This is a genomic window from Leminorella richardii (assembly GCF_900478135.1).
Classification (GTDB): domain Bacteria; phylum Pseudomonadota; class Gammaproteobacteria; order Enterobacterales; family Enterobacteriaceae; genus Leminorella; species Leminorella richardii.
The window spans coordinates 1,801,646-1,916,988 of the sequence record NZ_LS483470.1; the positions used below are offsets into that span (position 1 = coordinate 1,801,646).

Below are 115,343 nucleotides of genomic sequence, written 5' to 3' on the forward strand. Positions count from 1 at the left end.
CGCCAAGCAAAATAACCTGAGCATCTTCGAGGTTTCGCAAGGAGATGCCGTCGTCGTGTGCCAAGGCATAGTCAATGGCGGCAATTCTGGCATCGTACTTGGTCAGATTGCTGGCCGTTAGCCCGTGAATACGATGGGCGGCGGGAATGGGGGCGACACCCAATTCCTGTTCAAGAGGGCTGACCAATGTGTGGACGATATTTTGGCAATAGCCGTGGCTCTGCTCGATCACGGCGCGAATATCAGAAGCAACGATAGAGTAGAAGACGATCGGTCTCTGACCGGTCTTTTCATATACGCCGTCTATCTGGCGACAAACCTCTTCGGCTTTTTGGGTATTTTCAACAAAGGGGATCGTATATTGATTGAAGCTGACTGGAAACTGGGAAAGTACCGCGTGCCCCAGCACTTCAGCCGTAATGGCGGTGCCGTCTGAAATAAAAAAAACTGTACGTTCCATAAAAATCCGTTCCCGCTGACCCAACTTTAGAATGGCGCAATCACATCACTCTCTCTTTCATTCGTCAACAGCCATTCATTTTCCCTTTTAAAATTGTTGATATCGAAAAAATAAAGAGCGATTTCGAACAAATTAACGCGTGGGTTGAGATTATAAAATTAAGTTAACTGGCCGAAACGATTAACCATTTCATAACTGTTCTATTGCTGTGTAAGCTTTTAAAGGTAGGGGCAAATCGACTGCACCTATGGACATTTTTGTTATTTATCCATCCTGATTAAATAAATGGGACACCGCTAATGTCTGCTATCAATAGCTGTCAGCAATATGTTGTTTGGTATAACCAATTGGGAATGCATGATGTTGATCGTGTTGGAGGTAAAAATGCCTCTTTAGGCGAAATGATCGCTAATCTCAGTGAACTGGGCGTTTCGGTTCCAAACGGGTTTGCCACGACGGCTCAGGCGTTCAACGATTTTCTTGAGCAAAGCGGCGTAAATCAGCGCATTTATCAACTGCTTGATAGCATCAACGTAGACGACGTCAAGGCTCTGGCCGATGCAGGGTTACAGATCCGCAACTGGATTATCGACACGCCTTTCCAGCCTGAACTTCAACAGGCGATAAGCGAGGCTTATCAAACGCTATCAGAAGGCAATGAAGGCGCGTCTTTTGCTGTGCGGTCTTCCGCCACGGCTGAGGATATGCCGGATGCTTCCTTTGCCGGGCAGCAGGAAACCTTTCTCAACGTGCAGGGTATCGACGCTGTGATGGTGGCGATTAAACACGTGTTTGCTTCACTGTTTAACGATCGCGCTATTTCTTACCGCGTCCATCAGGGGTATGACCACCGGGGCGTGGCGCTATCTGCGGGCGTTCAACGCATGGTGCGCTCTGACTTAGCCTCTTCAGGGGTGATGTTTACTCTGGATACAGAATCAGGTTTTGATCAGGTGGTGTTTATCACCTCGGCTTACGGCCTGGGTGAAATGGTGGTTCAGGGGGCAGTAAACCCTGATGAGTTTTACGTTCACAAGCCAACACTGATGAACGACAGGCCGGCTATCGTGCGCCGCACGATGGGATCGAAAAAGATCCGCATGGTCTATGCCGACAGTAAGGAGCACGGCAAGCAGGTGAGAACCGAGGACGTAGAGGAGGCTCTGTGCAACCGCTACAGTCTGGAGGAAGAGGAAATCCATCAGCTGGCGCGTCAGGCTATTATTATTGAGCAGCACTACGGCCGCCCGATGGACATCGAATGGGCAAAGGACGGTCATACCGGTAAGCTGTACATTGTGCAGGCCAGGCCGGAAACCGTGCGCGCCAACGAACAGGTGATGGAGCGCTATCAGCTGCACAATCGCGGTAACGTGCTGGTTGAAGGGCGAGCGATCGGTCACCGCATCGGGGCGGGGCCGGTTAAAGTCATTACCGACCTGAGCCAGATGGACCGCATTCAGCCGGGAGACGTGCTGGTCACCGATATGACGGATCCGGACTGGGAGCCTATCATGAAGCGGGCGGCAGCGATTGTCACCAACCGGGGCGGACGCACCTGTCACGCGGCGATTATTGCTCGCGAGCTGGGTATTCCTGCGGTGGTGGGCTGCGGTAACGCGACGGACATCCTGAAGGAAGGACAGCAGGTTACGGTTTCCTGCGCGGAAGGCGATACCGGCTTTATCTATCAGGACGCGCTGGCGTTCAAAGTACAAAGCTCTCAGCTTGATACACTGCCGGAAATCCCGTTGAAAATAATGATGAACGTCGGTAACCCTGATAGGGCGTTTGACTTCGCCAGACTGCCGAATGAAGGCGTCGGCCTGGCTCGCCTTGAGTTCATTATTAACCGCATGATCGGCGTACACCCGCGAGCGCTGCTGGAGTTTGACCAGCAGGATGCCTCTGTGAAAGAGGAAATTCGCGAGCTAATGCTGGGCTACGACGATCCGGTGGAGTTCTACGTTGGCCGCCTGTCTGAAGGCATTGCGACGCTGGCGGCGGCTTTCTGGCCAAAGCGCGTGATTGTGCGCCTGTCAGACTTTAAGTCTAACGAATACGCCAATCTGGTTGGCGGCAGCCGCTATGAGCCTCATGAAGAAAACCCGATGCTGGGCTTCCGCGGTGCGGGGCGCTACGTGTCTGACGACTTCAAAGACTGCTTTGCGCTGGAGTGTGAAGCCGTGAAGCGCGTGCGCAACCTGATGGGGCTGACTAACGTGGAAATCATGATCCCGTTTGTTCGCACCGTTGAGCAGGCTAAAGCGGTTGTCGATCAGCTGGCTCATGAAGGGCTTAAGCGCGGTGAAAACGGCCTTAAAGTCATCATGATGTGTGAAATACCCTCTAACGCACTGTTGGCAGAACAGTTTTTGGAGCACTTCGACGGTTTTTCTATCGGCTCTAACGACATGACTCAGCTGACGCTGGGGCTGGATCGCGACTCAGGCGTGGTTTCCACGCTGTTTGACGAGCGTAACGAGGCGGTGAAGGCGCTGTTGGCTATGGCGATCCGTGCAGCGAAAAAGCAGGGTAAATACGTGGGCATCTGCGGTCAGGGGCCGTCCGACCACGAAGACTTTGCCGCTTGGCTAATGGAGCAGGGGATCGACAGTATCTCTCTTAACCCTGATACGGTGATTAAAACCTGGCTGGCGCTGGCGGAGCAAAACGCGGTTTCGGCCTAACGATTGTCAAACAAAAGCCTAATAAAGAACGCCGTTCATTTTGAACGGCGTTTTTATCTCTGCTATAGCTGAAGCTGACTACTTGTTTTCACCAAGAGCGTCATCGAGATCCGGTACGCTGTCTGAAGGTTCGGGCACTTCATCCATCCAGGCGGAGATCAGCCGGTACGATACCGCCAGCACGACAGGGCCAATAAACAGGCCGATCATGCCGAACGCCAGCAGGCCGCCGATAACGCCGGAAAGAATCAGCAACAAAGGAAGATTTGCTCCCATGCGGATCAGCGCCGGGCGCAGGAAGTTGTCCAGAGAAACCACCACGCAGCTCCACACCAGCAGCACGGTTCCCCACGTGCTGTCGCCGGTCCAGTAGAGCCAAATCACCGCAGGAAAGAGGATTAGCGATGGGCCAATCTGTGCCAGACAGCAGATAAACATCAAGACAGTGAGCAGCGTAGCGTAGGGAATACCGGCAACGGCAAGCCCGATACCGCCTAGCAGCGCCTGAACCAGTGCGGTAACAACCACACCTAATGCAACGGCACGAATAGCCTGAGCGCCAAGGATAACAGCCGCTTCACCGCGCTCTTCCGCTAAGCGCAGAGCAAAGTGTCGAATGCCTTTTGCAACCGCCTCGCCCTTGGCATACAGAATGGCGCTGAAAACGACCATCAGCGTGCCGTGCAGCACGAAACGCCCCACGTGAGCGGCCTGAGAGACGAACCAGGTGGTTGCGGCACCGGCATAGGGCTGAACGCTGGCCACCAGCGTTTTGCCGCCGTCAGCTGTTAGCGACTGCCAGCTTTTATACAGACGTTCGCCCACCAGAGGAATATCCTCCAGCCAGGTTAGCGCTGGAATATGCCAGTTAGAGGGATCTCCCAGCCAGCTGACGAGCTGACCGCTGTTATCAACGATGCTGTTGATAACCAGACTAAACGGCAGTACAAACAAGAGCACTAAAAGCAGAGTCATAATGATGACTGCGGGAAGACGGCGACCGCCAGTGATTTTCTGCATGCGCAGGAGCAGAGGCCAGGTGGCGATCACCACCATGCCTGCCCAGGCGAAACCGAGAATAAAAGGGCGAATAACCCAAAAGCTGGCAACAATAAGGATAACAATAAACAGCACGCCGAATATCAGGCGGGCGAGATTAAACTGTTTTTGAGGCTGAGTCATGAACCATACTCGTGGTAGATGAACGGATTATTCTGAATATTATCGGCGATAGACGGCGGTTACGCTACCGTAATCGATCCCGCGCGAAATTTTCTCCCTTTGCCATACTGTTAACGAGACGCTGGTTTGCTATTGCACTCGGTGCGGGACGCCTGAAATGGGTGGGATAATTTTCCCTGTGGGCTACGCAAACGGATGCGCGGTGTGCTAGTCTGCGGGATTGGGTAATGTTCAGAAGCGGCTCGTTGACGTGTCACTTCCGTCTTAGGCGGCTTCGGCCTGTGACGATGACACATATCGGGCTGCATATTTTAATCAATAAGAAAAAGAAGAGATGGGCGGCAATGATTCCTCAGCTAAAACAGGCACCCGGTGTTGATAGTCGGGTTGTGGAGTACTTGGCGGCGCTTAAGCGCTCAGGCTTTAGCGGCGACGTGGCGACCGGGTATGCCGATCGCCTAACAATGTCGACGGACAACAGCATTTATCAACTTTTGCCACAGGCGATCGTTTTCCCCCGCTCGACAGCCGACGTTGTCATTATTGCGCGCACTGCCGACGCTGACGAATATAAACATCTGCGCTTTACCCCCCGAGGTGGCGGAACGGGAACCAACGGCCAATCGCTGAACGACGGCATTATTGTTGATATGTCCCGCTATATGAACCGCATTTTGGAGCTGAATCTGGAACAGGGCTGGGTGCGCGTTGAGGCTGGCGTTATTAAAGACCAGCTTAATCAATACCTGAAGCCTCACGGCTACTTTTTCTCACCGGAACTTTCTACCAGTAACCGCGCAACGCTGGGGGGGATGATTAATACTGACGCCTCTGGGCAGGGTTCGCTGGTGTACGGTAAGACTTCCGACCACGTTCTGGGTCTGCGTAGCGTGCTGCTAAACGGCGAACTGTTAGATACCGCCCCCATGCAGGTAGCGTTGGCGAAGTCGCTGGCGGCACAGGATACTCAGGTGGGCCGAATTTATCAAACGGTGATGACACGGTGCAAAACGCAGCGCCAGCAGATACTGGATCACTTTCCAAAGCTTAACCGCTTCCTGACAGGTTACGACTTAAGGCATGTCTACAGTGACGATCTGAAAACGTTCGATCTGACTCGCATTTTGACCGGCTCTGAGGGGTCTTTAGCATTTATTACCGAAGCGCGCCTGAATATTACTCGGCTGCCGTCCGTGCGGCGACTGGTTAACGTCAAATACGATAGTTTTGATTCCGCGCTGCGCAATGCGCCTCTGATGGTTGAAGCCAAGGCGCTCTCGGTAGAAACCGTTGACTCTAAAGTGTTCAACCTCGCGCGCGAAGATATTGTCTGGGAGTCCGTCAAAAACCTGATTAGCGACGTACCCGGCAAAGACATGCAGGGGTTGAATATTATTGAATTTGCCGGTGACGACTGCGAGTTGATTGAACAGCGGGTAACCTACCTGTGTGAAAGGCTTGATGCGCTGATGGCACAGGGAGAAGCGGGCATCATTGGCTATCAGCTGTGTAGCGATCTAGCGGATATTGAGCGCATTTACGGCATGCGTAAAAAGGCCGTTGGCCTGTTGGGTAACGCCAAAGGATTAGCAAAGCCGATTCCGTTTGCCGAGGATACCTGTGTGCCGCCAGAGCGGTTGGCTGACTATATTGCGGAGTTTCGCGCGCTGTTGGACAGCTACGGGCTGGCCTACGGCATGTTTGGGCACGTTGACGCGGGCGTGCTTCACGTTCGTCCGGCGCTGGATATGTGCGATCCAGAACAGGAACGTCTGATGAAGACGCTTTCCGATCGGATAGTGACTCTCACGGCTAAATACGGCGGTCTGCTGTGGGGCGAGCACGGAAAAGGCTTTAGAGCCGAGTACAGCGCTGAGTTTTTCGGCGAGACTCTGTATGCAGAGCTTCGCAGGATCAAAGGCGCCTTCGATCCGCTTAATCGTCTGAATCCGGGAAAAATCTGTACTCCTCTAGAGAGTGATGCACCACTGCTGAAAGTGGATGCCGTCAAGCGGGGAACCTATGACCGACAAATTCCTCTGGCGGTCAGAACGTCGTTTAAAGGGGCGATGGAGTGTAACGGTAACGGCCTGTGCTTTAACTTTGATGTGAACAGCCCGATGTGCCCCTCCATGAAGGCGAGCGGCGATCGGGTTCACTCACCAAAAGGGCGAGCGACACTGGTGCGCGAGTGGCTGCGCCAGCTGGCAGAAGCGGGTGTCGATCCGATGGTTCTCGAACAAGAGCTAGCGCAGCGTCGTTTAAGCTGGCGAGACCTGCTGGCCAAAACGCAGAACGCCTGGGCTAAACGCCGTGGAGAGTATGATTTCTCCCATGAGGTCAAAGACTCTATGTCCGCCTGTCTGGCGTGTAAGGCCTGCTCAACACAGTGCCCCATCAAAATAGACGTTCCGGCCTTCCGTGCCCGTTTTTTACAGCTTTACCATACCCGCTACTTCCGCCCGGTCAGAGACCATTTGGTCGCGTCAGTAGAGCTCTACGCGCCGCTGATGGCTAAAGCGCCGAAGATGTTCAACTTCTTTATCCGTCAGCCGTGGATGCAGGCCGTAGGGGAAAAGGGCATTGGTATGGTGAATCTGCCGCTGCTTTCTACGCCTACTCTGAAACAACAGCTCCAAGGGCACCGCGCGAGTTCAGTCACGCTGGAACAGCTTGAAACCATGGGTGATGAACAGCGCAGTCGCCACGTGCTGGTCGTGCAAGATCCCTTCACCAGCTACTACGATGCGGCAGTCGTGTTTGATTTTGTTCGCCTGATTGAAAAATTGGGTATGACGCCCGTGCTGCTGCCGTTTCATCCCAACGGGAAGGCACAGCACATTAAAGGATTCTTACACCAGTTTTCCCGCACGGCGAAGCGAACCTCTGAGGTGTTAAATCGGGCCGCACGGCTGGGTATCCCTATGGTAGGCGTCGATCCCGCGCTGGTTCTCTGCTACCGCGATGAGTATAAGCAGGTTCTGGGGGAGGCTCGGGGTGACTTTCAGGTGCTTTTAGTGCATGAGTGGTTGGCAAACAACCCGCACCTGTTGCCGGAAAAAGCGCCTAAGCCGGAGCCGTGGTATCTGTTTGGTCACTGTACTGAAAGCACCGCTCTGCCGGTCAGCAGCCGCCAGTGGCAAAGCCTGTTTAGTCGCGTTGGCGCAACGCTAAACGTTGTTAATCTCGGCTGCTGTGGCATGGCGGGAACCTACGGTCACGAGGCTGATAAGGCGGAAAGCTCTGCGGCGATCTACGATCTGTCATGGCGAAAAGCGCTAGAGGCAAGAAGCCCCGATCGCTGTCTGACAACGGGCTACTCTTGCCGCAGTCAGGTAAAACGGTTTAACCAAGCGGTATTGAAACACCCGCTTCAGGCGCTGTTAGCGCTGATTTAATGAATAGACTTAAGGAACGTACTATGTGGAAACGCCCAATGACGCTGGACGTGCTAAATCAGTTGTCTAAAGGGACGATGATGGAGCACATTGACATCGTCTATACCCAGATTGGCTCGGACTTTCTTGAAGCAACAATGCCGGTTGACTACCGAACAGTGCAGACGTTTGGCCTTTTACACGGCGGCGCTTCTGTTGTGCTGGCGGAAACTCTGGGTTCTGTGGCGGGATATATGAGCACCGAGGGCGATAAGCTGGTGGTGGGGATTGAAATTAACGCCAACCACGTGCGTTCAGCTCGCCAAGGGCGCGTTCGCGGCGTAGCGAAAGCCATACACCTTGGGCGAAGCCAGCAGGTGTGGGATATCCGAATTTATGACGAGAATGACAAGCTTTGCTGCATCTCGCGCTTGACGACCTCCGTGTTGGATAAAAAGGCAAACTAGGCAGGAGCGTGCGCTCAGTAACAAAGGTGGTTGATGTGGAGAAGATAACCGGTAAACAGTTAGCGATATCTCAGGCAATACACGCCTGGCAGCTGGATGGCAAAGGGGGCGTACTCCCCGTTGCGGATATCACTGAAGCGTCAAGCACATCGCCGTGCTGGCTACACTTTGACTATGAGCAACCGGAAAGCTTGACTTGGCTTAGCAAAACGACGCTGCTGCCTGATTCATTTAAGGATGCGCTATCCGGTGAGAGCTGTCGCCCCAGAGTTTCCCGGCAGGGAGAAGGGACGCTGGTGGTACTGAGAAGCATCAACTTGAATAACGAATCGCTGCCGGATCCTTTGGTCACGCTGAGGGTTTACCTGACAGATAGCCTGATTGTGTCCACTCGCCATCGTCCTATCCACGCCATTGACGAGGTCACTCACGAGCTGCTTAACCACAACGGTCCTAAAAATGTGGGAGAGTGGCTGGTGGAGGTATTGGACGAGCTAACCGACCGCGTTAGCGATTTTATTGATGATATACACGGTCGCGTTATCGAGCTGGAGGACGGCCTGCTGGAGCAGGTGGTTCCCGAACGAGGCGAGGTAGCGCTTATCCGCAAGCAGCTGATTGTGTTACGCCGTCACCTGATGCCGCAGCGCGACGTGTTTTCTCGGCTGGCTAATGAGAGATTGCCTTGGATGAACAGCGAAGACCGCCACCGCATGCAGGATATTGCAGAGCGGCTAGGCCGCGTGCTGGACGACCTTGATGCGACAATCGCCCGCACGGCGGTTATTGTAGATGAAATTAACTCTCTGTTGGCTGACGCCATGAACCGACGCACTTATACTATGTCCCTTATGGCAATGCTATTTTTACCGGCAACCTTTCTTACCGGGCTGTTTGGTGTCAATCTGGGGGGGATTCCGGGTGGGGGGAAAAGCGGCGCTTTCGCTATTTTTTGCCTGTGCCTAGCAACGATTGGCGGTGGGATACTCTGGTGGCTTAAGCGAAGTAAGTGGCTGTAAAAAGGCGGAAACCGCCTTTTTACAAATGGAGGCGACTATTTTACTTCAACGATATTAATACCCAGTTCACCCTCGTCCTGTGCATCAAAGCCTGACGATGTTAGTGGCAGTTCTTCTCGGTCAAACGCCAGATCGCCGCCGTCTGGAAGCGCCATTCCCTGTGTAATAGCAGAAAAGTCAAACAGCTCGCGATCGCACAGGTGTGAAGGCACGACGTTCTGCATGGCGCTGAACATAGTTTCTATACGCCCCGGGTAGCGTTTATCCCAGTCGCGCAGCATTTCTTTAATCACCTGACGCTGTAAATTCGGCTGTGAACCACACAGGTTGCACGGAATGATCGGAAACGCTTTAGCGTCAGCGTATTTTTCAATGTCCTTTTCACGGCAGTAGGCCAGCGGGCGAATAACAATGTGCTTACCGTCATCGCTGATAAGCTTGGGCGGCATACCTTTCAGCTTCCCGCCGTAGAACATATTTAAAAAAAGCGTTTGCAGCATATCGTCGCGATGATGGCCCAGAGCGATTTTTGTAATATTTAGCTCGGTAGCGGTGCGATAAAGAATGCCTCTGCGTAGCCGTGAGCATAGGGAGCAGGTGGTTTTTCCCTCAGGGATCTTCTCTTTGACAATACCGTAGGTATTTTCTTCAACGATTTTATATTCAATGCCGAGTTCGTTCAGATATTCCGGCAGTATGTGCTCAGGAAAGCCAGGCTGTTTTTGATCGAGATTAACGGCAATCAGCTCAAACTTGATAGGGGCGCTACGCTGTAAGCTTTGCAGAATGTCCAGCATGGTATAGCTGTCTTTGCCGCCGGAAAGGCACACCATAACTCGGTCGCCGTCTTCAATCATTGAAAAATCGGCAATGGCTTCACCCACATTGCGGCGCAGCCGCTTCTGTAGTTTGTTCAAATTGTACTGCTGCTTTTGGTTTAGCGTAACGCTAGTGCTCATGACGTTAACTCTGTGTTTAACTCTGTGTAAAGGGCGCTATTGCCGCGAGGGCCTGCATAAATCACGGGCAGCTATGGTACGGATTATTGCTTTCTTTGTCACTCGCTCATAAGGAAAGGCGTTGATTTTCTCCCGCGTGTTCCAGACCAAGACGCCGGGAATACCTCCCTTAATAAAGTAAATAAAAATCACGGCGTCACAGCGTAAAGTCTGACGTTGGGGGAATTAAGTTTCCATGTGAAAATAGTTTCTTTCAAATAATAACTGTTATTTATACCAGTGATGTAAATTTTTTAGATGTATTAAAATTGCAAATTATGTGTCATCGATTCTAAAAAATAGCGTCAAGTATTGGATGTTTTTATTGCTCGTTTATTGCTCAATGCATTTTTATGGGATGGCTAGGCTAAACAGCGTGCTGAATATACCCTTTTTCAGGGGACATTCAGCAGTTAGGGTAGGAAAAAGGAGACGGATGATGGTTACTATCGAAGTTGCATGTCGCCACTGCCATGAGACAAAGCCGGTTAGAAAACACGGAACGGGGCGAGGTGGCTATCCTCGCTATTACTGCAATCACTGTAAGCGAACTTTTCAGCTTTCCTATTTATATCGCGCCCATCAGCCAGGGATGAAAGAAAAGATCCTTGAGATGGCGTCTCAAGGGGCTGGAATTAGAAAAACCAGTAGGACACTTAAAGTAGGGTTAAATACCGTAATGCGGTATGTTAAGGCGTCGGAAGAGGAACTGGCTTAACGACTAAAGCCTGAGCCTTCCGGCGATAGGCAGTGCGAAAAGTCATTCAACGCGCTGTATTTTGGAGGTGTTTTTGCTAAATGAATAAGGCGTCATAATTATTATGACGCCTTATTTTTTCCAACGAGCAAATGGCTACTCAGCGCTCGACTTTTCTGACGTTTTTCCTGCTAACAGGCTAAGCAGGTCGTATCGTCTCACTAGGTCTTTCTCCGCAGCCTGATGTAGCTCTGCGGCCACTTCCGGCTCTTGAACGTCTAATCGACGGAATCGCTGTTCTTTTAGCAGCGTGGAGGCTAGGCCTTCTACCGGAGGTCGGGAATCCAGCGCAAGGGCAGGTTTTGCTTCGTCCACACGGCGAGGATCGAAACGGTACAGAGGCCAGAAGCCCGCCGTAGTGAGCTGCTTCATCTGCTCATGGCTATAGGCCAGATCGTAGCCGTGCTCTTCACAAGGACTATAGGCAATAATCAGAGACGGGCCTGGGTAAGCTTCCGCTTCCTGAATAGCTTTTACCGTCTGGTTGAGCTGGGCGCCGAGAGCGATCTGCGCAACGTAGACGTGGCCATACATCATGATGCTTACGCCCAGATCTTTACGGCCTTTACGCTTGCCTCGCTCTGCAAACTTGGTAACTGCGCCCATTGGCGTTGCCTTGGACTGCTGGCCGCCCGTGTTTGAATAACACTGTGTATCCAAGACCAGAACGTTGACGTTTTCTGTCAGGCTCATTACGTGATCCAGCCCGCCAAATCCGATATCGTAGGCCCAGCCGTCACCGCCGATAAGCCAAATGGACTTGTCTACCAGATAGTCAGCGCTTTCAATCAGCTCTTTTGCCTGAGGGGCGTCAACGTTACGCAGCAGTGCACGAAGCTGTGCAACCTGATCGCGTCGGGTATTCACATCCTCAGCTTCAGACAGCAGAGCCTCAGTTAGCTCAGCAGGCAACCTGTCAGCCAGCTCGCCGATCAGGCGAAGCGCACGAGCGCGGTGCTGATCGACAGTCAGTCGGAAGCCTAGGCCAAACTCAGCGTTGTCTTCAAACAGCGAGTTTGCCCATGCCGGACCTCGACCCTCCGCATTGGCGGAATAGGGGGTACTCGGTAGGTTGCCGCCGTAGATGGAAGAACAGCCGGTAGCGTTTGCTATCAGCATTCTGTCGCCGTAGAGCTGTGTGAGCAGCTTGATGTAAGGCGTTTCACCACAGCCTGAGCAGGCACCAGAGTATTCAAACAGCGGTGTAATCAGCTGAGAGGTGCGAATATCGATACGCTCAAGCTTGCTCTTGTCGATTTCCGGTAGCTGAAGGAAAAAGTCGAAGTGACGTTTTTCCACATCAAGATTTTCCAGCCGCGGCTTCATGTTGATGGCTTTGATTTCCGGATTCTGACGATCTTTAGCTGGGCACACCTCAACGCACAGATTACATCCCGTACAGTCTTCCGGCGCGACCTGTAGGACGTATTTTTGCCCGCGCATGTCCTTGGACTTGACGTCCAGAGTCTGTAGTCCGTCCGGCGCGCCGGACATGGCTTCAGGCGGAACCACTTTGGCGCGAATCGCCGAATGCGGGCAGGCGGCAACACAGTGGTTACATTGGGTACACAGTGGCGCCTCCCAGATGGGGATTTCTTCAGCGATATTTCGTTTTTCCCAGCGGGTTGTGCCGACAGGCCAAGTACCGTCCGGCGGGAAGGCAGAAACGGGCAAGGCATCGCCTAGACCAGCCAGCATTGTTGCCGTGACGGTTTTGACAAAGTCCGGGGCGCTGTCTGAAACAATAGGCGGACGCTCTGCGCTGCTTTCATCTATTGGCTGAAGCGGAATTTCTTCCAGCGCGCTGACAGTAGCGCCCAGCGCCTGCCAGTTGTTTTGAACGATATCTTCCCCTTTGCTGCGATAGCTCTTGGCGATAGCGTCCTGAAGCTGTTGAAGCGCAGCGTCACCGGGGATAATTTGCGTCAGGTGGAAAAACGCCATCTGCATTACGGTATTGATGCGGGCGCCAAGGTGGCATTCACGGGCGATTTTGGCGGCGTTAATCGTAAACAGACGCGCCTTGCGCTGATGGAGCAGAGCCTGAACGTCTCTCGGCAGGCGATGCCACACTTCATCTTTGCTGTAGGGCGTATTCAGCAGGAAAATACCGCCAGACTTGAGTTTTTCCACCATCTGATACTTGTCGATAAACTGATTCTGGTGGCAGCCGACAAAGTCAGCCTGAGCAATCAGATAGGCGGAGTTTATCGGATGTTCGCTGACCCGAAGGTGGGAGACGGTGAGCCCGCCGGCCTTTTTAGAGTCGTAAACAAAATAGCCCTGAGCGTAGAGCGGCGTGCCGTTACCGATAATTTTTATATTGTTTTTGGTGGCAGACACGGTGCCGTCACTGCCGAGGCCAAAAAATAGCGCTTCCAGCGTGGCTTTTTGCGGAATAGTTTCTTCAGTGAGCGGCAGAGAAAGCTGAGTGACGTCGTCGAAGATGCCAACAGTAAAGCGCGGGCGCGGCTTTTCGAGCGTCAGCTCTTTAAACATTGCCAGCGCGCAGTCCGGCGCGAACTCTTTTGATGAGAGACCGTAACGCCCGCCGATAACCATCGGCAGAGAGGCACGATCGCCGCGAGAGCAGGATTCCGCTAGCGCGGTCATAACGTCCAGATACAGCGGCTCGGCCTGAGCGCCGGGCTCTTTGGTTCTGTCGAGCACGGCGATTTTCTTCACGCTCTCTGGCAGGCACGCAAGGAAGTGTTCAGCCGAGAAGGGGCGATAAAGCCTAACTTTCAGCATGCCCACTTTTTCGCCGCGTGCTAACAGTGTATCAATGGTTTCTTCGACGGTCCCGCAGGCGGACCCCATCAGGATTACAACGCGGTCGGCTTCAGGGTGCCCGTAGTACTCAAAGGGACGATAGTGTCGACCTGTTTGTTCGGCGAAGTCGTCCATCGCGCGCTCAACGTGGCTATAGGCACTGTTGTACCAAGGGTTTGTCGCTTCCCTGCACTGGAAGTAGGTATCGGGGTTGGCAGACGTACCCCGAACCACAGGGCGATCCGGCGTTAAGGCATGCTGGCGATGCGCGTTAATGGCTTCTGCTGGCAGCAGCTGTCGCAGCGTTTCGTCGCTCAGAGGGACAATCTTGTTAATCTCGTGAGAGGTGCGGAAGCCGTCAAAAAAGTGAATAAAAGGGATCCGACTGTTAAGCGTGGCCATCTGAGAGATAAGCGCGAAGTCCTGGGCTTCCTGTACTGAGCTGGCGCACAGCATGGCGCAGCCGGTTTGGCGAACGGCCATCACGTCTGAGTGGTCGCCAAAGATAGACAGGGCGTGTGTCGCGACCGTTCTGGCAGCCACGTGAAGCACAAAGGGCGTCAGTTCACCGGCCAGCTTGTACAGTGTAGGGATCATCAGCAATAATCCCTGAGACGAGGTAAACGACGTCGCCAGCGCACCGGTTTGTAACGCACCGTGAACGGTGGCTATGGCTCCCGCCTCCGACTGCATTTCGATAACGCGCGGCGTATCACCCCAGACGTTTTTGTGACCATATTCAGACCAGTCATTGGCCTGTTCGGCCATTGTTGAGCTAGGGGTGATAGGGTAAATAGCGATAACTTCACTTGAACGGTAGGCCACTGAGGCGACCGCACTGTTACCATCGGTAGTAATCATAAACACAGACCTTCATTGATTCACATGCCCACATTCAAAACAGGGAAATTCCTTTATTGGCGCGACGTTGCCCCATTTATAGTGTCTTCCAGACTGATAGAGCATTATACCAGATTGTGTTGTTCGGGCAGCGACACTTTTGTGTCGCGATGTGATTTTGGACGGAGATAATAAAAAGAGAAGAAGAGTGACGCCGACAGCGCTTTATCGGCCTAACCATGCATCTAACTAGACGTGCTTCAAGTAATAGAGTAAAAATAGCAGGCTTGCTCGCTGTGTGCGCGTTCAAGCTGAAGACAAAAAAAAGACCAGCGCGAGCGCTGGCCAAGGATGGAGTCATGGAGTTGAGGCAGTGTCTCACTCACTAAATAGATTAACTTAGCTATGATAGCGAATTGCGCAGTAACGATTAGTGCAAAAAATGCTATCAAATTGTAATCAAAATATTTCAAGTGCGTTGCTTTTGTTGTCAGAGGCTATCACAGAGGCCTATTACAAAAGCAGCGCGATGATTGATGAACAACGTTCGTTGAGGTAACAGCATGAAAGGAAGAGCATGTCTGCTGGCGTTAAGCAGCATTTTATTATTAGCCGGATGCAGCAGCAGTGAGCCAGTCAGCTCACAGCGCTCGGTGTCTCATAAAAAAATGGAAGTTACTGCGGAGCCAATGGATGCAGTGGCGTTAGCCAACTGTAACAGCATGGGCGGCATGCCGACGACGCTGCATAACCTTGACGGAAGCGCGGTAAGCAAATGTCAGCTGTCTAACGGCAAGCGCTTTTAGGCATTGAATAAAAAAAGGCCGAAGGATCGCTTCGGCCTGAAGATGTCTCCCGCTATCGGGCGTTAGCCTATCTTACCCAGTCCATCCGGCGATAAGTGAGCGTATGAGAAGAAGTGCTTAACGTTAGCATTTCACCATCTAGGTTCACTTGAACGCCTTCATTGAACATGTCAGCGACGGTTTTATCCAACTTATTTAACTGCTCATTCAGGCAGGCCATTCGGGTTGATGCAAGCTGAGGAGCGCTCAAAACGCCGCCTTTCAGCGTGCCTTTCCCCATAAAGCTGTTACACATAGCACCGCTGATGTGCATATTTTCACCAAACTCGATGTCCAGAGGGCGTTGCTGTTTACTGGTGTCCTTGATGGCGACGCCGTCAGCGCTGGTAAGAATAAAGCGATGGTGCATTAAGTCTTTTTCCATCACGGATGATGGACTGTTGGTGCTGCAGCCGGTTAGAACGGTAAGGGCAAAAAGCAGCGGATATAGTGTTTTCACTCTCTCATCTCTCCCAAAGTGATTTCCCAAAAGTAAAACGACAAAAAGTAAAACTACAAAAGGTTAGGGCAGTGCTCACCGTTCTCCAACTGCTGAATGTTTTGCAGCGTGGTTTCGGAAATGCTTAGCAGCGCTTCTTCGGTTAAAAAAGCCTGATGCCCAGTAAACAGCACGTTATGACAGGAAGACAGGCGACGGAAAACGTCGTCTTGGATCACGTCATTGGATTTGTCTTCAAAAAATAGGTCGCGTTCGTTTTCATAAACGTCCATACCCAGCGAGCCTATTTTCTGTTTCTTCAGAGCCTCTATAGCCGCTGGTGAGTCAATTAGACCGCCTCGGCTGGTATTGATCACCATTACACCGTCTTTCATTTGTTCGAACGCCGCAGCGTTTAAAAGGTGATGGTTTTCCGGCGTTAGCGGGCAGTGTAGGCTGATAACGTCAGACTCTTGATACAGCGTTTTCAGGTCAACGTATTCTACGCCAAGCTCCAGTGCCTGAGCGGAGGGATAAGGATCGAAAGCCAACAGGCGCATGCCAAACCCTTTAAGAATACGCATCAGAGCAACGCCGATTTTCCCAGTGCCGATAATGCCTGCCGTTCTGTTATGCATATTAAAGCCGATAAGCCCTTCCAGCGAGAAGTTGGCGTCGCGGGTTCGCTGATAGGCGCGGTGAATGCGGCGATTTAGGCTCATCATCATGCCGACAGCGTGTTCAGCGACGGCTTCCGGTGAGTAGGCTGGAACGCGCACAACCTGAAGCCCAAGCTCGCGAGCGGCGTCCAGGTCGACGTTGTTAAAACCGGCACAGCGGAGCGCTAACAGCTTAACGCCGACTTTCGCTAATGCCTCCAGAACTGGCCGGCTGCCGTCATCATTGACAAAAATGCAGACCGCATTGCAGCCTTCTGCGTTTTTAGCGGTTTGTTCACTAAGCTTAAAGTCAAAAAATTCCAGCGACGCGCCGAAGCGGCGGTTGGCTATCTCAAGGTATTTACGGTCATACTGTTTTGTACTGTAAATGGCCAGTTTCATCTTATTTCTCCGCTAACGTTATAAAATAAATTTACCAGAAATAAGGCGTTGGAACAATTTAACGACATGCTGTCTAAGGGAATATTCGAGTTTGGGCTAAGGCGCTAATATGCTACCCTTATTCATTATGTTTTTCGTTTTGTAAGGTTCGTTCCAGGTGGCTATAGGTAAGCATGTAAAAGCGGTGTTCGCCATCGCGGCAGTAGCCGCGCTGAGCCTTTGCATTGCGTGGCAGACTATTGCTCTTTGGCTACCAACAGTCGCTTCTTACTGGCTTCCCTCCGGTACACATATTGTTTTCACTCAGCGCCCTGAGTTCATTAAGCGCGGCATTTCTCTTCACGGCGTACAGGTTCTTGCGAAGTCATGCTTTTTAGCAGACGTCGGGCCTTTAACTCTGACCTATGAGCAAAGCCGATGGAATTTGACGGGAGAGTCGTTGGATATTGACACTCACTGTCTGGAAAATCTTACTCGCCAAGAAAAGACGCAGGCTGACGATGCAGGCGTATCCCTTCGCGATATTCAGCAGGCGCTGCCGCCGTTTAACCTTGCTCTAGGACGCCTTAGCGTAACGCCTTGGGAGCCCTACAGCAGCAAAGTCACTTTAAATAGTGACGCCCGAGGCCAGCGGCTAAATATTCAGGGAAAGCTGTTATCGGGCACGGCAACGCTGGATGACCAACAAACGCTGACGCTAGAAACCCTGACGATGCGCTTTCCCGACAGCCCTGAAGTGGTGGCTCTCAACGGTGCGGTACAGGTTCCCTTAAATTTGGATTCAATACCAGAGCGGGGAAATATCGATGCTGAGGTGATCTCTACCGCGGTGGATAAACCGTTAGCAGTCAGACTTACTTGGCAGCAGCAGGATGGTCACTTAGGCGTTTCGCCAAAGGGTGAAGACACGCAGCTGCTGGACGTTCCCTGGACGCTGTCAGGGAAAACGCTTATCGTACAAAACGGCCGATGGCAGTGGCCTTATGCCGGGCAGGATATTTCCGGCGGCGTTAACATGACGCTGAAAGATTGGAACAGCGACTACAGCGAAGCCAATCTTGAGGCTCGGGTTAATCTGGTAACGCAGGGAAAAGCCGGTAAAGGCAACGTGGTATTAACGCTCGTACCGGGTATTGCAAGCCTGAAAAACAGCGATTTGCGGTTTCAGTTAACCGGTAAGATTAACGAGGATGCGCTGTCGTTTTACGCAACTATTCCCGGCTCAATAACGGGTACGCTTCTTAATCCAACCCTCAGCCTGACATCCGGCGCGCTGCTGCGGGCAACCGGGCCAGTCACGCCCGATATCTATCTGCACGAGGCGCGCCTTCCACTAGCGGGTATCTCCCTTACCGATAAAGGTATTAACGGTCGGCTTCAGACTATTGTGAATGCCAGTCATCGATACTGGGGTAAATATCGGCTGCATCTGGACGGACGTTCGCAGGATTTTTGGTTTGATAGAGGGCACTGGGAGTATAACTTCTGGGGCGGCGGCGATATGCCTCCGCTCAAGGCACGTTGGGACATGACGGGAAAAGGTGAATGGAACGACAGTCAAATTCGCCTTCAGTCTTTATCAACCGGCTTTAATCGCCTGATTTACGGTCGCGTCACGGTCAATAAACCACGTTTGACGCTGTCTGAACCGCTGGTTTGGGATCGCGCGCAAAATACCTACGAGGCAGGTTGGCAGTTGCAGACGCAGAAGGTGTCTTTCGACAACGGCGGCTATTTACCAACCTCAGCGCTTAACATTCGCTTTTTTGGCCGCAACCCCGCTGACTTCCAGTGGAAGGGCGATCTCAGCGCCGGGAAAATAGGCCCGGTCAACCTTAACGGTCGTTGGGATGGTCAGCTCATTCGCGGTGAAGCCTGGTGGCCTGAACAGTCCCTGACGGTGTTTCAAACGCTGCTGCCTCCGGATCTCGGCTTCAAGATCCGCGGCGGTAAGCTGTACGCACAGGCTGCATTCTCTATTTCGGAAACCAACGGTATAGAGGCGGGTGGCCACTGGGTGGTTAAAGACGGCGGTATGTGGTTGAAAGACGGCGACCTGAGCGGGTTGGACTTTGTGATGTCCTATCGTCTTAAAGATCACGTTTGGCAGCTTGGGGCAAAAGCGCCGGTTAAATTGCGCATTAAGCACCTAAATAACCTGTTCGACATGCAGAATATCACTGCTGCCCTTCAGGGCTTTTACCCGCACACTGAGCGAAACCCACTGAGACTGACTAATGTCGGTGTCGACATTCTTAGTGGACGTATCAGCATTCCGTCGATGAACTTTCCACAAAAAGAGCCAGCCGTTCTCACCCTAAAGGGCGTCGATCTCAGCGAACTGTTTACCATATTAAAACCGAAGCAGTTCACCATGTCGGGTAAGGTCAACGGGGAGCTGCCTCTTTACCTCAACCATCCTGAATGGCTGGTGCGTAACGGCTGGATTGAAAACGATCGCGCGCTAACGCTGCGCCTAGACAGAGATCTTGTCAACGCTATCAGCGAAGACAATATGGCGACAGGCGACATTATGGACTGGCTTGGCTATATGGAAATCAGCCGCTCGCGGGCAGATGTGAATCTGAGCAATCTTGGGCTATTGACCATGGACGCGCAGATTAAAGGCTTTAACCCCACCAAAAATGCCGAAAGGCTGGTGGTTCTCAACTATCATCATGAAGAAGACATTTTTCAGCTTTGGCGTAGTCTGCGTTTTGGCGACAATCTGCAGGATACGCTACAGCAGTTTTTCTCGTTACCCAAGGAGCAGAAGCCTCGTGAATAATTTCAAAGGAATCACGGCGATCGCGCTAGCCGCGCTTTTCTTGGGCGGGTGTGTACCGCGTATTGAGGTCGCCCCGTCAAAGGAGCCTATCGTTATCAATATGAACGTGAAGATTGAGCACGAGATCCGCATTAAAGTGGACAAAGATGTCGAAAAGATGCTGAAAACGCAGTCTGACATTTTTTAGGAGACGCAATGAAGGCTATTTATGCGGGAATGACAGCGCTCTGTTTGCTGTTTAGCTCTACTTCTTGGGCGTTGACGCTTCAAGAGGCCAAAGGGCAGGGACTGGTGGGAGAAACGCTGGGCGGCTACTTGGCGCCAGTGAAAGACAGTCAGCAGGCAAAAGATTTTGCTAATAAAATTAATCAGGCACGTTTAGAGCAGTACAAGAAAGTGGCGAAGGAAAACGGTCTTCGCGCTGACGATGTGGCCAAGATGACCGGCAAAAAGCTAGTGGATCGCGCCCAGAGCGGTGAATACGTTAAAGGAATTAACGGTCTGTGGTTAAAAAAGTAGGCTATATTTCAGAAATGAAAAAGCGGAGCCTGATGACTCCGCTTTTTTATGTTACAGATTACGCTGCAACGTACTGTTCGATAAACGCTTTGGCGTCATCCTGCGCTTTTTTCGCAACATCAGGGCCGTAGGCAATACCTTCCTGATAGACGAACTCAACGTCGGTGATGCCGATAAAACCAAGGAACAGCGACAGGTAAGGTGAAACCAGATCGGTTGGGGTATCTTTGTGAATACCGCCGCGGCTGGTCAGAATATAGGCTTTCTTACCGGTAATTAAGCCTTCAGGACCTTTTTCAGTGTAGCGAAAGGTCACGCCGGCACGGGCAATCAGGTCAAAGTAGTTCTTTAACTGAGTGGAAATATTGAAGTTGTACATTGGAGCGCCGATAACGATAATATCGTTGCTCTTCAGTTCTTCAATCAGCGTGTCAGACAGCGCCATCGCGTCTTTTTGACGAGCTGACAGCTCTTGGCCTGATGGGCGCATTGCGCCGACCAGTTCACCGTCCAGAACGGGAACGGGATTTGCAGCCAGATCGCGAATGCTGATCACGTCAGAAGGGTTCTCTCTTCTCCACTGTTCGACAAAGTAATCAGCCAGAATATTTGATTGAGAGTAGTCGGCCAGAATGCTTGATTTCAGAACTAATACATTACTCATGATAAATCCTTGTTTATATGGTTCATCTCAATATGTGTTGTATTCTATTCATCCTGCTCCGTGGTTGATAGCATAAATATTAGAAAGTGTTATTCATTATTTTTGAACAACAAAGCAAGCCGCGCCAGCATTGACGCGAGCTGGTTTGTGGTACTATACGCGGCGCAGGAAATGTATTCTTTTATTCAGTACAGGACAACCATTCGTGAAATCCCCCTTTGCCGCCTTATCTGAGCGGCTTTCCACTCTGATGCTGGTTGACAGGCAACGTCTACAGAGACGACTAGACGGTGCGCGCCGCATTCGTCAGTCTGAGAAGCTGACCGCCGCGTTTGCAGAAATTGAACGCGATATCGAACGCTGTCAGCAGCGGGTTCTTCTGCGTCAGTCAGCAAAGCCGGTTATTATCTATCCGCCTTCACTTCCGGTTAGTGAAAAGCGAGAGACGTTGCTGGACGCTATTCGCGATCATCAAGTGGTGATTATTGCGGGCGAAACGGGCTCAGGTAAAACGACGCAGATCCCTAAACTCTGTCTGGAGCTGGGAAGAGGGATTAAGGGAACTATCGGACACACGCAGCCGAGAAGACTGGCAGCGAGAACGGTAGCAAGCCGCATCGCGGAAGAGTTAAATACACCGCTGGGCGAAGCGGTAGGCTACAAGGTGCGCTTTAACGACCGCATCGGCGACAATACGCTCGTCAAGCTGATGACTGACGGCATTTTGCTGGCGGAAATTCAGCAGGATCGCCTGCTGATGCAGTACGACACGATTATTATTGATGAAGCGCACGAGCGCAGCCTGAACATCGACTTTATTCTCGGCTACCTGCGCCAGCTGCTGCCAAAGCGCCCGGATCTTAAAGTTATTATTACGTCGGCGACCATTGATCCTCAGCGTTTCTCTCGTCACTTTCATCAGGCGCCGATTGTCGAGGTGTCGGGAAGAACTTATCCCGTTGAAGTGCGCTATCGCCCGATTGTCGAAGGCAGCGAAGACGGTGACCGCGACCAGCAGCAGGGCATTCTGGACGCAGTTGATGAGCTGATGCATGAAGCGCCGGGAGATATTCTGGTGTTTATGAGCGGTGAACGGGAGATACGGGATACCGCAGAGGCGCTAAATCGACAAAATCTGCCCCATACAGAGGTTTTACCGCTTTACGCTAGACTATCTAACGCTGAACAGAACCGAGTGTTTCAATCACACACCGGGCGGCGTATTGTGCTGGCGACCAACGTGGCCGAAACGTCATTGACCGTGCCGGGCATTAAGTACGTTATCGACCCTGGAACCGCGCGCATCAGTCGCTATAGCGTAAGAACCAAGGTGCAGCGGCTGCCCATCGAACCGATTTCCCAAGCTTCCGCCAATCAGCGAAAAGGGCGCTGCGGTCGCGTATCGGACGGCGTCTGTATTCGGCTCTATTCCGAGCAGGACTTTTTGTCCCGCGATGAGTTCACCGATCCGGAAATTCTGCGCACTAATCTGGCGTCAGTTATTCTGCAAATGACCGCTATCGGACTTGGTGACATTGCCGCGTTTCCGTTTGTCGAAGCGCCAGACAAACGCAATATTCAAGACGGCGTTCGCCTGTTGGAAGAGCTTGGCGCCATTGAGTCTTTTGAGGAGGGTAAAAGCCGTTTGACGCCTATTGGTCGCCAGCTGGCTCAATTGCCTATCGATCCGCGTCTGGCGCGAATGGTGATTGAAGGGCAAAAGAACGGCTGCGTGCGCGAGATGATGATCGTTACTTCCGCGCTGTCGATTCAAGATCCCCGAGAGCGGCCGCTCGAAAAGCAGCAGGCGTCTGATGAGAAGCACCGCCGATTCAGCGATAAAGACTCTGACTTTATCGCCTTTGTTAATCTGTGGCACTACCTTGCAGAGCAGCAAAAGGCGCTTTCATCGTCTCAGTTTCGCAGGCTGTGTAAAACAGACTACTTAAACTACCTGCGTGTGAGAGAGTGGCAGGATGTTTATACTCAGCTGCGTCAGGTGGTGAAAGAGCTGGGTTTACCGGTAAACAGTACACCGGCTGAATATCGGGAGATTCATACCGCGCTGCTGTCTGGCCTGCTGTCGCACATTGGTCAAAAGGACGTAGAAAAGCAGGAGTTTACCGGCGCTCGCAACGCTCGATTTGCCATTTTTCCAGGCTCAGGGCTGTTTAAAAAACCGCCCAAGTGGGTCATGGTTTCTGAACTGGTGGAAACCAGCCGGCTTTGGGGGAGAACAGCGGCGCGTATTGACGCTGAATGGGTCGAACCCCTAGCCCAGCATTTGATTAAGCGTTCCTATAGCGATCCTCACTGGGAAAAGGCTCAGGGCGCGGTGATGGCCAGTGAAAAGGTTACGCTATACGGCCTACCGATTGTCGCCGAGCGTAAGGTTAACTACGGCAGTATCGATCCGGTCGTCAGCCGAGAACTGTTTATTCGGCACGCGCTGGTAGACGGCGACTGGCAGAGCCGACACGCGTTCTTTCAGGCAAACCGCAGGCTGATCTCTGAGGTTGAAGAGTTAGAGAACAAGTCTCGTCGCAGAGACATTCTGGTTGATGATGAGACGCTGTTTCACTTTTATGAGCAGCGTATCGGCCAAGAGGTGGTTTCAGGCCGCCACTTTGACAGCTGGTGGCGCAAGGCGTCTCGCGAGCAGCCGGATTTACTGAATTTTGAAAAGTCGATGCTGATCAAGGACGGTTCTGGCAACGTCAGTGCCCTCGATTACCCTAATAGCTGGCATCAGGGCAATTTGCGCCTGCGGGTGACTTATCAGTTTGAACCCGGTGCCAATGCAGACGGCGTAACCGTTCATATTCCATTGCCGGTTCTGAATCAGGTTCAGGAAGAGGGCTTTGACTGGCAAATCCCTGGCTTACGGCGAGACCTGGTGATTGCACTGATTAAGTCATTGCCTAAGCCCATTAGGCGAAACTTTGTACCTGCACCTAACTATGCAGAAGCCTTTCTGGCTCGAACAGCGCCACTGGAGAACAGCCTGCTGGACTCTCTGGAGCGGGAACTTCGCCTGATGACAGGGGTGACGGTGTCACGTGAAGAGTGGCAGTGGGATCAGGTACCCGATCATCTAAAAGTCACTTTTCGCGTTGTTGATGACAAAAATAAGCTTCTTGCCGAAGGTAAAGTGCTGGATGAGTTAAAGCAGAAGCTTAAGGCTAAAGTACAGCAGACGCTTTCCACTGTTGCTGACGATGGCATCGAGCAAAGCGGCCTGCATCTTTGGTCTTTCGGAACGCTGCCGGAGCGCTTTGAGCAAAAACGGGGCGGCTATTCGGTCAAAGCCTATCCCGCGCTGACGGACGAGAAAGACAGCGTTGGCATTCGCCTGTTTGAAACAGAAGAGCAGCAGCAGTCAGCAATGTGGTTGGGTACGCGGCGTCTGTTACTGCTAAATATTCCTTCACCGATTAAGTATCTGCATGAAAAGCTGCCGAATAAGGCTAAGCTGGGGCTTTACTTTAACCCGTTTGGTAAAGTGCTGGATCTGATTGATGACTGTATTGACTGTGGTATAGACAGGCTTATTGCTCAGTACGGTGGCCCGGTATGGAATGAAGAGGGTTTCGAAGCGCTTAAAGAGCAGGTTCGCGCTGAGCTAAACGACAGCGTTGTGGAAATCGCCAAGCAGGTTGAGCAAATCCTGACGACGGCTCACAGCATTAATAAACGCCTGAAAGGGCGCGTTGACGTGTCGCTTGCGCTGGCTCTGTCGGACATCAAGTCACAGATGAGCGGGCTGATTTATCGAGGATTTGTCAGCCATAGCGGCTGGAAGCGCCTGCCTGATATTTTGCGCTATCTGCAAGCGATTGAACGCCGTATGGAGAAGCTGTCACTCGATCCGCACAGGGACAGGGCGCAGATGCTTCGGGTAGAAAGCGTTCAGCAGCAGTATCAGGCGCTGTTGAACAAGATCCCCGGCCATAGGGCGCCACCGGCTGAGGTTGCCGAAATCCGCTGGATGATTGAAGAGCTGAGAGTAAGCTATTTTGCTCAACAGTTGGGCACCCCGTATCCCGTATCTGACAAGCGAATAGCGCAGGCTATTGAACAGGTGACAATGTAACTTATAGCGTTTGTCATAGAACGCTTGCTTATAGAGTCAAAGAGAATAAAAAAGGCCGCTAAATCAGCGGCCTTTTTTACGTTTAGAGGGGGATTACTTAAAGATATCCGCAGAGACGGTAACAACGCCGCCCTGTTTTTCCCACTGGCGAGTAATGTGGTAGTACTTGCCGCCTTTGGCTGCTGTACGCTTGGCGATTTGCTCTGACATGTCTACCGAGTTGCTAAAGTTATCGGTGATAGTGACAGAGTCAAACGGCGTCATTTTGGCCGCCGTCGCGTTATTCAGCTCTTCAATCTTTGTTCCGTCACGTAGGGTAATGGTGTAGCGAGAACCTTCAGTGCTGGTCTGAGTTTCAAAGAAGCGGCCTACGTCTGAACTAAACGAGGTAGAGGACGCTACGTTTGGAATTTCTACGTCTTTAGCCGCTTCGCCGCCGGCAGCAAGCGCTGCGCGACCTGCATCAGAATCAGCCGGAATTGGGTTATCCTGCACCTGAAGCTTTCTCACTGGTGCATCTTTCTTATAGACGTAAGCCGTGATGTACTGGTTTGCACCGCGGTTAGCGTCGATTTGGCGTACGATATAGAACGAGTAGGCGCCTTTTGCTTTTGCTTCTTTGGTAATTTCGTTATTGACGTCTTCTTGAAGCGGGAAGTAACCGCGAATTGACACGGTATCAAACGGCTGCAGCTTAATAGCTTCTTCTTTCGGCAGTTCGCGAACGCCGTTGAAAACGCGATATTCCGTCTCTTTAGTGGTTGCTGCCGCATCGGCACTGTAAAGGTCTACAATGACGCGCCAGTTGCCGCCTTCAGAGTTTTGATCGCTAATGTCGCGAACGTAGAAAGAGGCGGCACCAAGGCGATCTGCGCGCTTTGAAGCGGCCTGATTGGCTTCAAAAATGCTGCTGTAGTGGCCTGAAAAGGTGATTCTATCGAAAGGAACTAGTTGGTCAGCTTTTTCAGGGGTTAACTCTTGTGCTGCAAATGCAGAAAAAGCCATTCCGGAAAGTAGAGCTGCGGTCGTTAGCGTTGTTTTCAGCTTCATAAAGGATCCTTCACGCCTTACTTTTCTATTAACGTCGTTAAATTTTGCTACCGCTAAGGGTAAGCGATTATGTCATGGATTGACAGGGGATGCGTTAGCATTTTTTATTATCTTCACACAGAACGCACCTGTCTGGGTTTTTTGTGCCAACAGTAAGATTGTTGTTGAGTTCGTCGTTCGGTTAAAAAAACGGCAATGGATCCAATTTCTATAACAAGTTGATAAAAAAAGGTGAGAATAATGTCGGAGACTATGGATCGCAGAGTATATTTTCAGTAGGTTATAGGCTGCTGAATTGACCGGAATAGACTATAAATTTTACGGACATTCTGCTTTTCGTGTGCTCGGCTCAGCACGTTAGAACATTCAGATATTCCCTCACTCCTTTAACGTCTCTTTTGGGCGAACGGAGAAAGGGCATAGCAAACGCTTATCATCCACGACTGATGAAAAGGGAAAAATATGCAAATTGGTGTACCAAGAGAGCGGTTGGCCAATGAAGCCCGAGTGGCTGCAACACCGAAAACGGTAGAGCAGCTGATCAAACTTGGGTTCTCAGTGGCCATAGAACAAGGCGCGGGCAAGCTCGCAAGCTTTGATGACTCCGCGTATGAGGCCGCTGCCGCAACCATCGTTTCGCCAGATGACGTCTGGGCGTCAGACATTATTCTGAAAGTGAACGCGCCAAATGAGAGCGAAGTGGAACTGCTTAGGGAGGGCACGACGCTGGTCAGCTTTATTTGGCCTGCGCAAAACCCTGAACTGATGCAGAAGCTGGCGGACAAGAACGTCACCGTCATGGCGATGGACTCTGTTCCCCGCATTTCGCGCGCTCAGTCTATGGATGCCCTGAGCTCCATGGCTAACATTGCAGGCTATCGCGCTATTGTTGAAGCGGCTCACGAGTTTGGCCGCTTTTTTACTGGCCAAATTACCGCTGCCGGTAAAGTGCCTCCCGCGAAGGTCATGGTGATCGGCGCTGGCGTTGCCGGCCTGGCAGCCATTGGCGCAGCTGGCAGCCTTGGCGCTATCGTTCGCGCATTTGATACCCGCCCTGAAGTTAAAGAGCAGGTTCAAAGCATGGGTGCCGAATTCCTTGAGCTGGACTTCGAAGAAGAAGCCGGCAGCGGGGATGGCTATGCCAAAGTGATGTCTGAGGCCTTTATCAAGGCGGAGATGGAGCTTTTTGCCAATCAGGCGAAAGAGGTCGACATCATTGTGACCACTGCGCTTATTCCCGGCAAACCAGCACCGAAGCTCATCACTGAAGAGATGGTCGCTTCTATGAAGCCGGGCAGCGTTATTGTTGACCTTGCGGCTCAAAACGGCGGTAACTGTGCGCTGACGCAGGCTGATAAAGTGGTTGAAACGGAAAACGGCGTGAAGATTATCGGCTATACCGATCTGCCTAGCCGTTTACCGACCCAGTCTTCTCAGCTTTACGGCACCAACCTGCTGAACCTGTTGAAGCTGCTGTGCAAAGAGAAAGACGGCACGCTGGACGTCAACTTTGAAGACGACGTGATCCGCGGTGTGACTGTTATCAAAACCGGCGAAATTACCTGGCCGGCTCCGCCGATTAAAGTATCGGCTCAACCGCAAAAGCCTAAGGCGCAAGAGCCTGTTGCCGCAGCTGTTGAGAAAAAAGCGTCGCCAGTGAAGAAACTGGTGATTCTGGCGCTGGCAATCGTGCTGTTTGGCTGGCTGGCCAGCGTTTCTCCGGCTTCTTTCCTGTCTCACTTTACCGTCTTTGCGCTATCCTGCGTGGTCGGCTATTACGTGGTATGGAACGTCAGCCATGCGCTGCATACGCCTCTGATGTCAGTGACTAACGCCATCTCCGGCATTATTGTCGTGGGCGCGCTGCTGCAGATTGGCCACGGGGGATGGGTGACACTCTTCTCCTTTATTGCGGTGTTGATCGCCAGTATTAATATTTTCGGCGGCTTTACTGTTACCCAGCGCATGCTGAAAATGTTCCGGAAGAACTAAGAGGAGTAGCAAATATGTCTGGAGGATTAGTTACAGCCGCATATATTGTTGCTGCCATTCTCTTTATTTTCAGCCTTGCCGGTCTGTCTAAACACGAGACGTCCAAGCAGGGAAACACGTTCGGCGTTGTCGGTATGGCTATCGCCCTGATTGCCACCATCTTTGGTCCTTACTCTAGCAATGTGGGTTGGATCCTGACGGCAATGGTGATTGGTGGGGCTATCGGTATCTATCTGGCTAAAAAGGTCGAAATGACCGAAATGCCTGAGCTGGTTGCTATCCTGCACAGCTTTGTTGGTCTGGCGGCGGTACTGGTTGGCTTTAACAGCTATATCGTTGGTCCACACCTAGAAGGCGTTAGCCCAGAAGAACTGCAGGTTGTGCTTAACATTCACCACGTAGAGGTGTTCCTTGGCATCTTTATCGGTGCGGTGACCTTTACCGGTTCAGTTGTAGCATTTGGCAAACTGCGCGGTACGATTTCATCCAAGCCTCTGATGCTGCCTCACCGCCACAAGCTGAATCTAGCGGCGATCGTAGTGTCATTCCTGCTTATGCTGATGTTCGTCAATAGTGAAAGCGTCGGCGTGCAGGTCTTCGCCATGCTGATCATGACGGTTATCGCACTGGCTTTTGGCTGGCACCTGGTGGCTTCTATCGGTGGTGCAGATATGCCGGTTGTGGTGTCCATGCTGAACTCCTACTCCGGTTGGGCCGCGGCGGCTGCAGGTTTCATGCTGAGCAACGACCTGCTGATCGTCACCGGTGCGCTGGTTGGTTCTTCCGGTGCTATCCTGTCTTACATCATGTGTAAAGCCATGAACCGCTCCTTCATTAGCGTTATTGCGGGCGGCTTCGGTACTGACGGTTCTTCAACCGGCAGTGACGAGGAGATGGGCGAACACCGTGAAACGACAGCAGAAGAAGTTGCCGAGCTGCTTAAAAGCTCCAGCTCTGTCATCATCACGCCGGGATACGGTATGGCGGTGGCTCAGGCACAGTACCCAGTAGCGGAAATTACCGCTAAGCTGCGCGAGAAGGGCATTAAGGTGCGCTTTGGTATTCACCCTGTTGCGGGGCGCTTACCGGGCCACATGAACGTTCTACTAGCGGAAGCCAAAGTGCCTTATGACGTGGTGCTGGAAATGGACGAGATCAACGAAGACTTCCCTGAAACCGACACCGTTCTGGTTATCGGCGCTAACGATACCGTTAACCCGGCCGCGCTGGAAGATCCGCGCAGCCCGATTGCCGGTATGCCAGTGCTGGAAGTGTGGAAGGCGCAAAACGTTATCGTGTTTAAGCGCTCAATGAATACCGGCTACGCTGGCGTTCAAAACCCGCTGTTCTTCAAGGAAAATACCCAAATGCTGTTTGGGGATGCCAAAGAAAGCGTCGATAATATTCTGCGCGCGCTGTAAGCGTACAGAACTGTGAAAACCAAAGGGCCGCAATTGCGGCCCTTGTTTTTTTATGCGGTTAGTTTGGGTGTAACGAACAATCAATCCTCGTCGTCGTGATCGTCGTGTTCGGAAGTATCATCTGGCTTGATGGCCAGCAGGTCACAGCGTAAATGGCCAATTACGCGCTCTGCCGTATTGCCGATAAAGGCTGCAGACAGGCCCGTACGACCTACAGTACCTAATACCACAATACCCGCCTGGATCTCTTCTGCAACGGCGGGAATGACGTCTTCCGGTAGCCCGCGCTCAACGTGAGTCCGCTCTTCTGGAATGCCAAACTGCTGACGCAGCGCCTTCATGGCAATCAGATACTGGCCGCGGATAGCATTGTTATAGACCGTTGGATCAAACTCCGGCAGCTCAATGGCAATATTAATTGAAGTGGTTGGATAGGCGCTGACTAGATGCAATTCGGTGCTGTCTGCAAAGCCGGCTAGTGCAAGCGACTCTTTAACCAGCTTGTGGTTCAGCTCGTCGTGGAAGTCTTCTTCGCTAGCGAGATTAACGGAAACCAGCGCTTTTCCTTGCTCAGGCCAAGGCTGGTCTTTAACCATCCAGACGGCGCAGGCGCACTTGCGCAGCAGGTGCCAGTCAATCGGGGTAAAGATAACTGACTCAAGGCGATCCTGTTGGTGAGCGGCTTTAAGCAGCAGATCGTGCCCAAACTCAGCCACTTCCTCGATGACCGCTTCGTGATAGCGTTTGTGCCAAACTACTTTGATTTCGATATTAACGCCGGACTCAATGTAGTAGTGGCTAAGTTGACGTATCCACGCGACGCGCTGATCGATAGCGCTTTGCCGCATAGCCATTCGCTCGTCCTGGGAGAGCAGGCTGGTGACCTCATAGGAAAAATCAAAGATAGGCAGGAATGCCTTGATTTTACCGCCGTTGCGGCGCACCAGATAAACCGCTCGCCGTAGGGCCGCCTGATCCTCTTCATCAGGATCGATTGCTACAATAAGATTTTGGTAGTGTGCCATAGCGGGTCCCCCAGTTATCGATAAACGTCATTTATTAAAGAGTAAACCATACAACAAAAACATAACAGCAAGAGAATCAGACCCTGATCAAGCTTTTGCCATATAGCCGGTTAAGCCATTGGCTCGCTACTGCTAGCGGAAAGGCGGTTCGTTAAAGGTTCTCAGCTTGCGAGAGTGGAGTTTTTCCCCTTCGATACGCAGTAGGTCAATAGCGCAGATGCCTATTTGCAAATGCTCAGAAATAGCACCCTCGTAAAAACGGTTAGCCTGGCCGGGAAGCTTGATTTCTCCGTGTAGCGGTTTATCGGAAACGCACAGCAGCGTGCCGTAAGGTACGCGAAAGCGATATCCCTGAGCGGCAATAGTGGCGCTTTCCATATCTATGGCGATAGCGCGGCTAAGATTGAACCGACGCGCTGACGCGGTGTAGCGAAGCTCCCAGTTACGGTCGTCCGTAGTGACTACGGTGCCGGTACGTAAACGCTGTTTAACTTCAAGGCCGGGCATACCGCTAACGGTTTTTGTCGCATCGTAGAGTGCGCGCTGTACTTCAGCAATGCTGGGAATCGGGATATCGGGAGGCAGTACGGTATCCAGTACGTGGTCGTCTCGCAGGTAGGCGTGAGCCAGCACGTAGTCGCCAATAGATTGACTCTCACGCAGCCCGCCGCAGTGGCCAATCATCAGCCAGACGTTAGGGCGTAAAACCGCCAGATGGTCACAAATGGTTTTGGCGTTAGAAGGCCCGACGCCGATATTGACCAGCGTAATACCCTGACCGTCTTTCGTAAGTAAGTGATAGGCAGGCATTTGGTGATTTTTCCCGCTTACGTCAGGCGCATCGGCGGTGACGTTACTGTGCTCGTCTAACCAAACGCCTCCGGCACAGGAAAGTGCAATGTAAGGTGAGCTTGCATCACTGATTTGCTGACGCGCCCAGCGCACAAACTCGTCAACGTAGCGCGTATAGTTGGTAAATAAAACAAACGGCTGAAAGTGCTCAACGGGAGTGCCAGTATAGTGACGAAGGCGAGCCAGCGAAAAATCGACTCGCCTTGCGTCAAAGTGAGAGAGTGGGCTAAAGCCTGCGGGTTGAAAAAGGCCGTCTGCCGTTTCATCGCCAATTTGCGCCAGTTCAGTTGTAGGGAAATAGCGAGTCAAGTCAGCGCTCATCGATCTGTCTAGAGCTAAGCTGGCTCCGTCAATGACATAAGGATAGGGAATTTCATGGCTAGACGGAACAACCTCAATGCTGGCGCCGTAGTCTTCTTGAAGCAGATTGAGCTGCTCCTCTAAATATTCACGAAATAGCGCAGGGCGAGTAATAGTGGTTGTATAACATCCCGGATGGGTGAAGCGGCCATAGGCGCGAGTTTTTACCGACGAGTGGGGCGTACCGTTCCAGCTAACTTTAAGCTCAGGGTAGACAAACAGGCCGTCTTTGCGCGCCTGTTCGTCAGGCAAGGTTCCGTTTTCAATGAAGACAGCAATGGCGTTACGCAATGCTTCAACAGCGCTGTTATACATGGCTTCCAGTTTATCTAGTGCCTGAACGGGCGTGAGCTCTACTGCATCGTGCTGAAAGGGCATGGGTTTTCCTCTGTATATGAATGGCATTTGATATAAACAGTATGTCACGAAGCCGGGAGAACGAAAGGGATTCCCGAGAGAAAAGCGAGGTGTATTCAGAATAAAGTGGAGGAAATCTATTCACGCGATGGGCAGTTGCGCACCGCGTGAGGGGAGAAAATCAGGGATTACTCTGGCTGGTTTTGCCCGGCCAGCTCGGCCAGTGTATCAATATCCTGAATGGTAATGTATTTACCCTTAACGCTCAGAATATCGCTCTTCTGGAAGCGACCCAGCAAGCGGCTGATGGTTTCTACCGTTAATCCAAGATAGTTGCCAATATCGCCACGGGTCATCGTTAGGCGAAACTCTCTGGGAGAGAAGCCGCGCTGTGCAAAGCGGCGAGACAGGTTATAGATAAACGCAGCCAGACGCTCTTCCGCATTCTTTTTAGAGAGAAGCAGGATCATGTCCTGATCGCCTTTGATTTCACCGCTCATCAGCCGCATGATTTGCTGGCGCAGGCTGGGCATTTTTCCTGAAAGGTCATCTAGGATCTCATAAGGGATTTCACACACCATCGACGTTTCCAGCGCCTGAGCAAAGCTAGGGTGAGAATGGGTGCCGATAGCATCAAAACCCACTAAATCCCCAGCGAGATGGAACCCGGTGATCTGCTCATCGCCCTGTTCGGTGATGGTATAGCTTTTAATGGTGCCTGAACGAATAGCGTAAAGTGACTTAAGCTCATCGCCTGCTTTAAACAGCGCCTGTCCCTTTTGAATAGGCTTCTTACGCTCAATGATATTATCAAGCTGATTCAGTTCATGCTCATTCAGCGTAAAAGGGATGCACAGCGGGCTAATACAGCAATCCTGACAGTGGATTGCACATCCGCCTGACTGTATGCGCCGAATTGTTCGCTTTTCCGGAATCATAGGTTTGAGCTCTGTTTATTTGATATGCGTCAATTTTAACAGCTTTTTTTGCAATAGGTAAGGCTTAGACAAAACTCTAGGGGAACGCCGTTGTCAAATAGCGCTAAATTTTAATAACCATATGTTTTGAAAGTTTTTTTATTATTTTGTTTTTAAAGCGTGTGATACCGATTAGAGCGCAGCGGTAGTGAAACGCTGTTTTTTTAATCACAAAATGCAGGAGTTTGTTAAAGAGACATCACTAAACGGCGGGATGAACTATGGGAAGGTATGAATTCAAGATGAAACCCTGAGGCCCCTGTCGTTCTTTAAGACTTTTTGATATTTATTTAACATATTTATCATAAAGAAGAGAGAATAAGTGCGATAACAAAGGAAAAAATCAGGATATTGATGAACGATTAGATGCAATATTAGGTAAATATACCGTATAACACGCTTTAAACCATTATTTCACATTGCCATAGGGGAGATAAACATAAAACACTGGTTTCGTTGATCGTCCGCAAGGTCCATTTCTTCATACAGGTCATTTTGTTACAAGAACGCCCCCACGCTTTCTTCTATCTCTATAGTTTGACAAAGATCAGGTTATTTCTTTTCCTTAAGTCAGTATAATGAGAATAACTATCATTGTAATAGCTACTTTCATAACTATGTCGATCCTGAAAAAAACGCTTTTTCTTCTTATTGGATGGTGTGCTTTTATCACCGCAGCTTTCGCGACAGACTATCAAAGCCTGACGGACGACATTCGTCAGCGTCTTGATAAAACCTCTCAATTTTATCAGCAGCAGCAAATTGATGAGGCCAGAACGGAAGTTCAAATGGCCTACTTTGAAGTGTTTGAAAACCTTGAAGGTCCTATTCGCATCAATATTTCTGCGCAAAAAAGCTACCAGATGGAAGCCGCGTTTGGCGAAATTCGCAAAATGATAGGCGACGGTAAGCCACAGGCCGAGGTTGATGCCAAGATTAGCTGGTTGAAAGGGGAGCTGGACAGCGTGCTCCCAGTGTTAAGGGATGGACATAAGCTAAGCGCAGAACAGCAACACGGTACTTATGACAACAGCGACATCGCGCCATACTGGCAGCAGAGCTTCAAAACGATAGACGATCTGCTGGCAGAAGCTATCACGCTTTATCAGAGCGAAAACTATGCTGAGGCTCGCCGTAAAGTTCAGCAGGCACAGTACGACGGTTTCAAAAACTCCGAAATGGAAATGTCGGTGCGTCAAAATCGCTCTTCTCAGCAGGCGGGTGAGATCAATCGCCAGTTTAACGAGCTTATCGCCATTAGCGGTGAAGCGGGAAAAATGAACGACGTCAGCTATCGTACGACCGCGCTGCTTCAGGATCTCGAAGACCTTCTGCCGGGGCTGCCCACCACGCGTGAAGCACAGCAGGCGGTTGCCGCAACGGGAACTACTCCTGCCGACAGCACTCCAGATGCAGACTGGTCTAAGGTTGTCACCGATATTGACTCAGCCGTAAAAGCGGCGCTGGTGAAGTATAAGGAGGGCGATAGTAAAGGGGCGATGATGGCGATTCAGGACGCTTACTTCGACCTGTTTGAAGCCAGCGGAATGGAGAACAAGATAGGTTCGCGCGACGCGGCCTTTAAGACCCAAATTGAAAACCACTTCACTCGGATGGTCAGCCAAATTAAGGCCGGTCAGTCTTTAGACGTGGTAGAGCAGCAGTCCCAGTCACTGCAAACCGATCTTCTTGCTGCGGTTGAAGTGTTGGGCAGCGGGGCGCAGACGAGCTGGAGCCTGTTGATATACAGCCTGCTTATCATTGTTCGCGAAGGGCTTGAGGCGCTGCTTATCGTAGCCGCTATCGTAGCGTATCTGGTGAAAAATAATCATCGCGATAAGCTTCCGATGATCCGTCAATCTGTGTATGTAGCACTGTTAGCGAGCGTAGTGACGGCAGTCATTTTCCAATGGCTGTTCTCTAACTCAGGCGCTAGCCGTGAGCTTCTGGAAGGGTTCACGATGCTGATTGCTGTGGTCATGCTGTTCTTTATGAGCTACTGGCTGCTGTCTAAAGTAGAAGCAACCCACTGGAAAGCCTATTTGGAAGGCAAGCTGTCGCACTCTCTGTCAACAGGGTCTGTTGTTGGGCTTTGGCTGACCAGTTTTCTTGCTGTTTATCGTGAAGGTGCCGAAACGGTCCTGTTCTATTTCGCCTTGATGGGGGACTCAACAACCGTTAGCGGGCATTTTTCTATTCTGGCCGGTTTCCTGATCGGCTGCGTTATCCTGCTGATTGCCTATGTGATTATGCGCTTTAGCGTCGTTAAGCTGCCGCTGAAGCCGTTCTTTATGTTTACCGGCTGCTTTATGTACCTGATGGCGTTTGTTTTCGCCGGTAAGGGCGTACTGGAACTGATTGAGGGCAAGCTGTTTGAACCAACGCTGCTCTCTGGAGCGCCTGAAGTTGTGTGGCTGGGCATTTACCCTTATGTCGAAACCTTAATACCACAGGCAGTTCTGATCGTTGCGGCGTTGATTGCCCTGTGGGTAATGAAGAAAAGTTCGCCCTCCAAGGCGAATGGATAACTAGAAGCAGTGTGAGCAGTTCTACTAATCCCGCAGCGCTCAGCGCGTTGAACGTTGATCTGCGGACGAGATGACAAAAAAGGATGGAAAAATGGCAATGAAGAAAACGTTTGTTACCGGTGCATTTATCGCCGGTCTGTTGACGGCTCCGGCAGCATTCGCTTTTAAAGAGTACCCAGCGGGTGAACCGGTCAAAATGAACGAAATGGAGATTGCAGCAGTTTATCTGCAGCCGATCGATATGGAACCCCGTGGGATGGGCTTGCCTGCTGCTAAGTCAGATATTCACCTAGAAGCGGACATTCATGCCGTTGAAGGGAACAAGAATGGTTTCGGCGCTGGCGAATGGATGCCTTACCTGACCATTTCCTACACGCTGGTGAATACCGATACAGGCGAGAAGCAAGAAGGTACGTTCATGCCAATGGTTGCCGGTGACGGTCCGCACTACGGCGCTAACATCAAAATGATGGGCGTAGGCAACTATAAAGTGACCTATCACATCGAGCCGCCGTCAAAAGCGGGCATGCACCGTCATACTGATGATGAAACCGGCGTAGGCCGCTGGTGGAAACCGTTTGACGCTAGCTTTGAGTTTAAGTACGTCGGTCTGAACTGAGAGTAAAGCGCAGGCCGGAAGGGCACTTCGTTCTTCCGGTTCGCGCTTGATAAAAGAACGCCGACAGAAAACCTGCCGAGCTTTTCATCTGAAGTTGCTGTAAACGTATGGGAGGCGTTTTGACCGTTACGGGCGAAGCGCAAACAGATATCCATGATGAATTATTTTTTGGTTTCGGTACTACAGACGTTTTTACCCGTTTCTCTTTTATTAGGTGTGAGTTGGGCATCGCGTCAGGCGCCGGGGCTGCGTCCCACTGTATGGCTAAGCCTGCTAGGCTTTTTTATCGGCACCTTTGCCGGCATCCATTTTCCCCATTCGCAACAGTGGGCACTGTTTTTCGCCCTGTTCCAGCTGCTTTCCGTCGCGCTATTTCTTATCAGTCAGGGGTTTTCTTCTCGTCGCCTTGGCTATTTCTGGCTGTTTATTTTTATTCTTATTGCCGCAGTGCGCTGGGGACAAACGCCCAATCTGAGCGCAATTACCGCGACTAACGTTGTAAACACAGACCTTATTCTTAACGTCAGCGCCGTGCTGTGTGGTATTGCCATCGTGGCAGCCGCTGGCGCAATGGTGGCCGTTTGTGTTAGTCAGGTTCGTTTTTTACGCTGGCCACTGCTTATTGCTCTCGCAGTACTGCTGGCGCTGCCTGCATCGGGTGAACTGATGCTGGTGATGATGAAGCTTCAGGTGATTGAGCTCACTAAGTCTTTGTTGAGCTATGTGGCGAAAGTGACTAACGCTCGGGCTTTGATTAACTATGCCAGCGGGGCGCTATTGCTGATCACGGCTTTGGTATATCTGCTGTGTACGGTTGTTCCCAGAAGAAAAGCAATAACGCACGCCGATCCTGTTTCCTATCGAAAGGCTGTGGCGCACTATCTTGACGCTCGTAGGGCGATGGTGGTGACGCTGCTGCTGTCAGTAATGGCCATTGGCGCACAGGTATACTGGGATAAAGTAGCCTCTCAGCCGCCGAGACTGTCAGAGGCGCAGCCGGTTCTGCTTGCCGATGATGAAATGGTGCATATTCCACTTGAACAGGTGAAAGACGGCAAACTACACCGCTTTGTTTGGGTGGCCGACGATGGTAAAGCGGTGCGCTTTTTTGTCATTAACCGCTATCCGGACAAACTGCGCCTTGGTGTGGTGTTTGACGCCTGTCTGCTGTGTGGCGATCAGGGGTACGTCATGGAGGGCAATCAGGTTATCTGTGTAGCCTGCGATGTGCATATCTTTATTCCTTCAATTGGTAAGCCCGGGGGCTGTAACCCGGTGCCGATTGACGAATGGAATATGACCGAAACGGAATTAACGATTGGTAAAAAGTCGTTGGAAGCAGGGCTCAATTACTTCAACACCGTCGTGACCTTGGAAGTGACCGACCCCGTTGACGGCAGCCGCCTGACGAACACCAAGGCTGAACACCGCTATACCTTTGCGGGGAAAACCTACTTTTTCTCTAACGCAACGAACTTTGAAGCCTTTAGGGATAACCCAGAGAAATACGTTCAGGAGGCTAAGTAACTATGCTGTGGCGAATGCTGCGCCAGTCCTGGTCGCGTAACTTGGGTAAAAAATCTCTGGCGGTAGTCACCATCTTTCTCGCGGCAGGGCTTATTTCTGCGCTGCTGGCGGTGTCTATCGACATTGGCGACAAAATGGCTCGAGAGATGAAGTCTTATGGCGCCAATATTCTGATTGAGCCTGCAGGGCAGGCAACGCTGCCGACGCTGTTTGGTGAAAAAAATAACCCTCTGGTTGGGCAGGAGTTTTTGGACGAATCCGAACTGCCTAACATCAAAGACATCTTCTGGCGTAACAACATTATTGGTTTTGCGCCGCTGCTCAGTGGTGAAGTCAGCGTTCAGGGGCACGACGTTGTTGCTCTCGGCACTTTCTTTGAACAGGCCGTTGATGTTCCGGACGAAGAGGATTACCACACGGGGCAGAAAACCGTAAGCCCATACTGGCAGGTGAACGGCGAATGGCCGAAAGAAGACGGCGAGACGCTTCAGACGCTTGTTGGACAACAGCTTGCACAACAAACGGGCTGGAAAGTGGGCGATCGCCTAGAGGTGAAGGGGCCCAAAGGGCATCTTGACGTTATCGTAAGCGGCATTTTAGCCAGCGGCGGTGATGAAGAGCAGCAGTTGGTTATGCCGCTGGCCCAGGTTCAAACGCTAATGGGACTCGCGGGCAAAGTGCAGGCTGTTCGCGTTTCTGCGCTAACGGTGCCGGAAAATGAGCTATCTCGTAAGGCGCGAGCGGATCTGGAGTCGCTGAATGCGGAAGAGTACGACCTGTGGTACTGCACTGCCTATGTGTCATCAATAGCGCACCAGCTGGAAGAGGCAATTTCTGGATCTGGCGTTAGGCCTATCTGGCAGGTTGCAGCCTCAGAAGGCATCGTCATTGAAAAGATTCAGCTGCTCTTAGCGGTGGTTACGCTGGCCGCGCTGCTGGCGTCGGCGATGGGTATCGCCTCGTTAATGACCAGTAACATTATGGAACGCACGCGCGAAATTGGCCTGATGAAGGCGCTGGGCGCCCGTCAGTGGCAAATTATGACCCTGTTTTATCTGGAAGCTGCGATGAGCGGTGTGATTGGCGGTCTGTTTGGCTGCTTAGCCGGCTGGGGATTGGCAAAGGGGATCGGCATGATGCTGTTTGATGCGCCATTAAGTTTTGCCTGGATTGTTGTCCCTTGTGTACTTGCGCTGTCGGTTCTGATTGCGCTTATCGGTACCTGGTTCCCCGCGAGGAGAATTGCCTACCTTTACCCGGTGGAGGTGCTGTATGGACGCTAAGTCACAAAGCATGTTCTGGCGACTGGTGTGGAGGGCTCTCAGGCTACGCATGCAGCGCGTTATTGTCGTATTTGCCGCACTGGCTGTTGGCGCCGCGATCGTTACCTCAATGTCCGCAGTTTATTTTGATATTAACGCCAAGATGAGCCAAGAGCTGCGTACCTTTGGCGCCAACTTTTATATCGGCCCAGGACATGGGCATACGATGGCGCAGGCGGAGTATCAGAAAATTATGGACGACGCGCCGTCGAACGTCGTAAGTGCGGGAACGCCTTATCTCTACGGCACAGCCCGCACTGAGCTAGAGAAAGTGGTTGTGATGGGCGTATGGTTTGAGTCGCTCAAGCAGATTGTTCCCTACTGGCAGGTGACCGGAAACTGGATTGGCGTCAGCTTTGATGACCGCAACGCGATGATTGGCTACAAGCTGGCTAACCGCCTAGAGCTGAAAGTGGGCGATACGGTGGTTTTGGTCGACGGTGAACACAAAAAGCCTTTGCAGATTAAAGGCATCGTCGAGGCCGGTGACGCTACGGATAACGTGCTGATTATCAATCTACCGCTAGCTCAAAGCTGGCTTAACCAGCCTAACGCCATCAGTCACGCACTGCTAAGCGTGAATAACGAGCTGGGGCAGGTGGATAGCTTTGCCGAAAAGCTGCAGGTCGATTATCCCGATCTTGAAATTCGCCCGATCCGAAAAGTGTCCGCGTCGGAAGGTCAGGTATTGGATAAAATTAAAGGACTGATGGGGTTGGTTTCTCTGGTGATTCTGGTGCTTTCAACCCTGTGTGTGAATACCACACTGATGGCGATTGTCAGCGAACGTTCCCGCGAGTTTGCGCTGCAGAAAGCGCTGGGCGCGAAGGGAAGTGACATCGTGCGTCAAATCGTTACGGAAACGCTGCTGGTTGCTTTAGTGGCCGCAGTCGTAGGCGTGGCTGTGGGCTATGTTTTAGCACAAATTCTTGGGCAGACGGTCTTTTCCGCCGCCATTGGGCTTCGTATTCAGGTTATTCCGCTGACGCTGGGGTTATCGCTGCTGGTAGCAATGATTGCCGCCGTTTTACCGACCTATCGTGCAGTTAAGATTGAGCCAGCTAAAGTATTGAAAGGAGAGTAGCGGTGATGCAACAGTCATCAACAGTTCAACCCTCATCGCCTTGGGTGATAGAAACCCGGCATTTGTACAAGCGCTTTGGTCAGGTTGTGGCGCTGGACGATATTAATTTACACATCAAGCGCGGAGAGTTTGTCGCCATCATGGGGGCATCCGGCTCGGGAAAAACCACGCTGATGAATATTTTGACCTGTCTGGATACCGTCAGCGAAGGCCAAGTGCTGCTGGACGGTGTTGATGCGGCACAGCTGGATGAAGAAGGGCGCCGCGCCTTCCGTTCGGATAAGATCGGTTTAGTTTTTCAGCAGTTTCACCTGATCCCATTTTTAACCGCGCTAGAAAACGTGATGCTGGCTCAGCATTACCACAGCATTGTGGATGAAGAGGCTGCGCGTAAAGTTCTGGCAAAGGTTGGTTTAGAGCATCGCGTAGACCACCTGCCAAGCCAGCTTTCTGGCGGTGAACAGCAGCGAGTCTGTATTGCGCGCGCTTTAGTGAACGAGCCTCCGGTTATTTTTGCCGATGAGCCAACGGGCAACCTTGACGAGCAAAACGAGAAGCTGGTTTTAGGCCTACTAACAGATTTACACAAACAGGGAACAACCATTGTCATGGTTACCCATAACCCAGAGTTGGGGCGCTTTACCGATAGAATTATTCGTCTCCAGCACGGAAAGTACTTAGGAGAAGAAGTTAACCAGCGTGAAGGGGAGCCCAATGAGGATAAGACTGAATAGGCTGAGTATTGCCTTGCTGATTGGCGTATCGCTGCTGCTTAGTGGATGCAAAGAAGAGACGGCCAAAGTAGGCGAACCTGCACCAACGCTTGCCGCCTATGACCTGCGCGGAGAGCGCGCTTCACTTGAGCAGTGGCAGGGAAAATACGTCTACCTGAGCTTTTGGGCGTCAAACTGCGGTGGCTGCCTGGCAGAGATGCCGACACTTGAGAAATTGAGTGGGGAATTCAGCGAAAGTGTCGTGGTTGTAGGCATTAATACGGATCGCGAGGATTTTAATATCGAGGCGATGCTAAAAGATCTCAATGTAACTTACCCTAACGTGAAAGATCAGCTTTCGATAACTCAAGAACGCTATCAGGTGGTCGGTACACCAACGGCGTTTTTGATTGCTCCTGATGGAAAGCTGCTGGCTCAGTATGTTGGAATGATGAAAGAGCCACAGCTGGCAGCGATTTTTGAACGTACACGAGGGGAGCGTCCGTAATGCTGAAAGCGGGCATAGCAACAGCCGTTGTGCTGTTCTGTTTAGGAGCTCCAGCGCACGGGCAGGAAATAAAGGGCTTTTATCAAAAAAACTGTGCTTCCTGCCATGGCCGAAATGGTGAAAAAACTGCCTTAAATAAGGCAAGAAAGCTCACCACCCTTGATGAAGCACAAATTACCGAGGCGTTGAAAACTCGGCGAGACGGTAAAGTTAAGGGGGCGGGCAACCAAGTGAAGAAACGCCTTAGCGATGAAGACATTCATCAGCTGTCTGAATATATTCAAACGATTAATCCTCGCTGATATTCGAGTATTCACTATTAACGTAGAAAAAATAACGCGCTTTGACGCGTTATTTTTTGTTTTTCATTAAACAAACTGTGTGTCATAAAAACCAGAAGTGTATAAATGTGTTCAAACCTGTTTCCGAGAGTTTCACCACTCCCCTTAATTTCATTTATTTCTTTAAGTTCATGCAGATAGAATTAATCATCTAGTTGTGAACTATTTAAGAAAAAGGCGTGTCATAAAGTTTAATACCATCAATTTTTCTTTTATTTCGCGTGGCGTGATAATGAAAGAGTCATTCTATTTTCAAAGAAATTATAGTGGGCTGAATGCTGCTGGCAGGGTTGAACTGCTTGAAGGGGGATTTTTTACTCGTCGTTTGGCGAGCCCTGAAAACGACATTGAGAATACCCGAATAGATTTAGGGCAGTTTCGGCTAGAGTGTGGTCATCATCGAACGCCTGTTGTTTCTCGAGGAAAACTGCCTCCTAACTTTGTCTCTCTTGGATTGATGACAAAAGGGAACTGCTCTGCACGATGTAACGGAATGCCGGTTGGTGAGAGAAACCTGCGTATTTATCCTGAGAGTACGGAGATTTTTTATCACACATCAGAAGAGGCTGAATGGTTCATTTTTTCCGTGCCCAGGCATCTGTTGCAAACTGAACTTTCAACCTTACCAGAGCGAATAACGTTACCCGTTAACCACATCATGACGGTTCCGCTTAGCGAAGCCGCACATGCCCAATTAAAGAATCTGATTGAAAACGTCTTTTCCTTTGTAAGGTCTTTGCCGGATCCTCGGTCGCTTTCTGATATTGCCGATAAGCTGCTGAACAGGCTTCTTTGCGGCTATGTCACAGCTATAGGCAGCAGTAACGAACAGTGGCGGGATATCTTTCCTCATCGGCTGCTTCAACTGCACGGTCAGTTGATTATGGCGAGTGAGGGGTTGGTACTGTCCAGTGAAAATAACAATCTCAAACTGACTGAACTGGCGCGCTCTACCGGCTATACCTTAAGAGCGCTGGAGATCATATTTAATAACACGGTTGGAATGCCGCCCAAAAGCTGGTTTATGAACCTGCGTTTAAATGGGGCACTGTATGACCTGATTTATGCCCAAAAAGATGAGAACGTGGCGAAAACAGCAACTCGTTGGGGGTTCCAGCATTTGGCCCGTTTCTCATCTATATATCGACAGACCTTTGGCGAGCGCCCCAGTGAGACACTGGCGCGATCGCGTGAGAAAAAACAAATTAAACTATAAAGATAGTGATTATTTGTTTTTAATCTATTTGCTATTATCCATAAAGACGCAATTTTTCTACTGTAGCCCGATCCCTTCTATAATCATTCCAAGCCTCGACACTCGAGAGCGATAGGATATCAAGGCAGGGAGTTGGCGACATAGCTTATAACGATGAATGAGATAATAGGGGTTTAATATGCTGGTAATGAAACGTCTGTCCGCTGCCGTGATTCTGGGGGCTTTCCTTTTAGGAGGATGTACCTCAAAGGTGGCCGATTCAAATGAGTACTCCGGATTTTTATCTGACTATTCCAAACTGCATAAGGCTGAAAGCCCGACAGGGCAGACGGTGCTGCGCTGGGCCGATCCTGCGCTTAAGTCAGCGAACTATCAAAACGTCTATTTTGAACCAATTGTTTTTCATCCTACACCAAAGCCTTCAGAGAAAATTTCCCAGCAAACGCTAGACAGCGTTCTGAGTTTTACCAATCAGCGAGTAAAAACCGCGCTGGGTCAGCGACTGCACCTAGTTGATAATAAGCTGGCACCGAATACCCTGATTTTCCGCGGCGCCATTACCGGCGTTAGCGCTTCAACTCAAGGTCTCCACTTTTATGAGGTGATCCCTGTTGCTTTGGTGCTGGCTGGCACGATGGCGGCAACAGGAGAGCGCGATGAAGATACTGTGTTAATGTTTGAAGGGGAGCTAATCGACGCGAAAACGGGGAAAACCGTGTTTGAGGTTGTGCGTAAAGGCTTTGGAAAACCTCTGAGCAACGATAGGCAAAAGGTTACCGTCGAAGACTTACAAAAGATTGTCAGCGATATGGCCACAGATATCGTACGCTATCAGGACTAAGAGGGAGTTTTTACTCGTTTTACTGTTAAGGCGCCGCTTTTGCGGCGTTTTTTATGTCTGAATAATTGGATATATTCAGGAGCTAGCAGAAATTATGATGATATTAATAGGTAAAAATTATAACGTGGCGTTAAACATAATAAATATCGTTATTTTCAAAAATTAGAGTATTGCCACTAAACCGCAGAGATATAGCAGAGTAATTGAGTGAATAGAGATAACGGTCTTATTGAGCTCGCATTTAAAATCAAACTTAATTTAAACACTTTGTTTACATTTATGTGACATTTCCGCATCCCTCATCTAGTCTTAATAGTGTTAGCATCAATGGTGTTTATGGTTTTTATGTTTTTAATTAAAGCGCTTTTAATGCATACTTAAATTAGCCTACTGGTGGAGGGGAAGATAATGAAAGTACTATTTACCGTGACCGGTTTCGTTCTGCTAGTGTTCTATTCGACGCTTTTTGTGATGTATTTGCCTTAACGGCGCCAAATCTGTACAGCGTTTATGAAAGGCAGCCGTAAAGAGCCAAGGGAAAAGAGCAGGCACGTTTCACTGTCTCTTGTCGAAAAAGAACAGGATTTGCCGCTCAGTTTTAACTAAAAGGATTGGCTGTGCCCATTTTTGACTGAATAGATAGCCCGCTTTATCTAAGCGGGCTATCATTATCCTGCAAAACGCCCAAGTTTGAACAGATCTAAAGAATTTTTGATCTCTAGCTTGAACATGATGTTATAGCGATGAACGCTCACCGTCTTACTGCTGATGTCCAGTTTTTCCGCGATATCTTTATTCGATAACCCCTGAGTAATATATTGCAGTATTTCTCTTTCCCGGTTGGTGAGCGAGGCTGTTTTGCTGGTTTTGCTATGGTAAAGCTTAGACTTAGGGATACATTGAAAGCCATTCATTACCAGCCTAGAGACGAGAGTCAGCGATTCGATGTCATTTGTTTTATCAATTATGCCATCGATGGGGGCTTCCAAAGAGTTGATGATATCTAAATTTGACGTCTCTGAAGCTAGACCAATAAGCTTGGTCGCTGCATTCTCACCTTGAATCTCTTTTACGAGCTTTTCTTTATCATTATTTATTAAATCTATATTGATAAGCACTAGCTGAATATCCTGTTCCTTAATCACGTCAACAATACCGGATGTGGAATGGATAGACCCTACAATATCTAGAAAATCTGTATTTTTGAGTATTTCACTGATCGCAAAACATACAAATTTATTGTTATCTACTATCAGTGTCTTTACTTTTTCATTATCCATATCAATTTCCTGTCCTATGTATTTAGTCAAGGTTTAAAAAGATTTTTGTCATGTTTGAAATAGATTGAAAATCAATTATTCACTCATTATCAAACTGGAAATTATTCATACAGATGCATGATTTAATTTCTTTTACTATAACGCATGAATAATAACATCACATATACTATATTTTATGCCAATGAAATCGCTAAAATACGATTATTAAATCTGCACTTTTTGTTTTTGTTGATTTTTTATTTATTTTTTGTGTGACATGCAGAATATGTCGCCAAATTTATTCTTACATTCCAAAAAAACTATTTATATTATTATTTTATAACGCTTATTCCCAATAGAGCCAAAGGATCTTCGATCTCTTTTCTTTGCGAAGCATTGGGCTCTATGCGTGGATTATTTGAGTTTTCTATAGCAACTGTTTGTGCTGTTTGGCCCATCGGGCTTTGCGTAACCTTCACCTCACTATGAGTGGGAGCCATTTTAACTAAACCAGTGGGTTGGCTATTTTCTATTGGTTTTTCTTTGAATTCTACAGAAGAGGGGCTGTTGTCAAATCCCAAAATGTCGGTGATAAGGTTGCCGTCAGTCTTCTCCTTAAAGTCAACGTGTATATTAAATGCACTGTTTATCTGGCCAAGCTCAGAAAAAATTCTGACAAGGAGGATCTTGAAGTTAAACTCGGCATTAATCTGGTTGTTCATCGTTTGAAATAGCTCTTGCTCGGCATTAAGAAGATCAAGCACTGAACGGCGATTCACTTTGTATTGCTCATGATAAAGGCTTTTAACTTCTAAAGAGTGGCTTATCCTTTCGGCGTAAATATTAATCTGTCGCTCTTGGCTTAATGCCTCTTGATACATTTGTGATACTTTAGTGGAGAGGTCTTCAATCGATTTTTCAATATTCCAGCGAGCGCTTTCTACTCGCTGGGCAGCACCTCGACTCCGATAAATCGCGCCGCCGCCGTCAAAAATATTGCTGTTAACGTTGAGCATGACTAGCGTGTCGTTGTCACCGTAGGTGGTCGTTTTTCCCTGAGAAACGGAAACGCTGAGTGCGGGCATCCAGCTTTTACTGGTATAGGCATACTCAGCTGACGCAGCGTCCTTATTGGCTCGCATGGCCTGAATACGAGGTGATTCAGTGATGCGTTCTCGAATATGGGAGGCTAGTTGTGCCTTTATGACTGTCATGTCTGGATCTGTGAGGCCAGAAGGGCGCTTGCCAACCAGAATATGGAAATCTGCTTCAGCAGCCTTAAGCTGCGCCTCATAGCCGGAGAGGTCAGCTTCTAGACCTTTAATGCGCACTTCAACCTGTTCAACGTCTCCCAGGCTGTCTACACCACCGTCGGCTCGGGCCTGAGCCAGTCTCAATATGTTGATATGCTCCGTCTTGTTCTTTTTAGTAATATCGATAATTTGTTGGAATTTAATAATATTGAGATAAGTCTCCGCAACTTTGGAAGATAAAACCTCCGCTTCATCATAGGCGTTATGAACCTCTGCGGACTTGCTGTGTTCGGCGTATTCAACTCTGTCACCGGTGCGGCCGAAGTCAAACAGGTTCTGTTCAACTTTTACTGAGTAGGTTTTTCCATCGTCGTTGCTGTTGTTCTTATTGGTATTGCTCAGCTCGTTGCCAGTATTCACCGAAACGTTAGGAAGCCAACCGCTTCGCGCTTCTCCAATCGAACTCTGTGCTGAAGCAACCTTACCCTGATGATACTTTATCGTTGGCGAGCGGTTGATGGCTGTCTGTAAAGTATTTTGTAGCGTCTCTGCGCGTAATGGGGCAGAAAGACATGCGAACCCGGCCAGTCCAATACACAGCATCATTTTATTATAGTGAGTCACTTATCTCTCCCTCAGGGCTTCTTTAGCTTTATTTAATGGTTTTAGTAGATAGTCCAGAACGCTTTTTTGTCCTGTTTTGATGTCAACGGTTGCCAGCATGCCGGGAACGATTTCATGCAGCTTGCCGTCTCGAGTTTCTAATGCAGAGCGTTCGGTGCGAACGAAAACTTTGTAGTAATACTGTTCACGACGAACCTGATCCTGAATGGTATCGGGAGAAATGCGTTCTACTGTGGCATCCATCGTTCCATAAATAGAGGATTCGTAGGCGCTGACTTTTACGATAGCCTTTTGATTTGGATGAATAAATGCAATATCTCTAGGGTTTATTTTGACCTCAATCACCAGCTGATCTTCAGAAGGAACCACCTCCATCAGTTTTCCACCAGGTTCCAGAACGCCGCCAACCGTCGTGACCTGAACGTCTTTAACAATCCCCTTTACTGGTGACGTAATAACGGTGCTGGCCAACTGGTCTTTTCTCTGTAGCAGTTGGAAATAGATAGAGTCCAACTCGTTCTTTTTCTTCACCAGTTCTTCTTTGGCCTGTTCAAAATAGTGGTTACGCGCTTCGGTGATCCGGTTTTTAAGATCGTTTTCCTCTTTTCTTAATCGAAGTTCTTCCACCTGCCCAACGGCGCCTTTGGCAACCAGAGGGCGGATCAGCGCCAGCTCGTTGTTAGTTAACTTCAGGCTTCTTTGTAGACCAGAAACGTTCTCGTCCAAGCTTCTGCGACGCGATAGCAGCAAAGACATTTCATGGTCAATCAGCACTTTGTGTTCTTTCAGCAGCTCTTCATCATTCAGCGCCTTGTCGTTGGCTTCGCTGGAGTAGCTACGCAAAAAGACAATAAAGTCCGGCTGCTCTTTTTCGCCCTTAATTTCTGCCGTTAGGCGAGCGATGCTGACCGCTAGCGCCTTTACTTTGGCACCGACTTCGTTATATCCAGCTTCAAAGCGCGTCGAGTCCAAAATAGCCAGCTGTTGGTTAGCCTCGACGAGATCGCCTTCACGTACCATCAGCTCACGAATCACGCCACCGTCTCTGGCCTGAATAATCTGAGAGCGATTCCAAGTGATGACGGTTCCCTGGCCGTTGGTGACTTCATCCAGTTCGGCAAAATAGCCCCAGACGAGTAAAAGCAGACAGGTCGATAAAATAATCCAAATGATCTTTGCATTTTTGCCGCTCTGAATGTCGCTAACGTCAGTCAGCTCGTTATTTTTCTTAAAGAATGTCATGGCGTTAATTTCCGCTATTGTTTGCCTTCAGTCGCTGCAATACAGCATCTCTCGGTCCGTCGAGAACGACGCCTCCCTGGCTCATAACGATAATTCTGTCTACGAGTCTTAGCGGTGCGTGTCGATGTGTGACAATGACAAAGGTCTTGTCCTTAATGTGCTCGTTAAGAGCACTGACTACGTGATTTTCCAGCGCTTCATCCATATTGGCGGTCGGCTCGTCTAAAAGCAGAATAGGGGAGTCGCGCAGTAGGGTTCTGGCTAACAAAAGGGTCTGTTTTTGCCCTCCAGAGAGACCGCGCCCCCCCTCAGCGATAGAGAGTTCAAGCCCCTGTCCCGTTTTCAGCAGGCTGGCAGCGCCAGCGATATTTAGGGCTTCAACGATCTTGCCGGCAGAGGTCTGTGGCCTGCCCATAATGAGGTTTTCGCGAATAGTTCCGTGGAAAAGCTGTGCGCTTTGTGGCAGATAGGCAATATCGCGACGAACGTCACTATTGCTGATCTCCTTCATGACTAACCCGTCAAGCAGCAGCTCGCCTTCCGTCGTTTCTGCTATGCCGGATATCAGGCGCAGTAGAGTGGATTTTCCTGCGCCGATAGAACCCAGGATAGCGACCTTTTCCCCAGAGTTAATTTCCAGAGAGGCAACGTCTAGAGCGATAGGGGCTTCGGGATTAAAGCGGTACTTGACGTTCTTTAAGCTAAATTGCCCTTTTATCACATCGGTATGCAGCGTTTCGCTAAAGGGCTTTTGATCCAGAGGTTTTTTCAAGAATTCATCGAGCCCAGTCTTTGCCATTTTGGCGTGTTGCCAGCGAGTGAGTACTTGAGCCAGCTGGCCAAGAGGGGCAACAGTACGGCTGGATAAAATAGAACAGGCAATCAGTGTCCCTGTTGTAATGTCATTTTCGATAACCAAATACACGCCGATGGCAATAACGCTGATATAAACCAGCTGTTGAATGAACTGACACCAGTTCGTTATCAGACTGGACCAGTGTCGCTGTTCCAAAGAGATTTGCGCGGTAGTTGAGTTACAGCCGTTCCAGGTTCGCAGAAAGCGATCCTCTGACTGCATGATTTTAATATCTTCCAAACCTTCAACGGTTTCCACCAGCATGGCGTTACGAATGGCGCTTTCACGGATCCCCTGTTGTGACAGACGGGCTAAAGGCCATTGGGCAATAAGCCCAGGGATAACGATCAGAGGGATAGCCAGAAGAGGGGCGAAGGCCAGCGGGCCACCGATAAACGCGATCACGCCAATAAAAATCAGAATAAACGGCATATCAACCATAGCGACGACCGTTGTGGACGTCAGCAGTTCGCGGATATGTTCAATTTCTCTAAGCTGGGCAACAAACGCACCGGTTGAGTTAGGACGCGCATCGTTTTTCATACGCAGCGCGCGGGAAAAGAACATGCCGGACATAAAGAGGTCGGTTTTTTTTCCGATCGCGTCAGCAAGATGACTACGGGCAAGGCGAAGCATCATGTCCATCAGCAGGGCAACCATTACGCCAATGAAGAGAACCCAAAGCGTATGGTAGGACTGAGCAGGAATTACCCGATCGTAAATCTGCATGGAAAATAGGGCGCTTGAGAGTGCCAGAATGTTGCCAAACAGAGCGCCCAGCGCAATCTGCCCATAAAAACGGGCATCTTTTCCTACAAGTTTAAACAGCCAGTTTTCTTTGTACGGCTTAAGAAAATCATCAACACGCTTATCTTCAACGCGCTCTTTGTGAAAAATGAGCCAGACAGGGCCTTCCCGCATCGATTCAAGCTGCTCTAAATCAATCTGTGTTTTTACATCAGGAGAAATATTAAAAGAGAGCGTTGCTGTATTATCTTCATTAACACTATAAACAACAACGGCCTGATTATTATTTAATGGTACAAATACGGGAAATAGAAGCTTTGGAATATTCTTTAATTTTTCGTTCGTTTTTTTATAATTCAACCCAATGTAATTAATGGTATTTTTCATTATTTCTTCATGGCTTCCACCATTTTGAATAATGTGCTGTAAATTGTTTGACGTAACGTTGATACCCAAATCTCGGGCAATAATTGTCACGCATTCACTCCATGGTGAAAAACCCATAACCTCTCCTTGAGAGACATTCTCTTTGGTACTGTGATTATTAATTAATCGCTATCGAATAGCGGCTATCGAATAATAGCGATTAAGTAATAAAAGGGGCGAAGACTCGCCCCTTGAGGAGTGATTAGATTACGCTGATGCTGTTCTGTACCCAAACCTGTGCGTCTTCGTCTTTATCGTAGACATACAGATTGTACTGAACACCGCCTTTGTTAGCGGTAGCAACGTTAGTCCAGCTGGCAAGGTCAAGATCAACCTTGTCTTCAGACGTGCCGTTGATGAACAGCTTCTTATCGTCGTTCAGCTTGATCAGATCGTCATAGCTGACGTCCAGCTGAAGCGCTGACGTTGAGTTCAGATCGATTTGCTCGATATGGCTCATCTTGCTTAATACGCCAGAATCGATAGTCGTGCCTTTCTCATCCTGGAAGACTACGGTATCGAAGCCGTTGCCGCCGTCGATAGAGGTAAACTTACCAGAGTTAACCAGAATGCGATCGTCACCGTCGCCAGCGTTCACGTTAGTCACACCGTTACGACCGTCAATGACGTCGTTACCGGCAGTGCCTTCTGCAGCCTGATAGTTTCCTTCAATGAAGTCGCCTGGCTTGGTCACATCGCCTTTCTCGCCTTCATAGCGAGACGTACCGTCGCTGCCGTAAGTGCGGCTGTACAGGTTGCTATCGCCTTGAGAAACTTCAGACCAGGTGATAGCGAAGCCGCCGTCAGCCAGTGCTGTCACAGAAGGCAGCGAGCATACGCCGTCGTCATCAACGCCCTTATCAACCACCAGCTCCGAAGAGACCGGCTGGCCAGTAGCGTCAAGTACGCGAGCCATAACGTGAGATTCGCCGTTGACGTTCGTTGCCCAAGTCACCACATAGTTACCGTTTTCCAACACAGTGATGTCGTAAGCAGCGGTTAGTGAACCCGGTATCAGACCCTGAGTTCCATCCGTTGATTCGTTAATGACGCTTGCATCGCCTAAGGCGTGCAGCTTGTCATTCAGCATCTGGAAGCGCTGAACCATCACGTCGCCACCGTCGCCCTTAGTTGCACGAACCCAGGAAACCAGAAAGGTGCCGTCAGACAAAGCAATGATCTTCGGTGAAACGTCAGTAGAGCCGGCTGGCGCATTGGTGTTCAGCGTAGCGCCGTCAACAATGACTTTGCCCGTTTTGAAGTCAACAACAGACAGACGCAGATCTACAGGCTTGCTGGTTAACAGCTTGTCAAGAGACCAGTCTTTGCAGCCCTGTTGCCAAACAACTGCGTACTGATTGTTGCCGATACCGGCACCGGCAAGACCTTCGGTATCACTGCCAGGGTTGGTACCAAACAGATAGTTAACAACTTTATCGAATACACCGTTATTGGTGGTGATATAGCCGTTTTCTGTGAAGAAACCGCCCCAGTTGGTGTCATTTGGCGTTTCGATGTTGGTGCTAACCTTGACCAGGTTACCGTTCGCATCTTCTGCATAGCGGTAGCTGTACAGATGTGAACCCAGCTCAAACGCGTCCATGTCAACCAGCGTCAGGAAGAAGTCTACGATAGACTCAACCGGCTTAACGAGCCACTGCAGTACCAGTTCGGTGACGGTATCGATCAGAGAGCCGATGATTGGAATACCGGACAGACCCAGTGATTTACACAGATCGCGAACCAGACCAGAAACGTCCAGATTGTCTACGACGTTTTCAAGATCCAAGAACTCACGAGTGTGGGTACCAGTGAAGACAATGCTGCCGTCTTCAAGCTGAACGATAGAGCTGCTCATCGCGCCCTGGCCGATAATGGCAGACAGGATATGGTTAGGCAGGGTGTTGACCAGACCGTCAATTAGCGCTTTGAAGTCGGTATCCGGAAGCACGTTCAGGAAGTCGATGGCTTTCAGCGCGCCGGTCAGGAAGTCAGCAATAGGGTTAACGACGCTAGACAGGAATCCAGTGATCTTGTCAGCGACTTCGTCCGGGAGCCACTCTTTCAGAATACCGTTTGCACCGCCAAGATCGTTATGTGCAGAAACCAGCTGAGGACCGTTAGTGATTGGCGTACCTTCAGCAGTAAAGCGCTCATAAACGACGTCGTGACCAGTATAGCTGCCGGCAGTTTCATTTTTCGCGTACAGAACAGTGATAGCGCCGTTAGTCGGAGAAACAGACACGTCAAAGTTCGCCAGGAACTGCTGCGCGCTTTCTTTGCTGTAGCCGTCGGCTACGTTCTTATCACCCAGCGTTAGCGTGTTGGTCAGGTTACCATCGGCATCAAACAGCTTGACTTTAATGTCGTAGTATTTTGAACCAGCAGCTTCTGCTTCTGGATAGGCAACGAGATAGCCGCCGCCGGGTAGGGAGCGCGTGATAGAAATCGGCGCATCAATGGTGCTGTCGGTTTCAATTTCACGGATATCAGAATTGGCAATCGCCATGTCGTAAGGCTTTTGTTCAAACGTGACAGAGACGTCTTTGCCTGATTCAGTCACTTTGGCACCGATCACGGTCTGAACATCAAAGCTGTGGTTACCCGCGCTCAGATTTTCAACCTTAATAGACCAGTTACCCTGCTGATCGACTTCGGCGGTACCGATCTTCTTATCGCCATCCATCAGGTTGACCGTCGAGCCTGGAACGCCACGACCGTGAAGGGTCGGAGAGGTGATTTCCGTCGTGGAAGACAGATCCATCGCTTGACCATCTTCGCTCATGCCCAGAACGGAAGCTTTGTGTGAGCTGGGTAGAGTGATGCTGGCCGTGTTGTTGAGATCGTCAGTCAGACTGATGATGCTGGTTCCAGGATTCAGCGTTTCACCAGCTTTCAGCGTAATCTTATAGCTGCCGGTATCGTCGGCCGTGACTTCATAGTCAGCTTTGCCGTCACCGTCGACGTCTAGCTTAACTTTAGCACCCGGTTCAGTTTTGCCGCTGATGACAGTCAGATCTTGAGAGACAGTCATGCTTTCTGAATCTGGCGCTGTTGCGTCAATAACGGTAGTCACCTGAACTTTTTCACCTTTGCTGTTCAGTACCCATACAGTCACCGTAGCACCGTCTGGAATGGTCAGCGGTGAGGGGAAACTCCAGTTGCCGTTCTCATCCGTTGTGGCGGTAAAGTCGTACGTGCCGTCGCTATTCACGTCGATATAGACAGTGGCATTTTTGGCGTCGCTGGTGCCTGACAGACTAGAGCCGTTAGAACGATTCAGCGTCAGCAGTGTTGCGTCTGTTGTATCAGTCGGATTAGGGTTCGGTGCCGGTTCGGATGAACGGTTCTTATTGTCGTCATCGTCGTCGTTTGCAGCCCAGGCAATAAGGCCTGCAATACCGGCAGCACCAAGGCCTAGTGCAACAAATAGACCCGTATTGTCATCATCGCTTGCGACAACTTCTTCACCGCGAACGTCGTAGTAGTCCCAGCCTGAAATGATGTCTTTCAGCTGCTCAGGCGTATAGGCAACCACTTCAGCGCCGTCATTGTAAACGCGCTCATCACCCAGAACGATTTGCTTTTCCGGCAAACCTGATTCAGGAGCGTTTTCGATAGTCAGAGAGCTGATCCCCTGATCGGCGGGACCAAAGAAGTTATCAACAGCGATGACTTTACCGTCAGTGGTATTAATAATCAGGCCACTGCCGTTACGAGTCATATGAGAAACGGCCCCGTTATTTCCTTCGATAAACAGTCTCGTTCCCGGTGTTGCGTTAATATTCGTTGAAGAGCCTAACGAAACGGCTTGTACAGCTTGCCCTGCTTGTTGTACATATAATTTCATATCCATAACCTATATTCGAGGTATTAAATCAGATTTTAAGCTCGGATGTGACCGATGCTTTAAAAGTGATTTTTTCCATTAAATAAATACGATTGCAATTAATTTAGTTTGTTTGTTTCCTATTTATGATTATTAACTAATCCGATCCCCCCTATACTGCAAGCACTGATTCTAATGGTGTGGTCAATCTATCAAAAAAAGATGTTAATGCAAATTTAAAGAAAGGTGATAAAGCATATTTTTATTTATAAATAAGGCAATATTTGGTTTTTTTATTTTTTAATTTTATTACTTGGATGCATTCATTTGGGAAAATAAATTTTTGTTTAGATCTGTCTAGGTATGCTTTTCATGTTTACTTATTTTTGATTCTTAAAAAAATTAATCGAGTGTTTTTCGGTTTATTTTTCATTTATTTCATCATGTTGATGAAATAAAGAAAGAGTTGGTTGGCTGTGGATTAAATGAAAATTTTCTATAAAAAATCACGCCAAAAGATGAGTGATTTTATTGATTTATTAGCTGTTGGTGTTGTTATGTTAAAATTTTTATGCATAAATATTATATTGAAAGGGATTTTGATGATATAAAATAGAAGAGACTGTTTTAAGCAGTGGGTGGTGTATCTTCCTACTTCCTTATTAATATTTTAATGGGTTTGTTTTATTAAATTTATTTTTTGTTACCCTACATTTTTACGTGTGATGTAAACGGTGGTTGCCATGCCTGTTAAGTAAAGTTGGAATGTTCTTATTTGATATTAAAAACAATCTTACTCCAATTAAGTGGTGTCATTTTTATTTTTTAAAAAGTAAAGGAAGATAAGTATATGGGGCTTTTTCGCCAAGAGGCGCTTCAGGCAGAAAAGCAAAAATGGTTAGGGAATGTAATATTAAGTACGCCTTTATCTTTGCGTTTTTTTACCTTCTTTATCTGTGTCGTTATTGCGACTGTCATTCTATTTTGCCTTCTGTTTTCGTATACGCGGAAACAAACCGTCACGGGTCAACTCGTGCCGGATAAGGGCGTGATTAAAGTCTATAGCCAGCAGTATGGTGTCGTTATCGAAAAAAAAGTGAACGAGGGCGATACTGTTTCTAAAGGCGACGCGCTGTACGTCATTTCTGGTGAACGGGAAGGGACAAACACGTTTGGCACACAGAGGACGATAAGCGAACAGATACAGGCGCGAATTGACTCCCTTAAGGATGAAATAGAGAAAAATCAGTCTCAGTTTACAGCAGAAAAATCGCTGCTGGAGAACTACATTCGACAGCTAAATGGCCAGATTGACGCTTTGAATAAGCAAATAACTAACCAGCGGCGCATCTTGGGGCTGGTCCAGCGTCGTCAGCAGCAGTACCAGCAAATTTATCAAAAAGAGTATATCTCTCTGGAGCAATACGAACGGGTAAAAGAAGAAGTATTACAGCAGCAGAGCGCCTTGAGCAGCTATGAAAGGGAAAAGATCAGTACAGAAAAGGAGCTGGCCGGGCGACAGTCGGAATTAGATGGTCTGCTGTTGAAGTTTGAGAAACAGCAGGGGCAGCTTGTACGCAGCATCTCCAGCTCTCAGCAGGAGCTGGTAGAAAGCGAAGCCAAAAGAGAGATCGTCATTCAGGCTCCTCAGTCAGGAACGATCACCGCTGCCGTTGCGCAGGTAGGGCAGTATGTTGAAGCCAGTAAGCCTATGGTCAGCATTATTCCTGATGGCTCTATGCTGCAGGTTCATCTCTACGCACCGAGTAAAGCCGTTGGTTTTATTCAGGAGGGAGCCGAAGTTTGGCTTCGCTATCAGCCATATCCCTATCAGAAGTTTGGCCAATATTCTGGGCGAGTTGTGTCGGTATCAAAGGTCACGTTGACACAAAACGAGTTACAGACATCTGGGCTTACGAACAGCGATCCTTCGTTTTATCAAGTCACGGTTAAACCCGATAGCCAGACGATTTCCGTCTATGGCGAAAAGAAGACGCTTCAACCCGGCATGGAGCTTGAGGCAGACATCGTGCTGGATAAACGCAAACTTTACGAATGGGTGCTGGAACCTCTGTTTAGCATCACACAAAAGGCGAGCGAGGGAGCGCACTAACAAATGAGTTTCGTCAAAAAAATAAACTTTGGGTTAACCAGCCATCGACTGCCGATCGTTATTCAAACTGAATCTGCCGAGTGTGGATTAGCCTGCCTGACGATGATTGCTGGCTACCACCGCTACCATACCGATCTGGCAACGCTGCGTGGGCGGTTTAGCATTTCTCAGAAGGGCATAAATTTAAGTCAACTGCTGAGTATTTCTAAGCAGCTTAGTCTAAACAGTCGCTCTTTGCGCTTAGAGCTTGATGAGCTTCCTAAGCTCAGGCTTCCCTGTATTCTGCACTGGGATTTTTCCCATTTTGTGGTGTTGAAGTCGGTAAAGGGAAACAAGTGCGTTATTCACGATCCTGCTATTGGGGAACGACAGCTCACTTTATCGGAGGTTTCAGCCTCGTTTACCGGGATTGCTGTTGAACTCTGGCCGGATGACGGATTTAAGCCACAGGTGCAGGTTCAGCGGGTGCGTTTTCGCGATCTGATTGGCAAGATTTCGGGGCTTAAAAGCAGCTTTATTCAAGTTCTGGTTCTGGCGCTAGGTATTGAACTGTTTAGCATTATTACACCGCTTTTTACCCAGTGGACCATTGACTACGTTATCGTCTCCAACGATCGCAGTCTGCTGGTTACGCTACTCGTCGGATTTGGCGTGATGATGCTGATACAGCAGGTAACCTCAGCCGTTCGCGCTTGGGTAATGATGTATATCTCTACTTCTATCAGCGTCCAGTGGCGAGACAGTGTGTTCCGCCATCTGATGCGTTTACCTATAGGCTACTTTGAAAAACGTCATCTGGGGGACATTGTTTCTCGCTTTGGTGCCGTTGACGCCATTCAATCTACGCTGTCTTCCTCTTTTTTTGTCGCGATCCTTGACGGGTTAATGACGATCGTCACGCTGGTGATGATGTATATCTACAGCCCGCTTTTGGCCACAGTCTGTCTGGCGACCATGCTGCTTTACGGCATTGGCCGGGTTCTGTGGTATCACCCGCTAAGAATGGCAACGGAAGAGCAAATTGTTCACAGCGCAAAACAGCAAAGCCACTTTTTGGAAACGGTTCGTGGGGTGAGAACAATCAAACTGTTTCTGCGTCAGCAGGAAAGAACTGCCGACTGGATGGGGCTGCTTATTCGTCAGGTTAATGCCGGTGTCAGAGTACAGAAGCTGCAAATTTACTATCAGCAGCTGAATGGACTGCTGTTTAGTATTGAGAATCTGGTAATTTTAGGGTTAGGCGCCACGCTGGTTATGGATCAAACGTTTACGGTCGGTATCCTGATGGCCTTTACGTCCTATAAGACGCAGTTTAGCCAACGCATTAGCAGCCTTATCGACAAGTATTTTGAGCTGAAGATGCTGAGTATTCAAACGGAACGCTTAGCTGATATCGTCCTTACCGAGCCGGAAGAAACGCCAGAACATACCTCCACACTACAGCTCGACAAGCCACCCCGGATTGAATTTAAAAACGTCAGTTTCCGCTATGCCGATAGCGAGCCGCTAGTGATTAAGAACGTCTCTTTTACTGTTGAATCAGGCGAGTGCGTGGCGCTTGCAGGGCCTTCTGGTGGAGGTAAAACGACACTAAGTCAGCTGCTATGCGGCAGCTTAACTCCCTGTGAAGGCGATATTCTGATAGACGGTGTAAGCCTGAAGAATCTGACGCCGGCGGGACTCAGGCGGTTTAGTGCAACGGTTTTACAGGATGACGTTCTGTTTGCCGGTTCCATCATGGACAACATCACCTTCTTTTCTAGAGACGTCGATCGCGAGCGGGTTCTGAAATGCGCGCTAATGGCGGCGATTCACCACGATATTGAGCAAATGCCGATGCAGTACAACACGCTGGTTGGCGACATGGGCGTGGCGCTTTCTGGAGGTCAAAAGCAGCGCATTCTGTTGGCCAGAGCGCTTTATAAAGAACCACAGTTACTGATTCTGGATGAGGCAACCAGTCATCTGGACGTTCAGCTAGAGCAGGCTGTCAACGCGGCAGTAGCACAGCTTGATATCACGAGGCTGGTAATTGCGCATCGTCCGCAGACGCTAGCCTCCGTAGACCGTATTGTTGTGCTTGAAAACGGTACATCAACCCAGCAGATCGCGCCTGCAGAGCTTTTTAGTCAGTTCGAAAACAGCACCTCCTCACCTACGCCCACGCCTAAGATCGAAGAGGAAGAAACCGCATGAAGGGAAAATCACCAATCGCTGCTGTGGTAATGGCAGTCGTGATGAGTTTTTGCTATGCCCAAACGGCGGCTGCGAAGCGGCATATGAACATATCAAAAGACGCAAAAGAGTATGTGCTGATTTATCAAACAAGAAACGAGGCTCAGTTCCCGCCAGCGGTGAAGCCTAAAAATAATCGAGCCTCAAAGGGGGGAGTCATTCATCTGAGTATTGATACTTCGCCAGTTGGGGAAAAAATGACCGATCGCCATTTTAGTGTCGTCACCATGGTGACAGAGAGGGTGACTCCCATTTATTCCCGCAGCCTTATGCTGCCTCGTCTTGGTCAGGCTGCTTTCAGCACAGGAACGAAAACTTTACTTCACGATATCAGCGCTAAATCGGCGCAGCAAAAGGAATTCATTGTTTTACAGGGAGATAAATAGGATGAAGAACTGGCTTTTGGTACCGCTGGCGGCGTCTTTTTGCCTTCCCGTTTGGCTGAATGCGGCGCCTTCTCAAGACGTCAGATCCTTGATTGATGAGCTCTCTTCAACTAAACCGGCTGCGGTCGTTTCTACTGACAGCCGTGTATCAAAAAAAGGCGCGCCGTTGCCGGTGATTACTGACGATATGCTTTATCGGCAGAGCGTCTCCGCAGAGGCCGCAGCGGATAAGAGCCCCAAAAAAGGAACACTGTCAAAAAACGCAGAGCGTGATGTATGTCTTGAGGGGAGTAACAAAAAAAGCGCCTTAAGCTTCTATGACGTTGTCGTTCTGGCTATGTGTAATAACCCTAAGGCTAAGACTGCCTGGCTCAATTTGCGCCACTACCAGATAGAGAAAGACAAAAGCTATGCGGGATACATGCCGACAGTGGACGGTCTTTCGACGTTTAATCATCAAAAATCGAAAACACACTATCCCCAGACCACCCTTGATAATACGACAGAGGCGTGGAAGAACACACTGGAACTCAGCTGGCTGCTGTTCGATTTTGGGCAGCGGGAAGCGGGCATCGATCGCGCTAACGTTGAGCTGAACGCCGTGGAGTTCTTGACGCAGTCTGAGCTGCAGGATGTGGTGTTAGACGCGGCGCAGAAATACTTTACCGTCATTGCCGCTCAGGCTTATTTAGATGCTGCTCGAGACATTGAGCTTATCTCTTATAAGAGTTTGCAGGTGACTCAGGGTAAGCGAGAGGCCGGCGTAGGCGTTTTGGCCGATGAACTACAGGCGAAAAATGCCGCACTGTCGTCAACCAACTATCGTATCAAGGCTGAAGGTGATGTGCGCAATGCTATGGGGGCGCTGGCCTCCATCATGGGGCGCGATATCACAAAGAACATCACGTTCCAAAAGGGGCTAGTGATGCCGTCGGAGAGTGCGTTGGACAACGTTCAACAGCTGATTAACAGCGCGCTTAACCAACATCCCTATCTGCTGTCAGTGAAAGAACAAATTACCGTTTCGGAAAAAGAGCTGGCGATTGCCCAGCGTGGCTTTTTGCCCTCCGTTTATCTGACGTCGCGATGGGGGAAAAGTGAAGCGAAGTACGGGCCAACCTATGACGGAGACGAATTCTATATGGGCGTCAACGTTAAGGTTCCCATCTTTAGCGGATTTAGTCAGTACAACGCAGTGAAAAGCGCGCAAAACCGACTGGAGCAGTCCAAAAACCAGTATGCCCAGTCAAAGCAGGATATTGCACTACAGGTATGGCAAACCTATCAAAGCCTGTCGACCACGCAAAGCAATCTGAAGAACGTCAGCGATCTGGTGGCCTCATCGCGCAGAGCCTATGAAATTGCCCGCGGTCGCTATCAGTCCGGTGTGGGCAGCATTTTGGAGCTGTTGAATACGCAAAATGACCTTTCACAGGCACAGATAGATAACGTCAACAGTATGGTCGAATGGCACTTATCCAGGCTTCAACTGGCAGCGAGTTTAGGGCAGCTAAACGTTTCGACTGTGAAAAACAGTCCATTGAACTAGGCGAAAAAATTATAGGGAGATAAAGCAATGAGACCGAATTATAACCAGATTATGTGCCATCACTGTTCTGAAAAGAGCAGGGTACGACGTCACGGAAAAGCGCGTTCAGGACTACAGCGCTATTTTTGTTCTAACTGTCGGCGAACCTTTCAAATAAACTATATCTATCAGGGGAATGAGAGAAAGATCCTGCAGCTGATTGAAGCGATGTACGAACAGGGAAAAAGCCGCAGTGAAATCTGTTTGTCGTTGGGTATTTCTCACGCAGTGGTCGATCGCTATCTTTATTTGCTGCTGATCGAGGAGAATACATAAACTGAGCCAGCGGGAGTGAGGTAAACAGCATAGCTTAGCGATAATTTAATCTTTAACGTCAGCAAAACGGTTCCGATGCGCGGTATTTAAAAAGTAGGTTACAATGCCGCACGCACCACTTTGATGAACTTCAGGTTAAGCCAGTAAACTATGCAACTTTCAGACCGATCTTCAAACAACAAGCTTGAGCTACTTAGCCCCGCCCGCAACGTAGAGATAGCTCGAGAGGCCATTCTGCACGGTGCAGACGCTGTCTATATCGGCGGGCCGGAATTTGGCGCGCGCCATAATGCGGGCAATTCGCTGAAAGACATTGCTGAACTGGCAGCATTTGCTCACCGCTATTACGCGAAAGTGTTTGTGACGCTGAATACCATTCTTCACGATGCCGAGCTGGAGTCGGTAAGGCGGCTGATCCATCAGCTGTATGATGCGGGCGTTGACGCACTGATCGTGCAGGATATGGGTATTCTGGAGATGGACATACCGCCCATCGACCTTCATGCCAGTACCCAAACCGATATCCGCACGTTGGAAAAGGCCCGCTTTCTGTCGAACGTGGGTTTTTCTCAACTGGTGTTGGCCAGAGAGCTCAATCTAGAGCAGATCCGCAGTATTCATCAAGAAGTTGATGCCACGATAGAGTTCTTTATTCACGGCGCGCTGTGTGTGGCGTTTTCCGGACAGTGCTATATTTCCCATGCACAGACAGGGCGCAGCGCTAATCGCGGCGACTGTTCTCAGGCCTGCCGCTTACCCTGTACGCTAAAGGATGAAAGGGGCGCGGTCGTTGCCTATGACAAGCATTTGCTGTCGATGAAGGACAACAACCAGTCCGCTAATCTGGGGGCACTGATTGATGCCGGGGTTCGCTCCTTTAAAATTGAAGGGCGTTATAAAGACCTGAGCTACGTTAAAAATATTACTGCTTACTATCGCCAGCAGCTTGATGCGATTCTGGAGCAGCGAACAGATTTGGCATCGGCATCCAGCGGCCGAACGCAGCACCACTTTACGCCAAATCCGGATAAAACTTTTCACCGCGGCAGCACTGACTACTTTGTTAATCAACGGCGTATCGACATTGGCGCCTTTGATTCACCCAAGTTTGTTGGCCTACCGGTGGGCGATATTATAAAGGTGGAAAAGCAGTATCTGGACGTCAGCTCCGACACACCGCTGAGCAACGGGGACGGCCTTAATGTGCTGGTTAAGCGAGACATTGTCGGCTTTAGAATCAATAAAGCAGAAAAGCTGGCAGAAGGGCGATATCGACTTTATCCCAATGAAATGCCAGCAGATCTTTCTAAACTTCGTCCGCATCATCCCCTTAATAGGAATCTCGACCACCAGTGGCAGCAGTCACTGTTAAAAAGCTCCAGCGATCGTCGAGTGGGAGTTAGGCTACACTTAAAGGGCGATCGGGATGAACTGCGGCTGGAGATGAAAAGCGAAGAGCAGATTTCAGTTACCGTGTCACTTAACGGTGAATTTGCCGAGGCAAATCAGCCTGAAAAAGCGATATCTTCTCTTAGAGATGGCCTTGGCAAACTGGGTCAGACCATGTATTACGCAACGGACATCGACATTGACGTATCATCTGTGCCCTTTATCCCCAGCGCTCAGCTTAACCAGCTGCGACGCGATGCGGTTGATGCCCTGACAGAGGCTCGCTTGGCTCAATATGTGAGAGTTAACCGCAGACCCAGCAGTTCACCAGCTCCGCGTTTCCCACAAACACACTTAACATTTTTGGCTAACGTCTATAACCATTTAGCTCGATCTTTCTACCAGCGTCACGGCGTAGAGCTTATCGATGATGCCTATGAGGCACATGGAGAAAAGGGCGACGTGCCGCTGATGATCACCAAGCACTGTCTTCGCTTTGCGTTTAATCTTTGTCCTAAACAGGCTAAGGGTGTTCAGGGGGTAAAAACTCGGGTAACGCCTATGCAGCTGGTGCAGGGAGACGAAACGCTAACGCTAAAATTTGACTGTAAGTCCTGTGAAATGCAGGTATGGGGCAAGATGAAATCCCATATATTAAAGTCTCCTCCGCCGGGCAGTCAGCCAGAAAGCGGGGACGAGTAGCGTTATTTCTGGTTCATAGGCAAACAGTGACAACAGCAGATAGGGCGCTTTTTTATATGCATAGTTATGATCGACACGGCAATAAGCGCAGTTTTTCTCTACCGCGCACGCTTGTTTTTTTGTGTTTGTTTCTCTTCTCGCTGGGTGCAATTGCTCAGGAAACCTCTGCGTCCGAGCCGCCTTCTGAGATCGATGCTATTAAGGCAATTAACGGTGAGGCGCTAGGGAAGCTTCAGCAGCGCCTAGGGGATATAAAACAGAAGGTTTCCGCTGCCACAACGGATAAGCAACTCAGTGAGCTCAATACCAGCACGCTAGAGTTGGTCAATGAAACCAGTGATGATATCCAACTGCTGCTTCCCGCACTGACACAAATCAAAACCCAGCTTGACGTGATTGGGCCACTGCCCGCTGCGGACATGCCAGCAGAACCGCCAGAGGTCGCTCGCCAGCGCCGCGCGTTGACCGACAGTAAGACACAAATGGAGAAAAATCTGAGTCAGCTTGAAACGCTGAGGACGGATGCCACTAGTCTTTCAAAACATATTGTTGAGCTGCGCAGAAGTACCTTAAAAACTCAGCTGGCGCTTAATTCTGGCAGTATCTTAAGCTGGCGATTCTGGTCGGTGCTGTTTACGCCACAAAGTGAAGATCTGAAAAAGTTTGACGGCTTTGGTCAGCAGTGGCAGCAGTCGTGGGACAGCGCCTGGCAATCTGAGAGCCGAATTAGTACGGCAATACTTGGCGGTCTGGCCTTGGCCTTTTGGCTGTTTGGGCGTCGGATATTGGAAAACGGTCTGGTTTGGTTGAGCATTCAGGCCTTTCCCGACGGTCGCCTGCGGCGGAGCTTTCTGGCGCTGGGTACTGTATTGGTCACCGTCCTGGTTATCTGGGGTGGTGCAAAACTGCTTTATCTGGCTCTTGCCGGGCAAGATGGCTTTTCTCCCGACGTTGAAAAGTTTGCCAATGCGCTGCTCGATTTGACGATCTTTTCAGGGCTAGTGGCAGGGCTAGGCAGAGCGTTACTCTCTATTCGCCGACCGTCATGGCGGCTGATTGCCATGCCAGATCCCATTGCTAATGTAGTGCGGCCTTATCCTACCGTGTTGGCGATTTTCCTGATGGCGTTCGGCTCTGTTGAGCAGATGAACTCCGCTATCAACAGCAGTGTGCCGACAGCCATTTTTAGCAACGGCATTATTGCGTTACTGATTGGTTTACTGATGCTGAGCGCGGCGTACCGTACCCATGCGCTTCGCCGTGCGTCTGCTCGCAGTGACTCACCGCTAGAAGCGCGAAGCACTATCGCAGGCCTTATTTATGTCAGTATTACGCTGGTATCCGTCATTGCGCTATTGGCGCTGCTGATTGGCTATATTTCTCTGGCCCGCTTCCTGACCTATGAGATGGTGTGGGTCGGCATTGTTTTATCCATGCTCTATCTGGCAGTAAAGTTTGTTAATGACCTTTGTGAAAGTCTGTTCTCGATAAACAACGCTAGCGGTAAGTGGATAAAGCAGACACTGAATCTCAACGAGCGCTATCTGGAACAGGCAACCATCCTGTTTTCGGCCATTGGCAATACTGCACTGGTACTATTGGCTATTATTGCGCTGTTTAACGGTACCTATGGCACCACAACGCCGATGACGCTGGTAGAGAAGGTGATTGAAATTCTCGGCAGCGACAGTCTGGGCAAGATCAACATTGTTCCGGCTAACCTGATGAACGCGGCTATCAGTCTGGCCATTGGGCTTTACGTACTGCGAACCTCCCGCCGCTGGCTGAGCACTAAGTTTTTACCCAAAACGGCCATGGACTCCGGCATGCGCATGTCGCTGGTGACGCTGTTTAGCAACATTGGCTACGTGTTAGTGATCCTGATGACCCTGTCGGTACTGGGCATCGAGTGGAACAAGCTGGCGTGGATCGTCAGCGCCCTGTCGGTAGGTATTGGTTTTGGCCTACAGGAAATCGTTAAGAACTTTATTTCAGGCCTGATCTTGCTCACCGAGCGTCCGGTGAAAGTAGGCGACCTAATCAGCATCAGCGGCGTAGAAGGAGATATTCGCCGTATTAATGTGCGGGCAACGGAGATTCAGCTTAGCGATAAGTCAACGGTCATTGTCCCTAACTCTCAGCTCATCTCACAAAACGTGCGTAACGTTACCATGGGGAACGCGCAGGGTGTCGCGACAATAGCGCTGACCTTTCCGCTGGATATCGATCCTGAACAGGTGAGAGATATCCTGATTGAAGCCTATGTGTCCCATGAAGTGATTTTTGACACACCGGCACCGTCCGTTTCCTTCAGCCAGTTGACGCCAGACGGCATTACGCTCAGCGTAACGGGCTACGTGAGCAGCCCCCGTCTGGTAAGCCGAACGAAAAGCGATCTGCTGTTTGATATCTTAAAGCGCCTGCGCGCGGCGGGGGTTAAGCTGTCCAGCCTCAAAGCCTTGTTGTTCAACAGGCCTCAACGGAAGTCGTAAATCTGAAGGCTCAGGAAGAATAGAACAGGAATAGTAGTAAGAAGCGGGGGAATATAAATTCCCCTTTGACGTCTTGCTTATCGCCTTTACTGCGCAGCGGACTTGACGGCTTCATTAATGGCATCGGGGATCACGCTGCCGTGGTTTTTACCCGGAAACAGAATAAAGTTAACGTTGGCACCCTGCTGATGCAGCGTTGCAGCAAGCTCTCTCGCTTTGGTTACCTGTCGACGCTCGGCCTGCCTTTTGGCGCGTTCAGGGTCGACAGGCAAATTAGCTTTGCTTGGATCGGGCTTTTCCTCATATTCCCCAACGGTAAGGGTTACAGCTGGCGAATTAAGCGTTAGCAGCGGCGTGCGCTTGGGGATAACAATCCCTTTTCCCCACCAGAGTGAAGGGCTGGCCGCGACGTAGCGCTGAAAGCTTTGAGGATGGTTGAACAGCACATGCAGCGTAAACAGCCCGCCAAATGAATGGCCTGCCAAGGTTTGTCGTGACCGATCAATGGCGTAGTGAGAGTAAACCCAGGGCTTCACCTCTTGTTCAATAAACTGATAGAACGCCTCTGACTGCCCGCCTTTAGCAAATTCTTCTCCTTGAGCCGGGGGCGTGTAGTCTCGCGTTCTCAGGTCAGTGTTATAGCTGACATCCATCTGGTAGCCAATTGCGACGACAAGCGGCGCAGGGCCGTTTTCAGGGCGATAGCCGTTAACCGCCAAAGGAAACTGGCCGTTGCCGTCCAGCATATAGAGAATCGGATACCCAGCCTTGGGCGCAGGAGTTTTAGGTACAGCAATAAAGAGGCGATAGCCATAGCCCTGCTTAGAGGTCAGATCGTGCTGGCTGAACGTAAAGTGCTGATGAGCCAGTTCTTCAATAGGGGGAATAACGGGTGAGGGTTTAGCGGAAAGGCCGCTGCAAAAGAGCAGCGCGGTGGCGATAAGCGATTTATACATAGAGTGCTACCCTGAAAGCAAAGCGGCGGCATCCTAGCGGTATTTTCTCCACTGGATGCCGCACACAAAGGTTAGAACTTCAGGTTTAGACCAACCCAGAAGCGACGACCGTCTTCGACAATCCAGTTGCCGCCGTTGGTATCAATGTCGTCTCCGGTTTCGTCAGTAATGTTGAGAACGGCCATATTCAGCTGGGCGTTCTTACTGATCTGATACGTACCTCCGACGTCAACAGTGGTAAACCCATCGCGATAGCGTGGCCCCGTATAGCCGTTGCGCTGGGCGGCCCAAACCTGCTTGCCGGTGTAAGTCACGCGAGTATAGGTTTCCAGCGTGTCGTTCACTTCCCAGGTCAGCTTGCCGTTGGCGCTGTGCTTTGGCGTTTGCGCCAAAGGCTCTCCCTTAAGGGAGGTTCCACTGCTGAAGAACTCATCGTTACTCTTGCGCTTGGAGTCAAGGTAGGTGTAGTTCAGATCCAGCTTCCACGATGGAGCAAGAGGAATGCTGGTTGCCGCTTCTACGCCTTTGATATTGGCTTTACCCACATTGTCGTAGGTATACAGGTTCAGACCGGTAATCGGATCTTTATCTCCGGTACTGTAGCTGGTTAGCTTGTTTTTGAAGTCGGTGTTAAACAGCGTTAGCGCAGCGCTAAAGCCCGACTCGTGATCGTAGGCGATGCCGATCTCTTCGTTAACGCTGGTTTCTGGCTTCAGGTCAGGGTCACCGTAGATAATACCGGCGCCCCCTTGGGTGGCCGTACCGTAGCTGGGGCTGATCTGACGAAGCGTCGGGGCGCGAAACGCCTTGGCAACACCGCCTTTAAGCGTTATTTCATCCGTTAGGTGATAAACCAGATAGCCTCGTGGGTTCCAGTAGTTACCGTAGGTTTCATGATCGTCCAGACGGACGCCACCGGTAAAGATCAGAGAATCAGTTAAAGAAATTTCATCTTCAACAAAAATAGACTGCTGATAGGCTGAAATATTGGCATTTTCCATTTTACCTTTGCCGGTAGTTGAACCGTCTTCCAGTTCAGAATACTGATACTGACCGCCAATGGTTACCATGTTGCTCGGCAGGGGAAGCGTCATCTTAGCGTCGACGACAGTGTTGGTAATTTCGGGACGTCGACTATCGTAGCCACCAACCCAAGCGCCGGAACTGCTGTTAAGCTTATAGCTTTCGGTCACGCGCTTAGTTTTTTCCTGGTACACGCTAACGTCCGTGAAGGCAAAGTCCCAGCGGCCGTTATGAGTAATAGCCCAGTGGTTACGCTCGTTGCTGAGATCGGTTTTTGAGTTTGGCTGCTTCAGGCCACCACGGATAGTGTAAGCATCGATAGACTTGCCCGGCGTTGACTCACGCTTTTGCACGGTGCGACCGGCTTCTAGCGTAATGTCTTGGCTTTCTGTAGGGGTAAAACTCAGTTTAGCAGTGATGTTTTTATTATCATTTTTGTTATAGCCGCCAATAATGTCGTCTTCTGGGCGATAGTCGGCCTTACCGTAGATCTGAAATCCGATGAGGTTCTCCATTAGCGGCCCGGAAAGGTAGAAATTACCTCCGTACATGTTGCCCGAATCGGCGTTTTCCTGAATAGTTGCGTCCATACCGACCGCGCCGTGCCACTCGTTACCCACTTTACGGGTAATAATGTTAATTACGCCACCCATGGCGTCAGAACCGTACAGGGCTGACATCGGACCACGGATCACTTCGATGCGTTCAATCGCTTCCATCGGGGGAATAAAGCCGGCTTCAAAGCCGCCGCTGCCGTTTGGCCGTGATTCACGACTGTTTTGACGCTTTCCGTCAACCAGTATTAATGTGTAGTCACCGGGTAATCCGCGAATAGAGATATCTTGAGTATTGGTTTCTCCGCCGGCAATGCTCACGCCTTCAATATCTTTAACGGCATCGGCCAGATTGTGAAACGGCTTTTTCTCTAAATCTTCACGCGTGACGACGCTGATGCTGGCGGGAGCGTTGCGAAGCGCCTGCTGGAAGCCTGAGGCTGTCACAACCATGGTTTCTTCGCTCTCGGCAGCAAAAGCGGGAAGGGCGGCAAAGCTGCTGATAATGGCAATTGTCAAACGGTTGAGCGTGTTGTGGTTCATCGTTATCCCTGTTCAGTGGTAATAAAGCGTAATTTTAGTTTCATTATGAAAAGAAATCGGAATGATAATAATTATTATTTATATTTGATCAAGAGTTTTGTTGATAAATCTTTACAATAGAAACCGTGCCTCCGACATAAGCCGGAGGTACAGGAGAACAGGAAGGGTAAAGTAGGAAGGGGAACTCGATGACCTACTGGAGGTTTTCCTGCGGATAAAAACCGTGATAGAGCTGTTCAACGGCTTGCCCTACGCGTGGGCCAATCCCCAGAATAATGGCTCTGTCGATAGCCACAATGCGCCCGTTTTTCCAAGCAGGAGTCTGCTGTACGCCGGGAATAGAACCCAGCTTTGCCATACCGTCAGGTTCATTTAGGCTTTGTTCCGTCACAACGATAACGTCAGGGTGGCTGCTGATAATGCCTTCACCGCTGAATTTTTTATACTGAACGTGAGTCGCTGCATTGTGGCCTCCCGCTAAAGCCATAATGCCGTCGGCAATGCTTCTTTGACCCGCTACCTGTGGCTCCGCATTGTCAATACTGAGTAAGAACAACACTTTTACTTTATCCGGATGTGCATCTACCTTTTTTCTCACCGATGTCAGACTGTTTTCTATATTGGCAACTAGCGCTTCCCCCTGTTCTTTTCGGTTTAGCGTCGAGGCGATTGCGCGAATATTGTCTCGCAGCTGTTCAACCGTCGCGGGAGTACGGGGTAAGGCCAGTACTTTTACGCCGATCGATGACAGCTGGCTGAGAGCATGAGCCGGTTCCGCATCGTTCCAGGTAAGAAACAGCGTGGGTTTCAGTGCCAGAATGCCTTCGCTGCTTAACTGTTTCCAGTAACCAATCTGCGGCAGTGATGCGGTCTCCGGAGGATAGGAAGTGGTTTGATCGACAGCGATAACGTCACTGCCTGCGCCTAGGGCGTAGACAACCTCAGCGATCGAACCGCCAGCAATGACAATCCGCTCTTGAGCTGAGAGGGATAGGGGCGCAATAAGCGCCGTCACTATGAGCATCAGACGAAGCATGGAATGTCCCCTTAGAAGCTAAAGCCAAAGCCGATGGCTGTGTTAAACCCAGACGCAGGAATGCTTTCTCGAGCCGTTTGATAGCGCTTGTCCGTCAGGTTGTTCAGCGCCAGATTTACCTGATACTGATTGTCTGAGCCAAATCGACTGGTTAAGGCAATATTTGCCGTCGTCCATCCCGGATAGCGGTATTCAATATCGGTGGTTTTATCTTTGGCGCCAGAGGCCGCGCGCAGATAAACGTCGGCTTCTACGTCAACGATCTCAAGGAACAGGTTCTTTCTCACACCAAAACGACCTGTCAGCATGGGTTCACCAGTATCATAGGTGCTGCGGGTGTCCATTTTCAGTTCACGCTGCATCATATTGCCGGTTACGTAAGGGACAAAAGACCAGCCGCTGTATTCGGCGTGAAGCTCCATGCCGTAGGTGTACGCCTTATCGACATTGGCGTAATACTGATAGGTTGAACGGCTGCTGTTTCTATTGCCGTTACATACCGCGTCACCGTTGCAGGCTAGCGTTGTAATGTAGTTATCCGCAATGGAGTAATAAACGGCAGTGTCGATAAACCACTGATGGCCGTTATAGCGCAGGCCGATTTCATAGTTGTCTGACGTTTCCGCTTTCAGGTTTGGATTACCGTAGATGGTACCGCCGCCAGCCGTTGTCTCGATATAGAGATGCGACAGAGAAGGGAACACGTAGCCTTCGGCATAAGAAAAGCGCAGTTCTGTGTTAGTAAATCCGGAATAGCGCAAGCTGGTGGACGTTGTTAACGTATTATCCCTAACGGTTTTTTTATCTTCTACCGAATAGCTGGTACCGGTTGTTGAATGAACGGTTTTACTGCCGCCATCAAGATTTTTGGATTCTAACCAGTATTGGCGAGCGCCCAGTGTCCACGTCCAATCTTCGGCTATTTTCAGTTCGTTTTGAGCAAAAGCAGCCCAGCTTGACTGCTCCCAGCGGTTATCCGACTCTTTTTGGCGCTGATAGTTTGTGGCAGGAGGAAAGCCAGTGGAGGTTGAAGAAGTGACTTGGCTAAGTGAATCCTGTGTGACCCTGTCACGCTGATATTGAGCGCCAACGAGCAGCGTGTCGTTTTGAAACGGTGTCAGGTCGGCCTGAAAGGTCAGGCCGTCCGTTTTTTGTTTGTCATTGGTGTTAGTTTTAGTGAGCACATCGAGGTTGCCGATCATTGGGCTGCCGGTCGGTGTACTCACTTCAATATGGTTACGAAACTGACGCTCAATTTCCTGACGATAGCCGTCTACGTGCAGATTTTTAACGATGTCGCCATTTATCTGATAGTCGTAAAAAAGCCCTACTTTTTCTCGAGTCAGTTTGGGAATTTTGACGCTAAAGGCCTGATACCCAGGCTCGTTGAAGTAAGTTTGTGTATCGAGCTTATAGCGATCGAGGGAAAGGCCGAACTTGTGCTTGCCCAGCGTATAGCCTAGCCACGCTCCCTGACTCTGATTATCAAAGCCGGTATTAGGCAGTCGACCGTCTGGCGTATCCCGATCGCCGTGATCGGCATAGCTAGCGTTTAGGCGGTAGTCAAAGCCATCGATAGAACCGTAGACGGCGGCAGACTCTGTCCATCCGTCAGTGGCGCTGTCATAGACCACGTTGATCTTGCCGCCAATCGGCTTATCGCCGCCTTTTTTGGTGATAAAGTTAATCACGCCGCCAATAGCCAGTGAACCATAGAGCACCGAGTGAGGGCCTTTAACCACTTCAATACGTTCAAGGGAAGAGCTGTCAATAAGCAATCCCGGGCCGGAGTTGTGGCCTGAGCGCTGGTAGGTAACCTCTTGGCCATCGATCAGAATTAACACCCTTGACGGTGCTTCACCACGAATGCGGATCTGCTTTCTGCCCGCCAGCGCATTATCATAAATCTCCACGCCGGGAACATCGCGCAGCGCTTCGGCTACAGAGTCTCCGGTGAGCTTATCCAGCGCCTGTCTGTCGACGACTTGAATCGACACCGGGCTTTCCCAAAGCGGTTTCTCCGAGCGGCTCGCGCTCACCACCATTGTATCGCCTTCTTTTTCCTCTACAGACTCCTGATTTGCCTGTGCGGCAGACACCGTGAGTAAAGAGGGAAGAAGGGCAGCCAGAAGCGTTTTCCTTGTTTTCATTTTTTTTCTCTACTTTTTAATGAGAATGATTATCGTTAGACTTTATAGAGAAAGAAAAGATGAGTTTCGAGTACTAATTTAGCGTTGTTTGATCAATGTCATGAAAATGAGAATTATTATCTATTGATTAAATAATAAAAATATCAATCAGTTAAATAATTCACGCGGTTTTTCTTTTGCAAAAAATTAACATTTTGATTAAGAGAATTCACGCTAATAAGATGAAAACAAACATGAAAAATGCATCTTTATAGTTGAGGATTTTGTTAAAAAAAAGAAAGAATTAGTCACCATGATAAGGATTTCGTTCTAAAAATAGCCTTTTAGACGTGGCAAAAAATTATTTGATAAACGATTATTATTATCATTTAATGCGAGTCATTTGATGTAAACCGACAGAATGAATCAGAGAATGAAAGATGGCTATTGATTTAACGCCTTACTATGCTCAGCCCGGACCTCTCCCTTTTCCCGATCGCCGTGCGACAATGCCTTGGCGCAACAGTGTACCGCTCCAGGCTGAAGCCATTAACGATGCCTGGCTTTCTTTGCTTCAAAGCGCCGTTCCTCATCGTAAAAGACTGCTGTATTTACATATCCCATTTTGCGCTACGCACTGTACGTTCTGTGGTTTTTACCAGAATAAGTTCAGCGAGCAAGACGCTCAGCGCTATGTCGACTATCTGCTCAAAGAGATTTCGCTGGAAGCCGATAGCCCTTTATTACAGTCCGCACCTATCCACGCTGTTTACTTCGGAGGAGGCACGCCAACTTCGCTTTCTGCGGAGGGGCTGTTTCGCATTATCAGGCGCCTGAAGTCGAGTTTACCTCTGGCGCCTGACTGTGAGATTACGGTTGAAGGGCGGATCCTCAACTTTGATGACGAGCGGATTGACGCTTGCTTAGACGCTGGCGCAAACCGTTTCTCTATCGGTATCCAGACCTTTGATACCCGCATCCGGCAGCGTATGGCAAGGACATCAGACAAAGAGCAGTCCATTGCATTTTTACACAACCTGTGCAGTCGCGATAAAGCCGCTGTGGTTTGCGATCTGATATTTGGCTTACCCGGACAAACGCCGGAAACCTGGCGCGAAGATATTGCGATTGTGAAAGATCTGGCGTTGGACGGCGTAGACCTTTACGCGCTGAACCTGCTGCCGACAACGCCATTGGCTAAAGCGGCAGAAAACCAGCGAGTCACCCTGCCTGACGTAACGGCACGGCGCGATTTTTACCTACAGGGCGCTGATATTTTAGCGCAGTATGGCTGGCGTCAGCTGAGCAACAGTCACTGGGCCAGAACTACGCGGGAAAGAAACCTCTACAATCTGCTGATCAAGCAGGGTGCCGACTGCCTAGCAATGGGATCAGGGGCGGGCGGAAATTTAAACGGCCAAGCCTACATGATGGAGCGCCGTCTTGATACCTATTACCAAACCCTCGATGAAGGGCGTAAGCCAATCATGATGATGACTCAGTCCGCGGGAGACGCCGCCCGCTGGCGTCACGAGCTACAGGCAGGAATTGAAGTAGGGCGAATCGATCTGCCCGCCTTAACGCCGCGCGCAGCCGATCTATCACCGTTGGTTTTCCAATGGCGGCAGGCCGGGCTGGTGCAGGATGATGCGCTCTGTATTCGACTCACGGACGAAGGGCGCTTTTGGGCCAGCAATCTGCTGAGTTCGCTACAGCAGCTGGTTATGCAGCTAAACGGATAACGCTTTACCGCGCTGCTAATTGGCGGCGTTTACCGATTCAAAAGATAAAAACCTAACGCTATTAGAAAGGAATTGTTCATGAGTGAAGTAACCCTGAATGAGTTTATGAAAACCAACCCGGACGGCACGCTAGAAGACATCGCTCGCCAGTATCAAACGTCTCTGCTGGACGTGGTCGACTCTCTGCCGACACGCACCATTGCCGCTGGCGACAAATTCGATACGGTGTGGGACGCCATGACAGCCTGGGGGCCGGTAACGACGCTGATTCACAATCATGACGTTATTCTGGAATTTCACGGCGAACTGCCTTCTGGTTTCCACCGTCACGGCTACTACAACCTGCGCGGAAAAAGCGGCTTGAGTGGCCACATTAAGGCAGAGAATATTCGCCATATCGCATTGATTGAACGGCCGTTTATGGGCATGGCGACGGCTTCTATCGTGTTCTTCAATGAACAAAAACAGGCCATGTTTAAAGTGTTCCTCGGTCGCGACAGCCATCGTCAGCTTTTACCTGAACAGGTTGAGGCGTTTCGCCGTTTGGCCGCTGATTTAGCGAGCAATGCTCAATGAACCCGTGGCTAATATTTGGCGCGGCAAAGGGCACTGGCGCTCACTTAGTTGACTGTGCGCTAGAAAACCAGCGCCCGATATTTGCACTGCTGCGCCGAGAAGAAGACGCTGCGCGCCTGCGCGAGCGGGGCGTCATCGCGCTGGTTGGCGACGCGACGGATACGGTGGTCGTGGAGCGCCTCTGCACTATGGCGGGCCCTGATAGTACAGTGATATCTACCATGGGCGGCAGTCAGGACTATTTGGCACACCGCACGGTTATCGATGCGGCACAGAAATCAGGTATCAAAAATATGCTGATGGTGACATCTCTTGGCTGTGGCGACAGCTGGCCGACGCTGTCCGAACGCGCTAAGGCCGCATTTGGTCAGGCGGTTAGGGAAAAGTCATTGGCAGAAGTCTGGCTACAGACCAGTGGGCTTGGCTACTGCATTCTTCGCCCCGGAGGTCTCTTAAACGGCGAGGCGACGAAAAAGGCTCAGTGCTATCAACATCAGGAAGTGCACGGCTTCGTTAACCGTAGCGACGTTGCCTTAACCATTGTTGCCCAAATACATCAGGGACTAAGCGGGCAGATTTACAGTGTGGTTGAACCGGGGCTCAGTCCCGCTGGCGCTTAATCCAGACCGTCAGGCTATTGCAGAGGCATCGCAATTTGAAAAGCTATCGTTACGTAAAGACGACTCTTTGGGGGCTGCTATTTTTACTGCTGGCGCTCACGCTATCAGCGGCAAATCTTGGCGCCTTTAAGCTGTCGTTTAGCACACTCTGGCAGGCACCAGCAGACGACATGGTTTGGGAGATTTGGCTTAATATTCGTTTACCCAGAGTGCTGCTGGCGACTGTTGTAGGCTGCGCGCTGGCGACGTCTGGTGCAGTGATGCAGGGGCTGTTCCGTAACCCACTGGCGGATCCTGGGCTGTTGGGGATCAGCAGCGGGGCAGCGATGTTCGTCGGGCTGGCCATCGTTTTTCCCTACACGCTGCCTCCCAGTATCAGTCTTTATGGTCACATGGTAGCGGCGTTTCTTGGCAGCCTGTCTGTGTGCGTGGTTATCTTTCTGCTCAGCCGAGGCGGTCACGGTTCACTATCGCGGCTGCTTTTGGCGGGGATTGCAATTAATGCGCTGTGCGGTTCGTCCGTCGGCGTTTTAAGCTATATTGGCGACGACCAGCAGCTTCGCCAGCTGTCGGTGTGGATGATGGGGAGTCTCGGTCAGGCTCAGTGGTCTACGTTGGCCATCGCCGCTTCGGTGATTGTCCCTGTGACGCTGTTGACTCTACTGTCCGCTAATCGCCTCAATTTGCTACAGCTTGGGGATGAGGAAGCGCACTATTTAGGCGTTAACGTCTATAAAACTAAAATCAGGCTGCTGGTTCTCAGCGCGCTACTGGTTGGCGTTTGTGTTGCTGTCAGCGGCATCATTGGTTTTATTGGCCTAGTTATTCCTCACCTAATTCGTATGCGCATCGGCGCGGATCATCGCTGGCTGCTTCCCGGCTCGGCGCTGGGTGGAGCCTGCCTGCTCTTATTGGCCGACACTGTCGCAAGAACGGCGGCAGCGCCGTCTGAAATGCCGGTTGGGTTGATTACCAGCCTGATTGGCGGCCCTTACTTTTTATGGCTGATCGTAAAACCGAGAGGTGTTGCCCGTGCTTGAAGCTGATAGCGTGTATTACCAAACAGGGCGACTTTGCCTGACACAGGACGTCAGTTTGCAGTTAAAGCCGGGAGAGCTGGTGACAATCATTGGGCCGAATGGCGCGGGGAAATCCACGCTGCTGCGCTTACTGACGGGCTATTTGACGCCGTCATCAGGGGAATGTCGTCTCATGGGAAAACGAATGACAGACTGGTGTCCACACGCGCTGGCGCGCACTCGCGCGGTAATGCGTCAGCATTCCGATCTGGCTTTTCCTTTTAGCGTTCGAGATGTCATTACCATGGGGCGTTTCCCTTACGGTAAGGCGCGTCAGCAGGAGGCTATTGAACAAGTGCTGATACAAACGGAGTGTCAGTCTTTAGCCCATCGAGACTATCGTCACCTGTCCGGCGGTGAGCAACAGCGGGTTCAGCTAGCTCGGGTGCTGGTTCAGCTGTGGCAGCCAGAACCTGAGGCTAAATGGCTATTTTTGGATGAACCGACGTCAGCGTTAGATCTATACCACCAGCAGCAGACGTTAAGGCTGCTAAAACAGCTGACAAAGACCCTAAACTTTAGCGTGTGCTGTGTGCTGCACGATCTTAACTTAGCATCGCTCTATTCTGACCGAGTGGTACTGCTGCATCAGGGAAAACTGGTCGCACAGGGCACGCCAGAGCAGGTGATGCAGGCAGAGCCGTTAACTCAGTGGTATCAGGCCGATCTTGGGATTCACCGCCATCCTGAATCGCAGCAGCCGCAGGTTTATCTACGTCAGTGAGACGTCTCTGAGAACTGCATCAGTGACAATGTCACTATTCACAATATTGCCGCTGAACAGCGGCAATTGGGTATTTAGCCCAGCGCAACCTTAACACCCAATCCTATCAGCACAACGCCCAGCACTTTATCTACCGAACGCTGTACTTTGGCAAGCCAGCGCCGAACCGGCGCGCTTTGAATCAGAAAAACCAGCACAGGCCACCAGATAGCCGCAAGGATCCAGATAATAAAGGCGTACCACAGCTTTTCTCCAGTGCTGGAGTTCAGGTTAAGAACCTGAGTGAACACCGATAGAAAAAACAGTGTCGCTTTGGGGTTAAGCAAATTACACAGGTAGCCTTGAATAAACGCATTTTTATACGTGGTTTGCTGTTTTGCTACCTGAGAAACATCCATTTTACTGTTGCCTTTAGCCAGCAGCGCCTGAGCGCCAATCCAAATCAGATAGCCTGCGCCGACGTACTTCAACAGGTTAAACAGCCAGGGAGTGGTCGTGATCACCACCGCCAAACCCGCAACGCAGTAGGCCATGTGGGTTGCCACTGCCATAATAATGCCCAGCGCGGTGACCATGGCCACAGAGCGGCGATAGCGGGCGGCGTTCTTGATCACTAAAAAGAAGTCAGGGCCGGGAGAGAGCATTCCAAGTGTGGCAATAGTGGCGACAAAAAGGGATGTTTCTAGCATAGCGGCTCCGAAAAAAGGTGAGAATTCCTCATCATGTCAGAGCATCGAGTAAAAAGACAGGGGGAAAAGTACCGTAGGGTAAGCAAGGTCAGTCAGGCGAGGGACGAGAGATAAAAGAAAGCCGGGTTAGCGTGATGCCTTCCCGGCAAGCTTATCTATTTATCAAGTTTAATGATGCGCTTGACGTCCAGCTCAATAGAGTTCCAGTCTTTATCAATCTCACCCTGTAACTCAACGCGATCGTCCGGAGTGACAATCTGTCCCATCCAGCGTTTGTCATCGATATCGACATTAATAGTGCCGGTATCGTCGCGGAACAGGTAAAGTTCTTTACCAATCTGCTGTACGATGTGCCCGCGAAGGGTAATCCACGCGTCGTCACTCATTTTTAGCGCTTTATCGACCGTTGTTTCGGACGCCTTCGGCCCAGCAAAACCGCCTGCTGTAGCGCCAGTCGCTGCACTTGAGTTAGGGCCGTTAAATCCACCGGTGGATTGAGCGAACAGCGGCGCGCTGATAAGTGCCGTCACTAAGGCCAACATGGTTAACTTCTTCATAAACATCCTCCTCACTGGTGCGTTTTTTCGCAATAATGCAGCTATTTAACACGCATTTTCTTAACAGGATCTTAAGGCAAAAAAATAAAGGATTTGTGGGGATTTTCTGTGGCTATCCCGCTTTTTATACGGTACAAAGAGGCCGAATACGAGGAGAGCGGCATGAGAATTTTACTGATAGAAGATGATAGGCTCATTGGTGATGGGCTAAAGGCCGGTTTGGGAAAACTGGGCTTTAGTGTTGACTGGTTTTCTGACGGGGCGGTCGGCCAGCGAGCTATTGATGCTGCGCCCTATGATGCAGTCGTTCTCGATCTTTCTTTGCCGGGTATAGACGGTATGGACATACTGCGTTCTTGGCGAGCGAATGGCCACGACGTGCCCGTACTGGTTGTCACTGCGCGCGACGCTATTGAGCAGCGAGTAGAAGGGCTACAGCTGGGCGCTGACGATTATTTGTGTAAGCCGTTTGCTTTGGCTGAAGTCGCCGCCCGTTTGCAGGCGCTGATCCGTCGTCGACACGGCCAGCTTACTTCTACATTAACCAGCGGCGACCTTACCCTTGATCCTGTCTCAATGGCGGTGACCTATCAGGGCAGTCCGGTTATTCTGAAGCCCAAAGAGTTTGCGCTGCTGGCGCTGCTGATGCACAACGCAGGCCGTGTGCTGTCTCGCTCGCTGATTGAAGAAAAGCTCTATAACTGGGATGAAGACGTTTCCAGCAATGCGGTGGAAGTGCATATTCATCACCTGCGGCGCAAGCTGGGTAACGAAATCATCCGTACCGTTTACGGCGTGGGCTATACGCTGGGAGAGCCAAAGTGAAACACCTTAGTTTACGCCTGCGCCTCACGCTGCTGTTTTCTCTGGTCGCGTTGCTCACTTGGTCTGTGGCGAATGTTATGGCCTGGTGGCAAATTAAGAATAACGTCAACGAACTGTTTGATACCCAACAGATGCTGTTTGCCAAGCGGTTAACCGTCCTTAATCCCGGCTCTTTTTCTGAGCCGTTTAGCCTGCGAGAAATGAAAAAGACGGTTCGACACAACCGCGGCAAGCTGGATGATGATGCTTTGGCATTCGCTATCTTTACCCTTGACGGCCAGCGTGTACTTAGCGACGGCGACAACGGCAAGAATCTGATTTTTGACTATCGCGCTGACGGATTTACTGACGGCGGCATAGTCGGGGATAAAGATCCTTGGCGCGTGATCTGGCTTACCGCTCAGGATAAAAAGCACGTAGTTGCCGTTGGTCAAGAGTGGGAATATCGTGACGATATGGTGAGAGATATTCTGGTTTCTCAGCTTGTTCCATGGTTGATTGCGCTGCCTCTCATGATTGTTCTGCTCATTGGATTAATCACCTATGAGCTTCGTCCTTTAAAGAAAATTGCTAACCAGCTAAACCAAAGGCGTCCCGGGGACGATACCGAACTGACAGTTCAGAGGGTGCCGAGTGAAGTGAAGCCCATGGTAAACGCCCTTAACCGGCTGTTTTCCCGTATTGGTGAAATGCTGACGCGAGAACGACGCTTTACGTCAGACGCTGCTCACGAACTGCGAAGTCCTTTAGCTGCGTTAAAAGTGCAGGCAGAGGTGGTGCAGCTGGCTGGGGACGACGACGAGATGCGCAACACCGCTGTCGCCAACTTGATTGACGGTATTGACCGTTCGTCGCGCGTTGTCGATCAGCTGTTGACTTTGTCGCGTCTGGACACGCTTTCTCAGCTTAGCGATGTGCAAGAGATTGAATGGCCTCAACTGCTGCAAACCGCCATTGCCGATCACTATGCCAAAGCGCGAGCGATAGATATTGAGCTTAGGCTGTCGACAGAGCAAACGCCACCACCCATTAGCGGCCAACCGCTTTTGCTGTCAATTTTGCTTCGTAACCTGTTGGATAACGCCATTCGCTACAGTCCGCCCGGCAGCACCGTTTCCGTTACGCTAATGTCTAAAGGCTTTCGCGTGGAGGATAACGGCCCCGGTGTGAATCCTGAATTTCTTGCTCGTATCGGCGAGCGTTTTTTCCGACCGCCGGGTCAGGAAAAAAGCGGCAGCGGGCTGGGACTGTCGATTGTTGAGCGCATTGCACGACTGCACGGCCTGAGTGTTAATTTTCAAAATCGACCTCAGGGCGGTTTCTCGGTGGAACTAACTCGATAATTATCGTCTAATCTCATAGTGATGCATAACAACTATGATAATCGAGAGGCCGAATGAGAACGCTTTTGATTGAAGACGATGAGCTAATTGGCGATGGAATAAAAGTGGGTCTTGAAGAAATGGGCTTCAAGATTGACTGGTTTACTGACGGTAAACTGGGTGAACAGGCAGTTTATTCCGCCCCTTATGATGCCGTTATCCTTGATCTCAGCCTTCCGCACGTAGACGGACTGGATATTCTTAAACACTGGCGCCAGCAAAAGGTCGATACGCCAGTGTTGATCCTTACCGCACGAGATGCGCTTAACGAACGAGTCAGTGGCCTGCAGCACGGCGCTGATGACTATCTTTGCAAGCCTTTTGCCCTCGAAGAGGTCGCTGCCCGCCTGCAGGCGCTGGTCCGTCGGCGTCATGGGCAGCTAAGTTCGGTACTTACTTACAAAGATATTTTGCTGGATGCTGCCAGCGGTACAGTGACGAAAAATGGTAACCCGATCGTCTTAACAGCCAGAGAGCTTAAACTGCTGGAACTCTTTTTGCTTAGCCAGAATCGCGTACTGAGCAAAACGTTGATTCAGGAGAAGCTTTATTCCTGGAGTGATGACGTTAGCAGCAACACGGTAGAGGTTTATATTCATAACCTTCGCCACAAGTTGGGTAAAGATCTTATCCGCACGATTTACGGCATGGGCTATGCCCTAGGCAGTGAAAAATGAAAAATCTGAGCTTGCGTACTCGTCTTATCGCTATTTTCACGCTGTTAATTATGCTGTCTTGGGTTGTGTCTTCTGCAATCGGCTACGTAAAAGTTCGTCACCGTATTCGGCTGATGTTTGACGCTGAACAGATCCTGTTTGCCCAGCGTCTTGAACGTATCGGGCTGGATGACATGCTCAAAATCGAACCAGACGGTAAGAAGTCAGCCTTTACCGATCGCTTTAGCCGTCAGGCGCGCGATGCGCTCTCTTTTGCTATTTTTACGCCAGAAGGGCGCCTGCTGCTTAGCGACAAAAATAACGAAGCTGAAATGACCTATTCACCCGCAACAATGTCACTCGGCGATAAGCCTCAGTTTATCGAAGGCAAAAAGTGGCGGGTGCTCTGGCTAGTGTCACAGGATAGGCGATTTATTATTGCTATCGCTCAGGAGACGGCCTACCGAGAGCGGCTAGCAAAAAATATTCTACTCGATCATCAGGTCACGCCGTGGGGCATTATGTTGCCGATAATGCTGATCGCCATTTTCTTTTTAATTAATCATGAGCTAGCTCCCCTGAAGCGCGTGTCTGCCGCGCTAAAGAAAAGGGCGCCGGACGATGAAAGACCCATTGAAGAAAAGCGGTTACCTAAAGAAGTTCAGCCCTTTGTGGACGCGCTAAACGCGCTGTTTCGCAAAACGGGTGAGCTGTTGAGAAGGGAACGTCGCTTTGTTTCTGATGCAGCTCACGAGTTGAGGAGTCCGCTAACAGCCCTGAAAGTTCAGACTGAAGTGGCGCAAATGACCACCAATAAGCCTGAACTACAGCAGCGAGCGCTAAGCAATCTGACGCTGGGGATTGAGCGAGCCTCCCGTCTGGTCGATCAGCTGCTGACGCTGTCTAAACTGGATGCCCATTCAGAGATCCCCGACAGTGAATCCGTTGACTGGCGAGCGCTTTTGGAAGAGATGCGGTCAGGCTTTGAGGCTCAGGCAGAGACTAAAGGTACCACTCTGCACATTGACTATCGCGGTGAATCGCCTGTGACACAGGGGAACATGGTGTTGCTATCTCTGTTGCTTCGTAACGTAGTGGACAACGCGCTGCACTATACGCCGGAAGGCGGTGACGTTTACGTGACTCTGGCGGATAAAACCCTTACCGTCGAAGACACGGGGCCAGGCGTGACGAAAGAACATCTGGCGCGGATGGGAGAACGCTTCTATCGACCACCGGGGCAGAAAAAGGTCGGTAGCGGTCTGGGTATTTCCATCGTAAAACAGATTGCTGAACTTCATCACTTGAGCGTTGCGTTTCGTAACGGGGAATCGCGGGGATTTATCGTTGAGGTAACTTTCTGATATAAAAGCCGCGAGGCGATAACGCCCTCGCGGCTTTTAATAATAACTAAAGCGACGCGCCAAGTTTAGGAAGTAGCAGCCCGCCCCAGACGATAGCGGCAAGAATCAGCGAGACCAGCACGGCCGCAGAGCCAATATCTTTTGCCCGCCCCGACAGTTCATGATGCTCATAGCCAATTCTGTCAACAACCGCCTCAATAGCGCTGTTAAGCAGTTCAACAATAACCACCAGAATAACAGACCCCATCAATAGAATTTTCTCTACAGCGGGCACGTTTAGCCACAGGGCTACGGCACAGCCGACAATGCTTAACAGGCATTCTTGACGGAAGGCGGCTTCATTTTTCCAAGCAGCAACTAACCCCGCCCGCGAATATCCTGCCGCTTTTACAATGCGAACGAACCCTTTTTCTTGAACTTTATTCATCGTCCTATCCTCACTGTTGATTGCCGGTACGGCAGGTTTTGAACATATCGAGCTCTGGGCTGTATTCGCTTGTTTGAACATCAAATATGCCCAGAAGGGAATGGAACAGGTTGTCCTGGCTAAAGGTGCCATTGCGAGCCTCTTTCTTCAGGCAGTCCTCGTTCATGGCTTGCGTTTCTCTGTACTCCGGAGAGGTCCATAGAATCATGGGAACTCGGGTTTGCTGTGTTGGCGCAAGGGCATAGGGCGCTCCGTGGAGATAGAGGCCGTTTTCCCCTAAAGACTCACCGTGATCGGAAAGATAAAGCATGGCGGTAGCAAACCGATCCCGCTTTTTGTCTAACAGGGCGATGACCTTGTCCAAGTTGGCGTCAGTGTAGACAACGGTATTGTCGTAGGTATTCACTAGCGATGCTGTGTCACAGTTCTGTATATCATTAGTGTCACAGGTCGGCGTAAACTTGCGGTACTCCGCAGTATAGCGTTCATGATAGCTGGGGCCGTGGCTGCCCATTTGGTGTAAGATAATAATTCCGTCATCCTGCTGGATGTTGATGTAGTCTTCCAGCTTATACAGCAGAATATCGTCTTTACATTCTCCGTTTTGACACAGTTCCGGCAGCTTAAGGCTGGACATGTTTTCAGTCGGCACGCGATCGCAAACGCCTTTACAGCCACCGTCGTTTTCACGCCAGAGAACGTTAACTTTTGCACGGGCAAGAATATCCAGCACGCCTTCAGTATGTTTCGCCTTTGAGGCACTATAATTTTTGCGCGTCATATCCGAGAACATACAGGGAACAGAGACAGCGGTAGCGGTGCCGCAGGAGCTGACGTTTTGAAAAAACACCACGTCCTTACGCTTAGAAAGCATAGGATTGGTCTCTTTTTCATAGCCGCCGAGAGAGAAATTTTCTGCCCTTGCTGTTTCGCCCACCACGAGAACCAGCAGCGTTTTCTTGGCTTTTTGCTGTGCTAACGGTGATTTTTGTGCATCCAGACCGATTTGAACAAAGGGCTTTTGCGCATCGATATAGTTAGAGACGTTGCCAATCAACCCGACAATGGCGTTTGACGGGGTCAACATCTTCTCGACGCCTTTATTGTTACGAAAGAAAGGCGCATAGTCTTTAAAAAAGAACAGGGCAATCAGCATGATAACAACGGCTGAAGTAGTGATATTTAGCGTGCGAGAAAGTAAAAAGCGTAGCGGGCTTCGTGACGGTGTCACTCTAATAAACAGCAGCATGACCGACGGAATCACGCCAAGAATGATAAACCACAGAGCCATCTTGACTGACATCAGATCCAGCGACTCATGAACGTTGGTTTCCAGCGCGTTTTGAATCATATTGCGATCGATAACGACGTTAAAAGCGTACATGAAATAGTTGACGCCTGCGCCGATGAATAACAGGATGATAAACAGTGGCTTTCTGATATAGGGCAGAAGGATTAGGCTAAAAACGATGTTCAGTGCGCAAAAGAGCACAATGGGCATCGTGGTGAAAAAGAGAAATTCACGCAAAGAGTCTGCGTCAAGAAGTTGCCAGGTTTTAATAAAAAAACGGGTGTTGTACGCAAGCGTAACAAACAGCGCAGCACAGAGCGTAAACGTCATATCGCTGCATTGAAATCTAAAAAGTTTTTTCATTCCGAACGGATCCAGTCATCAGAGAGTTTGTGACGTATATCCAGTTAATCATTCAATGCTTAATCAATTATTAAGCTCAAATAGTGATGCTGTTCGTTGGAAACCACTTATATTTGTTGCTATATATTGGACTTAGCAACCATTAGCTTTATGAGCTTTGCGCGATAAGGCTTAAGGTGAAATAAAAGGGCAGCCACCGATGCGCTGTGACAAGAGGCTGAAAATGGAACAAAAAACACAATCTGCTACCACGCTAAGCCACCTGAAACGGAGAAAGTATAGTCTCCTAATTAAAAGTGCGATGAAGCTGTTCGAAGAAGGCGCTTTTCCTACCGTCAGTGAGCTGGCTGTCGAGGCGCAGGTATCCCGGGCTACAGCCTATCGCTACTTTCCGACACAGAGTGATTTGATTGCCGCTGTCGTTGAAGAAACTCTAAAGCCCATTATTAACTGGATGCCGGAACAGCATGACGTAGAGTCTCGCGTAGAGGCGCTTCTGCGTTTCGCCTATCCGCAAATGCTTAAGCATGAAGGTGCACTGCGGGCAGCGCTGCTGCTGTCATTACAGCAGTGGGCTCTGCGCCGTGCTGCCGAGTTTAAGCTGTCGTCTTCCGAAGAGGAGATTGCCTCTGAGGCGCAGGATCACCTTGTGCGCGGGCACCGAAAAAATATTCTGTCGCAGGTAACCGAGCCACTAAACCGTGAACTGCCGGAAGAGTGGGTGAAGAAAGTCAACTACGCACTGTCGATGATCTATGGCTCCGAGGTGTTTATGGTGCTAAAAGACATCTGGCAGCTGGAAAACGAAGAGGTGATGTCTATGACGCAGTGGATGGCAAAAGCCATACTGAATCAGGCCAGAGCCGATGCAAAAGAAGAGGAAGACGCGCTTTCTTAAGCGCAGGCTAGGCCATGGAGAACAGCGCAGAGATCTATCAGGATATCGATTTTTCACGACTTTATCTTAACCACATGGCGCGGGCAGGCAGAGTGGAAAAGCCGGCCTGCAGCTGGGACGAACGCGCTGAGAAAATGGCGACGGTATGCGCCAATCCGGAAGATGACTATCTAAAATCCTTTTTGTCATTGATGGATCTGAGCGGGGCAGAAACCCTGCTGGACGTCGGCTGTGGGCCCGGCACCATTTGCCTTCCCTGTGCGCCACACCTGCGTCAGGTATACGGCCTCGACTATAGCGCAGGTATGCTTGACGCGGCTAAACGCCGAGCCACGGCGTCAAAAATAGCTAACGCAACCTTTATTCACCGAGCGTGGGACGACGAGTGGGATAACGTGCCCGTCTGTGACATCGTTGTGGCCTCTCGCTCTACGCTAGTTACCGATATGAAAAGGGCGCTGCAAAAGCTGAATGAAAAAGCGAGACTGCGCGTTTATACAACTCACCCCGTACAGTCACACTTTATGGATGCACGCATTCTGGAGGCTCTTGATCGCCGCGACGCCGGGCTACCTAACTATATCTATGCACTAAACGTTCTTTACCAGATGGGCATTCACCCAAAGGTTGATTATATCAATGCCCGCCATCTACAGCCCCAGCCGGATAGCTACGAAGCCCTAGAACGCTCGGTCAGCTGGTCTTTGGGCGAGCTAACAATCGTTGAGCGCCAGCGCCTAAAAAACTACTATCAGCGCTGCCTGAACGACGGCGTACCTCTGCTTGATTCTCACCGTCGCTGGGCGTTTATCTCTTGGGATATAGATAATAAATGCATAAAAAATAAATAGGATCGATCATGTTTTATATTTCCGATGACTTTATTGACCGACTGCTGCTCGACGATATTCAGCAGGGGGATCTGACCACTCGCGCACTGGGCATCGGTCAACGCAGCGGTGAAATGCGATTTATGCGTCGACAGTCAGGGCGCGTCAGCGGCGTGAGCGTTGCTGCACGCATGCTGATAAAGCTTGGCCTGAACGTAGACATTCACGTTTCAGACGGCCAAGATGCCGTAGGCGGTGATGTTCTATTAACGGCGACAGGGCGAGCCGATGCGCTGCACCAAGGATGGAAAGCGGTACAAAACGTTTTGGAATGGTGCTGTGGTGTGTCGCAGTATATGGCGGAAATGACTCAGACAGCAGAGCGGGTGAATCCGTCTGTGCGCATTGCCTGTACCCGCAAAAGTATCCCCGCCACTAAGGCGCTGGCTATTCCCGCTGTGATTGACGGTGGAGGTATTATTCACCGCGGCGGCACGGCTGAAACCATACTGCTTTTTGCCAATCATCGCCGCTTTTTTGCTGACCCTGACGACTGGATCACCATGATCTCACGCTTAAGGATGGAAGCACCGGAGAAGAAAATTATCGTAGAGGCCGATACTGTGGAAGAGGCGCTGGCCGCTCTACAAGGGCAGCCGGATGTTCTACAGCTAGACAAATTTTCCCTGTCGGAAATCCGTCGGCTGAGGGCGACTGTAGAAGAAAGGGCGTCAAACTGCCTGCTGTCTATCGCTGGGGGCATTCATCGCGATAACGTATCGGACTACGCGGCAACGGGCGTAAGCCTTATCGTGACGTCATCTCCGTACTATGCAGAGCCTGCGGATATCAAAGTGGTGCTTCAGCCAGCCTAATTGCGACGTTAGACGGCAACGGCACCCAGATGTTCATACAGAATATTGACGCCGATGCCTATCAGCACCAGACCGCCCAGAATTTCGGCGCGTTTGCCCAGCAGCGGGCCGATAAATCTCCCCAGCATCATGCCAAGCGTCGCCATGATCATGGTGGCCAAACCAATGGCCATCGCGGTGTGAAGAATATTGACCTGAAGCAGAGCCAGACCAACCCCCACTGCCATGGCGTCAAGGCTGGTCGCGACGGCGGTGGCGGCTAAAATCCAGAACGAGTGGCGACGAATCTTTGGTACTTCAATTTCTGGTGTCTTAAAACCTTCGATAACCATCCGCCCGCCTAAGATAACCAGTAGGGCAAAGGCGACCCAGTGGTCCCATTCGGTGATGTATTGACCGGCAAACAGCCCGAGCCCCCAGCCGATAAGTGGCGTGATGGCTTCTATCGAACCAAAAATTAATCCAGTCCGAAAGGCTTCTCTAAAGCGGGGTTTATGTAAGATCGCGCCTTTACCGACAGAGGCGGCAAAGGCATCCATTGACATGCCAAAAGCAAGGATCAGTGTTGCAGAAAGATTCATTATTATTTTTCTCTGGCTGGGGAAATAGCAATACTGAATGCCGCCCAACCTCACTGTGCATTCAGTACGCTAATGGTCTCGCCTGCCCCCCACACAGAGTGTACAAGAAGGGCTGTCTATACCACGCCAAACGTGCAGCGAGTATGTTGATATAGACGCAAATGCCAAAGGACAAAAGCCGGCTACTCCCCAATAACAGGCGCATTTTAACATTTGACAACTCCGTCTGATATTAAGAAACGCCTATCAATTATTTTTGTCAGTAAACGAGAATTATTATCAATTGTAATTGTGGATTTTATTATGAAAGGATAGCGGAAGAAGGCGTGGTTCAAGGCAAAACAAACAGTTATTGCGATGGATTAGAACATCATTTTTTTTGCTATAAACCAAAGCGAGATTTGACGAGAAATGTGTTTTAAATATCGAAATATAGAAATTTATATAGCGATTGTTTATAGTCACTGCGCTCCTACACATACGGATTCTGAGAGCGACTTTCTGAGGTGAGACATAATGATAACTCTACAAAAAACGATCAAAGGTATTAGCGCTGTTGCGCTACTGATTGGCTGTATATCCACCGTTCAGGCTGAAAGAGCCATCACGGATCAGTTGGGGAGAAGCGTGACTATCCCTGACGAGGTCAATCGTGCGGTGGTGCTTCAGCACCAAACCCTCAATCTGCTGGTTCAGCTTGATGCTAAACAGAACGTCGTCGGCATTCTTTCCAGCTGGAAAAAACAGCTTGGCGCTAACTACGTCAGGCTGGCACCTGAACTTGAAACACTGCCGATGCCCGGAGACCTGACTCAGGTGAATATTGAAAGCCTGCTGGCTTTGAAGCCTCAGGTCGTGTTTGTTGCCAACTACGCTCCGGCGGACATGATTTCACAAATTGAAAAAGCGGGCATTCCGGTTATCGCCATTTCACTGAGAGAAGATAAGAAAGGCGAAGAGGGAAAAGTGAATCCCTCTATGGATGATGAAGAGCAGGCTTACAACAGCGGCCTGAAGCAGGGCATTCGACTGATTGGCGAGGTAGTGAACCGCAAGGAGCAGGCTGAAGCGCTTATTGACTATACGTTTAAACAGCGTGACATTGTCACTCAGCGCCTGTCTGCAATACCCGCCGATAAGCGTATTCGCGTTTATATGGCTAACCCAGACCTGTCGACCTACGGCTCGGGGAAATATACCGGCCTGATGATGGCGCATGCGGGTGCACAGAACGTAGCGGCGGCAACCATAAAAGGCTTTAAGCAGGTTTCAATGGAACAGGTGCTGCAGTGGGATCCCAGCGTGATTTTTGTTCAGGATCGCTACCCTAAAGTGGTTGAGCAGATCGTCAGCGATCCGTCGTGGAAAGTTGTCGATGCGGTTAAACATGGGCGAGTCTACCTAATGCCTGAATATGCTAAAGCTTGGGGATACCCTATGCCTGAAGCGATGGCTATCGGTGAGCTCTGGATGGCGAAGAAGCTGTATCCCGATCTTTTCAGCGATATCGATATGCAAAAAGCGGCGGATGACTACTATCAGCGTTTCTACAAAATGCCCTACGTTGACGTGAATGAAGCCAAATAGCGTCATCAGAGGAGCTTACCCGCGGCGCACTATCGCGCTGCTGGTTCTGGCAACGCTGGCGGTCGGCGTGTTTTCTCTCGGGCTGGGACAGTATCACCTCTCGTTGGGGAACATTCTGACGATTCTGAAAACGCCGTTTTATACCGACGGTGCACCGTTTAGCGCCACAGAGCACCATATTGTCTGGACAGTCCGCCTGCCGCGAGTACTGATGGCGTTCTGCGCAGGAAGCGCGCTGGCGTTAAGCGGTGCCGCGCTTCAGGGGGTGTTTCACAATCCGCTGGTTGACCCGCATATTATCGGCGTAACCTCGGGGGCAGCGTTTGGCGGGGCGCTGGCTATCTTGCTGGGTTTTTCCCCTTGGCTGCTGACAGCATCAACCTTTTCCTTTGGCTTACTGGCACTGCTGTTGGTGTATACCGTGGCCTATTTTATGGGGCAGGGAAACCGAATGGTGCTGGTTCTGGCCGGCGTGATACTGAGCGGTTTTTTCAGCGCGCTGGTAAGCCTTATTCAATACATGGCCGATACAGAAGAGACCTTACCCAGCATTGTTTTCTGGCTACTGGGTAGCTTTGCTACCGCTAGCTGGCCTAAGCTGCTGATTGTTTCTTCTGTCTTGCTGATTGCCGGCAGCCTATTACTGCGGCTGCGTTGGCGTATCAATCTGCTTTCATTGGGGGAACGTCAGGCGCAAACGCTGAGCGTTTCCGTGGTCGGCACTCGCTGGTTGATTCTGGTGCTGTGTGCGCTGGTCGTGGCGGCTCAAGTGTCAGTGAGCGGCAGTATCGGTTGGATTGGACTGGTTATTCCACATTTGGCTCGCTTTTTAGTGGGGACCGATCATCGTTATTTGCTGCCTGCCTCTTTGCTTCTCGGCGGTGCCTTTATGATTGCCGTTGACGATATTGCCCGCACGTTGACGTCCGCAGAAATTCCTATTGGCATTATTACTGCGCTGCTGGGAGCTCCAGTGTTCGCACTGCTGTTGTTTAAAAACGCTCGGCGGCCGCTATGACGACCTTTTCTTTACGCGCAGAGGCGCTGGAATACGGCTATCGCCAGCCGCTGTACCAGCCTATCGACTTTTGCTGTAAGGCGGGAGAAACCGTTGCGGTATTGGGCGCCAACGGGCGAGGAAAAACTACGCTGCTGCACACTCTTATCGGTACACAACCAAAACTGGGCGGACGAGTCGTTTGCCCTGAGTCGATAGGCTTTGTTCCCCAGTCATTTTCTTCCCCTGACTATTCGGTGTTTGACAGCGTGCTGATGGGGCGGGCACCCTGCGTGGGGGCGTTTAGCGTTCCCAGCCGTGAAGATGAGGCTATTGCGTTTGATGCTCTGCGTGCCATGGGGCTGGAGTCGCTGGCGGAAAGAAATATCAATACGCTCTCCGGCGGACAGCGACAGCTGGTGTTGATTGCACGAGCGCTTGCCATGCAGTGCCGCATACTGATACTGGATGAACCCACCGCCGCGCTGGATATTTACAACCAGTTTCGTGTGCTTTCGCTGATCCGCCAGCTGGCGCGCGAACAGGGCATCAGCATCCTTTTTTCTACTCACGACCCTTATCACGCACTGCGAGTGGCGGACAGCGTGCTGCTATTGCTTCCCGAACAGCGCTGGCTGTTTGGCAAGCGAGATGAGGTTCTGACAGAAGGTAACTTAATGGCGGCCTACGGCATTCCTATTCGTCAGGTTCAGATTGAACATCATCAGGCGCTAGTGCCGCTGTTTAATTTAGAAGAGGTAAAGTCATGATAAAAACGCAACCGCCGTTACGCATTTTTGCCGCCGGTAGCCTTCGCCGCGCGTTTGTGCCATGGCTTGAATCCTACCGTCAGCGGACGGGAACTGACGTTATTGTTGACTTTGGCCCTGCTGGGCTGCTGCGCCAGCGCATTGAACAGGGGGAAAAAGTCGATCTCTTTGCCTCGGCTAATACACAGCATCCTGTCGCGCTGTCTCAACAGCAGGCGGTTGCCGAACTTCGACTTTTCGCTGCCAATCGCTTATGCCTGACTGCACGGCGCGAACGGGTTGCGGAGTATGATAGCTGGCTGGATATTTTGCGTGCCCCTGAACTAGCGCTTGCTACGTCAACGCCCGGCAGCGATCCCGGTGGCGACTATGCACAGCAGCTGTTCGATTACGTCGAGCGGTTTCATCCCGGCGAAGGACAGCGCATAAGAGAAAAGGCAAGGCACCTGGTTGGAGGCAGGCAAAGCGTTATTGTTCCCAGCGGCCAAATTGCCGCAGGATGGCTGATATTACAGGGAATGACGGATCTGTTTATCGGCTATCAAAGCAACAGTCAGCCCCTGCGTGAAGATACTCGGCTACAGCTGTTTGATATTCCTGAGCCTTATAACGTCAGAGCCGACTATATGCTGGCAAGATTTAGCCAAAGCGCATGCGAACTGGTTAACGAGCTGTGTTCAGAGGTAGGGCAGAGCTACTTGAGGCAGCAGGGCTTTCTTCCCCCGTCTGCCTAAATCACGGCTTTCCGGCCCGCCTCGGGCCGGAAAGTGTGAAACCCCTTACTGCATAAAGCGGCTCATTTCCTCGAAAATCTCCAGATTCTCGCTGTAGTTGACCTCCTGCACGTCTTCCAGCTTTTCAACCTGACTGACCATCTGGGAAAGGCGCAGGTCTTTTTCCACTAACAGCCAAATACGACTTTGGTTGCTGTCTTTAATTGGCATACAGAGGATGCCCTCAACGTTAAACGCCCGGCGGGCGAAAAGCCCACAAATGTGTGACATAACGCCAGGGTGGTTGCGCACGATGAGTTCCAGAGCAATAGAGTGATGTATATGTGACACGATCAGGCTCCAATCATTTCAATATTCGCCGCGCCGGGCGGCACCATCGGATAAACTTTTTCGTTAATATCGATTAACGCGTGGATCAGGCAAGGGCCTGGGCGACGAATGGCCTCCGCCAGCGCGGCCTTAGGATCGGACTCAGCGTTAAGATCGCAGGTGTCCAGACCAAATCCGGCCGCGATTTTCACAAAGTCAGTCATATAGGGGTAGGCCGCAGCAAAAATGCGCTCCTGATAGAACAGCGTCTGCTGCTGGTGAACCAGCCCCAGAGCCTGGTTGTTCATCAGAATGATTTTGACATCCAGTCGGTGCTCAACGGCAGTAGCCAGTTCCTGAATGTTCATCATTAGGCTACCGTCACCGGAAAAGCACAGCACCTTACGGGAAGGCTCAGCCAGCGCAGCACCGATCGCCGCAGGCAGGCCAAAGCCCATGGTGCCTAACCCGCCAGACGTCAGCCACTGGCGCGGGCGACGCAAAGGATAGGCTTGAGCTACCCACATCTGGTGTTGACCAACGTCCGTGGTGATTATGGCGTTCTCATCAACAGCCTCGGCCACCGCTTTAATCAAGCCATAGTGGCTTAGCGGGTTGTCGATATCGTTTATAGCTGATGGATAGTCTGACTTTATCTGGGCAACCTCTGCCAGCCACTCAGTGCGGGGCTTGTCCTCAATGAGTGGCAGCAGCTGATTCAGCACTTGCCCAACGTCGGCCTGAATGGCGATCTGTGGGCGGCGAATCTTGCCGATTTCAGCCCTGTCGATATCCACGTGGATAATCTGCGCATTGGGGCAAAACTGTTCGGCCTTACCAATCGCACGGTCGTCAAAGCGGGCTCCCATAACGATAAGCAGGTCGGCCTGCTGCAAAACCATATTGGTGCTGCGGGCGGCGTGCATCCCTAACATCCCCAAACACAGCGGATGCTCGACCGGCACAGTGCCTAACGCCATCAGGGTCATGGTGGTTGGAAGATTTGCTCGTTCTGCCAGAGACTGCGCGGCGCGCTGAGCCTGAGCGCAAACAATGCCACCGCCTAAATAGAGCACCGGTCGCTTGGCCTGATTGATGGCCGCCGCGGCATCCATAACCGCATGAGCGTCAAACGGCGGCGGGGCGTCTGGGCGGGCGATAGGGGGCAGCTCGTCCAGTTCGATCGTTGCTGTCTGTATGTCTTTGGGAACGTCAATCCACACCGGCCCCGGGCGACCTGACTCAGCCAGGCGAAACGCATCGCAAATGACTTGAGGCAGCTCGCTGATGTGGCGCACCAGATAGTTATGTTTAGTGATGGGAATAGACATACCGTAGGTGTCGACTTCCTGAAAGGCATCAGTACCAATCATGGAGGAAGAAACCTGACCGGTAATACACACCATTGGTATTGAGTCCAGCTTGGCGTCGGCAATGGCGGTCACTAGGTTGGTGGCGCCGGGGCCGCTTGAGGCGATGCACACGGCGGCTTTACCGTCAGTTCGCGCCATGCCTTGAGCGATGAATCCAGCCCCCTGTTCGTGACGGGCTAAAATGTGCCGGATAACGTTGCTTTGCCCCAGTGCGTCATACAGCGGAAGGGCTGCACCGCCGGGAATGCCCGCTACGATCTTGATGCCTTGGCGTTCAAGTAGGTGAACGATCAGCTCCGCCCCGGTAAAGCGCGTTTTAGGATGCGGCTGTTGATGCGGCTTGCCCGATTCGACCATCTTTTCTTATCCTTCTTGTCTGGGCCGGCGTTTTCGGGCGGGGCTAGAAAGGAGAAACCCCGCTCGGTTTGCGCCGGCGGGGTTTCGAAATCTTGCGTTGATTCGGACCCGTTACGGCGCACTGCCGACGACCACCACCACACGCACGACGACCACCGCGGCAGGTTGCGCGGTAAGGAGGAGCGTCGAAGCGAAGGGTTTAGTCATTACGGGATTACCTTGTCTAATGCGTTAGTTAAATAAAGCGAACGCTTTAATAAAAGCACAGGCTTGTGAAAGGCTCAACGGGTTTATGCAAAAAATACGATGGCATAATAAAAAATGAGAGATTCATCACTTTTCAGTGGGAACACCTTCAGCATAGCGTGAATAGAGCGCCTGTATGTGTTGGAACAGCGTTTGACGAACGCTTTCTGGCCCAACGCAGTCGCATCCTGTACCAAAGCTTAACAGCAGCCGATAGCCTTTTTCATCCGGTACGAACGGCATCACCACGTGCAGACGACCATCTTCTGTCGGCGTGATGTTCTGTTCCGGGCAGTACTCACTCAGTAATTCACGCAGTGACTTATCGGCTATCAGCTCGATATCAATCAGCCTTGGGTCAATCCACGCGCTGCACGACATCGAGGTCGGGTGAAACGGCCTTGGCACAAAGGCTTCTGCCTGAATGTTCATGGACGCAATTCTGCTTAGCTTAAACGTACGAAAGTCCTGACGCTGTAGGCAGTAGGCGCGCAGGTACCAGCGCTGTTCTTTTAGCAGCAGCTGATACGGCTCAATGCGGCGAACGCTCTGAACGCCTTCGCCGTCCTCATAGTGAATGTCTATCATGAGCTGCTTTTCCAAGGCGTCGCGCAGAGCGTTAAGGTCAATACGGTGAGCGGGGTAGCCCGTCCACGATGTGAGGTCTATGGCTATCTGGCCGCTTTTAAACGCCACTTCATCGGCGCGCTGAGGTGGGATTAGGCTAGTCACCTTTGCGCGAGCGGCGCTGAGCTCAGAGGGAGAAAGCGCAGGGGACAGGGCGTCCAATCCAATGAGCAAAGTGGATATTTCCGTAGAGGAAAACAGACGCTTATCCACCTTGAAACGCTCTACAACGGCAATTCCGCCCTGTGGCCCCGGTGAAGAAATAATGGGAATGCCCGCCTGTGACAGCGTGTCTACATCGCGATAAATCGTGCGAACGGAAACCTCAAACATCTCAGCCAGCGCAGCTGCGCTAGTTTTCTCTTTTGCCAGTAACACCATCAGGATGGAAACAAGCCGGTCTATTTTCATCAGGCTCTCTTAAATGTTGACACACAGATGTCAGGATTAGCATGCCATAGTTCAGGGAAAGCATCGATGCTTTTGTTTGCTCTCATAAAATCATCCCACAGCATGGAGACGTAAGATGAACGACTGGCACGACTTTCACCGCCTGATGGCTACACAAAGCGAAATTGCGCTGGCGACCAGCCGCAGCGATACCCCCAACGTCAGGATCGTCAATTTTTGCTATTTACCGGAAAATCCCGGTGTGCTGTGGTTTGCCACGTTTAAAGACAATACCAAAGTGGCAGAATTCGAAGCTAACAGCCGAGTTGCCTTCACGACGGTTCCCTATGGCAGCACAGAACACGTTCGCGCCTCGCGGGCGGAAGTTCGGAAAAGCGCGCTGTCGTTAAGTGAAATGCAGGATGCGTTTATCGAAAAAATACCTTCCTATCGCGATATTATTGCCGTGGCGGGTGATGAGCTGGTGTTGTATGAAATCCACTTCTCTCAGGCCGATGTGATATTGGATGCGCAAAGAATGGGGAAGGTTGAATGGACGGACACTCAATAAAGGTTTAATAGTCGATCTGTTGCGACTCTATTGTGACAATGTCACCTAAAATTTCTCAGTGGCCAATCATTGTAATAGTGTACTAGTTCAGTTAATGTGATGAGACGACGTTATCTTTTATCGTAAGGTATAGGGAGTCACCTTTGTCCTCATCCAAAATTGAATTTCGCGGCGGCCCAGCAATGGTTCTGGTTCCCGCCGTGGTATTCCTCATCGTTGCGGTTTACCTGTTTATCTTCCAGAAAGCATTCGACATGAACGGCCTCGCTATGGGCGGTTTTCTGGGCGTTATCGCCGGATCGTTTTTGGCGAAAAACAGCGTCAACTACTGGAACGGCGCAATTGCCGGTATTGCTGCGCCGCTGACTGGCGTTCTGGTTTGTATTCTGGTGCTGGCGGGTATCTTTTCGTCAATGATGAAAGTGGGCGGCATTGCCGGAGGTTTTGTTTGGCTGGGCGTAGAAACCGGGATCTCCGGCGCGCTGTTTTGCACCTTTACCTTTATCGCTACAGCGATTATCGCTACGGCAACCGGCACGTCTATTGGTACGATTTTTGCCGCTGTTCCGGTGTTCTTTGCCGCAGGCGTTCAGCTTGGCGGCGACCCGGCCATGCTGGCGGGCGCCATCCTCAGCGGGGCTATCTTCGGCGACAATCTGGCGCCGGTCTCTGACGTAACGGTGATTTCAGCCAGTACGCAAACATACCGCGACGGTGAAACTGCTGAGGTGGGCGGTGTGGTGCTCTCTCGAAGTCCTTACGCTATTTTGGCTGGCCTGCTAACTATTCCGTTCTACCTGCTGTTCGGTCAGGGGGAAGAGGTCAATATGGCGCTGACGGAAACAGCGTCAGCCAGCGGCCTAAGCATGCTTATTCCGGTGATTATTTTGGTGGCAGTAGCTGTCTATACTCGCAACATTTTCTCAGCGCTGATCGTTGGCGTCATTTCAGGATTGATTATTGGTCTGCTGATGGGGCGACTGGATATGTCCCAGATACTGTCCGTGAAAGACGGGCAGTTGGACGGCATTCTCTACAATGGTGTTAGCAGTATGGCGGGAACCATCATGCTGTGCCTGTCCCTGTTTGCCGTTATCGGCATTTTGGAAAAAAGCGGCGCTATCGACGCCATGACGCAAAGACTAACCCGCGGCAACCAAACCATGAGTGCTGCGCGGGCAGAAGGCATTTTGGCTGCCGGAGCGTTTTTATGTTCCACCGTGTTTGCTGGGGTGACCAGCGCCGCACTTATCCTGTTTGGCCCAATCGGTGATAAGGTAGGCAAGAGCGCAGGGCTACATCCGTATCGCCGCTCTCACATTATGAGCGCCATGGCTAACAGCATTCCGGTCGTTTTACCGTTCAGCGCTTTTGTCTTTGTGGTGATGATTGCGGTGAAAAGTCAGTCATCCGGTGATGTGATTACGCCGTTTACTCTGCTAACCAGCGCGTTTTACCCTTGGGCACTGTTTATCGTTTTCAGCGGCAGCATCATTACTGGCCTGGGGCGTCGATTTGAAGGCAACAGTCGTGATGCATTAAAAACGCCTCTGGAAAGAAGGGAGAATACAAAACATGAATAATGATGAATTTGAACTGTACGATCTTCACGTCGAAGTCGTTCCTGACGGAGACAAACCCTATGTATGTTCACACCATACAGGGCAGGGATTTGACGTCGTAGGTGAAAACCTGATTTTCCCAGCAGGAGGACGTTTCTCCCTGTATGCCATGGGCGCACTGTTGCCGCTGCTGCCCGCCAAGCAGAGAATGACCCACGCGCACGACTGGATGACGACCGACGCGCTGATAGCCTGTCCCGATCCGTACTGCGGCGCACGCTTTAAGATAGTACGGACAGGCCTGAGAACGTTTAGGCACGGCGAGTGTACCGTTGTTCCACTTAGCGAAGAAACAACTTCAAAATAGGCATTACGGATAAAGCATTATGGAAAACACCACCCGAATTAATCTGACACCCGACTATCAAACCTGCCGAATCATCAACGGCGGCTGGCAGCTGTCTGAAGGACACAAACTACAGGGGCAGCACGACTTCACCTCAGTGCTGAAAGCCTTTCACCAGCTCGCGGAACGCGGCTTTACGACGTTTGACTGTGCCGATATCTATACTGGCGTGGAAGAGCTTATTGGCCAGTTTATTCTGGAAAGACGGGCAAGCTCAGGGAAAGACGACGTTCAGGTTCACACCAAGTTTGTGCCGGATCTGTCAGCTCTGTCTGAGGTTGACTACCACTATGTGGAGCGCATCATCGCTCGCAGCCTGAAGCGCCTGAATAAAGAGCAGTTAGATCTGGTGCAGTTTCACTGGTGGGATTATCAAATCCCCGGCTGTCTGGATATCGCAGGGCATCTGGTTCGCCTGAAAGAAAAGGGCATGATTAAGAATTTGGGTACCACCAATTTTGACACCGCTCACCTACAGCAGCTGGTTGATGCGGGCTACCCGCTGGTGAGTAACCAAACGCAGTATTCCGTACTCGACCGCCGCCCTGAGCGAGAAATGGTGGAGTTCTGCCAGCGCAATGGTGTGAAGCTTCTGTGCTACGGTTCTTTGGCGGGGGGATTCCTGTCCGAATCCTGGCTGGGCAAGCCAGCGCCTCAGTCGCTGGAAAATCGCTCTTTAGTTAAGTATCGGCTGATTATTGACGACTCCGTCGGCTGGGACGGCTATCAGCAGTTGCTATGCCTGATGAAAGAGATTGGCGATCGCATCGGCTGCTCACTGTCAAACGTGGCGGTAATGTATGTGCTTAACAAACCCGCTGTAGGTGCTGCGATTGTCGGTACGCGCAGCGAGCGCCACATCGCCTCCAACGAGAAAGTCTTTAGCTCTCGGCTGTCTTCAGAAGATATTCAGCGCATTGATGATTTCCTGAACAGGCACAGCATCCCTGACGGAGAGCCGTTTGGGCTGGAGCGTGAAGAGGGCAATAAGCACCGCAATATCATGAAAATGAACCTGAACGACGAATAGGCGTTCAAGTAAAACGGCGAATAAAATCGCATGAAAGGTGTGCTCAGAGCGCGCGTTTAGCGCTATGCTTTTAACTTCAGGGGCAGAGCTAAGGCTCTGCCGCCGTGAACGAAAGCAACGGGAGCATTCATGAACGTAATACTCGTGAAGACCGAGCCGGATGACGTATGGCTTGCTGAATCCCTCAGTCAATACAATACGGCTGTCTACTACGCCAAATACGGCCTAAGCTGGAAAACCCATCTGTTCACCACCAACTGGGAAATGCGAGAGAACTACCGCATTCTCTACAACGACAACCGTGTCGGCTTCTTGACGCTAGAGTCTGAGCCCGAATCTGATGAGCTGTACATCCACGATGTGCAGTTGGAAAAAAACTACCAGAGGCAGGGCATCGGCGCTCAGGTCTTGGCATTAATAGAGCAGCTGGCTCGCCAGAGGGATATGCGACACCTGAGGCTAAGCGTCTTTATCGACAGCCCGGCACAGGCGCTGTACTGCGGCAGGGGTTTTGTTGTCGTAAGCCAGAACGAAAGTAGGGTGAATTTACACAAGCGGCTAGAAAAGTAGTCGATATTTTTAACAACAAAACGGTGGGCTAAACACTCACCGTTTGAAATTAAAATGTCAGATTCAAATAGTGATGTCTCATGATAAAAGCCGAGTTTGGAATAATTGATAAGCTTGATACAACTAAAGACTTCAGTGTCTATGAACCAGAAAAATATCACTGCGTTTATATTGACGATGATGTATACATCGATGACTGGTGGGATTCCCTTACCTCGATGCAAACGTATTTTCATTCAATCAGCCGCCCCAGTTATGGCCTCGCGCGCTGGGGTGTGACCCTGATTCCACCAGACTCGTTAATTCAATTCCAGCACATTGTATTATCTGACAGTCGACTGCATCAGGATCCCAGACTTGTGGCCTTAGTGGAGGTCATACAAAAAGCAATTGATGAACACAAGTACATGATACATTTCGGTGCCTAGGGCGCATGTATTTATCTATTGTTATCTTGCTTTCGTCAGTTTGGGGCCGCGCAAGCAGCCCCAAGTCTTTTTACTTCAGCGGCGGTACGCCGTTCTGCCAGGTATCCCAGTGGGCAACGATGTAGTCCGTCATTTCGCCACCTACTTTAGCGATGTTTTCTACCGTTTCTTTAAAGCCCCCCGCCGTTTGGCCCGGAGCCGGATCCAAGTGCTCCAGTGTGGTTTCTTTCGGATTACCCTGATCGAAGTTGACCGCGCCGCGCAGGCTTAAGATCCGCTGTGTGGAGCCTTCCGTTTTAGCGATGACCTGCGTAATGGCGGCAATTTCCATTTCCGTCATCAAATAGTCATCTGCACCGTACAGCTTGGCAATATACTGCGCCTCTTTCGACATTCCCGGACCGTGAAAGAAGGTATCTCCCGTCATGTGGGTGCCCGTCAGCACTTTGGGTGCGCGGCGCGCGTTGGCATCCGGATAGCGTTGACGATACTTCTGAGCACCTTCAGAGTCCTCTAGTTTAGTGTTGCCTGTCACTTTCATAGCCCAAGAGACCAGAATCGGATTGAACTGATAGCGGCGAATATTTTCATACCCTTTACGCGGCATAAAGGTCTGACCGTCGTGAAGGCCTTCTTCGGGAGCCCAGCGGTGGCCCAGATCGTAGTCTACCGCCCAGGAAGCCCAGCTAACGTCGCCAATCGTTCCACGAGAAGGCGGGGTACCGGCTACGCCGCTGATGATGTAGTAGGCTTTGGACATATCCAACTGCGGATTAAGCAAAATCGCCTGCATCGAAGAGGACGAAGCGACTTTCCCCATGCCCAGTACCGAGCCGCATACGCCGTCATCGTTACAGAAAACCGGAGAGGCTGCACCTTTAACGGTAATTGGTTTGCTGTCCTTAAAGTACTTTTCGTACCAGTTTTGGAATTCGCCAGCTTTGTCGCCCGTATTTTGGCCAATTTCAAACATTGCGCCGATAAAGACTTTGACGTTAATCGGCGCTTCGTTCGCTAAAGCCTGCCCTGAGGCGAGAAGAGGGAGAAAAACCAGCGTGCTGACACTTTTCTTAAACATCGTTTAGTTTCCCGTTGTTGGCTAGGTAATCGTTTGCGTCATTTTCTCTGTTTGCGAATAAAAACACCAGATGCTCATCTAATAAAGTTGGATGCAACTCACGGCATAAAGCTGGTCAAGAATTATACTAAAAGGAGAACAACCCCAATGACAAACCGAGGAGGCCATGATGTACACATCCATCTTAGTCCCTTTAGACGTCATGGAAGACGAGCTGTCCCACAATGCGTTAAAGCATGCCGTTGGCCTAGCCAAACTGACGGGAGCAACACTGCATCTGCTGCACGTGCTGCCTATTTCTACCACCATTATTAACGCCTATGAGCTTGGCTATCTTGATTTGAAAGACAAAGCTTCGACTATCGCCGAAGAGCGTTTAGCCCTTATGGCGAAAGAGATTGACCTGCCGAAAGACCGCGTATCCTATTCCATTGCGTTCGGCTCAACCAGAGACGAAATTGTCGAGGCCACTGACACCGTACAGGCGGATTTAATCGTAATAGGCTCTCACAGGCCTAACATTAAAACCCACCTGTTGGGTTCCAACGCTTCCGGCATTGTTCGCTACGCTAAAACGTCAGTGCTGGTAGTACGGTAGAGAATTTTGTCGAAAATACAGTAGCAACAAAGCGCCGAACGAGCTGTCTTCTTCGGCGCTTTTTTCATTCCCTTGTCTATTTTTGCCATAATTATTGAATACTGTATTTATATACAGTATCGTTCTTTGTGTACGTTGAACTAAAAGAACGAAGTCTATTCTGAGCGTCACCAAATGTTGGGGGAATGAATGAAAGAACGCATGCTGCATAAGCTAAAAATCCTGGCCGAATCGGCAAAGTATGACGTGTCCTGCTCTTCAAGCGGTGTAGCGAGGAAGAATAACGGCTCAGGGTTAGGCAATGCCAGCGCGTGGGGCGTTTGCCACAGCTTTACTGAAGACGGGCGCTGCGTATCTTTATTAAAGGTTCTGATGACTAACGTTTGCCTTTACGACTGCGCCTACTGCATTAATAGACGGAGCAATGATATAGAAAGAGTGGCGTTTACTCCTGAAGAGCTGACCGAACTAACGCTAGCGTTCTACCGCCGCAACTATATCGACGGCCTGTTTTTAAGCTCTGGCGTGTTGAAAAGCCCTGACCACACAATGGAAAGAATGCTGCGCGTGGCGCAAAGCCTGCGTAACGTTCATGGTTTTCAGGGATACATTCATATGAAAGCCATTCCCGGCGCCAGCCAGTCACTGATTTATCAGGCCGGGCTGGTAGTCGACCGCTTAAGCATCAATTTGGAGATCCCTCTTGAGCAGGATCTTAAGCGTCTGGCGCCAGAGAAAGATCATCAAAGCGTTTATAAGCCAATGGGTTTTATCCAACAGGGCATATCGCAAAGTCTGGAAGATAGAAAAAAATTCCGTTCAGCCCCGCGATTTGCGCCAGCCGGGCAGAGCACTCAAATGATTGTTGGTGCGGCAGGTGACTGCGATCGGGATATTCTTCGTCTTTCTACCGCGCTCTACCAGCGCAGCGGCATGAAGCGGGTTTACTATTCCGGCTACATTCCTGTCAATGTCACGGATCCCCGCTTGCCTGTAACCGCAGTGAGAGAAAACACTCTAAAGCGGGAAAATCGCCTTTATCAGGCTGACTGGTTAATGCGTTTTTACCAATTCAGTGCAGAAGAAATCGTCGACTCAGGACAGCCCAATCTGGAGCTGGATATGGATCCCAAGCTCTCTTGGGCGCTTAGGCACCCGGAATTCTTCCCTATTGACGTTAACACCGCAGATTACGCGGTGCTTTTGCGCATTCCCGGCGTTGGCGTTAAGTCAGCCAAAATGATTGTCGCCGCCCGCCGGCACGGGCGGCTAACGATTAACGGCCTAAAAAAGATTGGCGTAGTGCTAAAGCGGGCGCAGTACTTTATTGTTAACAATGAGCTGCCTCGCTTTACAGTACAGGAAGCCAAGCCCGAGTACGTTAGGCGTGCGCTATCTGAACCCGTGAAGTCTACGTCGTCTTCACAGCAGCTGTCTTTGGGATTTTAAGATGAATGTCTTTAGCTACGATAAAACGTTCGATGGGCTTCTTAGCGTCGTTTTTGATGCCTATCGGCTAAAGATGTTTCCCGAAATGCTGTTGGGCGAAGGGGATATTGAACCCCTGTTTATGGTGAAAAAGCACGTGTCGGTAACCGACCTCTCCAAGTCAAATCGTGTCTGGGAGGCCTTGAAAAATAGGTTGTCCCATCGGGCGCTCAATCACGTCCTGTACGTATGGCAGTCGGAGCAAGAGGGATCTGATATCCTGATTTTTAACTATATTCGTAAAGTCATTGATTCACCAAAGCCGATAGAAACAGACTTTACCGATATTGTTGTTAGTAACATGATCAAGGTGGCTAGAAAAGTTGGTAATGATCGCATGCACCTCATCCAATTTGCCCGATTTCAGCAAACAAAAGAGGGGGTGTTTTTCGCTCTTGTTGCCCCAGACTTTAACGTGCTGCCAATGGCAATATCCCATTTTACCGATCGCTTCACGGACAGGCCGTGGGCAATATACGACATTCGTCGACAGTATGGTTTTTATTATGACTTGACCACATTGACAGAGATGTCTATTCCAAACGTTGATCAGGTTATTACACCACAGAGCAGGCTTAACACACGCCTTCTCCATGAAGATGAGCTTGCTCTACAAACGCTTTGGTACACCTATTTTAGCGCTATTTCTATTAAAGAGAGAACCAATCTTAAGCAGCAGGCGCGCTGTATGCCTAGACGGTTTTGGCACCTTCTGCCTGAAATGTACAGCGTGCATTCATAATAAAAGTTAGTACGAAAACTATATCCTTCATTATTATTAACGAGATGTTTTATTAGCAATTCGTTACTTTTCTCTATTTCTTGACGATAGATTACAAAAAGAAACTAAAACAAATGAAATTATTATATTCATTTAAAACAATGAGTTAATAACGGCGGTTTTATTAGAGGAAAAGTGCATTTCCTTTAATAATCAAAGGGAATAATAAAATAATGTTTAATCGTGTTTTTAAAAGTAACCTAGATTGATTTAAATGTGTTGTTAATGTATTTTTGTCCACCACAAATGGATAGAAGTATAGGGATGTGCAGATGAACAATCGGATGTTTAGGACTATTTATGATAAAAACAAGCGTCAATGGATCGTAACATCCGAACTGGCAAAGTGCCGTAACAAAAGCTCTCGCATCAAAAAACTCTGTTTGAGTGCGCTAACGCTGGCGCTCTTCAGCGCAGCTCCAGGTGTATCTGCCGCGCCTCCAACCTGTGATACAGGCTTCGTGTGTTACTTAGACTCGACGTGGTCTAAAGAGATGAATAACGGCGCTGGCGCTCTGCTTGTCAATGACGGCAACGCGTATACGGTCTACGGGCCAACGTCGATGAAAACCAACGTGACCTTTCCAGTCCGTACCGGCGTAACGCTAATCGATGCCTGGAATAACGGCTGGGTGAGCGGCACAGCTTCCCCCGTCGATCCGTCTACGTTAGGCCAAATTGTCTTCTCTAATAATTATGAAGGAAGTGCGAGCGTAGTTAACGATTCAGGGATTACTGAAACAGTAAACCTGTACGACCCCACCAAGCTGATCACATCCAGCTCAGCGACGCAAACCATTGTTACGATCCTCGATCCTAGCGTGACTGGCGTTGACTTCTACTATGACGCTAGCTTCGTCAAAGTCACTGACGGTGAAGCGCACGTGCGTCTTAACGGTCTTAGCTCCATTAAAACCGGACTGTCTAGAAATACCGCTTTTGCTGTGGCCGATGGTACCGGAAGCACTAAAGCTAAAGTGGTTTGGGAAAGCGACGTTGTCTATGAGCCCATCATCCTTAAGGATGACTTTTCTTTAACCGATACCAGCGGTTCGCAGCAGGTGCTGTCCTATGTGTATAAAGGCACATTTACCGCCTTTAACGGCTCGACTTGGACAGTCAACAACCTTGATGACTATAAGGCCTATCTGTCCTGGCTAAACGATCGGGTAAGAGACGGTAGCATCAACTCCGCCAGCAAGTATGAAACCTATAAGTCCGCGGCGTATACACAGCAGGCGTTTGACTATGACTATCTGATCCCCGCAGGAACTGGCCCAGCGGAGCTCTATGCGGCTAAAACGGGCGATGCCTTACTGATGGCAAAAGGCGTTAATGGCACCGTAGAAATTGCCGAAGGCGTAACGATCACTCAAAAAACGGGTCCGACTTCTGCGGTTGGTAATGCTGACTATGCGGACAACCCAACCGTTCCCTATGGCGTCGTTCTGGTGACAGAGGGCGGGCAAGGGCATAACTACGGTACCTTACGAGCGCACGGCGGCTATGGCCTCGTTACCTCTCAGGGAGACGGTTCAACGTTTATTAACGAGAGCGTAGGCACCATTGAAATTGGATCTCGTTCATTAACAGACGACGCTGGGAAAAACCGGACTCAAACTATTACCGCCCGAGACGGTGGTGAAGTCGTGAACAAGGGCAAGATTGTTCACTATGGTTCAAACGCCACGACCAGCGATGCTTCTGTCGTTTTCTACGTCTACAACAAAGGCGCTTTAACCAACGACGGACTGCTGTCCTTCGGTTCTGCTGAAAAGCAATGGTCAAACGGCAACTATCAAACTATTCGCGGTGTAGGCTTGACGGGTAACGACAGTCGCTTTGTTAACGCTGCTAACGGTCTTTTACAGCTGGGTATCGATCCGGAAAGCGGTAGCGCAACGGGCGTTGGTTCTAACAGCTTCTTACTCAAGTTGGACACCAATAACTCGCTGACAACGCAAAGCGAAAACCGCGGAGAAATTCGCTCCGGCGATCGCATCAACGGTTCCAACCTGATTTATTCCGTTAGCACCGGGATCAACTATTTCACCAACTATAACGTTATCAATTTGGACGGTAACCGCGACACCAGCGGCAACGTGTCGTCCAACGCAGCGTTTAACTCTGCGATGTACCGTTCCGGCGGCAACAGTGCGAATCCTATCGACTTTGAAAACAAAGGCACTATCAACGTTGACGGCTACGGCAATATTGCTCTGAAGGCGGTAAGCCGAGGCAGAATACTGTCGTCGGGCACTATCAACGTGAAGGGCAATAAAACGTCTTCTGGGCTGAATAACTACGGTGCTTGGGTTGAAGGAAACGGCTCTATTATCGAAATTTCCGGCAAGGTAAACCTGACCGGAGATGATTCCATCGGTGTCTACGCCAACAATCGCGGTACAATTAAGCTGTCTGGAGATGGGCAAGTGACCTTTGCCGACGGCGAAAACCAGATTGGCTACTATATCTATGGCGCTGGCTCAGCGATTAACAACACGGGCTCTGGCACACAGGACGTCACTACCGCGCGCTCAACGCTAATGCGTTTAGACGGCGGAGCATCGTTTACCGGCTCCTCCAGCGCCACTTCCACTATGAGTGCGTCAGGCGAAGGTTCTACGGTTATTGTGGCAACCGGTACTGGTACCACAGTCAACTCCGGCGGTATGACGGTGAACGTCAACGGTCAGGACGCGACCGGCTTTCTGGTTGAAGGTGGCGCAAAGGGCACAATCAGCAACGCAGCCACCATCAACCTGTCTGGCGTAGGGGCTATTGCCGGTATTGCCGACGGTAAGAAACATAGCCTAAGTGGCGTAGAGCAAATTATTTCTGATGCAGAAATGCGCGCTACGGAACTGACAGCGGGCGCAACCCTGACCTCAACGCGGGACGAAGCCATCGGCTATATTGCCCGCAATTTAGCAACCTTAAAAAATACCGGTGATATTACCTTCACTGGCGTTGGCGCAACCGGCATCATGGTTGAAGAGGGGGCGGTTGGCGTCAACAGCGGCAACATTACCTTAGGCAAAGAAGGTATCGGCCTCGTTGCTTCTGCAAACACCAAAAATACCTCGCTGACCAACTCCGGCAACCTGACCCTCGACGGCGACAGTGCGATTGGCATTTTGGCCTCTGGCTCGAAAGTGACTGTGGACATGGTGAGCAACGGCGGCAGTACGCCGACCATCAAGATGAACGGCAACAGCGCCGTTGGCGTTAAGGCGTCCGGCGGTAGCGTGGTGAATCTGGACAGCAGCGTTGTTACTGAGTTTTCAGCCTTCGCCACCGACCAAATTGCCTTCTGGCTAAGCGGAAAGGCGGCTGACGGCACGTCTTCTACAGTAAACGTTGCTGCTAGTACAACGCCTTATAACGTCTCTGGTGAGCGCTCTACGCTGTTCTACGTCGATGACTCGGCTAACCTGAGCGGCAACCTGAACGCTATCGTGTCCGGTAAAGACGCCAGCGGCCTGCGGGTGAGCGGCACCGGCTCAACGGCGACGGTGAATTCCGGTAGCCAGATTGAAGTCACGGGTGAAAAAGCCACCGGCGTTCTGGCCCAGCTTGGCGGTAGCGTAACCATCGCTAGCGGCGCGGCGTTTACCGTCAGCGGCCAGTCAGCGACGGTAGGCATCGCGGAAGACAGCGGTTCTGTGATCACCAACGGGGCGACGGTCACTTCCTCTGTGGGAAGCTACGGCTCTACCGCGTTTATTGCCCGTAACGGCGGTGAATTGAGAAACGCCGGTAATATCGACCTGTCTGAGGGCAGCGATCACGTCGCTATCGATATCTTCAACGGCAAGGTGTACAACACCGGCAGCATTAAGGCGAACGGTACCGCTATCTATATTCGCGGCTCAGGTTCGGTGATTAACAATAACGGCAGTATTGAAGCCACTGACGGCCGTGCCGTTATTGAACTTGGGCAGGACGCCAGCCTGGATCTGGCTGCTATTTCCGGCAGCGGTACTATTACGGCAAAGGGCACTGCCGACGGTATTTTACTGTCCGCCGGAGCTCAAGCGCTGAACGTGTCGAATACCACTATCGATATGAGCGACGTCAGCAGCATCGGCGTCGGCATTCACAACAAGGCCGGCATCAGCGGCATTCGCTTGGATAACACAACCATTCTGGTCAACGACGGCGTGGGTATTTATACCGGCACAACGCTCCACGACAGTAACAGCGGAACAATCGCTGTGCGCGACGGTGTTGGTATTCTGTATCAAAACACTGACGGCAGCGCGACCAGCAATGAATTGGATCTGTCCAACTCTCAGGGTCTGACAGTTAACGTCAGCGGTACCAACGGACGCGGCATTGTGGCCGACCTTACCGGTACGGATAAAGTGGTCAATACCGCAGTTAACGTTAACGTCCTGAATGCCTCCGGCAGTTCGGCGTTGGACATCTCCGGCGCTAAATTCCTGTTCCAGAGCGGCGATCTAATTTCTTTGTCTGACGATGTCATCAAGGCGGGCAGCGCCACCACCATCTTTAACAGTGGCAAAATTCACGCGGGCGACCGCACGAAAAATACCATTGTGATGGACAGCTCGCTGAACAAATCCTTCACCAATACCGGCAGTATCATTGGTCAGTTGAACTTTGGGTCAGGAACCAACGTTATCCAATTGAATGACGGTAGCGTCGTTGATGGCAATATTTTACTCGGTACCGGAAGCGGTAACCAAATTACGCTGTCTGGCCTCAGTAATATACTCACTGGCAACATCAGAAGTGACGGCAGCAGCGATAAAGTTAAGCTGCTGGATAACGCTCAGGTTATAGGCAACATCGATTTGGCCGCGGGCACCAATACTCTGACCCTGAGCGACAATGCGACCTTAACCGGTGACGTCACTGCCGGGCACGGCGATAACGTCATAACGCAAAACGGGTGGTCAGTCCTAACGGGTGACGTCAGTCTGGGGGATGGTAATAATCACATTACCCTGAGCGACAGCGCCAGCTTCATCGGTATGATGGGGGCTGCAAACGGAAACAATACGCTGATTCTGGAAGACAGCGCCAGCTTTGGCTACTTTTCAACCGGAGGCGGTGGTGAAACTCACGTCATCGTCAGGGATAATGCAACCTTTCAATCGCTGCATGCCGGAGCCGGAAGTGCAAACGACAGCCTGACGTTTGACAGCGCAAACTATACCCTGTCGGGCATGCAGATGTTTATGAACTTTGAACGTCTGAATCTGATTAACGGCTCTGTCTTCACCACAGACCAAGATCTGTATATGAGCGACGGCCCGTCAACAAACGGCACGATTAATATCGACAGCCTATCCACGCTGAAGCTGAATTCGTTGAGCTCCTATGTGTTGGAACACCAGCTTCTGGGCAGTGGGCTTGTAGACGTAGTTTCTGGCTCTTCGTTTGACTTTACCTCAACGGTCGGCAACCAGTTTGCCGGTACGGTACAGATGAACAGCGACAGCTTTATGCTGTCCGGTATGAATACACTGGCGTTGACCAACGCTACGCTAATCGCCATGGGTGACAACGTCACTACCGTCGGTACGGGAACGCAAAATATCGGCGGTCTGTCGTTTAACGGCGGTCAGTTGAATTTTGGCGTGACTATTCCTAACGCCAGCTCTTCCAGCGCGTTTATTAACGTGGCGGGCGAGCTTGACGTCAGCGGTAGCGGCAGCGTTATGGTCAATACCTCTGGATTTGATAACGGCACTGCACCTGTGGTTAACAGCACTCTGGGGCTGCTAGATCAGCAAAATGAAGCGCTGGTTCAACTGGTGGCTTCCGCTACCGTCACTGGAACCGCGGGCGCGATTCAACTGGTCGATCAAACCGGAGCTGCGGTCAGCAACAGCAGCGTTATCGGCATCAGTCAAAACGGTGTTCACGCGGCAGACGCAACCTATGACTATCGTTTAGTGACTGACGGCAGCGGTGGTAAGGGGCTGTACGTTGGTTACGGGCTGAGCCAGCTGGATCTGTTAACGTCCGGCGCCACTCAGTTGGTGATTGATACATCCCACAGCGCGGAAAAAACGCTGTCTGCGAAGGTCACTGGCATTGGCGATCTGGGTATTAAAGCCGGTAACGGCACTAGTGCGCTGACTATCGCCAATGAGAACAACGACTACACCGGAAAAACCGATGTCCAGACCGGCACTTTGATTCTGGGAAGCGACAGCGCGCTGGGCAACACCTCCGCGCTGAATCTGGCTAACGCAACTACCGTTAACGTCGGCGGTTATCGCCAAACCGTTGGTGAGCTAAACGGTGCCAGCGGCTCTACGCTGAACCTGAACGGCGGTTCACTGACGATGCTTAACGGCGGAACCTCATCCGGTACGCTGACCGGCAGCGGGCAGATGACCGTGAGCGGTGGAACGCTGAACGTTACAAACGCCAACGCGGGTCTGAGCGCCACAACTACCGTTAACGCGGGTGCTACCGCGCTGTTGAACGACACCTCAGCGCTGGGAACCGGTGGCGTAGTGGCTAACGGTACTGTGGCAATAGACAGTGCCAGCGGCACCTTTGTTAACGCACTATCAGGTAACGGTACGCTGTCAAGCCAGAACGGGACTAACGTGCTGGTTTCCGGTAATAACGCTAGCTTTAGCGGCGAAATGACCATTGACGCGGCGTCAACGCTGACGGTCAAAGAAAGTAAAAACGTCGGTGCGACGAGCGCCATCCAAAACGCAGGGCGCTTTATTGTCGACAACGGGGCTGCCATGACGCTTTCGACACTGGTTAACGGCGCGGGCGATCTGGTGAAAAACGGCATAGGCACTCTGACGCTGTCTGGTGCAAACACCTACAGCGGAAAAACGCTGGTTCAGAACGGCATCGTAGCGATTTCTCAAGACTCTAGTCTCGGTGATGCGTCAGCCACCAACGAAACCGTGCTTAACGGTGGTCATCTGCAAATTACTGCGAATATGACCTCTGGTCGTAACATTACGTTGACTCAAAACGGCAGCGTTATTGTTGATACGGGCGTAACAGCCACTATGAACGGCTGGAATGACAGTGGCAACGTCAACAATACCATTACCAAAACGGGTGCTGGCACGCTGATTTGGAATGGTAACAATACGGCCAACACGGCAGCGGTTTACGTTATTGGTGGCGTTTTGCAGGTTGCTGGATTGGATAATCTGGCCAGCGCCAGTGGCGTTGTTAATATCACCACGGGTACGCTCTCTGTATTGAAAACCGGCGCAACGGCGGATGACCTCCACTTTACGCGCCAGCTGAAGGGGGACGGCGAGCTGCGTATTGACCTGGGCAACAGCAATAAGACCTTTACCTTCGACAGCAGCGCCAGCAGCGGTAACTTCAGCGGTACTCTGACCATGAACGACGGGCGTTTTGCGCTAGACGCTCAGTCTGATGCCACCATGGGTAACGCCACACTGTCGCTAAACGGCGGCGCGGGCAAACTGGGCAGTACCGTGTTACAGGGTAACCACGCTATGGGCGGCCTGACAATGAAAGGTGGGCGGCTGGAAGTGGACTATCGCGCCACGGATAACCGTCCGGACGGTTTCCTAACAGTTAACCGACTGGACGTCACCGGCGGAGGCAGCCTGGCGATCACCACACCTGCCAACCTGCCGAACCCGCTGCCGATAACCGGCGCCTCTCTGTTCGATCAGGATGACAGCGTCTATGACCAAATCGTCGCAGCGACCAGCGTTAACGGCAGCGGCAGCCAACTTTCTCTGGTGAAAACTGACGGCACGCCTGTTATGCCAGATACCATCATCGGTCTGAACCAAAGCGGCACGCTGGCGGGCAATGCCCACTACAACTATTTTGGCGCTGTGAAAAACGACGGCCTGTATTTGGGCTACGGTCTGACTCAGCTGGACGCGTTCGCGGGTCAGTCGGTTATTCTGGATAACTCAAACGCCGTAGATAATAGTCTTGGTGCGAAGCTGACGGGGGACGGCGGTTTTACCGTCAACGCCACCGGTACTGTCCGCATTGGTAACGCAAGTAGTGACTATCTCGGCGCTACGCAAGTGAATCAAGGCAGCGTTGTTCTGATTACCGACAATGCCTTCGGTCACACCTCTGAGCTGGCGATGCTGGCCAATACCGGCGTTGACCTGAACGGCAACGCGCAGACGGTTGGAGTGTTAAACACCCAGAATGGCAGCCAGATCAAGCTTAACGGCGGCGAACTGACCGTGACTCAGGGCGGAACGGCGGGCGGGCAGCTGAGTGGACAGGGCACGATCAACCTGACCGGCGGCACGCTGAACGTGACGCAAAACAATGCAGCGCTCAACGCACTGGTGAACATTGATTCAGCCGCTGTGGCTCGACTGACGCAGACTCAAGGGCTGGGCAGCAGCACCATTAATCTGGATGGTCTGCTGAATCTGGACGGCGCGATGGGTGCATTCAACAATACGCTGAGCAATAGCGGTGACGTTACGCTAAACAATGCAGCCAACGTCACCTTAACCGCAGACAACAGCCGCTTTGACGGTCGCTTTACGACGAATGCAGGAACAACTCTGTCGGCGTCTGAAGGCAAGCAGTTGGGCACGGCGGACGTTAATAATGACGGTACGCTTGTTCTGAACGCTGGCGGCCACTGGGAGCTGGAAAACACCATTCAGGGCTCCGGCACCCTGATCAAGCGCGGTTTTGGTACGGTTCAAATTGACGGTACTAACGTCACGGCGGGTCAAACCAAGGTTGAAAACGGCCTGCTGCTGATTGGCAGCGAGCTGGGCGCCACGGCAAATCTGACCAGCAACGTCTTTATCGATACGCAGGGCGTCATCGGCGGTTACGGTACAGTGACGGGTAAGGTTGAGAACAAAGGCAGCATCGCTGTCGGCCGCGCTCAGAGCGGCACTGAGTTTGGTGGTTTCACCATTGACGGTGACTACGTCGGCAGCAACGGCAAAGTGGTGTTTTACACCCAGTTGGCCGGTGATAGCGCATCAACCGATAAGCTGATCATTACCGGCAACACCAGCGGCACAACCGACGTCGTGGTGTTTAACGCCAAGGGTGCCGGTGAGAAAACGACCAACGGCATTAAGCTGATTGACGTTGAGGGCAGCTCCATCGGTAAGTTCAAGCTAAGCGGTCGTGCTGTGGCGGGCGCCTATGAGTACGCGCTGTATCAGGGCGGTATCACCACACCGGATGACGGTGACTGGTACCTGCGTTCGGATCTCTACTCAGAGTCACCGGATCCAACGCCTAGCGTTCTGCGTCCTGAAGCCGGCGGCTATCTGGCCAACATGGCGGCAGCCAGTAAGCTGTTTAGCCTGCGTCTGGAAGATCGTGAAGGTCGCGCAGAAAACTCCAGCCTGTGGCTACGTCAGGAAGGTTCACGCACCAAGCATCGCGATACCACTGGCCAACTGCACACGTCGACCAATAGCTATGTTGTTCAGGGCGGCGGTGAAGTGTGGGGTACCGAGTTTGGTGAAACCGATAGGCTGGGACTGGGCGTAATGTTTGCCTACGGTAAGGCGAACAGCAAGGTTTATTCAACCCACACTAACTACCGAGCCCAAAGCTCTATCGACGGCTACAGCACCGGTATTTACGGTACCTGGTATCAAGATGCGTCGACGCTTAACGGCCTCTACGTTGACAGTTGGCTACAGTACAGCTGGCTGGATGCAGAAGTCAGCGGTGATAGCTTGCCAAGAGAGTCCTATAACATGAAGGGCTACTCGGCCTCTCTGGAAACCGGCTACCGTCTGCCGGTTTATCAGGGTGAAAACAGCAGCGTGTTCCTGACGCCGCAGGCTCAAGTGACCTGGAACGGTATCAAGCCGGATAATCACCGCGAGTCTTACGGTACGGCGTATGTTTCTGCCTCTGGCAAAGACAATATCCAAACCCGTCTGGGCATGAAAATCTCTCGCGACGGCGTCAGTGATGCGGATAAGGGCACTGACAAGCTGTTTACGGTCTACGCTGAAGCTAACTGGCTGTACAACAGCGAGCAGGCCGGTGCAGTGATGGATGGCAGAGAGATCAAGCAGGCAGGTAGCCGTAACGTGGGCGAGCTGAAGCTGGGTACCGAAGGGCAGTTGAACAAAAACGTCAATCTGTGGACCAACGTCAGCCAACAGCTGGGCGACAAGGGCTACAGTGATACGTCGGTCACGCTGGGTATCAAGTACAGTTTCTAAGCGACAGCGTTTACGTTAGACTACGCGCATACGGGCCGGTGACTAAAAACTACCGGCCGATTTTATCGTCCTCAATCAGGAAGCAGGGTTATTCATGACGAAAGAAAACGGCGCACAGGCTGATATTCCCAGCAAAGAGCACATTATCGAACAGCTGACGGACTATCGCACCGTTAAGGCTTCGCTGCGTAAGATCATCATTGTATTTTTCTTAAGCGTTGCAATTGACGCCTATCTAATACTGGTCAACAGCGTGTTGGATATTCCTATGATGATTTTTACGCTTGTGATGGGAGGTTATGTGCTTCTGCTTAACCACAGGAAAAAAGCGACTGAAAAGCGGCTGGATTCTGTATGCCTTCGTCTCTTTGAGCGTTTCTTCAATACGTCTCAAACCATGCTGAATGACTATCTGATCGAAAGCGAACGGCCCGAAATCGAAGAGTGATAACAAAGCGCTCGGCGGCAGTTTTGAAGATCGGTCTTATTATTTATTATTCATCGGCGGGCCCCAAAAGGGCCCGCTGTGGTTATCGCGGTTTAGCCGCTATCACTTTCCCTGCGCATATAAAACTGCCTGCGCCAAGGTGGTGAAGGGTAAACAGAGAGGGATCTGCGGATTCAAACTGCCATCTTCCTTGGCTAAAAATGCGCTCATCAGCCGCGGCAGCAATCACCTCACCAAACAGCGTGTCATATTTTTGCTGAGCACCCGCCTCGGGCAGCAGGCGACACTCTAACCAAGCCGAGCAGCCTTCTTCAATGAGCGGAACGCCAAGGGTGGATGAATCAAAAGAAGGGATAGCGAAACGGTTAAACTTGTCTTCTTCACGCCCTGAAACGCTACCGACAGCGTACGTCAGATCGACGTTTGCGGCGGTTGGAATACAGATCCCAAAGGCTCCGCCAGTTTCAATCAGCTCTCTCGTCCAGGCGCCTTTATCTACAACAATAGCCACCCTCGGCGGAGCAAACTCTACCGGCGTTGACCACGCAGCCGCCATGACGTTTTTTCTTTTTGAAACAGTATCCCGACTCGTGATAAGCACAGTCGGGCCGTGATTAAGCAGGCGACTGACATGTTTAAGCTCCACGGAGCGAAAGTAAGACATGGATTTTCCTTGCTGTTAAATGGCTGTGAACTGTCGTCATGAATAACCGCTCTCATCATATCCGCAGAGAAAAGAGATAGCTATAGCGTGTTAAAACAGGTTATAGCCAGATGAAACAGCGGAACAAGCGCTATTATCCAGCAGGTTAAATAAACAAAGCCTCCAATATATTTTTTTTGATTTAGTTTTTTAGGTTAATACTTTCCACTCATTCGCTTGATTAAAAAACAGCCAAAAAGAATACCCAACAATAGTTATTTATGTAGGGTTGAAAGACACCAAAAAATCTCTAATAAATTGATTTATAAATTGAATAATTATTTTTACCTGTAGGTTTGCAATATGCAAATAACCGCCTAGAATTTTATAAGACATTATTCTATTTCACTCAGTGACTGAGGTTCTAAAGCTCTGGAAGCGTCGAACGTTAGGTAAAACAGCTAAAAATATACCTTAACTACACGATAGCTTTATATGGCTCAACGGCAGCCATCTCAATAAAGCAAACCATCACTTTTATCAATAAGACAGGGACGGCTTATTAACGCTTTCTCTGGCGGCTCCGTTTTGGCATTTTGCGGGCGATGGTTTTATCTTGCAGATCAAGCGTATCTTTGAGATTAGCCAGCCAGACGTCTCTTTGCTCTTTCCGCAGTCTTCCGAGTATAGTTCTTGATGTCGTTTACGAACGCGCTCTCGTTCTGTTTATAGATTAACGATATTTACTGGAATACCTATGTCAAACCTGATGCCTTCGGCTAAAAAGCCTCGCTTCATTGCTACGGCAGTGACGGCTGCACTCATGACTCTTTCATCCCCCTATAGCTTTGGCGCCAACGGCGCAGACGGTTCGGCAGCGACGCCGTCACTCAATGCTGGCGGAGGCGGCGGTGGAACAATGGATCCGGTCACCGGATTGGGTGGAAACGGTGGCGCAGGTGGTTTAGGCATGGGGGGCCAGGGGAGTTCTAGTGGACAGGCTGGAAATCCGGGCAGCATAAACGGTACTCCTAATGCGGTTCAGCCCGGCGTAGCCACAGGCGGCGCGGGTAATAACGGTACTCCCGGTTCTACCAACGGCAGCGGTGCCGCAGGCGGCGGCGGCGGCGGTGGTTCTGCGGGCGTGGTAGTGACAGACAACAGTACCCATACCAACAGCGGGACAATTCAGGGTGGTGCGGGCGGCGATGGCGGCAACGGCGGCAGTAATAGTACCAATAACATCACGGATGCTGGCCACGGCGGCAACGGCGGTGCCGGTGGTGACGGCGGTAGCGGCATACTGATTACAGCAGCAGGTACCT

General features: G+C 50.6%; 88 protein-coding genes and 1 pseudogene (2 of these 89 running past the window's edge). 58 read left to right on the top strand and 31 right to left on the bottom strand.

The window, feature by feature from the left end:
• A protein-coding gene (ppsR, locus tag DQM29_RS08350) for a posphoenolpyruvate synthetase regulatory kinase/phosphorylase PpsR (protein ID WP_111740255.1) crosses the window boundary here: on the bottom strand, positions 1-460 show its 5' portion. Its footprint begins 362 nt before the window's first position; the window shows 460 of its 822 coding nt (coding positions 1-460); it begins with the start codon at positions 458-460; its stop codon lies off the left edge, out of view.
• 299 nt (positions 461-759) lie between these two features.
• On the opposite strand from ppsR, the gene ppsA reads away from it, so the two are divergent.
• Complete coding sequence (gene ppsA, locus DQM29_RS08355) at positions 760-3,150, top strand: phosphoenolpyruvate synthase (protein WP_111740256.1); 2,391 nt, start codon at positions 760-762, stop codon at positions 3,148-3,150.
• 78 nt (positions 3,151-3,228) lie between these two features.
• Here ppsA and ydiK read toward each other — a convergent pair whose 3' ends face one another.
• A complete protein-coding gene (gene ydiK / locus DQM29_RS08360; RefSeq protein WP_111740257.1) occupies positions 3,229-4,332 on the bottom strand; it encodes an AI-2E family transporter YdiK in 1,104 nt (367 codons plus the stop codon).
• 344 nt (positions 4,333-4,676) lie between these two features.
• Here ydiK and ydiJ point away from each other — a divergent pair, with 344 nt between their 5' ends.
• From ydiJ to zntB, 3 genes are read left to right on the top strand one after another with little or no spacing between them, the layout of a single operon-like run.
• Positions 4,677-7,730, top strand: coding sequence for a D-2-hydroxyglutarate dehydrogenase YdiJ (gene ydiJ, locus DQM29_RS08365; RefSeq protein WP_111740258.1), 3,054 nt, complete (start codon positions 4,677-4,679; stop codon positions 7,728-7,730).
• Positions 7,731-7,753: 23 nt separating this feature from the next.
• Positions 7,754-8,176 carry a hotdog fold thioesterase gene (locus tag DQM29_RS08370; RefSeq protein ID WP_111740259.1) on the top strand — a complete coding sequence of 141 codons (423 nt, stop codon included), beginning with the start codon at positions 7,754-7,756 and terminating at the stop codon, positions 8,174-8,176.
• A 35-nt stretch (positions 8,177-8,211) separates the two neighbouring features.
• Complete coding sequence (zntB, locus tag DQM29_RS08375; protein WP_111740260.1) at positions 8,212-9,195, top strand: zinc transporter ZntB; 984 nt, start codon at positions 8,212-8,214, stop codon at positions 9,193-9,195.
• 35 nt (positions 9,196-9,230) lie between these two features.
• Here zntB and ttcA read toward each other — a convergent pair whose 3' ends face one another.
• Positions 9,231-10,154, bottom strand: a complete 924-nt coding sequence (ttcA, locus tag DQM29_RS08380) for a tRNA 2-thiocytidine(32) synthetase TtcA (RefSeq protein ID WP_111740261.1) — start codon at positions 10,152-10,154, stop codon at positions 9,231-9,233.
• Positions 10,155-10,632: 478 nt separating this feature from the next.
• Here ttcA and DQM29_RS18815 point away from each other — a divergent pair, with 478 nt between their 5' ends.
• Entirely contained in the window at positions 10,633-10,911 is a 279-nt protein-coding gene (locus DQM29_RS18815; protein ID WP_170126511.1) for an IS1-like element transposase, read from the top strand.
• Positions 10,912-11,046: 135 nt separating this feature from the next.
• Here DQM29_RS18815 and nifJ read toward each other — a convergent pair whose 3' ends face one another.
• The gene (nifJ, locus tag DQM29_RS08390; protein WP_111742041.1) at positions 11,047-14,583 is read right to left on the bottom strand and encodes a pyruvate:ferredoxin (flavodoxin) oxidoreductase; all 3,537 of its coding nucleotides are present in this window, start codon (positions 14,581-14,583) and stop codon (positions 11,047-11,049) included.
• Between the two features lie 542 nt (positions 14,584-15,125).
• Between nifJ and DQM29_RS08395 the strand changes: the two genes are divergently transcribed.
• Positions 15,126-15,368 carry a DUF333 domain-containing protein gene (locus tag DQM29_RS08395; RefSeq protein WP_111740263.1) on the top strand — a complete coding sequence of 81 codons (243 nt, stop codon included), beginning with the start codon at positions 15,126-15,128 and terminating at the stop codon, positions 15,366-15,368.
• A gap of 67 nt (positions 15,369-15,435) precedes the next feature.
• Here the strand turns inward: DQM29_RS08395 and hslJ are convergent, their stop codons facing one another.
• Together hslJ and DQM29_RS08405 are read right to left on the bottom strand one after the other, a co-directional pair.
• The gene (gene hslJ / locus DQM29_RS08400) at positions 15,436-15,867 is read right to left on the bottom strand and encodes a heat shock protein HslJ (RefSeq protein WP_232054881.1); all 432 of its coding nucleotides are present in this window, start codon (positions 15,865-15,867) and stop codon (positions 15,436-15,438) included.
• Positions 15,868-15,920: 53 nt separating this feature from the next.
• Positions 15,921-16,907: a 2-hydroxyacid dehydrogenase gene (locus tag DQM29_RS08405; RefSeq protein WP_111740264.1), complete on the bottom strand. Its 987-nt coding sequence runs from the start codon at positions 16,905-16,907 to the stop codon at positions 15,921-15,923.
• Positions 16,908-17,070: 163 nt separating this feature from the next.
• Here DQM29_RS08405 and DQM29_RS08410 point away from each other — a divergent pair, with 163 nt between their 5' ends.
• Genes DQM29_RS08410 through DQM29_RS08420 form a run of 3 tightly spaced genes read left to right on the top strand, consistent with a single transcriptional unit; the run spans position 17,071 to position 20,214 of the window.
• Positions 17,071-19,695 (top strand): YdbH family protein, encoded by a 2,625-nt coding sequence (locus DQM29_RS08410; RefSeq protein ID WP_170126577.1) that lies wholly within the window; start codon positions 17,071-17,073, stop codon positions 19,693-19,695.
• A gap of 10 nt (positions 19,696-19,705) precedes the next feature.
• Positions 19,706-19,882, top strand: a complete 177-nt coding sequence (locus DQM29_RS08415) for a YnbE family lipoprotein (protein WP_415270881.1) — start codon at positions 19,706-19,708, stop codon at positions 19,880-19,882.
• Between the two features lie 8 nt (positions 19,883-19,890).
• Entirely contained in the window at positions 19,891-20,214 is a 324-nt protein-coding gene (locus tag DQM29_RS08420) for a YdbL family probable chaperone protein (RefSeq protein ID WP_111740266.1), read from the top strand.
• Between the two features lie 58 nt (positions 20,215-20,272).
• Here the strand turns inward: DQM29_RS08420 and DQM29_RS08425 are convergent, their stop codons facing one another.
• Complete coding sequence (locus DQM29_RS08425) at positions 20,273-20,878, bottom strand: FMN-dependent NADH-azoreductase (protein ID WP_111740267.1); 606 nt, start codon at positions 20,876-20,878, stop codon at positions 20,273-20,275.
• A 205-nt stretch (positions 20,879-21,083) separates the two neighbouring features.
• Here DQM29_RS08425 and hrpA point away from each other — a divergent pair, with 205 nt between their 5' ends.
• Positions 21,084-24,971: an ATP-dependent RNA helicase HrpA gene (gene hrpA, locus DQM29_RS08430; protein ID WP_111740268.1), complete on the top strand. Its 3,888-nt coding sequence runs from the start codon at positions 21,084-21,086 to the stop codon at positions 24,969-24,971.
• 93 nt (positions 24,972-25,064) lie between these two features.
• Here the strand turns inward: hrpA and ydgH are convergent, their stop codons facing one another.
• The gene (gene ydgH / locus DQM29_RS08435) at positions 25,065-26,021 is read right to left on the bottom strand and encodes a DUF1471 family protein YdgH (RefSeq protein WP_111740269.1); all 957 of its coding nucleotides are present in this window, start codon (positions 26,019-26,021) and stop codon (positions 25,065-25,067) included.
• Between the two features lie 462 nt (positions 26,022-26,483).
• Between ydgH and pntA the strand changes: the two genes are divergently transcribed.
• The gene (gene pntA / locus DQM29_RS08440) at positions 26,484-28,013 is read left to right on the top strand and encodes a Re/Si-specific NAD(P)(+) transhydrogenase subunit alpha (protein WP_111740270.1); all 1,530 of its coding nucleotides are present in this window, start codon (positions 26,484-26,486) and stop codon (positions 28,011-28,013) included.
• Positions 28,014-28,027: 14 nt separating this feature from the next.
• Positions 28,028-29,434 (top strand): Re/Si-specific NAD(P)(+) transhydrogenase subunit beta, encoded by a 1,407-nt coding sequence (gene pntB, locus DQM29_RS08445; protein ID WP_111740271.1) that lies wholly within the window; start codon positions 28,028-28,030, stop codon positions 29,432-29,434.
• 80 nt (positions 29,435-29,514) lie between these two features.
• Here pntB and uspE read toward each other — a convergent pair whose 3' ends face one another.
• The 3 genes from uspE to DQM29_RS08460 all read right to left on the bottom strand — a co-directional run bounded on the left by uspE (position 29,515) and on the right by DQM29_RS08460 (position 32,966).
• Positions 29,515-30,459 (bottom strand): universal stress protein UspE, encoded by a 945-nt coding sequence (gene uspE, locus DQM29_RS08450; protein WP_111740272.1) that lies wholly within the window; start codon positions 30,457-30,459, stop codon positions 29,515-29,517.
• A gap of 132 nt (positions 30,460-30,591) precedes the next feature.
• On the bottom strand, positions 30,592-32,049 hold the full coding sequence (locus DQM29_RS08455) for an AMP nucleosidase (protein ID WP_111740273.1): 1,458 nt from the start codon (positions 32,047-32,049) through the stop codon (positions 30,592-30,594).
• Between the two features lie 167 nt (positions 32,050-32,216).
• Entirely contained in the window at positions 32,217-32,966 is a 750-nt protein-coding gene (locus DQM29_RS08460; protein WP_111740274.1) for an FNR family transcription factor, read from the bottom strand.
• A gap of 656 nt (positions 32,967-33,622) precedes the next feature.
• Here DQM29_RS08460 and DQM29_RS08465 point away from each other — a divergent pair.
• The 10 genes from DQM29_RS08465 (at position 33,623) to DQM29_RS08510 (ending at position 43,704) form a co-directional block, all read left to right on the top strand.
• Positions 33,623-35,533, top strand: a complete 1,911-nt coding sequence (locus tag DQM29_RS08465) for an FTR1 family iron permease (protein WP_111740275.1) — start codon at positions 33,623-33,625, stop codon at positions 35,531-35,533.
• A 91-nt stretch (positions 35,534-35,624) separates the two neighbouring features.
• A complete protein-coding gene (locus DQM29_RS08470) occupies positions 35,625-36,152 on the top strand; it encodes an iron transporter (protein WP_111740276.1) in 528 nt (175 codons plus the stop codon).
• A gap of 156 nt (positions 36,153-36,308) precedes the next feature.
• Positions 36,309-37,679 (top strand): Fe-S-containing protein, encoded by a 1,371-nt coding sequence (locus DQM29_RS08475; RefSeq protein ID WP_111740277.1) that lies wholly within the window; start codon positions 36,309-36,311, stop codon positions 37,677-37,679.
• A 2-nt stretch (positions 37,680-37,681) separates the two neighbouring features.
• Positions 37,682-38,962: an ABC transporter permease gene (locus tag DQM29_RS08480; protein WP_111740278.1), complete on the top strand. Its 1,281-nt coding sequence runs from the start codon at positions 37,682-37,684 to the stop codon at positions 38,960-38,962.
• Positions 38,963-38,972: 10 nt separating this feature from the next.
• Positions 38,973-40,085: an ABC transporter permease gene (locus tag DQM29_RS08485; RefSeq protein WP_111742044.1), complete on the top strand. Its 1,113-nt coding sequence runs from the start codon at positions 38,973-38,975 to the stop codon at positions 40,083-40,085.
• Positions 40,086-40,090: 5 nt separating this feature from the next.
• Positions 40,091-40,819, top strand: coding sequence for an ABC transporter ATP-binding protein (locus DQM29_RS08490; protein WP_111742045.1), 729 nt, complete (start codon positions 40,091-40,093; stop codon positions 40,817-40,819).
• The gene (locus tag DQM29_RS08495; RefSeq protein WP_111740279.1) at positions 40,800-41,306 is read left to right on the top strand and encodes a TlpA family protein disulfide reductase; all 507 of its coding nucleotides are present in this window, start codon (positions 40,800-40,802) and stop codon (positions 41,304-41,306) included. The genes DQM29_RS08490 and DQM29_RS08495 overlap by 20 nt, the downstream gene beginning before the upstream one ends.
• Positions 41,306-41,608 carry a c-type cytochrome gene (locus tag DQM29_RS08500; RefSeq protein ID WP_111740280.1) on the top strand — a complete coding sequence of 101 codons (303 nt, stop codon included), beginning with the start codon at positions 41,306-41,308 and terminating at the stop codon, positions 41,606-41,608. Before DQM29_RS08495 ends, DQM29_RS08500 begins: the two co-directional genes overlap by 1 nt.
• 196 nt (positions 41,609-41,804) lie before the next feature.
• Positions 41,805-42,863 (top strand): helix-turn-helix transcriptional regulator, encoded by a 1,059-nt coding sequence (locus tag DQM29_RS08505; RefSeq protein WP_145960351.1) that lies wholly within the window; start codon positions 41,805-41,807, stop codon positions 42,861-42,863.
• A 178-nt stretch (positions 42,864-43,041) separates the two neighbouring features.
• On the top strand, positions 43,042-43,704 hold the full coding sequence (locus tag DQM29_RS08510; protein ID WP_111740282.1) for a DUF3313 domain-containing protein: 663 nt from the start codon (positions 43,042-43,044) through the stop codon (positions 43,702-43,704).
• Between the two features lie 668 nt (positions 43,705-44,372).
• Here the strand turns inward: DQM29_RS08510 and DQM29_RS08515 are convergent.
• The 5 genes from DQM29_RS08515 to DQM29_RS08535 all read right to left on the bottom strand — a co-directional run bounded on the left by DQM29_RS08515 (position 44,373) and on the right by DQM29_RS08535 (position 53,961).
• A complete protein-coding gene (locus DQM29_RS08515) occupies positions 44,373-44,984 on the bottom strand; it encodes a response regulator transcription factor (RefSeq protein WP_111740283.1) in 612 nt (203 codons plus the stop codon).
• Between the two features lie 311 nt (positions 44,985-45,295).
• A complete protein-coding gene (locus DQM29_RS08520) occupies positions 45,296-46,840 on the bottom strand; it encodes a TolC family outer membrane protein (protein ID WP_111740284.1) in 1,545 nt (514 codons plus the stop codon).
• Positions 46,841-48,082: an HlyD family type I secretion periplasmic adaptor subunit gene (locus DQM29_RS08525; protein ID WP_111740285.1), complete on the bottom strand. Its 1,242-nt coding sequence runs from the start codon at positions 48,080-48,082 to the stop codon at positions 46,841-46,843. It lies immediately after the preceding gene.
• A gap of 4 nt (positions 48,083-48,086) precedes the next feature.
• Entirely contained in the window at positions 48,087-50,189 is a 2,103-nt protein-coding gene (locus DQM29_RS08530; protein WP_111740286.1) for a type I secretion system permease/ATPase, read from the bottom strand.
• A 124-nt stretch (positions 50,190-50,313) separates the two neighbouring features.
• The gene (locus DQM29_RS08535) at positions 50,314-53,961 is read right to left on the bottom strand and encodes an Ig-like domain-containing protein (RefSeq protein WP_170126512.1); all 3,648 of its coding nucleotides are present in this window, start codon (positions 53,959-53,961) and stop codon (positions 50,314-50,316) included.
• Positions 53,962-54,790: 829 nt separating this feature from the next.
• Here DQM29_RS08535 and DQM29_RS08540 point away from each other — a divergent pair.
• From DQM29_RS08540 to DQM29_RS08570, 7 genes are all read left to right on the top strand, one after another.
• Entirely contained in the window at positions 54,791-56,053 is a 1,263-nt protein-coding gene (locus tag DQM29_RS08540) for an HlyD family secretion protein (protein WP_111740288.1), read from the top strand.
• Positions 56,054-56,056: 3 nt separating this feature from the next.
• Entirely contained in the window at positions 56,057-58,249 is a 2,193-nt protein-coding gene (locus tag DQM29_RS08545) for a peptidase domain-containing ABC transporter (protein ID WP_111740289.1), read from the top strand.
• Positions 58,246-58,674, top strand: a complete 429-nt coding sequence (locus DQM29_RS08550) for a hypothetical protein (protein ID WP_111740290.1) — start codon at positions 58,246-58,248, stop codon at positions 58,672-58,674. The genes DQM29_RS08545 and DQM29_RS08550 overlap by 4 nt, the downstream gene beginning before the upstream one ends.
• Position 58,675: 1 nt before the next feature.
• The gene (locus DQM29_RS08555) at positions 58,676-60,223 is read left to right on the top strand and encodes a TolC family protein (protein WP_111740291.1); all 1,548 of its coding nucleotides are present in this window, start codon (positions 58,676-58,678) and stop codon (positions 60,221-60,223) included.
• 27 nt (positions 60,224-60,250) lie between these two features.
• Complete coding sequence (locus DQM29_RS08560) at positions 60,251-60,538, top strand: IS1/IS1595 family N-terminal zinc-binding domain-containing protein (protein WP_111740292.1); 288 nt, start codon at positions 60,251-60,253, stop codon at positions 60,536-60,538.
• A gap of 150 nt (positions 60,539-60,688) precedes the next feature.
• Positions 60,689-62,629 (top strand): peptidase U32 family protein, encoded by a 1,941-nt coding sequence (locus tag DQM29_RS08565; protein WP_111740293.1) that lies wholly within the window; start codon positions 60,689-60,691, stop codon positions 62,627-62,629.
• 56 nt (positions 62,630-62,685) lie between these two features.
• Complete coding sequence (locus DQM29_RS08570; protein ID WP_170126513.1) at positions 62,686-65,121, top strand: DUF3772 domain-containing protein; 2,436 nt, start codon at positions 62,686-62,688, stop codon at positions 65,119-65,121.
• A gap of 86 nt (positions 65,122-65,207) precedes the next feature.
• On the opposite strand, the gene DQM29_RS08575 is transcribed toward DQM29_RS08570, so the two are convergent.
• From DQM29_RS08575 to DQM29_RS08590, 4 genes are all read right to left on the bottom strand, one after another.
• Positions 65,208-66,077 (bottom strand): alpha/beta hydrolase, encoded by an 870-nt coding sequence (locus DQM29_RS08575; protein WP_111740295.1) that lies wholly within the window; start codon positions 66,075-66,077, stop codon positions 65,208-65,210.
• Positions 66,078-66,148: 71 nt separating this feature from the next.
• Positions 66,149-68,197, bottom strand: coding sequence for a TonB-dependent receptor domain-containing protein (locus DQM29_RS08580; RefSeq protein WP_111740296.1), 2,049 nt, complete (start codon positions 68,195-68,197; stop codon positions 66,149-66,151).
• A gap of 193 nt (positions 68,198-68,390) precedes the next feature.
• Positions 68,391-69,233, bottom strand: coding sequence for a heme/hemin ABC transporter substrate-binding protein (locus DQM29_RS08585; RefSeq protein WP_111740297.1), 843 nt, complete (start codon positions 69,231-69,233; stop codon positions 68,391-68,393).
• A gap of 11 nt (positions 69,234-69,244) precedes the next feature.
• A complete protein-coding gene (locus tag DQM29_RS08590) occupies positions 69,245-71,383 on the bottom strand; it encodes a TonB-dependent receptor plug domain-containing protein (RefSeq protein ID WP_111740298.1) in 2,139 nt (712 codons plus the stop codon).
• Positions 71,384-71,802: 419 nt separating this feature from the next.
• On the opposite strand from DQM29_RS08590, the gene hutW reads away from it, so the two are divergent.
• The 5 genes from hutW (at position 71,803) to DQM29_RS08615 (ending at position 76,103) form a co-directional block, all read left to right on the top strand.
• Entirely contained in the window at positions 71,803-73,104 is a 1,302-nt protein-coding gene (gene hutW / locus DQM29_RS08595) for a heme anaerobic degradation radical SAM methyltransferase ChuW/HutW (protein WP_111740299.1), read from the top strand.
• A gap of 78 nt (positions 73,105-73,182) precedes the next feature.
• Positions 73,183-73,680 (top strand): heme utilization cystosolic carrier protein HutX, encoded by a 498-nt coding sequence (gene hutX / locus DQM29_RS08600; RefSeq protein WP_111740300.1) that lies wholly within the window; start codon positions 73,183-73,185, stop codon positions 73,678-73,680.
• Positions 73,677-74,300, top strand: coding sequence for an NAD(P)H-binding protein (locus DQM29_RS08605; protein WP_111740301.1), 624 nt, complete (start codon positions 73,677-73,679; stop codon positions 74,298-74,300). The genes hutX and DQM29_RS08605 overlap by 4 nt, the downstream gene beginning before the upstream one ends.
• Before the next feature lie 35 nt (positions 74,301-74,335).
• Entirely contained in the window at positions 74,336-75,340 is a 1,005-nt protein-coding gene (locus DQM29_RS08610) for a FecCD family ABC transporter permease (RefSeq protein ID WP_111740302.1), read from the top strand.
• Positions 75,324-76,103, top strand: a complete 780-nt coding sequence (locus tag DQM29_RS08615; RefSeq protein ID WP_111740303.1) for a heme ABC transporter ATP-binding protein — start codon at positions 75,324-75,326, stop codon at positions 76,101-76,103. Before DQM29_RS08610 ends, DQM29_RS08615 begins: the two co-directional genes overlap by 17 nt.
• A 74-nt stretch (positions 76,104-76,177) precedes the next feature.
• Here DQM29_RS08615 and DQM29_RS08620 read toward each other — a convergent pair whose 3' ends face one another.
• Positions 76,178-76,792, bottom strand: a complete 615-nt coding sequence (locus DQM29_RS08620; protein WP_111740304.1) for a LysE family transporter — start codon at positions 76,790-76,792, stop codon at positions 76,178-76,180.
• A 155-nt stretch (positions 76,793-76,947) separates the two neighbouring features.
• A complete protein-coding gene (locus DQM29_RS08625) occupies positions 76,948-77,349 on the bottom strand; it encodes a YgiW/YdeI family stress tolerance OB fold protein (RefSeq protein WP_111740305.1) in 402 nt (133 codons plus the stop codon).
• Between the two features lie 162 nt (positions 77,350-77,511).
• Here DQM29_RS08625 and qseB point away from each other — a divergent pair, with 162 nt between their 5' ends.
• The 4 genes from qseB to qseC (DQM29_RS08645) are packed head-to-tail and all read left to right on the top strand — an operon-like array spanning position 77,512 to position 81,576.
• A complete protein-coding gene (gene qseB / locus DQM29_RS08630) occupies positions 77,512-78,174 on the top strand; it encodes a quorum sensing response regulator transcription factor QseB (protein ID WP_111740306.1) in 663 nt (220 codons plus the stop codon).
• Positions 78,171-79,517, top strand: coding sequence for a quorum sensing histidine kinase QseC (gene qseC / locus DQM29_RS08635; RefSeq protein ID WP_111740307.1), 1,347 nt, complete (start codon positions 78,171-78,173; stop codon positions 79,515-79,517). Before qseB ends, qseC (DQM29_RS08635) begins: the two co-directional genes overlap by 4 nt.
• Positions 79,518-79,570: 53 nt before the next feature.
• The gene (locus tag DQM29_RS08640; RefSeq protein ID WP_111740308.1) at positions 79,571-80,233 is read left to right on the top strand and encodes a response regulator; all 663 of its coding nucleotides are present in this window, start codon (positions 79,571-79,573) and stop codon (positions 80,231-80,233) included.
• On the top strand, positions 80,230-81,576 hold the full coding sequence (gene qseC, locus DQM29_RS08645; RefSeq protein ID WP_111740309.1) for a quorum sensing histidine kinase QseC: 1,347 nt from the start codon (positions 80,230-80,232) through the stop codon (positions 81,574-81,576). The genes DQM29_RS08640 and qseC (DQM29_RS08645) overlap by 4 nt, the downstream gene beginning before the upstream one ends.
• Positions 81,577-81,622: 46 nt before the next feature.
• Here the strand turns inward: qseC (DQM29_RS08645) and DQM29_RS08650 are convergent, their stop codons facing one another.
• Both DQM29_RS08650 and eptA read right to left on the bottom strand, forming a co-directional pair.
• Positions 81,623-82,003, bottom strand: a complete 381-nt coding sequence (locus DQM29_RS08650) for a diacylglycerol kinase (RefSeq protein ID WP_111740310.1) — start codon at positions 82,001-82,003, stop codon at positions 81,623-81,625.
• A 10-nt stretch (positions 82,004-82,013) separates the two neighbouring features.
• Complete coding sequence (gene eptA, locus DQM29_RS08655) at positions 82,014-83,657, bottom strand: phosphoethanolamine transferase EptA (RefSeq protein WP_111740311.1); 1,644 nt, start codon at positions 83,655-83,657, stop codon at positions 82,014-82,016.
• 223 nt (positions 83,658-83,880) lie between these two features.
• On the opposite strand from eptA, the gene DQM29_RS08660 reads away from it, so the two are divergent.
• From DQM29_RS08660 to modD, 3 genes are read left to right on the top strand one after another with little or no spacing between them, the layout of a single operon-like run.
• Positions 83,881-84,555, top strand: a complete 675-nt coding sequence (locus tag DQM29_RS08660) for a TetR/AcrR family transcriptional regulator (RefSeq protein WP_111742046.1) — start codon at positions 83,881-83,883, stop codon at positions 84,553-84,555.
• Positions 84,556-84,569: 14 nt separating this feature from the next.
• The gene (locus tag DQM29_RS08665; RefSeq protein WP_111740312.1) at positions 84,570-85,406 is read left to right on the top strand and encodes a class I SAM-dependent methyltransferase; all 837 of its coding nucleotides are present in this window, start codon (positions 84,570-84,572) and stop codon (positions 85,404-85,406) included.
• 8 nt (positions 85,407-85,414) lie between these two features.
• Positions 85,415-86,260: a ModD protein gene (gene modD, locus DQM29_RS08670; RefSeq protein WP_111740313.1), complete on the top strand. Its 846-nt coding sequence runs from the start codon at positions 85,415-85,417 to the stop codon at positions 86,258-86,260.
• Positions 86,261-86,268: 8 nt separating this feature from the next.
• Here modD and mntP read toward each other — a convergent pair whose 3' ends face one another.
• Positions 86,269-86,841 carry a manganese efflux pump MntP gene (mntP, locus tag DQM29_RS08675; protein ID WP_111740314.1) on the bottom strand — a complete coding sequence of 191 codons (573 nt, stop codon included), beginning with the start codon at positions 86,839-86,841 and terminating at the stop codon, positions 86,269-86,271.
• A 516-nt stretch (positions 86,842-87,357) separates the two neighbouring features.
• On the opposite strand from mntP, the gene DQM29_RS08680 reads away from it, so the two are divergent.
• The 4 genes from DQM29_RS08680 to DQM29_RS08695 are packed head-to-tail and all read left to right on the top strand — an operon-like array spanning position 87,358 to position 90,929.
• Complete coding sequence (locus DQM29_RS08680; protein WP_111740315.1) at positions 87,358-88,428, top strand: ABC transporter substrate-binding protein; 1,071 nt, start codon at positions 87,358-87,360, stop codon at positions 88,426-88,428.
• On the top strand, positions 88,415-89,446 hold the full coding sequence (locus tag DQM29_RS08685) for a FecCD family ABC transporter permease (RefSeq protein ID WP_111740316.1): 1,032 nt from the start codon (positions 88,415-88,417) through the stop codon (positions 89,444-89,446). Before DQM29_RS08680 ends, DQM29_RS08685 begins: the two co-directional genes overlap by 14 nt.
• Positions 89,443-90,195, top strand: coding sequence for an ABC transporter ATP-binding protein (locus DQM29_RS08690; protein ID WP_111740317.1), 753 nt, complete (start codon positions 89,443-89,445; stop codon positions 90,193-90,195). Before DQM29_RS08685 ends, DQM29_RS08690 begins: the two co-directional genes overlap by 4 nt.
• Positions 90,192-90,929, top strand: a complete 738-nt coding sequence (locus DQM29_RS08695; RefSeq protein ID WP_111740318.1) for a substrate-binding domain-containing protein — start codon at positions 90,192-90,194, stop codon at positions 90,927-90,929. Before DQM29_RS08690 ends, DQM29_RS08695 begins: the two co-directional genes overlap by 4 nt.
• A gap of 45 nt (positions 90,930-90,974) precedes the next feature.
• Here DQM29_RS08695 and DQM29_RS08700 read toward each other — a convergent pair whose 3' ends face one another.
• The 4 genes from DQM29_RS08700 to DQM29_RS08715 form a co-directional block, all read right to left on the bottom strand.
• Positions 90,975-91,199, bottom strand: coding sequence for an ACT domain-containing protein (locus DQM29_RS08700; RefSeq protein WP_422385822.1), 225 nt, complete (start codon positions 91,197-91,199; stop codon positions 90,975-90,977).
• A gap of 62 nt (positions 91,200-91,261) precedes the next feature.
• The gene (gene ilvB / locus DQM29_RS08705; RefSeq protein ID WP_111740320.1) at positions 91,262-92,968 is read right to left on the bottom strand and encodes an acetolactate synthase large subunit; all 1,707 of its coding nucleotides are present in this window, start codon (positions 92,966-92,968) and stop codon (positions 91,262-91,264) included.
• A 111-nt stretch (positions 92,969-93,079) separates the two neighbouring features.
• Positions 93,080-93,175 (bottom strand): ilvB operon leader peptide IvbL, encoded by a 96-nt coding sequence (gene ivbL / locus DQM29_RS08710; RefSeq protein ID WP_111740321.1) that lies wholly within the window; start codon positions 93,173-93,175, stop codon positions 93,080-93,082.
• A gap of 126 nt (positions 93,176-93,301) precedes the next feature.
• On the bottom strand, positions 93,302-94,252 hold the full coding sequence (locus tag DQM29_RS08715) for a helix-turn-helix transcriptional regulator (RefSeq protein WP_111740322.1): 951 nt from the start codon (positions 94,250-94,252) through the stop codon (positions 93,302-93,304).
• A gap of 115 nt (positions 94,253-94,367) precedes the next feature.
• Here DQM29_RS08715 and DQM29_RS08720 point away from each other — a divergent pair, with 115 nt between their 5' ends.
• From DQM29_RS08720 to DQM29_RS08745, 6 genes are all read left to right on the top strand, one after another.
• A complete protein-coding gene (locus DQM29_RS08720; protein WP_111740323.1) occupies positions 94,368-94,802 on the top strand; it encodes a pyridoxamine 5'-phosphate oxidase family protein in 435 nt (144 codons plus the stop codon).
• A 143-nt stretch (positions 94,803-94,945) separates the two neighbouring features.
• On the top strand, positions 94,946-96,385 hold the full coding sequence (locus DQM29_RS08725) for a Na+/H+ antiporter NhaC family protein (RefSeq protein ID WP_111740324.1): 1,440 nt from the start codon (positions 94,946-94,948) through the stop codon (positions 96,383-96,385).
• Positions 96,378-96,731: a TIGR04076 family protein gene (locus tag DQM29_RS08730; RefSeq protein WP_111740325.1), complete on the top strand. Its 354-nt coding sequence runs from the start codon at positions 96,378-96,380 to the stop codon at positions 96,729-96,731. Before DQM29_RS08725 ends, DQM29_RS08730 begins: the two co-directional genes overlap by 8 nt.
• Before the next feature lie 19 nt (positions 96,732-96,750).
• Positions 96,751-97,800, top strand: a complete 1,050-nt coding sequence (locus DQM29_RS08735; RefSeq protein WP_111740326.1) for an aldo/keto reductase — start codon at positions 96,751-96,753, stop codon at positions 97,798-97,800.
• 129 nt (positions 97,801-97,929) lie between these two features.
• Positions 97,930-98,370, top strand: coding sequence for a GNAT family N-acetyltransferase (locus DQM29_RS08740; RefSeq protein ID WP_111740327.1), 441 nt, complete (start codon positions 97,930-97,932; stop codon positions 98,368-98,370).
• Positions 98,371-98,450: 80 nt separating this feature from the next.
• A complete protein-coding gene (locus DQM29_RS08745) occupies positions 98,451-98,798 on the top strand; it encodes a hypothetical protein (RefSeq protein WP_111740328.1) in 348 nt (115 codons plus the stop codon).
• Between the two features lie 70 nt (positions 98,799-98,868).
• Here DQM29_RS08745 and DQM29_RS08750 read toward each other — a convergent pair whose 3' ends face one another.
• Positions 98,869-99,876, bottom strand: coding sequence for a purine-nucleoside phosphorylase (locus tag DQM29_RS08750; protein ID WP_111740329.1), 1,008 nt, complete (start codon positions 99,874-99,876; stop codon positions 98,869-98,871).
• Between the two features lie 169 nt (positions 99,877-100,045).
• On the opposite strand from DQM29_RS08750, the gene DQM29_RS08755 reads away from it, so the two are divergent.
• The 6 genes and pseudogenes from DQM29_RS08755 to DQM29_RS08775 all read left to right on the top strand — a co-directional run bounded on the left by DQM29_RS08755 (position 100,046) and on the right by DQM29_RS08775 (position 113,375).
• Positions 100,046-100,474: a universal stress protein gene (locus DQM29_RS08755; protein ID WP_111740330.1), complete on the top strand. Its 429-nt coding sequence runs from the start codon at positions 100,046-100,048 to the stop codon at positions 100,472-100,474.
• A 189-nt stretch (positions 100,475-100,663) separates the two neighbouring features.
• On the top strand, positions 100,664-101,923 hold the full coding sequence (locus tag DQM29_RS08760; RefSeq protein WP_111740331.1) for a putative DNA modification/repair radical SAM protein: 1,260 nt from the start codon (positions 100,664-100,666) through the stop codon (positions 101,921-101,923).
• A gap of 1 nt (position 101,924) precedes the next feature.
• Positions 101,925-102,704 (top strand): TIGR03915 family putative DNA repair protein, encoded by a 780-nt coding sequence (locus DQM29_RS08765; protein WP_111740332.1) that lies wholly within the window; start codon positions 101,925-101,927, stop codon positions 102,702-102,704.
• Positions 102,705-103,027: 323 nt separating this feature from the next.
• Positions 103,028-103,102: pseudogene (locus DQM29_RS18720) on the top strand (hypothetical protein); the annotation flags it as partial.
• Between the two features lie 135 nt (positions 103,103-103,237).
• Positions 103,238-112,927 carry an autotransporter outer membrane beta-barrel domain-containing protein gene (locus DQM29_RS08770; protein ID WP_170126514.1) on the top strand — a complete coding sequence of 3,230 codons (9,690 nt, stop codon included), beginning with the start codon at positions 103,238-103,240 and terminating at the stop codon, positions 112,925-112,927.
• 94 nt (positions 112,928-113,021) lie between these two features.
• A complete protein-coding gene (locus DQM29_RS08775) occupies positions 113,022-113,375 on the top strand; it encodes a hypothetical protein (protein WP_111740334.1) in 354 nt (117 codons plus the stop codon).
• Between the two features lie 82 nt (positions 113,376-113,457).
• Here the strand turns inward: DQM29_RS08775 and DQM29_RS08780 are convergent, their stop codons facing one another.
• A complete protein-coding gene (locus tag DQM29_RS08780) occupies positions 113,458-114,039 on the bottom strand; it encodes a flavin reductase family protein (RefSeq protein ID WP_111740335.1) in 582 nt (193 codons plus the stop codon).
• 736 nt (positions 114,040-114,775) lie between these two features.
• Between DQM29_RS08780 and DQM29_RS08785 the strand changes: the two genes are divergently transcribed.
• On the top strand, positions 114,776-115,343 hold the start of the coding sequence (locus DQM29_RS08785; protein ID WP_111740336.1) for an autotransporter outer membrane beta-barrel domain-containing protein. 3,482 nt of this gene lie beyond the right edge of the window; the window shows 568 of its 4,050 coding nt (coding positions 1-568); its start codon is at positions 114,776-114,778; its stop codon lies beyond the right edge, outside the window.

Coding starts and splice junctions, on each gene's coding strand:
- ppsA (WP_111740256.1), top strand. CDS start 760: ATGTCTGCTATCAATAGCTGTCAGCAATATGTTGTTTGGTATAACCAA.
- ydiK (WP_111740257.1), bottom strand. CDS start 4,332: ATGACTCAGCCTCAAAAACAGTTTAATCTCGCCCGCCTGATATTCGGC.
- ydiJ (WP_111740258.1), top strand. CDS start 4,677: ATGATTCCTCAGCTAAAACAGGCACCCGGTGTTGATAGTCGGGTTGTG.
- DQM29_RS08370 (WP_111740259.1), top strand. CDS start 7,754: ATGTGGAAACGCCCAATGACGCTGGACGTGCTAAATCAGTTGTCTAAA.
- ttcA (WP_111740261.1), bottom strand. CDS start 10,154: ATGAGCACTAGCGTTACGCTAAACCAAAAGCAGCAGTACAATTTGAAC.
- DQM29_RS18815 (WP_170126511.1), top strand. CDS start 10,633: ATGGTTACTATCGAAGTTGCATGTCGCCACTGCCATGAGACAAAGCCG.
- nifJ (WP_111742041.1), bottom strand. CDS start 14,583: ATGATTACTACCGATGGTAACAGTGCGGTCGCCTCAGTGGCCTACCGT.
- DQM29_RS08395 (WP_111740263.1), top strand. CDS start 15,126: ATGAAAGGAAGAGCATGTCTGCTGGCGTTAAGCAGCATTTTATTATTA.
- DQM29_RS08405 (WP_111740264.1), bottom strand. CDS start 16,907: ATGAAACTGGCCATTTACAGTACAAAACAGTATGACCGTAAATACCTT.
- DQM29_RS08420 (WP_111740266.1), top strand. CDS start 19,891: ATGAAGGCTATTTATGCGGGAATGACAGCGCTCTGTTTGCTGTTTAGC.
- DQM29_RS08425 (WP_111740267.1), bottom strand. CDS start 20,878: ATGAGTAATGTATTAGTTCTGAAATCAAGCATTCTGGCCGACTACTCT.
- ydgH (WP_111740269.1), bottom strand. CDS start 26,021: ATGAAGCTGAAAACAACGCTAACGACCGCAGCTCTACTTTCCGGAATG.
- pntA (WP_111740270.1), top strand. CDS start 26,484: ATGCAAATTGGTGTACCAAGAGAGCGGTTGGCCAATGAAGCCCGAGTG.
- pntB (WP_111740271.1), top strand. CDS start 28,028: ATGTCTGGAGGATTAGTTACAGCCGCATATATTGTTGCTGCCATTCTC.
- uspE (WP_111740272.1), bottom strand. CDS start 30,459: ATGGCACACTACCAAAATCTTATTGTAGCAATCGATCCTGATGAAGAG.
- DQM29_RS08455 (WP_111740273.1), bottom strand. CDS start 32,049: ATGCCCTTTCAGCACGATGCAGTAGAGCTCACGCCCGTTCAGGCACTA.
- DQM29_RS08460 (WP_111740274.1), bottom strand. CDS start 32,966: ATGATTCCGGAAAAGCGAACAATTCGGCGCATACAGTCAGGCGGATGT.
- DQM29_RS08465 (WP_111740275.1), top strand. CDS start 33,623: ATGTCGATCCTGAAAAAAACGCTTTTTCTTCTTATTGGATGGTGTGCT.
- DQM29_RS08470 (WP_111740276.1), top strand. CDS start 35,625: ATGGCAATGAAGAAAACGTTTGTTACCGGTGCATTTATCGCCGGTCTG.
- DQM29_RS08475 (WP_111740277.1), top strand. CDS start 36,309: ATGAATTATTTTTTGGTTTCGGTACTACAGACGTTTTTACCCGTTTCT.
- DQM29_RS08480 (WP_111740278.1), top strand. CDS start 37,682: ATGCTGTGGCGAATGCTGCGCCAGTCCTGGTCGCGTAACTTGGGTAAA.
- DQM29_RS08485 (WP_111742044.1), top strand. CDS start 38,973: ATGTTCTGGCGACTGGTGTGGAGGGCTCTCAGGCTACGCATGCAGCGC.
- DQM29_RS08490 (WP_111742045.1), top strand. CDS start 40,091: ATGCAACAGTCATCAACAGTTCAACCCTCATCGCCTTGGGTGATAGAA.
- DQM29_RS08495 (WP_111740279.1), top strand. CDS start 40,800: ATGAGGATAAGACTGAATAGGCTGAGTATTGCCTTGCTGATTGGCGTA.
- DQM29_RS08500 (WP_111740280.1), top strand. CDS start 41,306: ATGCTGAAAGCGGGCATAGCAACAGCCGTTGTGCTGTTCTGTTTAGGA.
- DQM29_RS08510 (WP_111740282.1), top strand. CDS start 43,042: ATGCTGGTAATGAAACGTCTGTCCGCTGCCGTGATTCTGGGGGCTTTC.
- DQM29_RS08515 (WP_111740283.1), bottom strand. CDS start 44,984: ATGGATAATGAAAAAGTAAAGACACTGATAGTAGATAACAATAAATTT.
- DQM29_RS08525 (WP_111740285.1), bottom strand. CDS start 48,082: ATGACATTCTTTAAGAAAAATAACGAGCTGACTGACGTTAGCGACATT.
- DQM29_RS08530 (WP_111740286.1), bottom strand. CDS start 50,189: ATGGGTTTTTCACCATGGAGTGAATGCGTGACAATTATTGCCCGAGAT.
- DQM29_RS08535 (WP_170126512.1), bottom strand. CDS start 53,961: ATGAAATTATATGTACAACAAGCAGGGCAAGCTGTACAAGCCGTTTCG.
- DQM29_RS08540 (WP_111740288.1), top strand. CDS start 54,791: ATGGGGCTTTTTCGCCAAGAGGCGCTTCAGGCAGAAAAGCAAAAATGG.
- DQM29_RS08545 (WP_111740289.1), top strand. CDS start 56,057: ATGAGTTTCGTCAAAAAAATAAACTTTGGGTTAACCAGCCATCGACTG.
- DQM29_RS08550 (WP_111740290.1), top strand. CDS start 58,246: ATGAAGGGAAAATCACCAATCGCTGCTGTGGTAATGGCAGTCGTGATG.
- DQM29_RS08555 (WP_111740291.1), top strand. CDS start 58,676: ATGAAGAACTGGCTTTTGGTACCGCTGGCGGCGTCTTTTTGCCTTCCC.
- DQM29_RS08560 (WP_111740292.1), top strand. CDS start 60,251: ATGAGACCGAATTATAACCAGATTATGTGCCATCACTGTTCTGAAAAG.
- DQM29_RS08565 (WP_111740293.1), top strand. CDS start 60,689: ATGCAACTTTCAGACCGATCTTCAAACAACAAGCTTGAGCTACTTAGC.
- DQM29_RS08570 (WP_170126513.1), top strand. CDS start 62,686: ATGCATAGTTATGATCGACACGGCAATAAGCGCAGTTTTTCTCTACCG.
- DQM29_RS08575 (WP_111740295.1), bottom strand. CDS start 66,077: ATGTATAAATCGCTTATCGCCACCGCGCTGCTCTTTTGCAGCGGCCTT.
- DQM29_RS08580 (WP_111740296.1), bottom strand. CDS start 68,197: ATGAACCACAACACGCTCAACCGTTTGACAATTGCCATTATCAGCAGC.
- DQM29_RS08585 (WP_111740297.1), bottom strand. CDS start 69,233: ATGCTTCGTCTGATGCTCATAGTGACGGCGCTTATTGCGCCCCTATCC.
- DQM29_RS08590 (WP_111740298.1), bottom strand. CDS start 71,383: ATGAAAACAAGGAAAACGCTTCTGGCTGCCCTTCTTCCCTCTTTACTC.
- hutW (WP_111740299.1), top strand. CDS start 71,803: ATGGCTATTGATTTAACGCCTTACTATGCTCAGCCCGGACCTCTCCCT.
- hutX (WP_111740300.1), top strand. CDS start 73,183: ATGAGTGAAGTAACCCTGAATGAGTTTATGAAAACCAACCCGGACGGC.
- DQM29_RS08605 (WP_111740301.1), top strand. CDS start 73,677: ATGAACCCGTGGCTAATATTTGGCGCGGCAAAGGGCACTGGCGCTCAC.
- DQM29_RS08620 (WP_111740304.1), bottom strand. CDS start 76,792: ATGCTAGAAACATCCCTTTTTGTCGCCACTATTGCCACACTTGGAATG.
- DQM29_RS08625 (WP_111740305.1), bottom strand. CDS start 77,349: ATGAAGAAGTTAACCATGTTGGCCTTAGTGACGGCACTTATCAGCGCG.
- qseB (WP_111740306.1), top strand. CDS start 77,512: ATGAGAATTTTACTGATAGAAGATGATAGGCTCATTGGTGATGGGCTA.
- DQM29_RS08640 (WP_111740308.1), top strand. CDS start 79,571: ATGAGAACGCTTTTGATTGAAGACGATGAGCTAATTGGCGATGGAATA.
- qseC (WP_111740309.1), top strand. CDS start 80,230: ATGAAAAATCTGAGCTTGCGTACTCGTCTTATCGCTATTTTCACGCTG.
- DQM29_RS08650 (WP_111740310.1), bottom strand. CDS start 82,003: ATGAATAAAGTTCAAGAAAAAGGGTTCGTTCGCATTGTAAAAGCGGCA.
- eptA (WP_111740311.1), bottom strand. CDS start 83,657: ATGAAAAAACTTTTTAGATTTCAATGCAGCGATATGACGTTTACGCTC.
- DQM29_RS08660 (WP_111742046.1), top strand. CDS start 83,881: ATGGAACAAAAAACACAATCTGCTACCACGCTAAGCCACCTGAAACGG.
- DQM29_RS08665 (WP_111740312.1), top strand. CDS start 84,570: ATGGAGAACAGCGCAGAGATCTATCAGGATATCGATTTTTCACGACTT.
- modD (WP_111740313.1), top strand. CDS start 85,415: ATGTTTTATATTTCCGATGACTTTATTGACCGACTGCTGCTCGACGAT.
- mntP (WP_111740314.1), bottom strand. CDS start 86,841: ATGAATCTTTCTGCAACACTGATCCTTGCTTTTGGCATGTCAATGGAT.
- DQM29_RS08680 (WP_111740315.1), top strand. CDS start 87,358: ATGATAACTCTACAAAAAACGATCAAAGGTATTAGCGCTGTTGCGCTA.
- DQM29_RS08685 (WP_111740316.1), top strand. CDS start 88,415: ATGAAGCCAAATAGCGTCATCAGAGGAGCTTACCCGCGGCGCACTATC.
- DQM29_RS08690 (WP_111740317.1), top strand. CDS start 89,443: ATGACGACCTTTTCTTTACGCGCAGAGGCGCTGGAATACGGCTATCGC.
- DQM29_RS08695 (WP_111740318.1), top strand. CDS start 90,192: ATGATAAAAACGCAACCGCCGTTACGCATTTTTGCCGCCGGTAGCCTT.
- DQM29_RS08700 (WP_422385822.1), bottom strand. CDS start 91,199: ATGTCACACATTTGTGGGCTTTTCGCCCGCCGGGCGTTTAACGTTGAG.
- ilvB (WP_111740320.1), bottom strand. CDS start 92,968: ATGGTCGAATCGGGCAAGCCGCATCAACAGCCGCATCCTAAAACGCGC.
- ivbL (WP_111740321.1), bottom strand. CDS start 93,175: ATGACTAAACCCTTCGCTTCGACGCTCCTCCTTACCGCGCAACCTGCC.
- DQM29_RS08715 (WP_111740322.1), bottom strand. CDS start 94,252: ATGAAAATAGACCGGCTTGTTTCCATCCTGATGGTGTTACTGGCAAAA.
- DQM29_RS08720 (WP_111740323.1), top strand. CDS start 94,368: ATGAACGACTGGCACGACTTTCACCGCCTGATGGCTACACAAAGCGAA.
- DQM29_RS08730 (WP_111740325.1), top strand. CDS start 96,378: ATGAATAATGATGAATTTGAACTGTACGATCTTCACGTCGAAGTCGTT.
- DQM29_RS08735 (WP_111740326.1), top strand. CDS start 96,751: ATGGAAAACACCACCCGAATTAATCTGACACCCGACTATCAAACCTGC.
- DQM29_RS08740 (WP_111740327.1), top strand. CDS start 97,930: ATGAACGTAATACTCGTGAAGACCGAGCCGGATGACGTATGGCTTGCT.
- DQM29_RS08745 (WP_111740328.1), top strand. CDS start 98,451: ATGATAAAAGCCGAGTTTGGAATAATTGATAAGCTTGATACAACTAAA.
- DQM29_RS08750 (WP_111740329.1), bottom strand. CDS start 99,876: ATGTTTAAGAAAAGTGTCAGCACGCTGGTTTTTCTCCCTCTTCTCGCC.
- DQM29_RS08755 (WP_111740330.1), top strand. CDS start 100,046: ATGTACACATCCATCTTAGTCCCTTTAGACGTCATGGAAGACGAGCTG.
- DQM29_RS08760 (WP_111740331.1), top strand. CDS start 100,664: ATGAAAGAACGCATGCTGCATAAGCTAAAAATCCTGGCCGAATCGGCA.
- DQM29_RS08765 (WP_111740332.1), top strand. CDS start 101,925: ATGAATGTCTTTAGCTACGATAAAACGTTCGATGGGCTTCTTAGCGTC.
- DQM29_RS08770 (WP_170126514.1), top strand. CDS start 103,238: ATGAATAACGGCGCTGGCGCTCTGCTTGTCAATGACGGCAACGCGTAT.
- DQM29_RS08775 (WP_111740334.1), top strand. CDS start 113,022: ATGACGAAAGAAAACGGCGCACAGGCTGATATTCCCAGCAAAGAGCAC.
- DQM29_RS08780 (WP_111740335.1), bottom strand. CDS start 114,039: ATGTCTTACTTTCGCTCCGTGGAGCTTAAACATGTCAGTCGCCTGCTT.